The organism is Aliikangiella maris (assembly GCF_040719265.1).
GTDB classification, from domain to species: domain Bacteria; phylum Pseudomonadota; class Gammaproteobacteria; order Enterobacterales; family Kangiellaceae; genus Aliikangiella; species Aliikangiella maris.
Genome location: NZ_JBFDAH010000004.1, coordinates 1 through 115,343, shown reverse-complemented (window position 1 = coordinate 115,343; position 115,343 = coordinate 1). Strand labels below are relative to the sequence as shown.

Annotated in this window: 79 protein-coding genes, 4 tRNA genes and 2 pseudogenes (1 of these 85 running past the window's edge); 32 read left to right on the top strand and 53 right to left on the bottom strand. The window is 38.5% G+C overall.

Going from position 1 to position 115,343, the window contains the following annotated elements; genetic code table 11:
• The 9 genes from ABVT42_RS04915 to ABVT42_RS04875 all read right to left on the bottom strand — a co-directional run.
• Positions 1 to 1,664: the 5' portion of an alanine/glycine:cation symporter family protein gene (locus ABVT42_RS04915; RefSeq protein WP_353873863.1), read on the bottom strand. It extends 22 nt beyond the left edge of the window; only the first 1,664 of its 1,686 coding nucleotides appear in the window; it begins with the start codon at positions 1,662 to 1,664; the stop codon falls past the left edge of the window.
• Between the two features lie 99 nt (positions 1,665 to 1,763).
• Entirely contained in the window at positions 1,764 to 2,099 is a 336-nt protein-coding gene (locus tag ABVT42_RS04910; RefSeq protein WP_353873865.1) for a pentapeptide repeat-containing protein, read from the bottom strand.
• A gap of 193 nt (positions 2,100 to 2,292) precedes the next feature.
• Positions 2,293 to 3,423 (bottom strand): sodium ion-translocating decarboxylase subunit beta, encoded by a 1,131-nt coding sequence (locus ABVT42_RS04905; protein WP_353873943.1) that lies wholly within the window; start codon positions 3,421 to 3,423, stop codon positions 2,293 to 2,295.
• 22 nt (positions 3,424 to 3,445) lie between these two features.
• Positions 3,446 to 5,245, bottom strand: a complete 1,800-nt coding sequence (oadA, locus tag ABVT42_RS04900; RefSeq protein WP_353873866.1) for a sodium-extruding oxaloacetate decarboxylase subunit alpha — start codon at positions 5,243 to 5,245, stop codon at positions 3,446 to 3,448.
• 9 nt (positions 5,246 to 5,254) lie between these two features.
• On the bottom strand, positions 5,255 to 5,482 hold the full coding sequence (locus ABVT42_RS04895; protein ID WP_353873867.1) for an OadG family protein: 228 nt from the start codon (positions 5,480 to 5,482) through the stop codon (positions 5,255 to 5,257).
• Between the two features lie 230 nt (positions 5,483 to 5,712).
• On the bottom strand, positions 5,713 to 6,978 hold the full coding sequence (locus ABVT42_RS04890; protein ID WP_353873868.1) for a Calx-beta domain-containing protein: 1,266 nt from the start codon (positions 6,976 to 6,978) through the stop codon (positions 5,713 to 5,715).
• A gap of 337 nt (positions 6,979 to 7,315) precedes the next feature.
• Positions 7,316 to 7,921, bottom strand: coding sequence for a peroxiredoxin (locus ABVT42_RS04885; RefSeq protein ID WP_353873869.1), 606 nt, complete (start codon positions 7,919 to 7,921; stop codon positions 7,316 to 7,318).
• A gap of 254 nt (positions 7,922 to 8,175) precedes the next feature.
• Complete coding sequence (locus ABVT42_RS04880) at positions 8,176 to 9,501, bottom strand: saccharopine dehydrogenase C-terminal domain-containing protein (protein WP_353873870.1); 1,326 nt, start codon at positions 9,499 to 9,501, stop codon at positions 8,176 to 8,178.
• A gap of 258 nt (positions 9,502 to 9,759) precedes the next feature.
• Positions 9,760 to 10,392, bottom strand: coding sequence for a chalcone isomerase family protein (locus tag ABVT42_RS04875; RefSeq protein WP_353873871.1), 633 nt, complete (start codon positions 10,390 to 10,392; stop codon positions 9,760 to 9,762).
• A gap of 577 nt (positions 10,393 to 10,969) precedes the next feature.
• Between ABVT42_RS04875 and ABVT42_RS04870 the strand changes: the two genes are divergently transcribed.
• Positions 10,970 to 12,373 carry a TonB family protein gene (locus tag ABVT42_RS04870; RefSeq protein ID WP_353873872.1) on the top strand — a complete coding sequence of 468 codons (1,404 nt, stop codon included), beginning with the start codon at positions 10,970 to 10,972 and terminating at the stop codon, positions 12,371 to 12,373.
• A 190-nt stretch (positions 12,374 to 12,563) separates the two neighbouring features.
• Here the strand turns inward: ABVT42_RS04870 and ABVT42_RS04865 are convergent, their stop codons facing one another.
• The 7 genes from ABVT42_RS04865 to ABVT42_RS04835 all read right to left on the bottom strand — a co-directional run bounded on the left by ABVT42_RS04865 (position 12,564) and on the right by ABVT42_RS04835 (position 20,514).
• Positions 12,564 to 13,334: an MBL fold metallo-hydrolase gene (locus ABVT42_RS04865; RefSeq protein WP_353873873.1), complete on the bottom strand. Its 771-nt coding sequence runs from the start codon at positions 13,332 to 13,334 to the stop codon at positions 12,564 to 12,566.
• 13 nt (positions 13,335 to 13,347) lie between these two features.
• Positions 13,348 to 14,430 carry an outer membrane protein assembly factor BamC gene (gene bamC / locus ABVT42_RS04860; protein ID WP_353873874.1) on the bottom strand — a complete coding sequence of 361 codons (1,083 nt, stop codon included), beginning with the start codon at positions 14,428 to 14,430 and terminating at the stop codon, positions 13,348 to 13,350.
• A 234-nt stretch (positions 14,431 to 14,664) separates the two neighbouring features.
• A complete protein-coding gene (locus ABVT42_RS04855) occupies positions 14,665 to 15,279 on the bottom strand; it encodes a MiaE family protein (protein WP_353873875.1) in 615 nt (204 codons plus the stop codon).
• A gap of 107 nt (positions 15,280 to 15,386) precedes the next feature.
• Entirely contained in the window at positions 15,387 to 17,378 is a 1,992-nt protein-coding gene (locus tag ABVT42_RS04850; protein ID WP_353873876.1) for a transglutaminase TgpA family protein, read from the bottom strand.
• A gap of 44 nt (positions 17,379 to 17,422) precedes the next feature.
• Positions 17,423 to 18,424 (bottom strand): DUF58 domain-containing protein, encoded by a 1,002-nt coding sequence (locus tag ABVT42_RS04845; RefSeq protein ID WP_353873877.1) that lies wholly within the window; start codon positions 18,422 to 18,424, stop codon positions 17,423 to 17,425.
• A gap of 32 nt (positions 18,425 to 18,456) precedes the next feature.
• Positions 18,457 to 19,374, bottom strand: coding sequence for an AAA family ATPase (locus tag ABVT42_RS04840; RefSeq protein ID WP_353873878.1), 918 nt, complete (start codon positions 19,372 to 19,374; stop codon positions 18,457 to 18,459).
• Positions 19,375 to 19,644: 270 nt separating this feature from the next.
• Entirely contained in the window at positions 19,645 to 20,514 is an 870-nt protein-coding gene (locus tag ABVT42_RS04835) for a fructosamine kinase family protein (RefSeq protein WP_353873944.1), read from the bottom strand.
• Between the two features lie 223 nt (positions 20,515 to 20,737).
• Here ABVT42_RS04835 and ABVT42_RS04830 point away from each other — a divergent pair, with 223 nt between their 5' ends.
• The 3 genes and pseudogenes from ABVT42_RS04830 to ABVT42_RS04820 all read left to right on the top strand — a co-directional run.
• A complete protein-coding gene (locus ABVT42_RS04830; protein WP_353873879.1) occupies positions 20,738 to 21,430 on the top strand; it encodes a PspA/IM30 family protein in 693 nt (230 codons plus the stop codon).
• Complete coding sequence (locus ABVT42_RS04825) at positions 21,423 to 22,787, top strand: hypothetical protein (RefSeq protein ID WP_353873880.1); 1,365 nt, start codon at positions 21,423 to 21,425, stop codon at positions 22,785 to 22,787. The genes ABVT42_RS04830 and ABVT42_RS04825 overlap by 8 nt, the downstream gene beginning before the upstream one ends.
• 293 nt (positions 22,788 to 23,080) lie before the next feature.
• Positions 23,081 to 23,527, top strand: a pseudogene (locus tag ABVT42_RS04820) (DUF2799 domain-containing protein); the annotation flags it as partial.
• A 206-nt stretch (positions 23,528 to 23,733) separates the two neighbouring features.
• Here the strand turns inward: ABVT42_RS04820 and ABVT42_RS04815 are convergent.
• Complete coding sequence (locus tag ABVT42_RS04815; RefSeq protein WP_353873881.1) at positions 23,734 to 28,071, bottom strand: two-component regulator propeller domain-containing protein; 4,338 nt, start codon at positions 28,069 to 28,071, stop codon at positions 23,734 to 23,736.
• A 283-nt stretch (positions 28,072 to 28,354) separates the two neighbouring features.
• Between ABVT42_RS04815 and ABVT42_RS04810 the strand changes: the two genes are divergently transcribed.
• From ABVT42_RS04810 to ABVT42_RS04790, 5 genes are all read left to right on the top strand, one after another.
• Positions 28,355 to 29,293, top strand: a complete 939-nt coding sequence (locus ABVT42_RS04810) for a GGDEF domain-containing protein (RefSeq protein ID WP_353873882.1) — start codon at positions 28,355 to 28,357, stop codon at positions 29,291 to 29,293.
• A gap of 179 nt (positions 29,294 to 29,472) precedes the next feature.
• Positions 29,473 to 30,231: a sulfotransferase family 2 domain-containing protein gene (locus tag ABVT42_RS04805; protein ID WP_353873883.1), complete on the top strand. Its 759-nt coding sequence runs from the start codon at positions 29,473 to 29,475 to the stop codon at positions 30,229 to 30,231.
• Between the two features lie 607 nt (positions 30,232 to 30,838).
• Positions 30,839 to 31,195, top strand: a complete 357-nt coding sequence (locus ABVT42_RS04800) for a hypothetical protein (RefSeq protein ID WP_353873884.1) — start codon at positions 30,839 to 30,841, stop codon at positions 31,193 to 31,195.
• A gap of 4 nt (positions 31,196 to 31,199) precedes the next feature.
• Positions 31,200 to 34,064 carry an immune inhibitor A domain-containing protein gene (locus tag ABVT42_RS04795; protein WP_353873885.1) on the top strand — a complete coding sequence of 955 codons (2,865 nt, stop codon included), beginning with the start codon at positions 31,200 to 31,202 and terminating at the stop codon, positions 34,062 to 34,064.
• A gap of 230 nt (positions 34,065 to 34,294) precedes the next feature.
• Positions 34,295 to 36,016: an alkaline phosphatase D family protein gene (locus ABVT42_RS04790; RefSeq protein ID WP_353873886.1), complete on the top strand. Its 1,722-nt coding sequence runs from the start codon at positions 34,295 to 34,297 to the stop codon at positions 36,014 to 36,016.
• Positions 36,017 to 36,165: 149 nt separating this feature from the next.
• Here the strand turns inward: ABVT42_RS04790 and ABVT42_RS04785 are convergent, their stop codons facing one another.
• Positions 36,166 to 38,754 (bottom strand): polyprenyl synthetase family protein, encoded by a 2,589-nt coding sequence (locus ABVT42_RS04785; protein ID WP_353873887.1) that lies wholly within the window; start codon positions 38,752 to 38,754, stop codon positions 36,166 to 36,168.
• 289 nt (positions 38,755 to 39,043) lie between these two features.
• Between ABVT42_RS04785 and ABVT42_RS04780 the strand changes: the two genes are divergently transcribed.
• From ABVT42_RS04780 to ABVT42_RS04740, 9 genes are all read left to right on the top strand, one after another.
• The gene (locus tag ABVT42_RS04780) at positions 39,044 to 39,508 is read left to right on the top strand and encodes a hypothetical protein (protein ID WP_353873888.1); all 465 of its coding nucleotides are present in this window, start codon (positions 39,044 to 39,046) and stop codon (positions 39,506 to 39,508) included.
• An 866-nt stretch (positions 39,509 to 40,374) separates the two neighbouring features.
• A complete protein-coding gene (locus ABVT42_RS04775; protein ID WP_353873889.1) occupies positions 40,375 to 43,350 on the top strand; it encodes an NAD(P)-dependent oxidoreductase in 2,976 nt (991 codons plus the stop codon).
• Positions 43,351 to 43,548: 198 nt separating this feature from the next.
• Positions 43,549 to 44,682 (top strand): glycerate kinase type-2 family protein, encoded by a 1,134-nt coding sequence (locus tag ABVT42_RS04770; RefSeq protein WP_353873890.1) that lies wholly within the window; start codon positions 43,549 to 43,551, stop codon positions 44,680 to 44,682.
• A 318-nt stretch (positions 44,683 to 45,000) separates the two neighbouring features.
• Complete coding sequence (locus tag ABVT42_RS04765) at positions 45,001 to 45,159, top strand: hypothetical protein (RefSeq protein WP_353873891.1); 159 nt, start codon at positions 45,001 to 45,003, stop codon at positions 45,157 to 45,159.
• 66 nt (positions 45,160 to 45,225) lie between these two features.
• Positions 45,226 to 45,876 (top strand): hypothetical protein, encoded by a 651-nt coding sequence (locus ABVT42_RS04760; protein ID WP_353873892.1) that lies wholly within the window; start codon positions 45,226 to 45,228, stop codon positions 45,874 to 45,876.
• 53 nt (positions 45,877 to 45,929) lie between these two features.
• Complete coding sequence (locus ABVT42_RS04755; protein ID WP_353873893.1) at positions 45,930 to 46,529, top strand: PPC domain-containing protein; 600 nt, start codon at positions 45,930 to 45,932, stop codon at positions 46,527 to 46,529.
• 400 nt (positions 46,530 to 46,929) lie between these two features.
• Complete coding sequence (locus ABVT42_RS04750; RefSeq protein WP_353873894.1) at positions 46,930 to 47,739, top strand: 2OG-Fe(II) oxygenase; 810 nt, start codon at positions 46,930 to 46,932, stop codon at positions 47,737 to 47,739.
• A gap of 141 nt (positions 47,740 to 47,880) precedes the next feature.
• Positions 47,881 to 48,726, top strand: a complete 846-nt coding sequence (locus ABVT42_RS04745) for a 2OG-Fe(II) oxygenase (protein WP_353873895.1) — start codon at positions 47,881 to 47,883, stop codon at positions 48,724 to 48,726.
• Between the two features lie 399 nt (positions 48,727 to 49,125).
• Positions 49,126 to 50,754 (top strand): methyl-accepting chemotaxis protein, encoded by a 1,629-nt coding sequence (locus ABVT42_RS04740; RefSeq protein WP_353873896.1) that lies wholly within the window; start codon positions 49,126 to 49,128, stop codon positions 50,752 to 50,754.
• A gap of 216 nt (positions 50,755 to 50,970) precedes the next feature.
• On the opposite strand, the pseudogene ABVT42_RS04735 reads toward ABVT42_RS04740, so the two are convergent.
• A pseudogene (locus ABVT42_RS04735) lies at positions 50,971 to 51,144 on the bottom strand (PPC domain-containing protein); the annotation flags it as partial.
• Positions 51,145 to 51,329: 185 nt separating this feature from the next.
• On the opposite strand from ABVT42_RS04735, the gene ABVT42_RS04730 reads away from it, so the two are divergent.
• The gene (locus ABVT42_RS04730; protein ID WP_353873897.1) at positions 51,330 to 51,899 is read left to right on the top strand and encodes a hypothetical protein; all 570 of its coding nucleotides are present in this window, start codon (positions 51,330 to 51,332) and stop codon (positions 51,897 to 51,899) included.
• Here the strand turns inward: ABVT42_RS04730 and ABVT42_RS04725 are convergent.
• From ABVT42_RS04725 to ABVT42_RS04710, 4 genes are all read right to left on the bottom strand, one after another.
• Positions 51,792 to 52,301 carry a hypothetical protein gene (locus ABVT42_RS04725; RefSeq protein ID WP_353873898.1) on the bottom strand — a complete coding sequence of 170 codons (510 nt, stop codon included), beginning with the start codon at positions 52,299 to 52,301 and terminating at the stop codon, positions 51,792 to 51,794. The genes ABVT42_RS04730 and ABVT42_RS04725 overlap by 108 nt on opposite strands.
• A 130-nt stretch (positions 52,302 to 52,431) precedes the next feature.
• Entirely contained in the window at positions 52,432 to 52,962 is a 531-nt protein-coding gene (locus tag ABVT42_RS04720) for a hypothetical protein (RefSeq protein ID WP_353873899.1), read from the bottom strand.
• 65 nt (positions 52,963 to 53,027) lie between these two features.
• The gene (locus tag ABVT42_RS04715) at positions 53,028 to 53,354 is read right to left on the bottom strand and encodes a fibronectin type III domain-containing protein (RefSeq protein WP_353873900.1); all 327 of its coding nucleotides are present in this window, start codon (positions 53,352 to 53,354) and stop codon (positions 53,028 to 53,030) included.
• Between the two features lie 288 nt (positions 53,355 to 53,642).
• The gene (locus tag ABVT42_RS04710) at positions 53,643 to 55,871 is read right to left on the bottom strand and encodes a pre-peptidase C-terminal domain-containing protein (RefSeq protein ID WP_353873901.1); all 2,229 of its coding nucleotides are present in this window, start codon (positions 55,869 to 55,871) and stop codon (positions 53,643 to 53,645) included.
• A 385-nt stretch (positions 55,872 to 56,256) separates the two neighbouring features.
• Here ABVT42_RS04710 and ABVT42_RS04705 point away from each other — a divergent pair, with 385 nt between their 5' ends.
• Together ABVT42_RS04705 and ABVT42_RS04700 are read left to right on the top strand one after the other, a co-directional pair.
• Positions 56,257 to 56,733 carry a YybH family protein gene (locus ABVT42_RS04705; RefSeq protein ID WP_353873902.1) on the top strand — a complete coding sequence of 159 codons (477 nt, stop codon included), beginning with the start codon at positions 56,257 to 56,259 and terminating at the stop codon, positions 56,731 to 56,733.
• Between the two features lie 418 nt (positions 56,734 to 57,151).
• Positions 57,152 to 59,164, top strand: coding sequence for an alpha/beta hydrolase family protein (locus ABVT42_RS04700; RefSeq protein WP_353873903.1), 2,013 nt, complete (start codon positions 57,152 to 57,154; stop codon positions 59,162 to 59,164).
• A 197-nt stretch (positions 59,165 to 59,361) separates the two neighbouring features.
• Here the strand turns inward: ABVT42_RS04700 and ABVT42_RS04695 are convergent, their stop codons facing one another.
• Positions 59,362 to 64,290 (bottom strand): Ig-like domain-containing protein, encoded by a 4,929-nt coding sequence (locus ABVT42_RS04695; RefSeq protein WP_353873904.1) that lies wholly within the window; start codon positions 64,288 to 64,290, stop codon positions 59,362 to 59,364.
• 822 nt (positions 64,291 to 65,112) lie between these two features.
• Here ABVT42_RS04695 and ABVT42_RS04690 point away from each other — a divergent pair.
• A complete protein-coding gene (locus ABVT42_RS04690) occupies positions 65,113 to 65,883 on the top strand; it encodes a DNA/RNA non-specific endonuclease (protein WP_353873905.1) in 771 nt (256 codons plus the stop codon).
• Between the two features lie 517 nt (positions 65,884 to 66,400).
• Here ABVT42_RS04690 and ABVT42_RS04685 read toward each other — a convergent pair.
• From ABVT42_RS04685 to ABVT42_RS04655, 7 genes are all read right to left on the bottom strand, one after another.
• A complete protein-coding gene (locus ABVT42_RS04685) occupies positions 66,401 to 67,180 on the bottom strand; it encodes an amidohydrolase (protein ID WP_353873906.1) in 780 nt (259 codons plus the stop codon).
• Positions 67,168 to 68,313 (bottom strand): methionine aminotransferase, encoded by a 1,146-nt coding sequence (locus tag ABVT42_RS04680; RefSeq protein WP_353873907.1) that lies wholly within the window; start codon positions 68,311 to 68,313, stop codon positions 67,168 to 67,170. The genes ABVT42_RS04685 and ABVT42_RS04680 overlap by 13 nt, the downstream gene beginning before the upstream one ends.
• 53 nt (positions 68,314 to 68,366) lie before the next feature.
• Positions 68,367 to 69,176 (bottom strand): exodeoxyribonuclease III, encoded by an 810-nt coding sequence (xthA, locus tag ABVT42_RS04675; RefSeq protein ID WP_353873908.1) that lies wholly within the window; start codon positions 69,174 to 69,176, stop codon positions 68,367 to 68,369.
• Positions 69,177 to 69,335: 159 nt separating this feature from the next.
• A complete protein-coding gene (locus ABVT42_RS04670) occupies positions 69,336 to 71,162 on the bottom strand; it encodes a M61 family metallopeptidase (RefSeq protein WP_353873909.1) in 1,827 nt (608 codons plus the stop codon).
• Positions 71,163 to 71,488: 326 nt separating this feature from the next.
• On the bottom strand, positions 71,489 to 72,784 hold the full coding sequence (locus ABVT42_RS04665) for an MFS transporter (protein ID WP_353873910.1): 1,296 nt from the start codon (positions 72,782 to 72,784) through the stop codon (positions 71,489 to 71,491).
• Between the two features lie 132 nt (positions 72,785 to 72,916).
• Positions 72,917 to 73,558 carry an alpha/beta family hydrolase gene (locus ABVT42_RS04660; RefSeq protein ID WP_353873911.1) on the bottom strand — a complete coding sequence of 214 codons (642 nt, stop codon included), beginning with the start codon at positions 73,556 to 73,558 and terminating at the stop codon, positions 72,917 to 72,919.
• 838 nt (positions 73,559 to 74,396) lie between these two features.
• Positions 74,397 to 75,155: a glutamine amidotransferase-related protein gene (locus ABVT42_RS04655; protein ID WP_353873912.1), complete on the bottom strand. Its 759-nt coding sequence runs from the start codon at positions 75,153 to 75,155 to the stop codon at positions 74,397 to 74,399.
• 341 nt (positions 75,156 to 75,496) lie between these two features.
• On the opposite strand from ABVT42_RS04655, the gene ABVT42_RS04650 reads away from it, so the two are divergent.
• Positions 75,497 to 76,309: a peptidylprolyl isomerase gene (locus ABVT42_RS04650; RefSeq protein WP_353873913.1), complete on the top strand. Its 813-nt coding sequence runs from the start codon at positions 75,497 to 75,499 to the stop codon at positions 76,307 to 76,309.
• An 11-nt stretch (positions 76,310 to 76,320) separates the two neighbouring features.
• On the opposite strand, the gene ABVT42_RS04645 is transcribed toward ABVT42_RS04650, so the two are convergent.
• Genes ABVT42_RS04645 through ABVT42_RS04635 form a run of 3 tightly spaced genes read right to left on the bottom strand, consistent with a single transcriptional unit; the run spans position 76,321 to position 83,848 of the window.
• Positions 76,321 to 79,467: an efflux RND transporter permease subunit gene (locus tag ABVT42_RS04645; RefSeq protein WP_353873914.1), complete on the bottom strand. Its 3,147-nt coding sequence runs from the start codon at positions 79,465 to 79,467 to the stop codon at positions 76,321 to 76,323.
• Between the two features lie 10 nt (positions 79,468 to 79,477).
• Positions 79,478 to 82,645, bottom strand: a complete 3,168-nt coding sequence (locus tag ABVT42_RS04640) for an efflux RND transporter permease subunit (RefSeq protein WP_353873916.1) — start codon at positions 82,643 to 82,645, stop codon at positions 79,478 to 79,480.
• A gap of 30 nt (positions 82,646 to 82,675) precedes the next feature.
• Positions 82,676 to 83,848 carry an efflux RND transporter periplasmic adaptor subunit gene (locus ABVT42_RS04635; RefSeq protein WP_353873917.1) on the bottom strand — a complete coding sequence of 391 codons (1,173 nt, stop codon included), beginning with the start codon at positions 83,846 to 83,848 and terminating at the stop codon, positions 82,676 to 82,678.
• 553 nt (positions 83,849 to 84,401) lie between these two features.
• On the opposite strand from ABVT42_RS04635, the gene ABVT42_RS04630 reads away from it, so the two are divergent.
• Positions 84,402 to 85,829: a transporter substrate-binding domain-containing diguanylate cyclase gene (locus ABVT42_RS04630; protein WP_353873919.1), complete on the top strand. Its 1,428-nt coding sequence runs from the start codon at positions 84,402 to 84,404 to the stop codon at positions 85,827 to 85,829.
• Positions 85,830 to 85,891: 62 nt separating this feature from the next.
• On the opposite strand, the gene ABVT42_RS04625 is transcribed toward ABVT42_RS04630, so the two are convergent.
• Positions 85,892 to 86,542, bottom strand: a complete 651-nt coding sequence (locus tag ABVT42_RS04625) for a DUF416 family protein (protein ID WP_353873920.1) — start codon at positions 86,540 to 86,542, stop codon at positions 85,892 to 85,894.
• Positions 86,543 to 86,909: 367 nt separating this feature from the next.
• Between ABVT42_RS04625 and ABVT42_RS04620 the strand changes: the two genes are divergently transcribed.
• The 3 genes from ABVT42_RS04620 (at position 86,910) to ABVT42_RS04610 (ending at position 90,529) form a co-directional block, all read left to right on the top strand.
• Positions 86,910 to 87,485, top strand: coding sequence for a sugar O-acetyltransferase (locus ABVT42_RS04620; RefSeq protein ID WP_353873921.1), 576 nt, complete (start codon positions 86,910 to 86,912; stop codon positions 87,483 to 87,485).
• Between the two features lie 325 nt (positions 87,486 to 87,810).
• Entirely contained in the window at positions 87,811 to 90,084 is a 2,274-nt protein-coding gene (locus tag ABVT42_RS04615; RefSeq protein ID WP_353873922.1) for a DUF1631 family protein, read from the top strand.
• Between the two features lie 238 nt (positions 90,085 to 90,322).
• On the top strand, positions 90,323 to 90,529 hold the full coding sequence (locus ABVT42_RS04610) for a hypothetical protein (protein ID WP_353873923.1): 207 nt from the start codon (positions 90,323 to 90,325) through the stop codon (positions 90,527 to 90,529).
• A 119-nt stretch (positions 90,530 to 90,648) separates the two neighbouring features.
• Here the strand turns inward: ABVT42_RS04610 and ABVT42_RS04605 are convergent, their stop codons facing one another.
• Positions 90,649 to 91,662: a TIGR01777 family oxidoreductase gene (locus ABVT42_RS04605; protein WP_353873924.1), complete on the bottom strand. Its 1,014-nt coding sequence runs from the start codon at positions 91,660 to 91,662 to the stop codon at positions 90,649 to 90,651.
• A gap of 156 nt (positions 91,663 to 91,818) precedes the next feature.
• A complete protein-coding gene (locus tag ABVT42_RS04600) occupies positions 91,819 to 92,286 on the bottom strand; it encodes an EVE domain-containing protein (protein WP_353873925.1) in 468 nt (155 codons plus the stop codon).
• A 144-nt stretch (positions 92,287 to 92,430) separates the two neighbouring features.
• On the opposite strand from ABVT42_RS04600, the gene ABVT42_RS04595 reads away from it, so the two are divergent.
• A complete protein-coding gene (locus ABVT42_RS04595) occupies positions 92,431 to 93,987 on the top strand; it encodes a DUF3300 domain-containing protein (protein WP_353873926.1) in 1,557 nt (518 codons plus the stop codon).
• A gap of 105 nt (positions 93,988 to 94,092) precedes the next feature.
• Here ABVT42_RS04595 and ABVT42_RS04590 read toward each other — a convergent pair whose 3' ends face one another.
• Positions 94,093 to 94,215, bottom strand: coding sequence for a pentapeptide repeat-containing protein (locus ABVT42_RS04590; protein ID WP_353873927.1), 123 nt, complete (start codon positions 94,213 to 94,215; stop codon positions 94,093 to 94,095).
• 513 nt (positions 94,216 to 94,728) lie between these two features.
• Between ABVT42_RS04590 and ABVT42_RS04585 the strand changes: the two genes are divergently transcribed.
• Positions 94,729 to 95,646: an adenylate/guanylate cyclase domain-containing protein gene (locus tag ABVT42_RS04585; RefSeq protein WP_417281472.1), complete on the top strand. Its 918-nt coding sequence runs from the start codon at positions 94,729 to 94,731 to the stop codon at positions 95,644 to 95,646.
• Between the two features lie 377 nt (positions 95,647 to 96,023).
• Here ABVT42_RS04585 and ABVT42_RS04580 read toward each other — a convergent pair.
• The 7 genes from ABVT42_RS04580 to uvrY all read right to left on the bottom strand — a co-directional run bounded on the left by ABVT42_RS04580 (position 96,024) and on the right by uvrY (position 100,123).
• Positions 96,024 to 96,099, bottom strand: a tRNA-Gly gene (locus ABVT42_RS04580).
• Between the two features lie 94 nt (positions 96,100 to 96,193).
• Positions 96,194 to 96,280, bottom strand: a tRNA-Leu gene (locus ABVT42_RS04575).
• A gap of 19 nt (positions 96,281 to 96,299) precedes the next feature.
• Positions 96,300 to 96,373 (bottom strand) — tRNA-Cys (locus ABVT42_RS04570).
• Positions 96,374 to 96,541: 168 nt separating this feature from the next.
• A tRNA-Gly gene (locus ABVT42_RS04565) sits at positions 96,542 to 96,617 on the bottom strand.
• 103 nt (positions 96,618 to 96,720) lie between these two features.
• A complete protein-coding gene (gene pgsA / locus ABVT42_RS04560) occupies positions 96,721 to 97,326 on the bottom strand; it encodes a CDP-diacylglycerol--glycerol-3-phosphate 3-phosphatidyltransferase (RefSeq protein ID WP_353873928.1) in 606 nt (201 codons plus the stop codon).
• A 155-nt stretch (positions 97,327 to 97,481) separates the two neighbouring features.
• Positions 97,482 to 99,308, bottom strand: a complete 1,827-nt coding sequence (gene uvrC, locus ABVT42_RS04555; protein ID WP_353873929.1) for an excinuclease ABC subunit UvrC — start codon at positions 99,306 to 99,308, stop codon at positions 97,482 to 97,484.
• 170 nt (positions 99,309 to 99,478) lie between these two features.
• On the bottom strand, positions 99,479 to 100,123 hold the full coding sequence (uvrY, locus tag ABVT42_RS04550; protein ID WP_353873930.1) for a UvrY/SirA/GacA family response regulator transcription factor: 645 nt from the start codon (positions 100,121 to 100,123) through the stop codon (positions 99,479 to 99,481).
• A 198-nt stretch (positions 100,124 to 100,321) separates the two neighbouring features.
• Here uvrY and ABVT42_RS04545 point away from each other — a divergent pair, with 198 nt between their 5' ends.
• Complete coding sequence (locus tag ABVT42_RS04545) at positions 100,322 to 101,059, top strand: YciK family oxidoreductase (RefSeq protein WP_353873931.1); 738 nt, start codon at positions 100,322 to 100,324, stop codon at positions 101,057 to 101,059.
• Between the two features lie 439 nt (positions 101,060 to 101,498).
• Positions 101,499 to 102,386 (top strand): GGDEF domain-containing protein, encoded by an 888-nt coding sequence (locus tag ABVT42_RS04540; RefSeq protein WP_353873932.1) that lies wholly within the window; start codon positions 101,499 to 101,501, stop codon positions 102,384 to 102,386.
• A 52-nt stretch (positions 102,387 to 102,438) separates the two neighbouring features.
• Here ABVT42_RS04540 and fadJ read toward each other — a convergent pair whose 3' ends face one another.
• From fadJ to proB, 4 genes are all read right to left on the bottom strand, one after another.
• Positions 102,439 to 104,649: a fatty acid oxidation complex subunit alpha FadJ gene (gene fadJ, locus ABVT42_RS04535; protein WP_353873933.1), complete on the bottom strand. Its 2,211-nt coding sequence runs from the start codon at positions 104,647 to 104,649 to the stop codon at positions 102,439 to 102,441.
• Positions 104,649 to 106,034 carry an acetyl-CoA C-acyltransferase FadI gene (gene fadI / locus ABVT42_RS04530; RefSeq protein WP_353873934.1) on the bottom strand — a complete coding sequence of 462 codons (1,386 nt, stop codon included), beginning with the start codon at positions 106,032 to 106,034 and terminating at the stop codon, positions 104,649 to 104,651. Before fadI ends, fadJ begins: the two co-directional genes overlap by 1 nt.
• A gap of 421 nt (positions 106,035 to 106,455) precedes the next feature.
• Positions 106,456 to 107,715 (bottom strand): glutamate-5-semialdehyde dehydrogenase, encoded by a 1,260-nt coding sequence (locus tag ABVT42_RS04525; protein ID WP_353873935.1) that lies wholly within the window; start codon positions 107,713 to 107,715, stop codon positions 106,456 to 106,458.
• 12 nt (positions 107,716 to 107,727) lie between these two features.
• On the bottom strand, positions 107,728 to 108,531 hold the full coding sequence (proB, locus tag ABVT42_RS04520) for a glutamate 5-kinase (protein ID WP_353873936.1): 804 nt from the start codon (positions 108,529 to 108,531) through the stop codon (positions 107,728 to 107,730).
• Between the two features lie 467 nt (positions 108,532 to 108,998).
• Between proB and ABVT42_RS04515 the strand changes: the two genes are divergently transcribed.
• Entirely contained in the window at positions 108,999 to 109,421 is a 423-nt protein-coding gene (locus tag ABVT42_RS04515) for an Hsp20/alpha crystallin family protein (protein ID WP_353873937.1), read from the top strand.
• Positions 109,422 to 109,577: 156 nt separating this feature from the next.
• On the opposite strand, the gene ABVT42_RS04510 is transcribed toward ABVT42_RS04515, so the two are convergent.
• The 4 genes from ABVT42_RS04510 to ABVT42_RS04495 all read right to left on the bottom strand — a co-directional run bounded on the left by ABVT42_RS04510 (position 109,578) and on the right by ABVT42_RS04495 (position 114,645).
• Positions 109,578 to 110,036 carry a potassium channel family protein gene (locus ABVT42_RS04510; RefSeq protein WP_353873938.1) on the bottom strand — a complete coding sequence of 153 codons (459 nt, stop codon included), beginning with the start codon at positions 110,034 to 110,036 and terminating at the stop codon, positions 109,578 to 109,580.
• A gap of 281 nt (positions 110,037 to 110,317) precedes the next feature.
• Positions 110,318 to 111,037, bottom strand: coding sequence for a phosphoadenylyl-sulfate reductase (locus tag ABVT42_RS04505; protein ID WP_353873939.1), 720 nt, complete (start codon positions 111,035 to 111,037; stop codon positions 110,318 to 110,320).
• 69 nt (positions 111,038 to 111,106) lie between these two features.
• The gene (gene cysI / locus ABVT42_RS04500; RefSeq protein ID WP_353873940.1) at positions 111,107 to 112,810 is read right to left on the bottom strand and encodes an assimilatory sulfite reductase (NADPH) hemoprotein subunit; all 1,704 of its coding nucleotides are present in this window, start codon (positions 112,808 to 112,810) and stop codon (positions 111,107 to 111,109) included.
• 2 nt (positions 112,811 to 112,812) lie between these two features.
• A complete protein-coding gene (locus ABVT42_RS04495) occupies positions 112,813 to 114,645 on the bottom strand; it encodes an assimilatory sulfite reductase (NADPH) flavoprotein subunit (protein ID WP_353873942.1) in 1,833 nt (610 codons plus the stop codon).
• Between the last annotated feature and the right edge of the window lie 698 nt (positions 114,646 to 115,343).

Here is a 115,343-nt window from a genome sequence, read left to right as displayed (position 1 = left end):
AAGTGCTCCCAATATTTCGCGACAGTTTGCTTCATGTCTTTATGCAGTAACAATATACCAATGAGATTGGGTATCGTCATTAAGGCCACCGTGACATAGGCGAGATTCCAAATTACCGTAGCGTCTGTAAATGAAGCAACAAAAAAAGCTGCAACATAAACAATACGATAAGGTAAAACTGCTTTAGGGCCAAATAGATAAGTCATTGCTCGATCACCGTAATAAGACCAAGCAATCGCTGTGGTAAATGCAAATAAAAGCAATCCTATCGTAACGACATATTCACCATATTCACCGAAAAATCCATGACGAAATGCTTCAGTAGTTAACCTGACAGAGTGAATCAGAGACTTACCACTAACAACGACTTTTGCATCACCTTCTGCATCTACAATTTTGCCATCATTTATAGCAATAGTGCCGGTATATGGTTCATCATTAATGGTGTATTTAACATCTTCTGCGATTGAGCGGGCGTTAATCAGTGTAATATCAGAATAGTCGGCAATCCCATTAACAATTTCGATTGTTCCCGAATAGTGTTCTACGCCACCCGTTGCATCAGATTTTTTATCGAGATAAGTAAACAAACGTTCAACATCATCTTTATTACTGTCTTTATATTCACCAATCACATATTCCATATCGGCACGGTCAAATGTGTTTTCGTGTTTTTTAGTCCAGACACCAGAACTAAGAATCACTAAACCGGTTAACGTACAAATTACGATTGTGTCGATAAATGGTTCAAGCAAAGAAACCATTCCTTCTGAAGCAGGCTCTCTTCCTCGGGCGCTGGCATGAGCAATGGGTGCCGAACCTTGTCCTGCCTCATTTGAAAACAATCCACGATTAACACCCCGATCAAGTGCGTAAGCAAAACTGGCTCCCAGGAATCCTCCAACAGCAGCGCTCCCGGAAAACAAATCGGAAAAGATTGAAATAAAAGAAGGGACTATATTTTCGATATTATATAAAATGACAGCAAGCGCCCCAACAAAATAGATAAGAGCCATTGTTGGAACAATTTTCTCAGCAACATGCGCTATACGCTTAATACCACCAATAATGACTAATGCCAGCATTACCGATAAAACTGCGCCAACAATCCATTTTTCAAAGCCAAAAGATTCGTTAAGACCAACGGCAATATTGTTAATTTGTGGCATATTACCACTACCAATCGAGCTTACCACTGTAGCGGTAGCAACAATCACTGCTAACCACTTCATGTTGAGTTTTTTCTCCATATAGTACATGGGTCCACCAGCCATAGTACCATCAGCGGTTTTTTCACGATATTTGTGTGAAAGCGTTACTTCAACAAATTTGGTTGTCATACCAAAAAAAGCGGTTGCCCACATCCAAAATATTGCTGCTGGACCACCTAAATAAATAGCCAGTGCCACACCACCGATATTTCCAGTACCCACTGTACCGGATAATGCTGTCGTCAATGCCTGAAAATGGCTGGTATCGCCTGGTGCATCGTCTTTTGAATATTTACCACGCAATATTCTAGTTGCATGTGCAAAATATCGAATTTGGGGAAACCCCAAGTAAAGAGTGAAAATTATCCCGGTGCCTAAAAGAAGTAGTGGAAAATAGTCGGCTGACCCAAGATAAGAGTCAATTGAAAGCAAAAAGCTGTTAATCGCGTCCAAAGTGCTGCCCCTTAATTTAAATGTTATTTGATATTATTCGGGGCATTATAAACTAATCGATAGGGAATTACTCATTCATGGGTCAATTTCACCCAGAGTTCACTGACATCGCATTCTGGTACCTTTTTCTACTGATAACATTATTTCACTTGCAGAGATATCAGTAGGAAATAAACACCCTGATATTTGTGCGGAGGCAATGCTTGCACCGGTTAAGTTTGATTGAGAAAAGTCTATTCCTCTAAGGTCTGCGGCGCGAAAATAGCAACCACTAAAATTTACACCGGCTGCATCCAGCCCACGCAAATCAAGCCCTCTGAAATCACAATCATGAAAATCAATTATCGACTGCCCTGCTTTTTGCTGGTTAAACAGCTTCACTTTTTCATCACGTAATAATTGATAAAGTGGATCCTCAGGAAACCGTAACGGCATGACTTTGTCCTATACACATTTTAGCAATCTTTACTTGAGTATAGTCGGAGTTATTAATTTGTCTAAATTACTAATAATAAAAAATTATATTGAAGTATAGATATTAAACAAAGTAGATGACTCAAATCACTTAAAAAACTTGAAGTAAGTCATCTGCTAGAAATATCTTTTACCTATTTAACAGGAAAAACTACTAACCAACTAATGCTAATAAAACACCAGCCGCAACTGCCGAGCCAATAACACCCGCTACATTGGGCCCCATCGCATGCATCAGTAGAAAATTGTGCGGGTTAGCCTCAAGTCCAACTTTGTTAACAACTCTGGCAGCCATTGGAACCGCAGATACACCGGCAGCACCGATGAGAGGATTGATTTTGCTATTGCTGACTTTCGATATAAACTTCGCCATTAAAACACCACTTGCCGTTCCAATTGAAAATGCGACAGCGCCCAACAGTAAAATACCAATAGTTTCCCAATTTAAAAACTTATCCGCAGAAAGCTTTGACCCGACTCCCAATCCTAAAAAAATGGTCGTAATGTTAATCAGTGCATTTTGTGTCGTATCTGATAGGCGATTAACCACGCCACTTTCTTTCATCAGATTACCAAAGCAAAACATACCAATTAATGGCGCGGCCGAAGGTAGCAATAAGATGCAAAGAGCTAATACGACTAAAGGAAAAAGAATTTTCTCTCGCTGAGAAACTGGGCGTAGCTGCGTCATTTCAATCGCCCGCTCTTCTTTAGTTGTCAGCAAACGCATAATTGGCGGTTGAATAATCGGTACTAATGCCATATAAGAATACGCCGCAACAGCAATTGCCCCCAGCAAATCTGGCGCAAGTTTACCGGCTAAAAAAATGGCAGTTGGTCCATCAGCTCCACCGATAATGGCAATCGCAGAAGCATCCTGAATGGTCCAATTGATTCCTGGGACAGCATTCAATGCGAGTGCACCAATAAGTGTTGCAAATATACCGAACTGTGCCGCCGCACCTAGAAACAATGTTTTTGGATTAGCAATTAAAGCACCAAAGTCAGTCATTGCGCCCACCCCCATAAAAATGATTAAGGGGAAAACGCCAGTATCTATACCAATGTTGTAAATATAGTAAAGTAACCCACCGTCATCTGCGATACCTGCAACAGGAATATTGCTTAAAATCGCGCCAAAGCCAATTGGCAACAACAGTAACGGCTCAAATGCTTTGGCAATCGCTAAATAAAGTAATAATACGCCGACCAAAATCATGATTAGGCCGGGAATCGTAAAATTTGCTATACCGGTGCTGTGCCAAAGTTCAACTAACCCTTCAATCATTTTTCTTTCAACCCGTCACTTAAGCCAAAGTAATCAGTTCATCACCTAAACTGACAGCATCACCCTGTTTCACCAGAACGTTTGATACTTGGCCAGATTGAGCAGCACGCACTTCAGTTTCCATTTTCATCGCTTCCAGAATAATAACAACATCACCCTCGTTCACCCTATCTCCTTGTGCTACCTGAACTTTAAATATGTTTCCTGCTAATGGCGCTTTAATCACAGTGCCGGTTGCACCTTCACTTTTTGCATTAGGCTGTACTAATTGATCAGAGCTTTGTTTGATTTCAGCAATCACACCACTCGGTGCAACAGTGACTTGGTAATTTTTACCGTTAACTGACACGTTATAAGATTCTGGTTCAGCTTTATTCGACGATGAGGCCAAAAGTTGATTGTCATTTGGCACAACTGGCTTTTGTTCCTCACCAGTTGGTACGGGTTCAAAAGCAGCAGGATTATTGCGATTTTTAAGAAATTTAATGCCTATTTGCGGAAATAATGCATAGGTTAAAACATCATCTATTTCAGCATCAGCAAGTGAAATATTTTCTTGTTGTGCAATAGACTTTAATTCTTGTTGAAGCTTTTCCAGCTCGGGTTCAAGCAAGTCAGCGGGGCGGCACGTAATGGGCTTTGCACCATTTAAAACACGGGCTTGTAATTGTGTATCAACTGGCGCAGCAGTTGCACCATACTCACCTTTTAAAACACCAGCCGTTTCTTTACTGATAGTTTTATAGCGCTCTCCAGTGAGCACATTTAATACCGCTTGAGTACCAACAATTTGTGAAGTGGGTGTGACTAGCGGAATATAACCTAAATCTTTTCTAACGCGCGGGATTTCTTGTAAAACTTCGTCCAGTTTATCACCAGCGCCTTGTTCTTTGAGCTGGTTTTCCATGTTGGTTAACATGCCACCAGGCACCTGAGCAACTAAAATACGTGAATCAACGCCTTTAAGACTCCCCTCCCATTTTGCATATTTTTTGCGAACTTCTCTAAAATATGCCGAGATTTCTTCGAGCGCGGTTAAGTTTAAACCGGTATCTCGTGGTTGATCTTGAAAAATAGACACGACCGACTCTGTCGCAGAGTGACCATAAGTCATACTCATAGAGGAAATACTGGTATCAACGGTATCAACACCAGACTCTACCGCTTTGGTAATTGTTGCTGTACTTAAGCCAGTGGTCGCGTGAGCGTGCAGCGCAATTGGAAGATTCACCGTTTCTTTTAAGCGTGATATCAATTCTTCAGCGACATAGGGTTTGAGCAGTCCAGCCATGTCTTTAATGCAAATGGAATGTGATCCCATGTCTTCAAGTTGTTTTGCCATATCCAACCACATCTGTATGGTATGCACCGGACTGACGGTATAAGAAATTGTTCCCTGCGCGTGTTTTTCATTTTTTACTACGGCTTTAATAGCCGTTTTTAAATTACGCATATCATTCATCGCATCAAATACGCGAAAAACATCCATACCATTTGCCGCAGCTCTATCGACAAATGCCGTTACGACATCATCAGCATAATGTCGATAACCTAAAATATTTTGCGCTCGAAAAAGCATCTGCTGTTTCGTTTTTGGCATCGCTGCTTTTAAACGGCGTAACCTTTCCCAAGGATCTTCCCCCAGAAAACGGATACATGAATCAAAAGTTGCCCCGCCCCAGGATTCAATCGACCAATATCCTATTTCATCTAGCTTTGCTGCAATTGGTAGCATATCGTCAATACGCATACGCGTAGCAAAAAGCGATTGATGACCATCACGTAATACCAATTCGGTAATTCCGAGTTTGCTCGTCATGCTGTTTCCTCAGTTTTTAGTATTGTTTTGCCGATAAGCATAAACAGCCGCAGACACAGCCGCAACTTCATCGTCGTTAATTTGTGCTGTTTTCTTCGTAATCGGTGTAGGCTCCGGTTTTGCAAAACGTTGCAAAAAACCGGTAAAAAAGACAAGGATAGTTAAGAATATGAAGACTGTACCCATGCCTGTTAGCATGAGTATTACCCCATCAAATATTAAGTTAGACTCGTTCATGCGCGCAAGTTTAATTTGTAAGTGATTAAAAACAAAATAACTCTAACTAATATCGCATAATAATAGGCTAAAAAGAGAATAATGTTAGGAATATTTTACTCAATCCCACCGTCCAATATTACCAGGGCAACATTTAAATCTTTTTCACAAATAGAATTTTAACGCTACGCAACAAAAATAATCAGGCTTCAATGGAAAAACCTGTTCAATATTATTTTGGTTTTAAAGTTTTAACGCTGTGTGCGAATCAAATGTAACAGTCCCCAAAAAATTAATATGAAATTTAAATAAAATACAGAGCCCGCCGCTGAGTATTCGGCTTCAGTTTGGTTAGTTGAGGGCGGTTCTTCACCAGGCTCTTCATTTTCTTCTTCAACAACTTCAGTACCATCATCATCATTAATGACAACAGTCACCTGGCTTGGATTACCAACTACTGCACCGTTGGTTGGATTGGTTAAGGTTAAATTGAACGTTTCTCTCGACTCTTCAGCTGTATCATTAATCAGGGATAAATTTACCGTTTGTGATTTTACCCCCTCATCAAATGACAAGGTTTGCATTAGAGCAACATAGTCAGAATTAGCATTAGCTGAAATATCACTTGAATTAATATCAACAGTAACAATGCCTGCGGCTCCGAAAGTTCTTAACACCGTCACCTGCAGTACATCATCAGATTCAGAAACAGAATAACTGACCGCACTAAAAAGAAAAGTACCAGGCTCATTTAAAACTTCATCATCTTCAATGGTGACTTTAGTTTGTGTTTGGCTACCTAATACAGCGCCGCCATTAGCTTGATTTAAAGTGACCGTAAAAACTTCGGCGCCTTCGAACTGATCATCATCAATTAAAGTAACTGAAATTGTCTGACTTGTTTGCCCTTCGGCAAAAGAAATACTGTCACTTTGCAGAACAAAATCTTCTCCCCCAGTGGCATTATCCATATCTATTGCAGCAACCGAATAATCGACCGTCACTTGACCAGTTGACCCCAGATTACGAGTAACTGTGATTGAAAGCGTCGTTTCCATTTCAGAAACACTTATAGTTGGGGCTTGCATCTCAATTAAACCAAAATCGCCAGCGGGTCCGATTGCAACAATCCAATCATACAAAATTGCAAGATCAGCCTGACTAATCATCTCCGCATTAAGCGGCATAGCAGCACCACAACCAGGATTTTGCATCGACACTTTTCGATATAACACTGAGTTAGCTGGATCACCCGCAACAACCCTTTTTAAGGCAGGATTACATACAGCATTAATATCGATCAGCTGTTGTTCAGCAGTGAGTGCATCAGATAATGATAAAGAGCCGCTCGGAGAATTCCCCGAATGACAACCAGTACACCCATTATTTTCGAAAATGGTCTGCACATTAGCGGGAACTTCGGCAGCTAAATTTAAGCTAGCAATCAATCCAAATACTAAAATTAACCTCGCAAAGATACGATTAACCAAGCTTTTTTCAAAATATAAGTTGAGCATTTATTGCCGCCTCTTTCACAATTCTATAATTATCTGGCCGACCAAAAGACATTCATAGCAAGGTTAAACTTCACTATTTCAACCATACTTTGCAAGCGCAGCACCACTGTAATGTCACTGATTTTGTCTTTTTAGAATGATATCGCCGATAATATTCGCTAATCAGATATAAAAGCTACCATATTCTGATGACGACTGTGGTAAATACCCTGTTTTTTGTGAACTATATGGCAAAGGTGAACGACTAGTTCCAATTTGGGATAAGACTTTGAGAGGAGACAAGACTAAAAAGCCGGGAAATTCCCGGCTTTTGTTGAATCGACTGAACAACCGTTTATTACAGGCTATCAGCTTCTTCAGATAGATATTTTGCAACACCTTCAGGTGAAGCTTGCATACCTTTATCACCTTCTTTCCAACCAGCAGGACACACTTCACCGTGCTGTTGATGGAATGCTAAGGCATCAATCATTCGTAACATTTCATCAATGTTACGACCTAAAGGCAGATCGTTAACAACTTGATGACGAACCAGTCCGTCTTCATCAATTAAGAATGATCCACGGAAAGCAACACCAGCTTCAGGATGCTCAACATCATAAGCTTTACAAATTTCATGTTTAACATCAGCTACCAACGGATAACCAACTGCGCCAATTCCGCCGTCTTTAATTGCGGTATTTCTCCAAGCATTATGAGAAAAGTGAGAGTCAATTGATACACCAATGACGACAACCCCTTTTTCTTCAAACTCTTTCAGACGATGATCAAAAGCGATTAACTCTGAAGGACAAACGAAGGTAAAGTCTAAAGGATAAAAGAAAACAACTGCTTTTTTTCCTTGAGTGGCTTGTTTGAAATTAAAATCGTTAACGATTTCACCATTACCTAATACAGCAGCAGCAGTAAAATCAGGTGCCTGACGACCGACTAAAACTCCCATTATAATCTCCCGTTTATTTTCAAGATTAAAGTTATCAGTTTATACCTGCTCATCAATCATAGCAGGTATTCAAAAGTTTGAAGCTCAACAATACGCTTTATTAGTCAAAAGTCCAAATTGAGCGTATCAATAAGCAATATTGTATTATGCTATTGAGTACTTATTGGTCATAGAAAAATCTAATCTTTCGATACAAACTCAATTGGGATTCAATTTTTCTAACCAAGTATCAATATGAGCAATTCGAGTCAAAATTAAAGGTGATTTAAAAAGCTCGCTTCTGATTCGTCGTTAACAATCTCTTCAACCATTTTTATATTAAGTTTTTCTAATTCTTGCAATACAGGTTCATAAATATCTTGGGTAACAGGAATGCAAACACCTTTTCTGGTTATCTGTCCTTTTAATATCAGGTCAGCGGCAATCGCAGCAGGATATCCAACAGTTTTTGCCATAGCAGAAAAGCCTCCCACATCACCTTTTTCTACCAGCGTTGAGCGATGAAAAATTTTGTTATTATTTTCATCTGTCAAAACAAATCGATGCTGCATGGCAATCATATCTTGTTCATTTTCCTCATACTGTAATTTATCTTGCAACAAGGCACAAAAAGCTTCAATAGGTGATCGCCCAGCAACCGCTCTATCACTAAAACAGTCCATCCAGGCAAAATTTTCCACTAACTCAGGATCGCTATCAAAGCTGCTTTCAAGTTGATCCAGACTCAGATCGGATAACTGGGCTATTAACTCTCGCCAGTTTGATGGTTTAGCATCATTAAATAAAGTATTTGATAGCAAGCCAATCGCTTTGGCTTTATGGATAATGGCTGCAAATCCGGGGTAACGTAATGTGCCACGTAATAACGTCTGAACTTCGGGAATCTCATAAGCCTCGCGATAACCTAACGAGTCTCGATTAGCATAACCGGTTAATTGTAGTTCTTCATTAAAAGGTACATCGCGCATAGACGACAGCAAATCTTTAGCCGCAATAGTCTCCACTTTGCCACGACTGTAATACTTAGCTTCATTTAATACTGCGGTTAAAACAGCCATAGGAGACCAGGAAAACTTATAGCCAAGCGGATTATTATTTGCCTCAGGCGCAGGAATACCACCACACCACGACACTAGTGCCTCAACCTTTTGCTTTTTATCATGCGCTTCATGAATGACTTTCATCGCTGTCATGTGGTCAATGCCTGGGTCTACACCAATTTCATTTAATAAAATAATGTCAGCTTCCTTGGCAGCTTCGTTGAGAGCCCACATGTCTTGATGAGCATAACTGGCAGTCACTAACGGAACCTTTTGTGCAATACAAATACGTGCAACTGCAACATGAAATTGAAATGGAACAAACGAAATGACTAAATCCGCTTTAGCTGCAAGATTGGCTAATTCATCATCATTTGTCACATCAACCTGAATAGGAAATAAATGACTTCTGCCAGCCGCTAATTTTTCAGCTTCACTCAGAAACTGAGACCCAATAGTGATTGTATGTTCTTTTTTATGTAAATAGTCAACTAAAGGCCCCGTCACAAAACCGGCACCTAGTAATAAAATATTAGCCATTGTATTTTTCTCTGTTTTGAGTATGTCTGTATTATGAGTAAAGAATTTGCGGTCGTTAATATTGATAAATATTAATCAAATTGATACTGCTGATGGCAGCAAAGAATAGCGAGTATTGGATAAACTGTAAACCGAAAATTCAATAATTAAAAAAATACGTTTATCCAATAAAACACAAATGAAATGATAGTTTTGAATATAAAATTTATAATTTAAAAAAGGTAATTTTCAATCAAAATTTTATATTCATAAAAAGAATTAAAGATTAATGTATTGACGGAGTAACTCAATTGCATAGTCTCCATCATTATTTCCTAATATACCTGACTTAAACTTTGAAGTGGGTGGTCTTTCACCGACCCAGATTTTCACTAATAAATTATATAAGTCATGAGAATTCTCGACTTGCCCAATAATTCTACCATTGAGTATTACTCGTGTACCAAAAGTATGATGATAATCAAAGCTCAGTTCATCACCCTTTTTGTAACTACCGCTAAAAAACTTAAGAAATTGCGCCAGTTCAGCTTTTTGTGCATTGATATCTTTGCGAGAATTATTGATGCGCAAACTTTCAACTAGTTTTCTTTTAAAGCTACGTGCAGATATTGAGATTTTAGAAGCAAATTTAAACTGCATTCTACGAGCAACCTTAACGCTAAAGAAATCGGCCGTTTTGTCATACTCAACTTTTTCATCCAGATACATCGCACCAATATAATAATCATCATTCAACAGACGGGTTAATCCCATTCCGACCATGACAACTGGACGATCAATAATAGAAACCTTTTGTATAGCAAGCATCTTTTCATTTTCAGACATTTCCTGTGCAAAACAAAAAGAACTGAGAGTCCCCATGAACAATATAATAATTTTAAGATACTTCACAATCACACCCCGACTCTTAAGTCTGCTTGGTTTTATTATTGTTTACCCTGAGATAATTTGAAAAATCAGTGAGTTAAAATTTCCGACCACCTGCCACTGAGCAAATAAATTAAATAATCTGCCAACTCTTGTTTTTATGACAACAAGCTTCAAAGCGACTTGCTTGACATTCCAAATTCTTTTTACACCACTACTTAAATCTAGATGATTTTCAATGGATTAACAAGTAGTTATGGAATTTTACCAAAGATTTCACAATATTATTAAAATTCCCAGTACATTTAGTATTAAAATATTGGTATGCTAACATAGCGGTTGGTTATTTAAGTGTTTTTATAAAATAAAATACAAATGCTTCACAATTTTTAAAAATTTTTAGCTATTATTTTAATAACGCTTAATTACAAAAATTACACGATATTATAGCTGTTTTGATTTACGAGGTTATGCAAATCGAAATTATTCTTATTTTAAATAATAAGTTTCGAGCACATCTGCCGTAGTCAGTCTGATAGTATCTATTCTGATACATCTAGCAGCTATACAAAAAGTTAACGGTGTTACTGGAGTTCGATTAATGTCCTTTCGATTATTTTCTCTAAAAAAGGTTAAACATCAGTTTGCTTATATTAGTTATACGGCATGTTTATTTTTTATTTTTGCAGGTCCCTTAAAAGCCAATATTTCAGCCACTCTTTCTAATAATGAAACAGTCAACCTGATTGGTATTGGTATGTATCAGGAATTACGCAACGATATTTATGTGGGAGCGCTGTTTGGCCCCTCCTCTATTACTGAAGTTGAGCAACTGCTCGATGAATCCGTCGCCAAGCGTATGTCAATTCGATTTTTAACTAGCTATTCTAATCGAAAACTTGCCCGACATTGGAAAGAAAGAATGGCAATGAATAATCCAAGAAGCAGCTGGCAACCCTTAACTCAGCAAATTGTGGGTTTTTCTAAAATATTTAAGCGTCCTGTTGAGCTAAATGATGAACTCAATATTGACTACATTCCAGGTGTTGGGACACAGGTTTATTTAAATTCAACTTTATTTATGACCATCGATAATCACGATTTTGCAGAACTGTTATTAAACGTCTGGCTTGGCAATATTCCGCCAACCAAAGCTTTTAAAAACAGTATTCGAGGATTAGACGACGCCTCAATTAAAGGCAGTTATATTGCACGTTATGAGGGGTTATCTCCAGCTAAAGGCCGTTTTGATAGTGATTTGAACGATTCGACTCAAGTCGCTATTGCAGAAGATAATCCAGCCGAAAATACAACCAATCCTGCCACTAAAGTTGCTCAAAATACGGCAACAAAACCACAAGAAGATAAGCAATCAGCTAACAAACCTGAAACAAAACCTAATGCCAAGAAAGTGGCTAAAGTGGATGAAAAGAAAACGGGTAATAATCAATCACAAAATTCTACTTCCAAAGCTGCTACTGATAATAAAAAAGTAGCTGCGAATAAACCGGACTCAACAACTTTAACAAAACCTGATACCACGCCTGAAATCAAAACTGAAATTAAGCCAGATATCCCCGCCGATATTAAACTTGATCCTAATTTAGTAAAAGTGGCAGATAAAGCAGAAACAAAACCAGCAGAAAAAAAACCAGAAACCAAAAAAATTGCTAAAAAAATTGAACCGGTAATTGATGAGAACTTTTTTGATGCGGATTTGGTAACGGGTTCTTACACTCGGGATTTAATTAATGAAATCAAAAAGCATCAAGAGTATCCTCGTAAGGCGTTGATTGATAGAAAACAAGGCGACGTAACAGCACAGGTTACAATTGATAAAGATGGTGAAATTCTTGATATTGAGCTGATTGAACGTTCGGGTTCGAGAGTTTTAGATCGCGCAGTAAGCCGAATTATTCGTAAAGCAGGGCCTTTTCAAAAAGTTCCTGTTGAATTAAAACTAGAACAGTTTGTATTTGATGTCCCTATTTCATTTAAGCTATAAAATTTAATTGAACTATCAATTTATCTAATAATAAAGACTTTTCAATAAAAAAGGCGCACTTAGGGCGCCTTTTTTATTCGAGAACCACAAGCTCACTAAAAGCTCGTTAATTCTTTGTTCAAACGTTTAAAGTGGTTTCTCATTTAATCTTTTTACTATCTCCAAAAAAACAGAGAACGGTTTAATAACACTATTCGATTCTGACCCATTCGAATCCATATTGCTGATCGGCTAAAATCACACGTGTGGTCTTTTCCAATTCAGCCTGCTGAATAATATTTTTTACCAGCTCGGGACAATTATTTTCTTCACTTAAATGCATGGCTGCCAATAATTTCAAACGACTTTTATTAATGGCATGCAAAAAATTTAATGCTTGCTGATTATTTAAATGCCCTAAATTTCCACCTACTCTGGCTTTTAATGATGCCGGATAATTACCTTGCATTAACATCGTAATATCATGATTAAATTCCAGTAATAAAGCATCACATTCTGCAAAACAACTGATCACATGTTGAGTGACATGCCCAAGGTCAGTCAAAATACCTATTCGATAGTTATCATTATGAAACACAAACTGACAAGCTTCCCTTGAATCATGCGGAACAGCCACTGGTAAAATTTGAATCCCGGCCAACTCAAAGGAATCATGAATATTAATTAAGTTAAGTGACCGAATTTTATCGGCACGCGGATGCAGACTGGTCCCTGGGCTCATCCATACCGGAATATTAAACTTATTTGAAAAAACAGGTACGCCATTAAAATGATCACTGTGTTCATGAGTGACTAAAATAGCATTAATATCGGCAGGCCTTAATTCAAGGGTAGTTAACCTCGACTCCAGCTCTTTAGATGAAAATCCGCTATCGACCAAAATAATACTTTGATCAAATTGAATGAGTGTTGCGTTACCTTTGCTCCCTGATCCCAGAGAGCAAACTTTTACATTGGACAAGGGACAGTGTCACTTATTTTTTATCACTAAATAACTTGTTTAGTTGGGGGTAAAGCTTAACCATGGTCTCGGCATTGAGTGGTGTCCCCTGACCATCGCGAAATACAATTGCGGTAAGCTCTCCAACGGTTGTTACCGTTACCTGATAGTCGCCAGATTCTAACGGCAACGGGGTTTGTTCTTCATCGAATAACGAGGCAAAAAATCCTGGTTCCTCATATTCATAGGCAATAAAGTAAGTCATCAAGCGCCGATCACGATCTTTAACATCAAAGTCTAATGCTTCGAGAACTTTGGGTAATTTTTCCCAAACTAAAGCCTTATCTGTTTCAGTAACCAGGGCCGCATTATTGTTGTCATCATGAGCTAACTGAACTTTAAAACCAGCAACTACCGCATTTTTAGAATTGCGATCACGTTCAATGGTTGCTGTATCGTAATGAGCAATAATAAGATTTAGCATTTCAGCGGAATCATGCCAGTAATTGGCCATATCTTGCCACTTATCCGTATCATCATTAAACATTTGAGCCGCAATTCGCTCAACAGTAATTTGTTTTTCATCTTTTAAAATACCTTCACTTAGCGCGATACGAAATTTGGCTTTAAATTCATCAATATCGTCTTCGCCAGCGATGCCTAACCAGACGCCACGCTTGTCCACCGCAACCCATTCCGTTTCTAATACGCGATTAGCTTTATCGCGGCGACTGAACTTTACGCCTTGTTCAGTAAATAAATTAATGATGGTATCCCATAAAAACTCTTCGTTTTCAACGATATAAATTGCAGGAACTGGCGACTGCTTGTTTGCTCGAATATTATCCAATACATCTAAAATTTGAGCTGGTGCTACCAGACTGATATCTTTACCGCTAGGGGCATTTTTAGCCTGTTCACCAATGGCAGGAACGACCGTGTAGTTAACATTATTTTCATGTTTCAAATGGGGTGGGATTTTTAAAGGCGCAGTTTCTTTCGCTTTTAGGTAATCATAAGAAGTATCTTTAATTAAACCATCTTCGCCATAAAATAAGCTACATGCAGACAACAAACTTGCTAAAGCGAATAGACTGATGATTTTTATCAAGTTCAAAACTGTTACTCCAATACCCTGAATTTCTCTTAAGTAAACTAACTGATTATTTTAAGTGCTTACTTTTGCTGGTGTGCTATGTTACTTGCAGGTGGAAAGCAACTCAAGCAAAAAAGATTCACTATCAACCGCCAATATGACCTGAACTGCGCCAGATGGTTCCTGAAAATACTGAATTTGGTATGATTAGAGCCAGCAAATCAGGCAAAGTTACAGTCAAATACAAAGTTACGATTAAATATTGTGAGGTATACCGCTATGAAAGCGAAAAACCTCATCCTTACTGAGTATCAGCTCAGCCTCTTTCTCTAGCATTTTATCAACCTGTGGTGAAATATCGTTTGCACAATAGAGTTGAGCCAATTGGAGATAATCTTCAAAATGACGAGATTCAGACTTAAGTAAATAACGATAGTATTTGGCTAGTTCAGGTTCTTTATCTTGCAGGTAAGGCACCAGGCTGGCAAAACGTTCACAGGAGCGAGCCTCAATAATGCCACCAATAATACAAAAATCTACCAGTTTATCGGGCTCATTATCACGCGCCAGCTTACGCAGACTTGATGCATAACGCGATGGTGAAAGTATGGAATAAGTAATTTTACGCTGAGTGAGCATTTCAAAGACTTGTTCAAAATGCAATATTTCTTCGCGTGCCAATTGCGCCATTTTTATCTGAAGTTGCTCATATTCGGGGTACTTAAACATTAAGCTGAGTGCAGTTGAAGCTGCTTTTTTCTCGCACTTGGCATGATCGATTAACAAAATATCTAAATGCTCAGCGGCATATTCCAGCCACGATGCGGGCGAATCACAATGAAGAAAATTTCGAACTGGTGAAATATCCATAAAACAACGAAACCTAGTGACGTACAAAGGCCGCGATTATAGGGGATTTATGGACTATTTTCGAGCATTTCACGATAACTAATTACTAATCATGCGTTTATCATAATTTATAACTTGAGTTGTTTAAAACGTTTAACTAATTGCTTAACCTGCTGTTCATCAGCACTTGAAGCCGCATATTGAAGCGCAATATATTCATCAAGTAAGTCAATAACATGACGGAAGTGATATTTTCTGATTCGTCCCAGTTTTGCCTTTAACTCGGCAGGACCAAGCGAAGGATCATACCCAATCACTTTTTGCTTAGCTAATTTTTGCTGTAACAAGTCAAATTGTCTCGCCAATGGCAAACTTGAGCGGCGTTTCCTCAATATTTGAAATCCAGCCATACTCGCCAATCCCAAAACAACCAGCACCATCAAAGTCATTAGTTGCTGATTGGTCATTCCTTCGAGTCCTAAATGAGAGAACAGTTGTTGTTGCTTTGACTCATTGTAATCGAGGATCCAGTCATTCCAGTTGGCGTTAACCTGATCGACCCAATATTCCATCGACTTTATCCAGTCAACGGCGCCAAGTTCAACAACCTCAAAATCACCAAACAACCTTTCACGTTGCCGGTAATCATTTAACAATTGAGGCTCAACCCTGCTGGGATCAATTGCGCCAGTTGGATCAACTCGAATCCAGCCTTGTTCTTTTAGCCAAATTTCTACCCAAGCATGTGCATTCGAGTTACGCACAATCCAATAATCTGTAAGCGTATTTTGCTCTGCGCCTTGATAACCGACCACGACACGAGCCGGAATACCTGCTGAACGCGCCAGAAATACCAATGCTCCAGAATAATGTTCACAAAACCCCCGTTGATTATCAAACCAAAAACTATCAACTGTATCCTCTGACATAATCGGTGGGGTTAAAGTATAGTGAAATGGCTGTTGATTAATATGTTGTAGAACCTGATTTATAAACGCCCAGTCACTATCTAAACGATTACGCTGATTTAGCGCCCATGTTTTTGCTCGAGGATTACCAGAACCAGGTAACTGAGTATAAAATGCCTTTTGGCTGTCGGTTAATTCTGGCTCAATTATTAATTTCGGATAAGACGAGGCCGTAAATCTTACTCTATCGATCAAATGAAAGTCACTTCGCACCGAATAGTCACTTTTTAACTGGCCTTTATCAGGCAAAATTACAGGGCGATCTAATAACACCAGATAATCTTGTTGAGTTGGCTCTAGTGTGATGGCGTATTCAACCAAATCAGTTTGACTCAAACTGTCAGGATTTGCCGAAATATTGACTGGTGGACGAGCGGTCCAGGATATGCCATCAAACTTATCCAGGGTTAACACACGCCAATATAAGTCTGCTTCTGCTGGGAGTTTTCCATTAAAAACAACCCGAAAAGCAACTTCATCTGATAATTGTAACCCGCTAATCTCACCAGGGCTCATACTATCGGAAATACCACTTGATGCACTGCTTTCTCCCGGCATTCGCCAAATTGGTCCACCGAGTCTGGGAAAAAATACAAACAACACCAACATAATGGGAATAGCCAGTAATAAATAACCTGCTAGACGTTTTAATAAGCGAGAGAACTGTCGACCGAAAATCGGATAGCGCTGAATACTATGAACGGCGACAAATGCATATAACAATAGAACCACCGGAACAAACTGATAAACGGCAATAGCTAAACTTTGCGAAAATAAAAAGCCGGTCACTAGCATAAAAAAGCCAAAGCTTAATACTAAATTCGCATCTTTAATATTTTTCACTTCGAGTATTTTTAAACCATACATCGCGGTAATTAGCGCAATTCCCGCTTCTTTTCCGGTAAATTTTTGAAATACGGCATACACGCCACCAATGGCAACCAGCGTAATTGCTAATTTAATCCAGCGATGAATCACTAATTGCCGATAAAAAGCCCAATACACCATGACCACCACTAAAGTGTTTAACAGTGCAATCCAAGCAGGTACAAAAAAGTAAAGTGGCAATAACACGGCTTGATGAGCCAACAGCACTGCCGGCAGAAATATCTGTCGACTTTTAAATTGTGATTGAGAAATAAAATCGATCATCGGCCAGGTTATCGTATTAAAATCAACATCAGAACTCTCCTTACTTAAGCTACTGGTGTCATAAACTGTTTTTCAGTTAAATGAGCGTCAAGCTGATAGCAAGCCAGTAATTGCAAACAATGGGAGCGATGCACTTCGCCTTCATCAAAAGCGACAGAATTGTCTGGTAGCTCAAGTGCAAAAGCTAACTGAGCTTTCGCGGCTTCAATCACAAGAAATGTTAAATAACTTAATCGCAATTCTGGTGCGACACCTGGAAAATCATTCCAAGAAAAGCAAATGCGGCTAGCCTGATAGCCATTAAATTCACGAATAAACAATCCTCTTTCCCTAGCAAAAGCCTTCCAGTCGATTCGACTTAATGGCTCCCCTGCCTGATAAGGTTTCAGCCCATATAAATCATCAACTCCCTCAGCTTTTTGTCCCTCTTCATCCGTTTGAGTACCAGCCAGTTGAGAAAACTCTGGCGGCTCAACCGGTTTAGGATAAACCAATACATCTTGCTGTAACTGAATATAAGCCCAGGTTCGCAGCCAACCGAATGGATAAATGCTCGACACCATTATTCCGGGCATGATTAACCTGCCGCGCTTTAATGTATCGAGATAAATATCCAAAGACACCGTTTGTTCAGCCGGAATATCAATAAATTTCAATTGCTCATAAGACAAACCTAAGCCTACCGTATGATGATTACGACCAGCCCGATCAGTACACATCACGCTGACTCGATTGACAGAATCTGCAAACAACTCATCGGGGACACGCACTGTAAATTGAATATCCTGTATATTTCGATAAGTTAAGATTACACTCACTAACCCTATACTGATTAATAAAAAGGTTAATAAAAATGCCAAATTATTTTGATAGTTAGTCGCGCCTATCAACATCAATAATACAATGACAATCAGTAGATAGCCTTCGCGAGTTGGCCAAATATAAGTGGATCGTTGATTGAGCTCTACCCTTTCGCCAACAGGCATGCGATTGCGAAAAAATCGCCTGAATCGCCATTTTAATCCAGTAGTTGGTTTGCTCAGCATTTCGCCACTCTACCCAGTAATGTAATATCGTTTTAACGAGGGATCGCTGTCGAATGAAGGATAGCCTCCAAGGGAGATTCGCTTGACTGTTGCGTCGCATTTTGCGCTGTTAAGCGATGGCCAACAACCGCAATCCACACAGCCTGAATGTCCTCTGGTAAAACAAAATCTCGCCCGGCAAGATAAGCCCAAGCTTTAGCAGCCCTGAGTAATGCCAATCCGCCTCTAGGTGATAATCCATGCGACCAGTGTTGGCTATTTCTGGTTGCCGAAACTAACAATTGTAAATAATCGAGTAACGTTTCAGAAACCACTACTTTGGCAATCGCGTGTTGACAAGCCAGTAATTTTTTACCATCCAGTATTGGCGGTAAACTGGCAATTTGAAAACGAGTATCTTGTCCTTTAAACAATAAGCGCTCAACTTCTGGCTCAGGATAGCCTAGAGATAAACGAATTAAGAATCGATCCAGTTGTGATTCAGGTAAAGGATAAGTGCCAATCTGATGAAAAGGATTTTGAGTAGCAATAACAAAAAATGGTTCTGGTAGCGGGCGGCTCACCCCTTCTGAAGTGACTTGATACTCTTCCATGGCTTCTAACAGCGCACTTTGCGATTTTGGCGTTGCCCGGTTAACTTCGTCGGCTAGAATGACCTGAGTAAAAATTGGACCCTGATGAAATTTAAAGCTTTCATCGCTGCGCTGATAGATAGCAGATCCGATAATATCAGCAGGTAGTAAATCGCTGGTGAATTGAATTCGTTGAAAATCTAATCCTAAAATTTTTGCTAACGCATGAGCGAGCGTTGTTTTACCCATGCCAGGTAAATCTTCTATCAACAAATGGCCTTTGGCTAATAAACAGACTAAAGCCAGTTTAATTTGGTGTTCTTTTCCTAAAATAATCTCGTTAAGCTGCCAAACTACCTGCTGTAACTGCTGCCGCATTATATTTTTTCCGAATAACTGATTAATTTCAAAGTCTTATTTAAAATCATGGATGAAGCACCCAATAATTGCAAGCCACCATTAAAGAATTGAGTCACAATTATTCGACTTTCAGTTATTTATCTGAATTTTCAATCGCTTTATCGCAACTCAATTTTTGCCTTGTGCCTCAACGCAAGTCAACACAAGTCAATTCGAGTTTAATAAAAGCCATCGTTGTAAGTATATATTGAAACTAATAAATAGCGCTTTTCGCTGTGCGTGTAAAACTTAACCACTCGTGCTCAGCTCATCCCACTGAACAGCTAACAAACTGTCTATTACTGATTCTGCTTGCGATAGATATCCACCACCAAACAAATTTGCATGATTTAAAATGTGATACAAATTATACAAATACTTACGTTGAGCATATCCCTTTTCAATTGGCATAATTTGCTGATAGGCATTGAAAAACGCTTTACCTGGGCTACCAAATAATTCCAGCATCGCCAGTTCAGCTTCATGATCGGCATAATAACAAGCAGGATCATAAATAACAGGCTGTCCGGCCAAATCAAATGCATAATTTCCAGACCACAAATCACCATGAATTAAAGACGGTCGACAATTTCTTTGTCTTAACATTTCGGGAATGCTTGCCATTAATTGATTACCCTTATTGAGCAACCGACAATTGACATTTTTTTGTGTTAATAAATTTAGTTGAAACGCAATTCGGTGCTGACTGAAAAACTCGGCCCAACTTGCGCAGGGTCGATTGATTTGTGGTGTTAACCCAATATAGTTATCGCCTATCCCACCAAATTTTTCTCCGTAATTTTGATGAAGCTTAGCTAGTTGCTTACCAAAAAGCGCTTTATCGCCAGATGATTGCATATCGATAAAAGGTAAAATTATAAAACTGTAATTCTCAATTACTCCGCTAACCAGTACCTTGGGAATTTGAATTTGCCGAGTTTTTGCTATCAGTGCAATATTGTCGGCTTCACAAGCCAGCATGGAGTAACACATTGACGAATTCAATTTTATAAAGTAATCGCGTGTGGCCGTTTTAATTCGAAACGCCTGATTAATATCGCCACCACTAATGGGAATCATTTTTAAAATTTCAATTCGAGATTGCTCGACTTCTGCCAGATATGTTTGTAATTGTTAAATCAAGCTCGTCTTTAGGTTCATGGTTTAGCCAGTATTTAAATCTTTGATTAATTGGATGATTAAGTTAGTTTGTTCCGTTTATTGAAAACTAGCGTAACTAGTACACTCAAAGTATCGTCATTTAATACTTGAGTCAATCGGCTGTGATTTCCTTTAAGCATCATCGATATTATCCGCACTATCAGCTATCGAGGATGATCTTATGTCATTTATCAAACGACTTTCTATACAGCTTTTTTCAAAACTGGATGATGCGGTAACCGAGTTAGAAAATCATGATGCACTGATAGGTGCAGCAATCAATCAACAAAAACAAAAGGTTTTTATCGCTAAAAAACAACAAGCCAATTTAAATCTGCATATTAATCAAATTCAGGAAACTTTGCATACGACTCAAAAAAAACAACAACAATGGCATCAGCGAGCGCAACAACAGATTGTTAGCGATCCTGAAAAAGCCAAAGAGTGTATCCACCGTCAATTACAATTAACTCAACAAATTGAGAAATTACAGCAAACTCTGCAAGCCTATCAAACAGCACAAGCACAACTCACCGCCGACATTCAAAGGTTCGAGCAGGATATCTGGCAACACCAACAAAAACGAGATTTACTAAAAACGCGACAAAGCCGGCTATCACTTCAAACCAGCTCACAACATGAGGCTACCGGCAATATCATTAATGATTCATTCAACCGTTGGGAAGCAAACATCATGGCAACCGAAAGTAACAGTATCAATCGTTTAAATAGCATCGATTTAGTGTCAGCAGTTAATAGCGACAATCATCTGGAACAATCATTTTTAGAGGCCGAATATGCCGAAAAAATACAAGCTGAATTTGAGCAGCTAATCGCTTCGCAACAAGCACAATACGGAGCTAACAATGACTAGTTCAATATCAACCAACTCGCAGACTAATGAAACATCTATTTTTCAAGATTGGCAACAATCAGAAAAATTCGCGCACCCCCCCGAGCAGAAACATCAATCAAGTTGGCTGAATTATTTACCAATTCTACTACGCAGTCTTGGCGGCTTTGCCATATTAATCGCTTTATACAGTTTTGTATTGCAAGGCTGGCAAACACACGGAGATGGCATACGCTATATCATATTTTTAACTCACACGCTGCTATTAGCAGTCATCGCCTTACTCATTGGAAAATATTTGAAAGAATCAAAAGGCGCAAGGTTACTATTATCTTTATCATTAATTTCTATCCCAATAGACTTTGTCATTTCTGGCGCATTCATTCAGGCTTTCCAGTCATCAACACTCACCGACGCAAATCAACCATTCACCTGGCAACCACAAAGTTTGAGCCTGACCATAGGATTATGTTTAGCAACATTTGTTGTTAGCACCCCGATTATTTTGTTTGGTTTCAAGGTATTCAACCGCCACTTAAACAAACAAGCCAGTCTACTTTTCATTGCTATCAACTCGTTACTATTAATTCCCATAAGGGATACATTGTTTATTACCACTTTTGTTTTCATTTGCACATCAAGCCTATTGTTGTATTACCATTTTTTAGCAAAAAAACAAATTGCAATGAAAACACTCGAAGGAAAATTTCTACTAACATTACAATTTTTACCGGTTTTATTATTACTTGGTCGTAGCTTTTGGCTTTATCACATGGATTCGCTTCTGACAGCATGCAGTTGTTTAGTCGGTTTTGTATTAATTCGACAATTTAGTTTTCCATTAACAGAAAAATCCAGGCAGAGACAACTCCTCGAAGGCATTTCTTTAGTATTAATATTTATTGGTGTTCTTAACTTTGTTATTGTTTTTGAGAACTATCTACCTGATGCGCTCAACATGATCTTTTCATCCTTGATTGGTGCATTGATGCTATTTGAAATGTCTGCCAGAACAAAGCTACGTCAGCTACATTACCGGCTATTAGCCAGTTTATGTTTGCTTTATGCTGGACTAGTCAATTACTTTTTGATAGGTGACTCATTAGCAATTTATTTAACATTAATATTTGGCATATCACTATTAACCGTGAGTGTTTTATTACAGCAAAGAGCTTTATTTATCAGCGGAAGTCTATTAACTCTAATTGGCATGTTTAACTTTTTGGGTGAGCTGCTCTTCCATTTCGAGTTAAATCATTGGGTTGCTTTAACGCTCATTGGTATCTGTTGCATTATCACCGGCTCAATGATTGAAGCTCATTACCAACGAATTAAAAGTTGGATTAGTAACAAAAACCAATATTTTCTAGCCTGGTAAATCATATTGTTAAAATTTCATTGACAGCCACTAGCCGTTTGGAAGTTAGTTCAGGATGAATTCAACAAACTTGTGTTTTCATCCTGATGCTTTCACTTTTACATTTTAAACGCTAAGCTTACAATGTATGCTCAAATCAAAATTATTAAATAATCTGGATAAAATTTATGCAATTGAAACGATTAATCCCACTCTTTTCAATACTCTTTAGTATTTTTTCCATTATTTGGTTAACTGGCTGCGCATCAATGTCAGAAGGTGAATGCCGAACCGCCGACTGATATCAATCAGGCTATAATGACGGACTGTTAGCCAGAGGCCAAAGAATAGACCAGCATTATAACGCCTGCAAAGAATACCAGGTTAATGTAGACCACCAGCAATATCGAAAAGGTTATTTTGATGGACTCAAACGCTACTGTATTCCAGCTAATGGTTGGAAACGAGGTATGCAAGGAACAGATTATCATCATTTTTGCCCCACCAATTTAGAACGGGCGTTTTTAGCCGCTTATAAAGAAGGAAAGATTTACTACCTCAACAACCTGCAAATTAATCAGCTCATTGAAGAAAAAAGCCAGTTAGAAGATCAAGTGACCAGCGAAGGAACAGGATTGTCCAAAGAAGCTAAACTCAATATGCTACGTGAAATCAGCGTACTCGAAGAAGAAATAGAAAGCTTGACCGAACAAAACCAATTTGAACTCGATAAAGCCAACCATAAAGGGTGGCATTACTAATCTTACATTGAACGTATTTTATCTCAAAAAACTGCAACAATCTCTCGCCACTTCAATATGAAGTGGCTTTTTATTGGCCTTAATAATGCTCATTTCAACATTACTAAGCGCACCCTCAATTATGCTAGTGTTGCTAGCACTTCTCTTACTACTATCCGCACCGCTTCTATTTGTATTGTTCTTATTTACAGTTTTCCTATCCGTGCTTACCTTATATTGCTCGAGGAATTACGGTTTAGTTTATCCCGATTAAACTGTGCCTTAGTTAATTCATTATTGATTTTTCGCTGCCCTTTCACTAAACAATTTTTCAATGCATTAAGCGAAATGGGTTTAATTAATACATCGTGAAATAGTTTTGTATCACTGGCAAATTTATCAGAAATGAGAATATCCGATGAAGCTAAAACAATTTTCAAATTATCATATTGAGCATTTTTGCGAATCATTTTTGCCGCAGTCACTCCACCCATCTCAGGCATTTGCATATCCGTAATGACTAAATCGTAATATTTATTCGCGACAGCAGCCAGCACTTCTTTGCCATTGGAAACAACATCCGGTTGATAACCCAGTCGACGGCAAATATGCATCAACACTTTTTGATTAACGGCATTATCATCGGCTATTAATATATGCATAGGATTTTGCTTGGCAAACTCCGCTTCATTTTCCAGCTCACGTGCAACCAATCGCTTACCTTTTGCTGAATACAAACTAACAAATGCATTCTTTAACGCACTAAATTTAAGTGGTTTAGAAATAATATGATCATAACGCTGTAAATAGCCTTCATGATGCTGACTGATAACTTTGGGTGTACAAATAATAAAAACCGGAATATTCTCGTACTCTGACGATGATTTGCAATATTCAATAAATTTTTTAGCTTCAGAATCTTTAAAGGCATGATCAACAATAATTAAGTCAGGTCGGTTATTTTGAGTAAGATATCGCCATCCTGATACAAAACCGGTTTTTAAGGTAATATTAAGTGACATACTCGCTGCCAAATAACTGAACGTTTTATCTAAAAAATAATCCGGAGTTAGTAACAACAGTTGTTTATCGAGCAACAAGTCTATTGATTTTATCGTATTAATACTTGGTGAGTTTGTCGGCAAATCAACTTCAATTGAAAAGTAGAAGCTAGTACCGGTATGTCCATCACTGTCAACTTTAATTCGCCCTCCCAGATTTTTAATAATACGTTGACTAATCGTTAATCCCAAGCCTGTTCCACCGTATATTCTTGATGTACTATCATCAGCTTGAGAAAACTCCTCAAATATTTTTGTTTGTTTATCAATAGGTATACCTTTTCCGGTATCTTGAACAGCAAAGGTTAACTGACGCTTTGAGGCACTAATTTTTTTACCTGATATCAGCACCGTTATGCTGCCCTTTTTGGTAAACTTAAAAGCATTCCCAACCAAATTAACAATCACTTGACGTAGTCGCGTTGAATCAGAAATTATTTCCAAAGGCACATTGTTATTCGCCACAAGATTCAACTCGAGTTTTTTCTCATCAATTTCTTTAACAAAAATATCTAGCGCTTGTTCAATACAATCACGTAAATTAAATCTGACTTTTTCAATCGTCATTTTGCCCGCTTCCAGCTTGGACAAATCGAGAATATCATTAACAATGTAAAGCAGGTTTTCACCACTTACCTTTATCATGTCAATGTAGTTCATTTGCTCTTTAGTTAACGGCAGTTCGCTCAAAATACCAGCGGTACCAATCACACCATTTATCGGCGTACGAATTTCATGACTCATCATTGCCAGATATTCCGACTTTGCCTGGCTGGCTTTTTCCGCCATCTGTCGTTTATCTTCAGCCATTTGTTGCCGGGCAGTCGCTGTTTGCTTTTCAGCCTCAATAGTTTTAATTTGCTGATTAGCAATTTCTGTTTGATATTTTTCTTTAATTAATTTGTACCGCTGATAAATAAACAGACAAATAATCAACACCATACTACAGACATATAAACTATAAGCCCACCAGGTTTTCCAAGGTGCGGGCAGTACGGTAATTGCAACTTGTCGTGCCTGTTCATTCCATAATCCATTTTTGTTTGTCGCCTTAACTTTAAAAACATAATCTCCTGCATCAAGGTTGGTAAAAGAAGCAAATCTTTTATTGGCATCTGTATAAATCCAGTCTCGATTAAACCCTTCCATTTTATAAGCATATTGACTACGCATCGGACTATCAAAATCCAACGTTGAAAAGGTAAATCCAAATACGTTTTGATGATAATTCAATGTAATATGGGGGGTATATGCAATCACTTGATTCAATGTCGCTTTATCATCTGCCATTGGTAAGACTTTACGATTAAATAAGGTAAACTCATTAACCCAAATATCCGGTACTTCACGATGCAAAGTAACCTTGTCAGGATGAAAAAAGTTAACTCCTGCTGCCCCCGCAAAATAAATCGTTCCATCTTTTCCTTTTGTTTGAGCTGCAGTAAGATATTCACCTGGCATTGCGCCATCATAAATATCAAAGTTAAAAACCTCACCCGTCTTACCATCAAGACGACTTATTCCATTTGATGAAGTCAGCCAGATAATATCATTGTCATCAACAACTAAATTATCAATCGCATTGCTGAGCAAACCATCTTTGACCGAGTAATTTTTAACCACGAGCCGGTGATTTTTCCAGCTTAACTTATCGACCCCACTGCCGTAAGTCGAATACCAAATATTTCCTTGTGAATCTTCATCTATCGCCGATGTGTTATTATTACTGATTTTATTTTTACTGTTCGACGGTTCCATGTCAGCAGCCATGAAACGCGTAACTTCATGAGTGATCGGGTTAATTCGGTTTAGCCCAGCATCATTAGTTCCAATCCAAACCTGACCATGGCTATCGACTAATGTAGCGTTGAAACCAATATTATTTGAACTTAAACTATTTGAATTATTAGGATCATGTCGGTAATGTTTAAATTCACCAGACAAAACATGCAGTCGACTCACCCCACCCGATCGACTGCCTATCCATAAAGTCCCTTTTGGATATTCAGTCAATGCAACAATATTATTACTGGCGAGCGAATTTTTATTCTCTTTATCATGCTGGTAATGATGATAGCGTCCATTTGCTTCATCAACCAAGTAAAGTCCATTTGCTCCAGATGCAAACCACTTACGATTTTCCGAATCAATAAATGTCCGATTAATAATATCGTTTTTCCAACTCTTACCTGTCCCTGGAAATTTATCAATTATTTCAAATTCGTTCGACTGACGCTTCCAATGAATCACCCCATATTTTCGTGATGTCATCCACAAATCACCAATAGCATCTTCAGCCACACTGCGCACTGTGGTCGAAGGAAATCCATCTGGTTTTTCTGGATTATAAGTTAACCAGTTAAACTGTGTTGAAGAAAGTTTTAACTGGTTTAGCCCTTTCCACCAGGTACCAACCCATAAATAATTTTTATCTTGTAGCAAAGAATACGCATCACGGTTACTTAAACTGGTTATGATACCAGGATCACTTTTATGCAATATCGACTGCCCCGTTTGTTTATTCAAATAGGCAATCCCCTCACCGACCAATGCTATCCATAACCCATACTTATCGGCCGCAATAATATCAGGTACAATGTCCGAGGCAATTTGAAAGTGTGCCGTTTCATTATTTTGATAATGAATAAAGCGGTTTTCTTCAGGAAAAAAATGATTAATTCCGCCACCTTTTGTACCTATCCATAATGAATCGTCACTATCGATAAATATTTTGGTGACATCATTGTGCGATAAACTATTGGGATTTTCACTTTGATGAGTAAAGTGTGTAAAACGCTTACTATTCGGATCAAACTGGTCCAAACCGGCTCCAGGTACTTTCATAAATGGATAGCTGCTTAATGCAATCCAAAGCTTTCCTTGGCTATCTTCATTTATATGTTTAATATTGTTACCGCCAATAGACTCAACAACCTCGGGGTTATGTTGAAAACGCTGAAAGCGTTTGCTATATGTATTAAATAAATTTAATCCACCGCCGTTAGTTCCCACCCAAAAGCGTTTTTGGCTATCAATAAATAGTGAGGTAACTTCATTATTACTCAATGAGTATGGATCATTAATATCATTTTGAAAACGAACAAAACGGTCGGTCTTGGGATCGAGTCGATTGAGCCCACCGCCGTAGGTACCAATCCACAAATAGCCTTCGGCATCTTCAATAATGGTATAAACAAAATCATCTGACAGACCATGCGGATTTTTTGGATCAGCCCGATAAGTATGAAACTGATAACCATCAAACCAACTTAGACCACTTTGTGTTCCAACCCAAATACGACCATCAGAAGACTTTAAAATACAAAATATTGTTGCCTGTGGTAATCCTAGATTGCTGTCCAAATGTTTAAACTTTAGTGGATCAAAGGTATTTAACTGCTTTTTATCAAATAACGATGGAGAATTTTGAGCGAAGGCTAGCGATTGACTGACAGCGCAGATAATAAGGAAAAAAGTAAAAATTTTAGTGATTGATTTATACATCTTAACGCTGGTTAACTGACTCTGAGTCGCTTTCGCGTAATAAATACTGATTTACAGTATAGTTCAAGCAGCTTGCTTTACTTATATTTCATTTACCAATATAAACACACTGCTTTTATAACATTGACAGAGCTCATAGTGAGTTTTGGGATTAAAAAGTAAATTTTTGTGCGTTTTACCTTCAACTTTTTATTATTGTCTATACTAAAAAGAATATTATTTAATCGCTCATGCGCTATTAAATCTCGATTTATTTATCGCCTTATTTCGGTACTTTTAAACTATGAGTCGTTCACGCCAAGATGACATCAAAAATGCAGGTCTAAAATCCAGAAACGCACTGGCCTGGTTGAGAGACAATCAACTGCCTGCCGAACCAATTTGCTACACCATTGCCTATGAGTATTTATATACCGATAATAATCAACTGAAAAAACAGGTAGACGAGATCGATTTATCGGCAGACAATTATCGAGAAAAGTTAAATGAGGTATTTGAGAACAGTATTCTTAGCAGCAAAAATCAGCAACTTTCAATTTTTGGCGATCATGATGATCAATATGTTTGTGAAATCCTGAGTTTATTAGTCAAGAATTATGATCACAACGAAGACATATCAGACGCAGTTGATAAAATAAAGACCATTATCGGGCAAAATAAAAATCAAGCGGATGAAGATGAATCGCTTGATGTTGAGCATCCTCTCGATAATTATTTAAAAGTGAGAGATAACACTTCGCAAGACAAACTAACAAACTGCCTTGATTTTAGTGGTTTAAAACACACTGTGGCAGAAGCCTCAATACATGATGAACTGTTTCCCATGTCAATTTTACGTGTAAATATTGATCGCTTTAAATTAATCAATGACGTTAATGGCACATTTATGGGAGATAACGTATTAAAACATTTAGTCAAACTGTTTATCAGTACTACCAAAGGCAGTGATTTAGTATCACGCTATGAAGATGATGAATTCATTGTGGTACTCCCTAAAACCCCGCTAAAACAAGGCTTGATGGTTGCTGATAATTTACGCAAAAAAGTTATGGGCATCAGCCTGAAAAAGAAAGGAAATACCAATGTTGTCAAGTTAACCGTATCCATTGGTGTCGCTCAATATGAGCGAAAATTAAATTTTGAAGATGTTTTAATTAAAACTAAAAAATCCCTTAATCGCTCTAAAGATCTTGGGCGTAACAGCATCAATAGCGAAGACTAAATTTTCAGTTTTCACATAAACCTACCTGGATATTCTAAATAACCTCGTCATTGTCAACCGCTAATATCAATAGCCTACATGATTTGACATATTTATGACATTTTTTTACATGTCAACAAACATTAATAAATATCTGCCATTATTTTATTTTTCGCAGTATTCTAATAATAAATCTGACAATGATATCTAATCAATTTAAGTGCATATTTGTACATGTCCCCAAAACTGCCGGCCAAAGTGTCGAACTGTTTTTTCTTAACCTCCTTCAACTTACCTGGAAACAAAAAGATCAACTATATATTAAAAAAAATAGCGATCCTCAATGTGGTCCATCGAGATTAGCCCATTTAACTGCCAGTGAATATGTTGATTGCGGGCATATTGATCAATCAACATTTGACAGCTATTTCAAATTTGCTTTTGTCAGAAATCCTTGGGAGCGCTTGGTTTCTGAATATCTTCATAAAAAAATTGATCGAAAAATGTCACTTAAAGAATTTGTCTTTAACGGCCTGCCAGTAAAAAACAATTTCTGTGATAAATATCGTCATATCATTCCACAATACAATTACTTGTTTGATAGCCAAGGCAAGCAGCTAGTAGACTTCATTGGTCGATTTGAAAATTTACAACACGATTTCGATTGGGTTTGTCAACAGCTCAATATTGCACAAAGTGAACTACCTCATCGTAATTCTTCTTTTAGTCCGCGTCGTTTATTGTTGCGTAAATTACGCCATTTATTCTCTAGTAATAATCGAATTAAAAAGCATTACACCGAGTATTATGATAATGAGCTACACGATTATGTTGCCAAAATGTACGAGGTTGACATTGCTCAATTTAATTATAGCTTTAGTAACAAGGACTTTATTACTTCGACAGTAAATCACAATAATGCTCGATTATCAGATCGCATTTTAATGCAAGACAGTTAAATAATAACGACAAACATTCAAGTCTATAAAAGGTTTTGCTCACCCAACTAAATTAACCCCATGCTTTACACTGTGTCGGTGTTAAAAATATTGGCTTTAAAACGACATAAATTCAATATAAAATCGGTTAGTGGTTGACTTAAACCAGTACTTCTTCATCAGTTTTTCACACCGTTTCACTCTTGAATTTCCTCTCTTATTTAGCAAACACAATGATTTAGCTACAAAATGTTACTTGTGCTACGATTTTAAGTCCATTAGGATAGGTTGTATTGGCTAATAGTTAGCCAACAAAGCCATATTAATGGTCATTCATCACCTATTATCAAAATGATATAAAGCCACAAATTTGTGCGTTAAACCTGTCAACAAATTAGGAATGTTATTCATACAAGAAAAACCAATATTTAATACCAAAAAACAGAATTTTATTTATTTTTAGCTTGTAAAATATAATTTTATTATATTTTTAACAGAGTTCAACAAATCATAAGTTAATCGAAATTTCAATTATAAATAATTGTAAATTATTGCCGATATAAAAGCCTGGTAAAGCATTTTCTCCTGGGATAATATCTCAAAACTGGTATATATAGGACTGTCTATTTTGAAAAACCGAGCAAAAACATTTTTCGCCATCACAGGGATGGCAACATTATTATTCGCCTGTCAATCTAGTAACGATAGTAAAGACACTACACAAAACACCGCCACCGACACAACGAGTTCATCAACGACTGTGACAGAACAGGCTCCGCCTCCTTTGATGAAAACCGATCCTGAAATGCCAAATTGTGCGCAAAGTTCTCCGCCAATTTTGGACACCAGTAAAATAGAAAATATGTTAATTAAAGAAGGAAAAATAACAACAGAGATGGATCAAAAACAGCGACAAAAAATTGTCAATGATTATATAAATTCCAAAAGAAATGCTTACAAAATGTGTAAGCCCAAGGGGAAATAGCACCATGATCAAATTGAAAAATTTCTTCGCTCAATCAGTTGTCGCAGCCTCGCTTGCTGCCACGTTATCGATCACTACCGTCAATGCAAAACCAGAACGCTCTCTGTCATTAAGAGATCCGGGTACCGTTAATCAGGAAAGAATCCTTTATTGGTTAAAAAAGCGCGGCGAATTATCTGAAAACGCAACCTATGCTGAGCAACAAGCCGCCTTAACTCGTTTCATAAAGCCAGAAACACTGAGTAACCAACAGTACATTAATCGCTTGAATGGCAAACTAATGTCGAATTTGCCGATGCGTTCATCTCACGCAGGCCACGCTCACGCCGGACACACTAAAAATGCTCAAGCGGTCCCACATGAAGTAAAAGTATTAACAATACTCATTGATTTTCCTGATTTACCACATGATGATAATCGATTGACCGCCAGTGATACTAATATGTATTACGCTAGTTACCCTAAAGAACACTATCAAGATTTAATGTTTTCCCCAACCGGATTTACCGGACCAAGTGGGCAAAACCTACAGTCTTCACGTCAATATTATTCTGCAGAGTCTGGTGGCGAATTTGTATTTAATGGCACCGTTTATGGTTGGGTTACCGCAGATAAAAATGCGAGTGAATATGGCGCCAATGATCCGGATAATAATGACTCAGATATTAATACGGTCGGTTTAATCAAAGAAGCGGTAACCAAAGCCGTTGCCGAATATGGGATTACATTGAGTGATTTTGATCGGTATGATCCAACAGACTTGAACAAAAATGGCATTCTTGATGAACCAGATGGATATATTGATTATTTAATGGTATTTCATTCCAGCATTGGTGAAGATGCCGGTGGTGGAGTCTTGGGCACCGATGCTATCTGGTCACACCGTTGGAATGTAAATAACTATTTAGTACCAGGTGGTGATGGCATTCGTGCACATGACTATACCGTGCAACCGATTGATGCCGCAATTGGTGTTGTCTCTCACGAATTTGGTCATATGGTTGCCAATTTACCTGATGAATACGATACCAACAATAATGAGCCTGGTTCACCTGTCGGTACCTGGTCAATTATGGCAAGTGGAAGTTGGGCCGGTACCACGATTCCTGGCGCAATGCCAACAGGATTTAGTCCACAAGCCAGAGAAACACTACAACAAAAGTTTGGTGGTAAATGGATCAATCAACAAACAATTGAGTTAGCTGATTTAGAAGCAGGCGATCAAACTATCGATCTGGTTGAAGCTGTAAAACATGATAGCGGTATTAATCAGGTTAAAATCAATTTACCCAAACCGGTTTCAATATTTAATCCAAGTGCAGGCAACTACTTTTATTACTCCAAGCGGGGTGATTCTCTGAATAATACCGCCAAATTTAATCTGACCATTCCGACGGGCAGTAGCCACACGCTAACAATGAAAGCGCAATGGGATATTGAAAAAGACTGGGATTACGCACAAATATTAATTGATGGTGTCGCAGTGGCAGGCAATCACACCATCGCGACTAACCCAATTCCAGATCAATATCCAAGCGAAACTCATTATCAAACGGTCACCAATTACCTGTCAGAAAAATCGAGCAAAATTGGTGAAAACTGGGTTGATCTGACCTTTGACCTTTCTGCCTACAACAATCAAACTGTTGAAGTCACAATCAAGTACTACACCGATGCCAATACAGGCGGCTATGGTATTATGGTAGACAGCATTGCACTTAATTCCGATGGCAACAGCGTCATCGTGGCCGATACTGAAGTTGCCAACAGTGTCACGCTGGCGGGATTCGAGCGCATCAGCCAGCATCAAATTATTGGTGAAGACCAAAACTATTACATTCAGTTACGCAGTCATAACAGCGTAGATGCTGGATTAAAAGCTGAAAGCTACGATCACGGTGTTTTAATGTGGTTTGCTAACAAGGCATTTTACAATAATGAATCATCGGTTCATCCCGGTGAAGGTTTTTTAAGTGTCATTGATGCCGACCAAAATATTATTTCCGATGCAACTTACGGAATCTGGTGGACCTATAACCAAATTCGTGATGCCATTTTTAGTTTATATGCGCAATCGGAAAAAGCAGCCGATAGTAACCTGCAAGCGATTTCAATATTTGACGACTCGTTCGATTACTCAACACCAGAGCAACCTGAGTCTGGTGTTGTATTACCAATTAATGGCTTAAAAATGGAAGTATTATCACAGGAAACCGATAGTACAACTGCACAAATAAAACTGTCGTTAGCTGGCGAATTGACTGCGAGTTTCACCGTTAATAAAACGGGCTTAAATGCCACTTTTAGCGACACCACTCGCGGTGGTAAAGGCAATCGCACCTATAGTTGGGATTTTGGTGATGGTAACACCAGCAGCGAAGCGTCACCAAGTCACACTTATGCGCAATCAGGCAGTTATACTGTAGCGCTGAGTGTTACCGATGGCGAAAATACTACCAGCACTTATCAGTTGGTGGTCGATATACAAGCTGCCGCCGCACCGGTTGCCTCATTTACCTCCACCAAAAGTAATTTAACGGTTAATTTAACTAATACATCAACCGATGGTGAAGGCACATTAAGTTATGCTTGGGATTTTGGTGATGGATCAACCAGTACCAATCAGTCACCATCACATACTTATGCTGCAGCAGGAACTTATACCATTACACTAGTCGTTACTGATTCATTGAATCGTACCAGCGAGAGCAGCGCATCAGTTACAGTCAGTACACCGCCCGCACCTCCTCCAGCACCAGAAGAAAAGAGCGGTGGTGGTGGCAGCATGGGTCTGTTATTCATGCTGTTCCTGGCTTTATTAAAAATCTCGACTCAAGCCAGTGAAAATCGTAGACACTGGGTAAAATAGTTAAATTTTGTTACTTTGATAAGGGCCTTTTTGGCCCTTTTTTTATGCTGCCGAATTGAGTCTTATCCGCTATCCATACCATTTTATCTATCCATTGTCAGATTCATATTTTCTGCTATTACAAAACTTCTCGTTTCAAATAACTGACATCCATCGTTCATCGACTTGTCACACCTTACGCTTAAGGTCTAGCCACTTTTCTTATTTAATTAATCAGATCCTGAACGCTTATGTCAAAACTTACTCGTCGTGAATTTGTGCGCAATTCACTTATGGGAATCAGTACAGCGGCTATCACTGTGGGGTTATCGACCTCATTAACTGGCTGCTCATCTTACGATTTAATTAACGCTGACTTTCTACATGGCGTCGCCAGCGGCGATCCACAAAGTGATCGTGTCATTATTTGGACTCGAGCGACGCCAAAAGATCCAGCGGTTGATTCCGTCGCGATTTTATGGGAAGTAGCCAGTGATGCAAATTTTGATCAGATAATTGCCCGAGATGTTGTCAGTACTTCGGCATCACGAGACTTTACCATTAAAGTCGATGTAACCGGATTATCAGCAGCAACCATTTATTACTATCGATTCCGCTCGCGTAATCATCGTTCGCCCGTAGGAACGACCAAAACACTACCAACCGGATCAATCGATCAGGTCAAACTTATTGTTGTTTCCTGCTCAAATTACCCTGCCGGATACTTTCATGCTTATGGATTGGCGGCGCAACAAAGCAATATCGACGCAGCGATTCATTTAGGCGATTATATTTATGAATATGGCCGTGATGGCTATGCCAGTGAAGATGCTGAAGCACTTAACCGACAAGTTGAACCAGCTCACGAATTAATAACTTTAGCCGACTATCGAGCGCGTTATGCACAATACCGTACCGATAGCAATCTGCAAGCATTCCACCAAGCTTTCCCAATGATCGCCGTATGGGATGACCACGAAGTTGCCAATGATACCTGGCGTGATGGTGCGCAAAATCATGATGATAGCGAAGGTGACTTTTATGTGCGCCTGGCAGCAGCACTGCAAGCCTATGCCGAATGGATGCCTATTCGCCCGCCCGTCGATACCAACATTTCATCATTGTATCGAAGCTTTGAGTTTGGTGAATTAATTAACTTGATAATGCTCGACACCCGCATTATCGGACGAGACAAGCAGCTCTCCTATGCCGATTATTTCTCAAACACTGGCGAGTTCGACTATCAACAATTTAATGCTGACCGCTATTCAGATAGAAGTTTATTAGGAAGCAATCAGTTAACCTGGCTAAAACAACAACTCGATACCAATCATCAGTGGCATGTACTTGGACAACAGGTTTTAATGGGTGAAATGAATTTACCTGGCGCAATCGTCACAGGTCAATTATCACTTGCAGAATTTTTTGAGTTAGCCAAATTGGCCGAAATTGCCCAAACCAATCCTGAAGCACTCACTAATGAACAAATGCAGTTACTGCAAGAGAAAGGCCCTTTACTGCAAATGCCGCAACTACCTTATAATCTGGATGCATGGGATGGCTACCCAAAAGAACGTGACGAGATTTTCAATCATACGAAAAATAATAATTCAAACTTAATTGCACTAGCAGGCGATACGCATAATGCTTGGGCCAATGAGTTAAACACAATAATCGAGGGCGATATCGTTGTAAGAAACGGATTCGAATTTGCAACGCCCAGCATTTCTTCACCAGGTGCTGAAAGCTTTTTAGGGCTATCAACACCCGAAGCGGTTTTGCAAGCCGAAACAGCATTGCGTCAATTAGTTTGGAGTTTAAAATATACTAACCTGTCTAATCGCGGTTTTTTAACCGTCACCATTAACCGACAAGCAGCGACTGCTAATTGGACGTTTATCGATACGGTAAAAGCATCATCTTATCAAGAGCTCATTATCCGTCGTCATGAAATGGCGGTTATTCATCAATAGTGTTATTGGTGCTGGTTTTTATTAATTAGTCGAAGACTTCACTGCGTTTTTAAACGGTGAAGTCTTTAACTTTAGACATTTTAACCAGGCATAGTTTAAGCTTACGTACTTTAGCTTTACATACTTTGGCTTTTACACATTTAAAAAAACTAACGATCCCGATAAATGACAAAATCTGTTAGCTGTCGCATAAATGGTCGAATCACTTTAAAATGAACGAGTAATTCACTGGCTTGTTGATGATGGTGATATAGCTTTTGTAACGCACCGTTTTCGCCTAAACAAGTCACAAAGGAAGCTTTTTGTATTTGATTATCTTGATTAACCGGCTTTCCTAATTGTTCACTACAACCTTGAAAATCCAGCAAATCATCCTTTATTTGAAAAGCCAGTCCTAAATGATAGGCAAACTGTTTTAAGTACTGACGGTTTATATCATTTTCTCCAGCTAAAATGGCGGGAATCACCAGTGAGGCTTCAATCGCTAATGCGGTTTTTAACTCACTGATTAACGTCAGGTGCTGAACATCGGTTTGATAACAATCCGATTGCAAATCAAGCCACTGCCCTTCACAAATGGCTTGAGTAATGCTCGCCGCATAACTCAAGGACTTAAGCACTAAAGCCGCATCAAACTTATCCATCTGGCTCTGCACCTCTACCGCACGCATCATTAAGTAAACACCACTTAATTCAGCAAAAGCTTCACTTTGATAGTGATGATGCAAACTCGGTTGTCCACGACGAAAATCAGCATTATCCTGCGACGGTTTATCATCAAAAATTATTGAGGCAGTATGCATATACTCAAGCATTTGCAACACCGCCACACAATCAGATTGTGCAAAACCGTACTCTTCCACACACATCATATAAGCTAACACCGAACGCATTCGCTTACCGCCTGCACGTAGACTATAGTTACACCCCTGCTCTAGTTGACTATTTTCCAATTTAGCGTGGCGTGTTAACGGAATAATTTTATCAACGGTATTCTTTATAGTTTGATATTTTTGCCGAAAAGCGACTTTCTGCTGGTTTGACTGAGTAAAAAACCGAGCAACTTCTCGGCTGATTAATTTGTCAAACCAGGCAACATCATTTGGCGAACGAACTAATTGATTAATCACACCGTTAAATTCAATATTATCTGTCACCAATAGTTTTTCTGATAAACGCTGATATGGTGAATTCCCCAGAGCATTTAATAAACTTTTATGTGCATTAATACTTCGTTCAAGCAACAATTGCTTGGCCTGAGGCTGATTTTGATAAACATGATAAATTAAATAATAAACCACTGCCCAATAAAATAGGTAAGGATTGGTTAATGATTGAGATGATTGAGTTATTGTGTTGGTTTCTTCCACTTGCCGATAATAATAGGTATAAGGGGTGAGATTTCCTTGCGCTAAATCGTCAAATATATCTTTGATATCATCATTAAATTGATTATAAATTCCAAAACAAAAAGTATGATAATTAAAATTCTCATCAACCTGACAACTGACAATTTCTTTGGCAATTAAGCGGCAGCCTGCAGATTTTAAAATCACAGGTAAAAACAATTCATCTAGAGAATAAGTTGACTGGTTTAAACTTCGTTGACGATCAATATCCTGAGCTTCAAAAAAGATATAAGCCTGCTCAAAAAACTGCTTTGCCTGCATAGCAGACAAGCAAGTCTTTATTGTCTCAAAAGCTTCACTTAACGATTGATACACAAAGCGCATTGCCGCCTGATTCTCTGCCCTGAATGGCGGGCATGTGACCACTTTGCCCTGGATCAGACTTTGTCGTATTGCTTGATTAAACTGTTGTTTTTCTTGCTGACTCAACGCTGTTGCCGAATCTTGCAGATCATCGATAAACGGATAAGTCAGTCCATAGCTATAACCCAGTTTGATCGCTTGAGCCAGCTTTCTACGACGATCCGTTCGATTTAAATCAGCAGGCATTGCTAGTAGTTGATGAAGTACCACACCTGCAATAATTTTAACCAGTTTACGCATTGCATGAGTGGCATCAATGCCTTGTGGCAGATTATTTTGTATCTTAGAAAGTTTATTAATCAGCCAAAAGCAAGTATCTTCTACGCCATATTGTTTAGCTTTTTTCAGTAGCCAATACTGATTAAATTCGGTATCGATTTCATCTGTTTTATCTCGCTGATGGGAATTCACATTTGTCCGTATCCAGCGGCTGATTTGTTTGACGGTAACTGCAATATCTTTGCGTGTCTTACGATGATTTAACGACTGTCCTAAGTCACGCATAAAAATATAAGCTATAGACTTGTGCAAATACCGATTCAGCTTTCGTTCAGCGATAAGTTTTTCAAGAAAGGTCCAACTATCTATCTTGGTTGACGAGTCTGATTTCTTCGACGACTTAGACAACTGCAAACTAGCGGTATGGGGCTGTGTGTTATATTCAAAATCAGTTGCTGATTTAACAAACTGTTGTGAAGTCAATTGAATTGAAGTCTCAAATTTTGCTTCTAGGGTAGACAGTCCAACAGTCTCTTGCTTAGTATAATGTTTAGCCCATTGTACATAATCCTTACGTAACCGATCTAAATATTCGCCTTTGGCAATAACTTGCTGTAATTCCGTTAAATACCATTTAGCTCTTTTCTCGGCTTTGCTATAAACACAGGTATCAATATAATCACTTGTTAAATTTTCAAACCGATCAAATTGAGTGGATTTTTGGTTAAATCTAGAGTGATTCTTCAAGCAGCTACTCTCCCCTATAAATTTTAATGCGTGCGCCACTTTCAACAAAGCAATATATATACCAAAAATATCTTATTGATTCTAAAGGATTTATATAAATATTCATATGGGTATTTACATAAAAGTTTAATGAAATTGACCAAGTTTAGCGGGATCATACTATAAAATGAGATAAATCAAACATCGCTTATGTGTCTATACCAATATAAATAGCTGGCGGGTTTAATCAGGATTGTCTATTTTTAAAACGTCTGGTTGTCAATTTAAACCATCAATATGGAAATAAACCATGATTTATAAATTCAAAACCGCCATACTACTTTGCATTACCAGCTTTTCGATCAGTGCCAGTAATTCTCAATTAGCCGATAAAATTAGTGATGAGGTTGTTGATGCATTAATTGAATCCCACGCCAAAATGATCAACACCAACATTCTAAGCGAAATTTGTCGTAGTCCCCAATATTTATCGATTAACTATGCCGCCAATAAAATACGTTCAGAAATAGCCGAGAAAATAAAAATTGTCGCTACACAACGTAAACTCGAACAATATAATCTAACAGAACTAATCGAAATTACTTCACTAGAATTCCAGGCTTTTTTAGACGGTACACGATACGGTGCATATGTCGCTAAAAACTATAAGCTGGGCACATTAGAAAATGAATGCTCTAAAGAAGTACAACTAACGCTACAAGCCTCACAGAAAAAACTTTCTGATGAAGAAAGCTATTTAGTCGTTAGTCGTTAGTCGTTAAGCAAATTAACTTAGAGACTAGCCAAGCAAAAAAAAACCGGTTTGGGGTAAACCGGTTGAATACATTTAGTTTTAGCAAGTTCAGTACTAAATGTCGAGAAAACTGTCGTTCATCATGCCTTTGGCAGAAAATCTTTTAAAACAATAATTAATCTGAAAATAATTTAAAGACTAATATGATTTTATTCATACAATAAATGAAACCCGTTAAATATATCTTCGACTTAAAACACAAATAATTGAGGTTTTTTTTCATTTTTTTTAAACTTTTTTACAAGCGCTTTTATTTTCAAACAATTAGCTTCAAAATGTTTTTTAATTTAATAATCGGTATTTTCTTGACGCTATATAAAACATCTCTTAAACATTTTTTGCTTTTTATTATTAATCAATATAAAAATGGTGGCATGTATAAATGCGAGTGTTTTAAAGTTTAAAAAAATAAAAAATCCACTTCAAAGACAACAAAACAAGATGCAACCAAACAACTTGACTATACAAGCAAATTAATTTTTTAAAACCAAAATACTTTATCGATTTATCACAAAACAAGAAAACAAAAAGCAGTATTATTCAAAAACGCGATAACAAAAATATCGTTAACTCACATTTCTTCCGGTAAAAGATCCCCAAATCAGCATTAATTGGTCAATAGGAATTGACAAAATTCACTCATCTTTGGCTTAATGGCTAACTTTTTAAATCCTAACCAGCAGAAAGTTTATTTTTTTGCATATATAACCTTAAAACCTAAGAGTATTTCTAAAATTTGGCGCTATCTTTTAAAATTGCGCGCAAATTAAAACAATAAAGAAGAATGGCCTTTTTTGTAATCCAGAATTATAGCTAGGAATGATAATATGACAGATGTTCACCAACTGAAAGCACAACGACAAGCTTCATTAGACGCTACGCAATCAGGGGCTCCTGCAAGAACAACCAACCAGTTTTTTGGTGTTGGTCCAATTACCGATATGACAATAGATGAAGTTGATGCAAGATTATTGCAGTTTCAATTTCATAGTTGGGTAGAACAAAATTACCCAAAACTTGACGATAAAGGCAATAAAATTGGTCAGTTTACGACCGCAGAACTTGCTCGCGGTATGCATCGTGGATACCCCGCAGATAAAGTTCTGTTAGATATGATGCGCGAGATTCATCGCTATTTTGGTTTTCCAAAGAGCAATAAAATGGCGGTTGGCTTAGGGGGTGGACATAGTGGTTTCACTGTTTGTGCTATGCATCTGGTCAACCCTAACAATGCTGATCAACTGGTTTATGTCGATACACCAACCCCAGAAACCGAAGCCGGTATGGCAGGTGGATTCTTCCGTCAATCCTGGGGGGCGCAACTGTTAGAAATGCAACGCTATGCGGCAAACGGCGACGAAAGCAGAATTCTATTTGCTGACGGCGAAGGCAGTATTCCTTCGACTGATTCATTACTAGCGAAAAAAGTAAAACTTTTCATAGGTGTTGGTCATGAAACAACTGGCGCTACCACTTATACCGAAGATGAAGTTAAAAACCTGCTGGCCTGGATTGACAGTGACCCACAAAATCATCATGCCGTTATTGATGGTACTTCAATGTTAGGCGCAATGCCTTGGTCAAATGATACCGTTGAACAGGTTATGACTAAGTGTTGTATGTTTATGCCTTTCCAAAAAGCCATTGGTGGTATTTCAGGTTATTTCGTCATTTCTTTGACCCCTGCCGCCGTAGAATTAATTGATAAAAACCAGGAAGATCCATCTTGGCCAATTCCACGTCAGTTAAAAATTGCAGTGCCGGTTGATGCAAAAAAACCATTAAGCAGCAAAATTACCACCGCATTAGGTCCACTTTACAATCCTGAAGACGATAAAATGCAGGGTGGCATCATCAACACTTTCAGTACCCTGGCATTTGCAGAAACAACATTTGGTTTACTGCGTAGTGAACGACGTTTAGGTAATATTCAACAATTAAACGAACTATCAGCCAAAAATCGTAAAATTGTCAATGACTGGGTGAGTCAAAACCCATTATTTGAACTGGGTGTTGGCGATATCGAAAAGCGTGGAGCAGCAGTTACTTTACTTAAAGTCAACGATCCGGATATTACCGATGCAGAAATTCATGCAAAGATTATTCTTCGTTCAAAACAAATGCTCGGTTACGAAGGCATTACTCATACTAACGGCTGTTATGAAAAAGGTCTTGATGTAGCACGTTATGTCAATGCGTTCCCCGGTACGCCTGGTGATTACCGAGCCTGGATTGGCGGCGTACGTCCACACGAAGATATCAGTGCATTACTGGATAATATTGAATACGCTTACCATCGAGCTAAAATATCAGTATTAGAAGATTTATTGGCAGAACAAGGCGAAACATTCCCGCAAGAAAATGATAGCTCAGAATTAACTCGCCAAGATGATCCGCAAAGAGCGTATAAAATACTGATTGCTGATTTAGTTGGTATGCGCTTTGATGCTAACGGAAACCCTGACTTTAGCGAAGTAAAAGCCCATATTGAGGCCAAGGGTGGTCAGTTCCACGAAGGCTCAGTCGAGTCGGCTGGAGAACTTGAAAAAGGTAAATTGCATTTCTTCTATCAACCTGATTTAAGTACAGAAGAAGAGCTGCTGGCTCAAACTGCGGATTCTCAATATGACGCACTGATTGCTGCAGCAACATTCTTTCCTGCGCAGTCAAAATTTGCATTTGGCGGTGTGAGAATAGGCGCAGGCACCGGTAACATGGGCAGCGATAGCTGGGGCGGTGGTAACGGCGCAGGTGGTGAAGCACCATTGATGAATACCCCTAGCTTCAATTCACGTGCAACCGCACAAATGGCAATTAAAGCACTACTTAAAGTTTGTCCGGATTTACCAGTTCAAACCATGCACGATTTAGTTGTGGCAGGTGATTTTGACACGGGTAAAAACCTGTGTGAATACCCTACCGAAAAACTGGAAGGCAAAAAACTGGCCGTATTAGGTTATGGCAACATTGGTCGAGAAGTCGCTCGACTGGCTCAGGCATTTGGAATGAGTGTCACTATTTACGCCCGTGAAAAGCACCAAAAATGGATTGAATCTGAAGGATTCAACTATGCTTCAACCATTATTGAAGCCGCAACCGGTGCCGATGTAATCAGCCCGCATACAGGGTTGGGTGCAAAAGATGCAACAACCGGAAAATTTGCTAACCAAGGTATTTTAAATACCGAAGTGTTTAATGCATTAAACGATGGTGCGATTGTTGTCAATTATGACCGTGGTGAAATCATTGACACAGATGCACTCGACAGTGCCATGCATACTGGAAAAGTCCGCTATGCGGCAATCGATGCCGATTTGTTTAAAAACGCGGAGACAGGTGAGTTAAGCGGTCCAATGCTGCCTTATTTAAATGTTGTTAAAAACCATCCTGAAAAAATGGAACTTTTACCGCACGCAGCAGCCGACACAGAACACCTATCACGTGTTGAAGGCGCCAAGCAGGCCGTGAATCAAATTTTTGATGTTATCCAGTTTAAAGTTGTCACTAATGCTGTGGGAGATATTCCTGCGGGCTATACCAGCAATGGTGCGAAAACAGTTAAATGTGTTGGTAAAGTTACCGCACAAGATTTAACTGGTGCAGCATTTAATGCCCAAGAAGTTGCCTCTTTAAGACAGCTTTCTGAGCAAATGGCAGCCTTTTGGGGGGCAATCGATGCCACTATGGATGCAGCAAGAAAACAAGAACTACTGGATCGTTACGCCGCAGAAATGATATTAAATGCAAATACCTATGCCAGCCAATTAGCAGCACTGGGATTGCAAGGCCCTGTTGCGGAATAAGTTACTGAAAAATATATTGGCTAAACTTTTATCAAAGTAAGTTTCAATATGTAACTTTGTGAATAAGTAATTAACAAAGTCAGTAACGACAATGTTCTTAGCAAAAACGTCGCAAATTTTCGCGGCGTTTTTGTTTTGAGAAAAAGCGCTTTATCGCTACAGTCATGAGTTTTTGTTCAATTCATCAGGAAAATTGTCATGAATCAAACAATTAAAAATCAACTTATCCAGCTATGGCAAGCCGGTGTAAATGCAGTTTCCGGAAAACAAGCCGTTATTCAGGCATTTAAAAATCACCCTGACTTTCAACCCGACTTGATTATTGCAGTGGGTAAAGCTGCCAGTGGTATGTGCTTGGGTGCACTCGATGCAATATCGGCTCCCTGCCCCGCAATTGTGGTGACTAAGTACCATCATACTGATCCACAATTATCGGCGAAACCAGATGTAGAAATAATCGAATCTGCGCACCCGGTTCCCGATGAAAACTCATTGCTTGGTGGAAAAACTATTCTACAAGCCGTCTCTCAAATGAGTGAAAATTCAAAATTACTTTTGCTGGTTTCTGGCGGCGCTTCGGCTCTCAGTGAATGTTTACCGGAAGAAACCGGTTTACAGGATTTACAAAAAATCACGAATGAAATGCTGGCATCAGGTCAATCAATAGCGGCCATTAACGCCAAAAGAAAAGCCCTATCACAAATAAAAGATGGCAAGTTATTAGCACAATTTAAGGGACTAGAAGCACTGGTTTTTGCAATCTCTGATGTAGAAGGCGATGACATTCAAGTCATTGGTTCAGGCACAGGCGATAGCCGATTAATCAACCATAAGGCGCAAAGTCAAATTATTGCGTCGAATAAAATTGCGCGAGATGCAGTTTGTGCGGCAGCACAAACACTTAATTTACCGGTCAATCTCAATCAAGAAACCCTATACGATGATGTTTTTAGCATTGCGCCTAAAATTGCCGATGCATTAACAACCGGCCAACCCGGTGTTTACCTGTGGGGTGGAGAGCCAACCATTCAATTACCGGCCAATCCTGGCAATGGTGGACGCAATCAAAGTCTTGCACTAGCGGTGGCAAAGGAAATTCAAGGTAAAAACAATATTCATTTGCTAGTTGCAGGCACCGATGGTACTGACGGCCCAACAGATGCAGCAGGTGGTATTATTAACGGCCAAACATTTTTAATTAATTCGCAACAAGCCGAACGTGATTTACAAAATGCCAATGCAGGTGCTTATTTACGCGAAACTGATAGCATCTTCATTTCAGGACCAACCAACACCAATGTTATGGATCTTGCTATCGCAATTATTGAATAGCCGTTAATTTTAACGGCTGTTTCTTTATTTTTTTGGCGTTAAATCGCCCCATATTAGTCAAATTTTACAGCTATTCCACAAAAGAGTACCGTAAATTAATTTATTTTTTTAACGCGATTAGCTAGCAAGTTCTATTTTTATTCAATTATTTTTCACTTTCCTATCAGCTTTTTTGTTATAAATTTCGTGTGTTTTCTCATGGCTTAGCGACCCTCTGATACGCCGTGACCAGTCACAAGAAATACGTGGGATAAATCCAATAACAATAAAACAACAATAATAAGCGGTTAATTCCTTTAATCGCTTCAGGAGAATAATATGAATAATACAAAGATGAAAATGTCACTCATCAGCCTTGGAGTGCTTTCCGCTTTAAACTTAAATGCGGCTGAACTGTTCAATACCCAGAAAACATTTACCCAAGCAACGCAATTAATGGCTAGCAATCCAAGCATTAACCAGGCTTACACTTACTAGGCAAACACCAATGCTTTAAGCTTAAGTACCACTAAACTCACATTAAATTTATTTCCAGAACTTGAATTGTTTGCAAATAAAACTGAAGCTTATATTAACAACTCAGGTAGTTTAATTTGGAAAGGTAGTGTTGCATCCAAAAACAATTCACTGACCTCAAAAGACTATACCGACTCTGTTATTTTAGTCATGCGCAATAATAAAATTTCAGGGACGGTTCGCTATGATGGACGTCTTTATAAAATTGAACCAACCGCAAATGGTTCACATCTGGTTTCTGAAATCAACGAAGCTCAAATGAAACCCGATCATCCACCAGGTGCAATGGCAGAACTTGACGCTCAAAGCGCACCAACTACCATTCCTGAAAATACACAAACCACTCAGGTTCAAGCTAATCCAGTGATTCGCGTATTAGTGCTCTACACCTCGGATGTGGCGCAAAACATGCCAACGCTGGTTGATCTGGCTGTCGAAGAGACTAACCAAGGCTATGTTAACAGCGGCGTTAATGCCACTGTAGAACTGGCTCACTTACAACAAGTTAATTATACTTCAACCGATATATCAACCGACTTAAATCGGTTAAAAAGTACTTCTGATGGCTATATTGACGAAGCACACCAACTACGCGATCAGTATGCCGCAGATGTGGTTATGCTTATGGTTCCCGATAAAGGTTCAGCTTGTGGTAAGGCAGCAGCGCATTTGCAGTAACTGCCGAAGATTGTGCGACAGGCTATTATTCATTTGGGCATGAGATTGGGCACTTGCAATCAGCGCGATATAATCCAGAAACCGATTCCAATACAACCCCATTTGCCGATGGACATGGACATCAAGACACTGAGAAACAATGGCGTACCGTAATGTCTTATAACTACTCACTAAGTTGCCCCAGAATCAACTGGTGGTCTAATCCTAATAAAACCCGTAATGGACGTTCCATGGGAACCACTGCTAAGAGCAATAATACCCGCATACTCAATTACACCTCACCAACTATTGCAGGATTTCGTGACGGAGGAACGACACCTCCGCCACCGCCGCCGGGCAATAATGAACTGGAAAATGGCGTAGCAATAAACAATCTTGAAGCCACCAAAGATAATGAGCTTAACTTCACTATGCCAGTACCAGCTGATGCCTCTAACATTTTATTTGAAATGTCAGGTGGTTCAGGAGATGCCGATCTTTATGTGAAGTTTGGGTCTAAACCAACCAACTCAAGTTATGATTGTCGTCCTTATAAAAATGGCAACGTAGAAAGTTGTAGCTTTAACGCACCTGCTGCAGGCACATGGTATATAGACCTTTATGGCTATAGCATCGCCTCAGGTGTCAGCTTAAACGTTAAAGCAAACCCTTAAAGCATGTTGCATGGTGCTCACTTGTACTAAATAATGCTTGAAACGCATTTTAGTTATTACATAAAACGTCAAACAAAGGAAAGGGTTAAGTAGGCCCTTTCCTTTGATGGATTATGCAAAAACTTAAATTGTCTCGATAAAACAGCAATCATTTATTTGATACGCTGAATCGAATAAGGTTATAGAAAGGTCGCATTTAGTCATTTAACGTCAGTTAAAAACTAGCAGAAAATGGCCGTTTCCCTAAGGTTTTAGCAATAAAATCGAACGACTCTAACTCACTATAGAATCCGCTTAGAGACAAGACTGGCCAAGTACTTAGGTAATAATGCCGTTGATTTTAGCATTTGAATAACGGTATTTTATTTTTTCATGGATACAACATAAGAACAGCTAACCTATGACAACTACAAATCAACAATGGTCCAACGGTGTTTCGGTTGAGCAACAATATACCACTCAACAAACCACTAATCAGACACAAACACCGCAAAGTGGTCAATCACAATCTGTGCCATCTGCTAATTCTGCCCCCAATAATGGCAGCACAGCCAAAACGACCACCAACATTCTTTCAGCCATGCCTAACATGCAAAATGGTGGCGATAAAAATATTCCTATTTTGATGGCGCTGAATAATCCGCGTATTATTCAATTTGGTGAGCTACTTACTTCTCAAGAGTGTGATGAATTAATCGAATTATCGCAATCTCGATTAAAGCCCTCTACCGTGGTTAACCCAGTTAATGGCAATTATGATTATGACCCTACTCGCTCAAGCCAGGGCTGCTTTTTTAAGCGTGGAGAGTTTGAATTGATTCAACGCATTGAAAACCGAATCAGTCATTTATTAAATGTCCCTGTAACCCGTGGCGAGCCAATTTCTGTTTTAAACTATATGCCCGGTGAAGAGTATCAGCCGCATTGGGATTATTTCGATCCCAAAAACCCTGGTAATGCACGCAGCTTAAACCAAGGTGGTCAGCGCTATGCCACGCTTATTATGTATTTAAATGATGTTGAAGCTGGTGGTTCCACTATTTTTCCCAAAGTTGGCTTGAATGTGTTACCCAGAAAGGGACACGCGGTATTTTTTGCCTATGCCGATCATGCGGGTAATCTTGACGAATTATCCTTACATGGCGGAAGCCCAGTAGAAAAAGGTGAAAAGTGGATTGCTACCAAGTGGCTAAGGTTAAATGAATTTTAAAACTAGTGTGGCTGGCAATAGAATTTATCGAATGAGAGCTAACCTTTTATCAACATTTGAATGCAACCGATAAATTAATTATCGCAATTAAGCAAAATAACAAACTCAGCAATCGTTGCAAAAATTTTCAGGATATCGACAATGCGATTCGAAAACTTACATGATAATACCCAAAAATGGATTCGTGCAGCCGTTAATGAAGGCCACCCTGCCGAAGCAATTATTTATACACTGCATACCGATGGACATCCTCAAGACATTAATGAAGCCGTTTATCAGTATTTACAAGAAATCTACCCTAGAGAGCAGTCACCGCTGATTCCAGATCAACTTCGCTCCACCGAAAGCACCCGATTTGCTTATGATAAAGAAGTTCAGGTGTTACTGACACTTGACCAGCCCCACGTTATTTTATTTGGTGACTTTTTGTCGAGTGAAGAATGCGATCAGATAGTTGCCGACTCAAAACCCAAATTGCGCCCTTCAACGGTAATTAATGCGGTTTCAGGTTCCTATGATACGGATAATCAAATTAGAACCAGCTATGGTTCATCGTTTAAACGAAAAGAAAATGACTTGGTTAAACGCGTTGAAAAGCGAATCAGTGCGCTAACCGGCTGCCCAGAAAAACATGCGGAGCCTATACAAATATTAAATTATGCTCCGGGCGCCGAATACAAACCACATATGGATTATTTTGATCCAAAATTTTCAGGCAACGCCAACGTTTTGGCAATGGGTGGTCAGCGCTATGCCACACTCATTATGTATTTAAATGATGTTGATGTTGGTGGTTCAACAGTATTTCCTAAAATCGGCTTAGATATTCTACCGCGTAAGGGTTGTGCTTTATATTTTGCTTATGCCAATCAAAATGGCTGGCTCGATCACCGTACACTACACGGCGGCAGTCCGGTAATTTCTGGCGAAAAATGGATAGCAACTAAGTGGATGCGCTTTGATAAATACACCGGCCCATTAGCTTAAATTCTCATTAATATACTAATACAACAACTGATAACTAATTATTCATTATCCTATTCAACAAAGTCCATTACAATCATCTGTCAGTAAACACAAAACAGGCAGATGATTTAAATCTCAAATTAACGCTCATGGTAAAAGTATTTTTTATTACTTAACCATATTAATACCAATTTTTATATTCTTTTTAAAATAACAAGATAAACTAGTATGTCATCATAAATCAAACCATGAGTCGATTAAAAAAAATACTAAACCATTTAAATATCCAACCACTGCAATTAAAAACGCCCCTTCTATAAATCAAACTATGCCATTTTTTAATATCTAATTGACGAAAAGACATTCAACATCTATACCTAATATAAATATAACTTGATAATTTATTTTAGAGATTCTTCAATGCAATGGCAAAACATCAGTCTGAAATGGAAACTGTTTTTACCAATCACAGTCATTATTTTATTAGTTACTTTACTAACCATTCAACAACTTTACTCTACCCAAAATCTATCAAAAGATTTTTTTGGTGTCTATGAAAACTATATGCCATCACTTGACCTGGTATTAAATGCGGATCGAGATTTATATCAAGCCCAAATCGCAGAACGAACAATTGCCATGGGTAAAAGTACCAGCAAACTACTCAGCGATCACAGTGAAAATATTCAGCAAGTAAAAGACCGTCTAAATAAAACTGCCACTTATGACATCAAACCTGAGACAAAACAAAAAATTAAGCAAATTTTAAATGCTCTCAATAGCTGGGAAAAAAACTCTAAGCAAATGCTCAATGACTTAAGTAATAGCAAAATTAGTATCTCCCAAGCAACTCAATTGAGCACACAATCTTTAAATGCCGAATTTGAATCAATGCGTGATATTCTTGATAAAATTGGTGAAGATTTATCAAGTACATCGAGCACTTTGGCGAGCGCGGCCAAACAAACCAGCCAGTCAGCTATTACATCAATTATTATTTATTCAATGCTAACTTTAGTTTTTGCTATTGGCATAGCAGTTATCTTTCCGCGCATGATTTTAAACGCCTTTGACAATTTGCGAAAATCACTTTACGACTTGGCAAAAGGTAATGGTGATTTGACAAAACAGTTACCGGTTAATGGACAAGATGAAATTGGTGAAGTCAGCAAGACATTTAATCAATTTTTAAACTCACTACGCAATGTTATTCAAAGTATTGCTGAAACATCTAATCTGATTCAAAACTCTTCCTTAGATTTAAATGGTGTGGTTGAACAAAACAAATATACTCTCGATAACCAAGCTGAATCGATTTCACTCGTCGCAACAGCCGTTACTCAGCTAAGTACGACCATTGGTGAAGTTGCAAATAATGCACAGGAATTAGCGACAGAAGTGGGCAAAGCCGATAGTAAATCTACCGAAGCAAGCAGTATATTTTTACAGTTTATCAAAGAAATCACAGAGCTAGCTGCCAATGTGAATGATTCAGCAGAGGTAATACAGCGTCTAGAAAGTGAAGCCACCGGGATCGTTGTGGTACTAGATGTAATCAAAGGCATTGCCGAACAAACTAACCTGTTAGCCCTGAATGCTGCAATCGAAGCAGCCAGAGCAGGTGAACAAGGGAGAGGATTCGCCGTTGTCGCCGATGAAGTACGCTCACTTGCCAGTAAAACCCAAGAATCAACCCAACAAATTAATGAAATTATTGCTCGCTTACAAGTTGGCGTACAAGAAGCAGTTTCAATAATGAACACCAGTCAGAAAAAAGCCGACGTCACTCTTGAATCATCAAAGAATGCACAAGATAACTTACAACAAGTCACCAACCTGCTCTCATCAATCAATGATCGTATTTTACAAGTGGCAACAGCTGTCGAAGAGCAATCCTCAGTAGTTGACAATATCAATGAGAACGTAGAAAAAATAAATACCGATGCCAATCAAACCGTAGCGCAAGGCTTGACGGTAAAACGTTCGTGTAGCTCACTACTCGATGCTGCTGAACAATTGAAAGGTAATGTTAGTCGTTTTGTTATTTGAGTAAACTTCACTTGATACTAATAAAAAATGAAGAAAACTCATCCTATGTCCCCTAAAGTCACCTCGAACTGTTATGACTAATTGACATTTGGTAATTCTGCAATAAATTCATTTAAGCCAACATTATTTTAAATAAGTCTTAATAATTGATAAGCAAACTAACCATAAAGAAAGAACGCAATTAAGCGTTCTTTCTATGAATGAAAAATCCTTTTTTTATGGATTGGCCTTTACATTTAAAGTTACCCCAGAAGCGTCACGATATCCGCGAAGATCTATATACCAAGTACCTGATGCAGGCATGTTAAAGTTACAACTTTCAACATTACCATCTTTATAAGGACGACAATCATAACTTGAATTGTTTGGCTTCGACCCAAACTTCACATAAAGATCGGCATCTAATAAAAATACTTTTAAATATTTCTAATAAAGATCGACAATTTCACTCAAACAATGTCAACAAACAAGTAAGCCTGTTGAGAACTATGCTATTCAAGGGCAATTTAATTAGCTGGTTTCTTAATGACCTTGCTCTGTAAGTTGTCTAACACAATTATTTTCAAAGGAAATTTATGAAAACTAAAATAAATCATCTACTCAAGATACTCCCAATTATTACCGGTAGCTTATTGTTTTCTAGCAATAGCTTTGCTGGTGATGAAGCTGTAAATTGTCGAACAGAAACATTCGAAGTGCCCGTTTATGCGGGTTGGGCTTACTGTACTGCCTACTATGACAATAAATCCTATCCACTCAGTGAATATTTTTCGCGTTCGGAATCTGGGCATGAATATATTTCCGATTATATCCGCGATCAATATGGCACAATGCGAAATGTTGGTTGTTGGGCGAATGTTCCTTTTTCACACGTAGAAAGCATACCTGGAAGAATTTGTGACCATACACCCAAGGCAAGTATAACTATTTATCGTCATGAAGGTTCAACCAGCATCACCGTTTATGTTAATGGCACCGATCGTGATGGTCAAATTCAACTAAAAGAGTTATGGGTTAATGGCGTTAAAAAGTCATCTTCATCTTTTACCTCGCTCAGAAGCGCCGATACAAGCCTTTCCTATTCCCCAACCAGCAACAAACTCATCATTATGATCTTTAATAACTTGTGCTTTTATTTTAGGTAAATTTAAATGCCAGTCACCAAATGACAATGCATCTAATAAATAGCGATTGCCAGCATAGACTCGGCTGATTGCCATTGAAATCTTGGAGTTTCCGGGTAACATAACATCATGACTTTCAAAACTAACATGCCCCATAGAGAGATCGACATTTTCGCCTAACAATTGGGTTGTTTCTGAAGTAGGACCATCACAAATGTTTTGCAATGCTTTCAAATTTTGCGAAAAACTGTTGGCTAAAGTTGCAGTTATCGAAGTAGACATACTTGAGTTAACAGCAACTTGCGAATCGCCATCAACCTCCCCGCCTTGATTTATTAATTTTTCACTTGCTAATTTTTCAATTTGTAAAGTTTCGTTACCGTGATTAGTAGTTCGATCTTGTGCTGCAGATAAACTAACCATGCCACACAGACTTAAAAGCAAGAATATTTTTTCATTGATAGGGTCTTTTTTAAATAATTTGCTTGTTTATTCAACTTACCACAATGAGTGCATTGACCATGTTTTTTAGTAAAATAATTCATACCCGTTCCTATTGAATAACATTACCATCTTCGTCGGTTTTTAATATTGGAGAGCCGAGAATATCCGTATGAATGTATTTTTTTTTTGGCAACTTCACCGCACTTTGAGTAATTTGACTAAATGCGGAACATGGTTCAGTTTGATTGCATGCACGAATCTTAAACTCATAGTTGCCCGTCGATAATTCGGTTAATTCATGTACCGTCATCTCAGTTTTATTTTTAATCAATAGCCATTCGCCACCATTATAGCGTTGTTGTAAATCATAACTTGTTGCAAGTTCCACCACTTGCCAGCTAACCGAGAGGCGACCTATTGAACGATTAGAGATAACGGGGGCTTCAGGTACAGCTGGTACCGGTGAGTTAGTAATTTCAACTACTTGAATGTCACTATAAATTGAACACTCTAATGCGGCATTACAAGCACTAAGTCGAAAGGAATAACCCCCTGTCGCTAATTGTTCAAACTGATGCAAAAGTTCTGTGGTTGCATTTTTAATAATTACCCAAGCATCATCGTTAAATTTTTGTTGCAAGTGATAATGTGTCGCGTCCGATACTGCAGGCCAACTAACCAGAACATTATTTTCAGCAGTTACTTCTACATTAAGTACCGTTGGTTTTTCGGGAATGGGCCATTTAAAGTGACGAGAACTTGAATGGGTTCAGAAAAAGCAGAGCATTCTTGCAAACGGTTACAGGCTTTTACACGGAAATAATAACGACCAGATACTAACTGTGTTGAAAAATAAGCGGAGTTATTATCATTCGTGACATAATCAGTCAACTCACCATTAACCAATTGCATTTGTAAATTATAATACTCGGAATCTCCAACAGCAGACCGACTAATCGAAAGATTACCATCGGTGCTATCTGGTGCAGATAAATTGCTCGGTACATCAGGAACTGCAACTGGATCGCTCAAACTTGTATTCACCACAGTAGAATATTCAGAACACTCATTTAATCGATTACATGCTCTTTTATGTGACTTAGATCATATAATTTTGGGTAACACTCGCATTGCTTTATACCGAAGAGAAATTTTTTTAATATTATTGGCTTACTATTGCGCTTTTAGCCCCGATAAAAAACAACAAATTTAATTTTAAATTCGGCACTAGCATCTTGTGTAGTATGAGCTAAAAAATATCAAGAAAAAAAGAAGAAGAGACTCCTCTCTTCTTCTTATTCAAAAAACAAGCAATCAATATTACTGCGCTTTTGTTGCTTCTATTTTTAATGTGACATCTGAAGCAGCACTATAACCACGAACATCAATATACCAAGTATCAGCCTCTGGGTTAGTAAAGTTACAACTTTCTGAGTTACCACTTTTATAAGGACGACAGTCATAAGAAGTAAGTGTTGAAGCAGCACCTTTGCGGACATACAAATCAGCGTCCCCACTTCCACCGGAAATACTCACATTTAAACTTGTATAACCGGCTGATAAAACTTGAGTAAATCGAGCCCATTCTCCACTAGCAATTGAACTGATATTCTCGGTGCGATTAATCGGATCACCACCGGTTCCATTTTCGGTAAATTTACCAACCAAACTCACGCCAGAGAAATTACTATAGGCTTTTAATCGAATGTAATAAGTTCCGCCAGTTTCGGTGCCAGTACATGACTCATTATTACCACCTTTATAAGGACGGCAATCATAACTGGTATCTGTTGGTTTAGCGCCAAACTTAACATAGAGATCTGCATCACCACTCCCTCCACTAATATCAAATTGAATACCAGTGGCACCTGAAGGAACATCCATAGTGTAGTTGAGTTCTTCACCACTTGAAGCAGAAAGATTATTAACAGGAATACCATTTTTCAGCACACTGGGATCAGAACCATCACTAACGGTCAAATTTTTATTAACGGTATTTGTCGCACCTTCGTTATCGGTCACCGTTAGTGCAACATTATAACTGCCACTTAACGAGTAATTATGGGTTGGATTAGCAATAGACGATGTATTATTATCACCAAAATTCCAAGAGTAACTCACTACGCTACCATCAGGGTCGCTAGATTTATCGGTAAAAGTAGCAGTTAGTTGATTGGTCGTCACTGAAAAGTCAGCAACGGGCACTTTGTTACCACCGGTATTATCGCTTCCATCAGGAATACCATTTGGGAAAAAGCTGCTGACTTGTGGCCATATTTTAGAGATTAATGCGCCACGATTTAAATCAGATGTACACGAAGAGCCATTACCGAGATGATGTAATGCGACAACTTTATGAGAGCTGCGTGCTAAAACAGGTGAACCTGAACTTCCACCAATAGTATCACATTTATAACCTGCATCAGTATTATTGCCCATTCCATCAGTAACCGCTTGATCTATTCGGCAAACATTCCCCGAATTTTGATCACTTTCGATCGCCAACTCTTTTGGATTACCCGAACCATGTTGCGGAATATAAATTTCTTCTCCTACGGTTAATGCACGCGGGTCAAGTCCTAAATTCCCAAACGAAGATAAGCTTGAAAAATTATTTACCGTATATAATGTATAGTCGAGTATTGCATCGGTTTTTAACATGGATGCACCTGAAACTTTAACAATATTCGACTCATTGGTCGAACCGCCACAGCTAGTTCTTTGGTAATTGAACCATGACTCTGATCCCTTAATTTCCGAATCTGTTTTATTACAGTGATTATTTGTAAACATTCGGTTTTCATTACCAACTCGCCAAGCGGTACAAACACTTCCTGTTCCTGTAAAAAACTTAGCAACCGCTTTTGAGCGAGCAAACTCGGTTGGATGAGAGTTTTCATAACAGATTGCATCTTGTCGCTGGTTAGATCCACAAGTTGACTTAATAGAATGAAGAGCTTCATAAATCTTTTCTTCCGAGTAACCTTCGAGATAACTATCTACTACGACTCCATGCTGTGGCCTCCATACACTACCTGCTGGCACATGCAATCGAATGACCGCAGTATCCCCAAAAATAGAAATACTGGAAAAACTTTTTCTACCATCATCACCTGACTCAACGCTATAAGTCAGATCATCTTTTTCATTATTGGCGTAACGGTAACTTTCTGTTCCCGATCTGTTAGATACAGTAACATAAGCACCATCAGGTATTTCAAATTGACTAAAGTGGGGTTTAATTAATCCGGCGCCAGGCACTTGAATTTTTTGCGTGACAATCTTTGTACTGCCATCATTTAACGATGATATAAGGCTATTTTCTAAATTGAGAGTAACACTTATATTTTTACGCTCGGCAATTTTTGTCTGGCTAGACTGTTGCAACGATTCTTTCAACGTTAAAGCGTTTGAGTGGTTTAATAATTCAGACAGATTATTGCTACTTGCATTACTAGCACTAACTGATAAAGACAAGCCTACACACACCGACATTACGGTTTTTGCAACTTGCCTAGCTATGGGACAATGAGATTTAACTAAATGCATTTTTTATCTCCAGATTAATAATCTTGGTAAACACTGCTTATAGGTATAATTAACATAGTGATTGCTTTTCATCTCATAAAAACCTTTTGCGTAAATTTAAGAGATTAGAAAGTCAACCCAGATAATGTAGATGATTAGGATTTTGAATAATATGAAAAATAAACAATTGAGTTTTAGTACCACCGGTTAATTAATAGTTTTTTTTCGTTCTGTTAAGCAGGTCATATTCTACAATTTACTTGATGTAATTCGCTGTATTATTAGGTAAATCTTATAGAGAGTTTAGTTTCACTTGATCTTCACCTTAATTTATTGTTATTGAATAGTCTGAATATGCTATATATGACTTTTAATTTCATGAATAATGGAAAAGAGGAATAGTGAAATGATTAAGAATAAGCGAGTCAACAATCTGGTAATATGCTTTTTAGTCTTATTTAATTCTCCGAATATTAATGCTTCGCCTGAACGCTATTGCGATTTTGATTGCACACTAGATAGACATTTAAAAGCAATTCAACAAAAGGATTTTGAGTTATTCAGCTCAACACTTACACAAGGAGAGCGTCTTACTTTTATTTTACCTAATGGTAAGTTTTCTGAAGATATTCAGTCGTATAAAAAATTACTTAAAAACTGGTTTGCAACAGATGGTTGGACGTTTTCAACTAAAGTCATTGCTATTGAGAAAACCAAGGAAATGGTAAGTGCTTTACTATTAGTCAGTTATGATGAGCTAGAAAGAAATGGTAAACCATATCATCTCGATCACTATTTGAGTTTGGTATTTAAAAAGGAAAATGGACACTGGGGATTAGTGCATGATCAAAATACTAAGACATCGCTTAAAAAGTCGAATTAGTCAACCAGACATATCAGTTTTTTTAGATTCATTTAATTATTATTTGCTTAAAATTACGCTCTTATAAATAGCTTTGTAAGAGCTTCATTAGTTTGTATAAATAATACCTAATAATATTTTGCCTATCTTCTGGCTTTATAAACTGGTAAGAGATTAGTGTCTTGAGCTAAAACTGGTCTAACCTTTCGTTGCTAAAAGTTCTATTCTAAAGTAAAGATTATCCTCTTATACCGCACTATTACTTAATCTAACGATCTATTTTCATGCTTGTATTTACCCTAAGACAAAATTAAAAACTTGAATTTAAATAAATTTTTAAGATAATAGCGCTGTTATTATCGAATCAATTTTCGCTGATTAATAACTGGATAACTGGATAACTGGATTTTAAGTCGTTTTATATGGAGAGCATAGCAAGATGCTAGTATTAAATACCATTTCAAATAAATTTTTATTGGGATTAACATTATTAATTTCATTTTCTTTAAATGCCAATACAGATTCAACCAAGCAACCGATACCGCACACGATAGAAGATTTCGCTCAATTACCTGGCGCAAGAAATGCGCAGATTTCTCCAGACGGAAAGCATTTTGCACTAGTTTTCCGTAGTGAAGGCGAAGAAAAGTTAGCAATATTTCAAACTGATGATAATACTCTGAAGAGTGTATTTTATGTGAGAGGAATAAGACGGAGTGTTGGTGATGTTAACTGGGTAACTAATGAAAGGCTTGTTTATGGGGTTAATGAAAACTATGCATGGGATAGATCTTTAAGGGATACAGGTGAATTAATTGCCGTCAATGTTGATGGTTCTTTTCATAAAATGATTTTTGGTTATAAATCAGGTCAACAGCAATTGGGTAGTAATTTAAAGCGAAAGCAAGCAGATTATGGACATCATGAAATTATTGATTTATTAGAAGGTGATGATAAGCATATATTAATTATTTTTTACCCATGGAAATTATCTGGGAATGTTTGGCGAACAAATATTGACATTACACCTGCAGTATACAAATTGAACATTTATTCTGGGAAAAGAAGATTTGTGACTCGGCTTAACGTCCCGCTAGCAACTGCTATTACTGATACTAAAGGTAAAGTTAGATTTGCGGTTGGTGAAGATAAAGAAGGAGATGAAGTCGTCTCTTACCGGGAAAAAGAAGAAGATGAATGGCAAAACTTTAAGATTCCTGGATTTAAAGGTAAGTATCTTGAGCCATTGAGTTTTACAAAGGATAATAAAGGTGTTTATGTCTCGGCAAGAATTAACAATGGTACTCGAGCTTTATTTGAAGTAAATCTTAAAGATCGTTCATTTAGTCAATTGTTTCATGATCCGCAGGTTGATCCTACAATTTTTATTAAAGACTACTCTAAACGAAGAGTTGTAGCTGTTGGTACCGAATTGGCATTACCTGATTATCATTACCTAGATAAAAAAGATCCAAAAGCAAAGTTACATGCAGGATTATTAGAAGCATTTCCAGGCTATGATGTAGTAATAACCAGTTCTACAAAAGATGGAAAAAACAGCATTATATTTGTTTACTCAGATAAAAACTCTGGAGATTACTATCTATTTAACTCTGCAACCTATGAAGCTAAACATTTAATGTCCAAACATGCTTGGCTTGATCCCAAGTTAATGGCTTCAATGAAAGCAATTACCATTCAAACGAGGGATAAAAAAGAAATTAGTGCCTATTTGACTGCGGCAAATCATCAACAAAAGCAATTACCTCTGATTGTAATGCCTCATGGTGGTCCTCACGGTGTACGAGATTACTGGGGTTATGATTGGGAAGTTCAGCTACTCGCTTCTAAAGGTTACGCTGTCCTTCAGGTTAATTATCGAGGGAGTGGCGGATTTGGTTATGCATTTGAGCAATCTGGTTATGGAAAATGGGGAACACTTATGCAAGATGATGTTACCGATGCAACTTTAGCCATGATAGAACAAGGAATTGCAGATAAAAATAAGATTTGCATTTATGGTGCAAGTTACGGTGGCTATGCCGCTTTGATGGGAGCTGTACGTGAACCAGATTTATATAAATGCACTATCGGCTCAGTAGGAGTGTATGATTTACCCATGATGTTTGAAGAGGGAGATATTGCTGATAGTAGAAGTGGGTTAAATTATTTGAAAAAGGTTCTTGGTACCAACGTTGATGATCAAAAAGCTCGTTCACCTGTTTATAATGTTGACAAGATAAAAGCAAATATTCTGCTAATTCATGGAAAACAAGATGAACGAGTTCCAATTGAACAAGCAGAAGCATTAATGGATGCTTTAGATGATATCGATAAAAAGTATGAATGGCTCAAGTTGGTTAATGAAGGTCATGGATATTACGATGTAAAAAGTCGTATTAAAGTTTATCGTAAAATTATTGATTTTCTAGATAGAAATATCGGTAGTTAAACAAACGATAAAATGATGATTTTTTGGCAGATAAAATCAAGTGCATTGTAGTAAAAAATTATCTGCACTTGATTGGTATACAGAAACAAAGTTGCTTTTAATTTGAAAGCACTTAAACCGTTAAACTAACAAAAATAACACAAAGCTGATCTATTCAAATCAAAAATAGATCAGCGCTTAAGTGACTTAGCCAATAATTATTGTGGCAGAGATTGTGGAATCACATAATAGATTTTATCCTTCAACCAAGCAGCTCCACCAAAAATATACATCCCAGAATATTGAGAATAACGCCACTCAATTTTATGAATCCCCTCTGAAAGCGGAATATTGTAATATTGCTCCATGCCTGAATCTATCGTTAATTGAAGCTCACCATCTACAAACACCTCGAGTTGATTACAACAATAATTCCAAATCATCCAGTTATCCACTTTTGCTGAAAACTGTAAATATCCGTCAGGCACATTCAAGGTGGTTTTTATGGCGCTATACTCATCACCGTAAGCCCCACCCGAACGAATTGAATAGTCATTCTGTGAACTTTCATTCAAATCAATCTTCCAATTAGTACTTTTCTTTTTATCTTGATACACAATTGGTGAAAGCTTAGGTCCCTCATAAGGGTCAACCTCAACAAGTGCTATTTCATAGAAACCTGGTGTATGCATAAGATGCTCTGGAACCGAGTCAATACTATTTGCATCTGACTGGGCCCAAATTTCTTCATGGTAATCACTGAATCCATCACCGTCGCTATCAAATAAGTTGGGTAACGATTCAAATATATTAATTTCATCCCAATCAGGCAACCCATCAAAATCAGAGTCGGTTAAGTAAGGACTGGAGAGATAAAAGTTAACTTCATCAGCATCATTAATACCGTCGCTATCAGTATCTTGCGCAACAGGCGATGATAGCGCATTAAATTCTGCTAAATTAATTAACCCATCGTTATCAAAATCTTCAGATGCATCCGCTGCATTTTGATCATCTAATGAGTAAAGCCACTCCCACCAGCCAATCATGCCATCATTGTCCTTATCTTCAAAATTAATATTGGTAATTTTCACATCACCATTAATATTTTTAAGAAGAACCAAACCATTTTCATATTTAATCAAGTTAATAACTTGCCCATCAAAAGTATTTGAGCCAATTGATGAGTAACTTTCGGTTTCCCAAAAACTTATACTAAAAGTAGACTGATGATTTTGTACGGTAACTAATAGTGAGTTTATCCATTGGGAATGATCAATAGAAGTCCCCAAGTTACTAATTTTAGTAAACCGACCAGTTTCAACAACTTCTCCATCAGCTAGCAAAATAAAATTACCATCGCTGGAAATTGAGATAGGTGGCACATAATCAAAATATCGATAATCCATTATGCTAACAGAATGACTAATCATTTCTGATGAAAAATCTACTTCTTGAAAATTAAAATTAAGATATGCCCCAGAAGCATCTTTAAAATAATATATTCTAGAATAGTTTTCATCATATAAGTAGTAATCACCTGTATCAAGTAAGCCGCTATCACTCCGACCAAAATATTGGCCCGATTCAGTATACGTACCAACATGAATCTCATCGCCATAACCAAAATCATAATATTCCTTGATAGCAAGAATTTCACCTATAGAGAGCAAACTAACAATATCATATTCAATTTCTAAAAAGCTTTGCTCAACGAGGTCTTCAGCAACATTGATATAATGCACCTCACCAGAACGATAGCCAAGGTACAATCGATTATGCGCTGTTGAATACGATATTGATAATGGAAACTCTTTAGTCGTATTTTTCACAATACCAACCGACAAAGGTTTGATATAAGTGGCCTCAGAAATCGACCATCGATAAATCAGTCGATTCTCTTTGCTTAACAAATAAATAATTTCACCATCACTTGTTACTTCATCAGGTATAAAATCAGGAATCGCCTCTTCATAATCACAAACACCATTTCTGTCATGTTCTGTTGAATAACAAGCGGGGTCATCAGGGAATATGTCTAGGATTAATCCTGTTGTACTCGTACTTTCATCATGCCCTTCGTTCCAACTATCGGGATAACCATCATTGTCATCATCAAGTGAGGCTGCGGGGTCAAATGGAAATGCATCTAAAGTTATGTCGCTATACTGACCTTCGTTATAACCATCATTCCATCGATCGGGATACCCATCACCATCACTATCAATTGAGGCAGATGGTTCTAGCATAAATGCATCGTGTGTGTTAACGACGCCATCCCCATCGAAATCATTATTTGGTAAGTAATCAATAAAATTAACTTCTCTATTTTCATAACTAACGATAACTAACTTATCTACATCGCCAAATACACCTTCCAAACTACCTGTAAAAGCTTTCTCTTCTAATGAATAATCAATAAAAGGTAAATAACGATTTATATTATTAAAACTAGAATTCTGAACACTAATAAATGTCCCATCGGCAAGCCACTTTGAGAATTCATGCCTGTAATAATAAGACTCATTTACTTGGGTTAAATCTTTTTCAGTATAAACATATCCACTTGCATCTAAAATATATTGACCATTAAACGAAACGGATAATGGATAGCTCAATGCGTTTGCTCCAGCTATCTCATTCGATAAAATAGCGCCTGTGCTTTGATCAATTGTTTCAACGGTAAAACCGGAATAAAATGGCTCAAACCTATAAAAATAAACTTTAGAATTTACTTCACTCCATTCGTGTCCCCAAATAATTTTACCTACATTTTTACTATCAACTAATGCGCCAGACTTATCAAAAGTATGGTGCCAATCAGTTTCGTCAACTCTACTTTGAACCAGTAAGTAATTGCCCGCAGCAACAAGATCGATAACGTCTTCGGTGGAAACACTGGCTAAATATTTTTCTGTCAAATTTCCTAGTAAATCAATATAGGTAATTGTTCCTGTTTCATATCCAAGATATAGACGATTATGTGCAGCAGAGTAGACCATCGTTGCCGGTGATATGTTGTGAAGCTCTCCCGGCAATCCAACAAATATAGGATTAGTATAAAAACTTTCATCTATCAACCAACGGTGGACTGTTGAGCGGGAAGTGTCGAGCAAATAAATTGTCTTGTCATCACTCACGGTCTTAACTGGATTGTAATAATATTCAATATACCCACAAGAAAGACCATCACCATGCTCTCTCAAATAACAAGGCGAATCAGGATAAACATCCAACACTAACCCAGTTGTACTTGATGATTGGTCATAACCCTCATTCCAACTTTCAGGATAACCGTCATTATCACTATCAACGGAAGCTGCAGCATCTAAAGGAAATTGATCTAGCATTAACCCTGTTGTAGTTGTATTTTGATCATGTCCTTCGTTCCATTCATCTGGATAACCATCACCATCACTATCTTTTGAAGCAGCAGCATCCAACGGAAATGCATCATCAATATCATTCACACCATCCGCATCTGAATCCGTATTTCGTGTACAACCCGTTTGAGGGCTAACCGCTTCTCCTATCGGAGTCCCTGGACACAAATCATCTTCATTCAGCACGCCATCATTGTCATCATCTAGCACTTCAGGCTCAACTACATTTAGGTGAAATAATTGAGTACTTAATTTCCCCAAGCCATCATCAACCATAACCGCTACACGGTGTGTTCCAAGTTGTGAAGCATCAGCAACCCAACTCACTAATCCACTATGACTATCAATTAACATATTTTGTGGCGAGCTAATCAACTGATAACTCAATGGACTTGAATCATCAACGACAACCATTGAATATTGGTATTCACTATCGATAGTTGCTTCTAATGCCGGTTTACTGATGATGTGTGGCGCTTCATTTAATACACTCTTTAACTCAACCGTTGCCGTGTTAGAAATAAAGCTACCCGCACTCACGACAAAGGTAAAACTATCGTTGCCATTAAAATCAGGTCCTGGTGTGTAGGTATAAACAGGCCCGTAACCAGACAAGCTCCCGTATTGAGGGGATTGTTGAATATGATATGTCAGATAATTGCCCTGACTATCTAATGCTCTAACACGAATAGAAGTCGCTGACTGCGCATCAACCTGATAAACCGAATCATAACTACTAGGCGGTTCACTGCTGGCAACATTCAGTGTTAGGTAATAAGACTGTAACGCGGTTAACCCAGTACTGTCGCTGACTAAAACAACCACCGCTTCAGTTTGTAAATCACTGTTTGATGGCGTCCAGCGAATTAATCCACTGACGGAATCAATCATCATATTAGCTGGTGATTTTAATAATTCGTAAGTCAGATAATCGTTAATATCGAAGTCTTGCACCTCAACCTGATACTCATAGTCCATACCCACATAAGCATAATCAATCGGTTCACTGACTATTACCGGTGCCTGTGGTAAATCATTGACCATTAAATTGAATGTTTGGCTATCACTGCCATTTTGGCTGTCTAATACCACCACCGTTACCGAGTGCTCTCCAGCATCAACCCCTGTTGGCATCCACTCAATTAACCCACTGTTTTCGTTAATCGTCATGCCTTCTGGCGCACTGGTTAATTGAAAACTTAAACTGTCATTGTCCTCATCAGTTGCGACAACTTGATATTGATAATACTCACTTTCATTCACCGATAAAGAAGGCGTGCTGGTGATTTGTGGCGCATGATTGGATGAAGCAGAATCCCCCACCAATAAGGTTACTGTTGCTCGATTCGAAAACTGATTTCCGGCACTCACCACATACTCAAATGAGTCAATGCCTAGGAATCCTGCCGCAGGTGTATACTGATAAACCGGTCCATAACCACTAAGGCTGCCATTAGCGGGGGACGCAACGAGATGATAAGTCAGATAATCCCCATCAGCATCTGATGCAGTTACCCGAATCGCCGTTTGTGTTGACAATTCAATCTGGTGAGTCGAGTCACTAGCTACAGGCGGTGTATCTGCCGCAAGCCGGCTCAGCCAACTGTATTCATCAACCATCATGACTTCTGAAGATTGATTGGTAACAGTTGCAGAAGTTAAGCGTGAATTTGGTTTGGTTTTACTCGAATGAGTATTATTTGCTTGAACCGACAAGTTCATAAAAGCAGCCAGAGTGGTTCCGATTAACAGTGAAAGTTTCATAGCGCTCTCCAATGTAGCTATTGTTCCATATTTACTGGTCATTACTAATCGACACCTTTTACAGGTAAGTCTTCATTGACCCGTTAAAATGACAGCTCGAACTTATTTTGTTTTATGACAGAAATTACGTAAATTCTTAATTAATTCATCAATCCTTGAAGTAGAGGTGTGTTAGAGATGAATAATGTTGATTTTATGTGTTTAGCTTTTTATGAATATAACCTTTTACAGTTATAGATTTTATTGAAAAAATATTTCAAGTTAAACCAACTGGTTAAGTTTTGCAGCTTAAATGATACTGACCTATTTTCTTTAAATTGATTTATTAAATTCAATCGGTATATTAAGGTCAACCAGCTTAAAACCTAAGCAAACTAAAAGAACATCGACAATGATATTAGATAGCCTGCCTCATTTTGCGATAATTCTACCTCTCCTCCTCTGTATATTCAACTACTATTTAGTTCTGTTTTTATGGCATTAATCCTTTTTTATCGCTTATCAATTTATTGATTTATTTATAATTCAAATAAATATTTTCAACTTAAAAAACTTAAACAATCATACATTTCACCAGCTTGACCATCAGGATGACTCATCTAACAATATTTTGGTAATTGCTTCAAAATCAATCGCAACTATCAGATTAATTTGACGAGCAAATTAAGTTTTAAATAATTATATAAGCCTTTATTTTTTATCATTTTGCGCTATGCATCTCATATCAAAACTTATCTAACCGATTAAACATTTTTGTCATACGAACAATCTAATCTTTTCAATATCCCATCGCCCGACACTTAATAATCAGAAGAATTTTTTGTGAAAAAATATTTTAGTTTTATTTTTGCTTTAGGAATAATTTTATTCAGTCAATCTTCTTTTGCTGGAAATTGTGTTTATGGATGTCCTTCAGGTAAATCAGGTCAAATAATTAATCGACCAATTTATACACTGCAAAATAATGCGACAACCAAGTTTGCGGATTGGACTGCTTATCAGGTAACTCAAGTAACTATCGATGGTCCTAGTCGTTCACGAACGTGGAGATCAGATCCAAGTATTAGCGCAAGTAAAACACTTGAACCAGCAGACTATAACGATGCACATGCTGGAATTAATACTGATAGAGGCCATCAAGTTCCCTTAGCTTCATTTAGCAACACCGCCTATTGGTCACAAACTAATTACTTGTCAAACATTACGCCACAATCATCCAATTTAAATCAAGGTGCTTGGGTAGATTTAGAAGTAGCGGTTAGAGATTTGGCCAGAACAGGTCAAGATGTTTATGTGGTTACCGGTCCTCTTTATGAATGGTATTTTAACGAATTGCCACGTGCAGATGAATATCATCGTATCCCTTCGGGATATTTTAAAGTTGTAATCACCGTTAATAATGGTTGGGTTGAAGCCTCAGCTTTTATTATGGAACAAAACTTAAGTCGATATGCAAACTTCTGCTCTAGAGAAGTCACTGTTGATGAAGTTGAACAGCGAGCAGAGCTGAACATCATGCCTTCACTCCCTGGATATAAAGAGTCAGCGGTTGAAGGCAGAACAGGTGGATTAACTTCGAGTCTTGGATGCTAATTATTTAAGTCATCAATAATAATTACAGATCGATAATTATTAATTTTTACTAATAATGCCGAAACTTAACCAGTTGATGTGTTACAGTATTTTTCTTATAAAGAGTTTTTTCTAAAATAAGATAAATAAGGTTAAGTTTCGGAATCATTGAGATAAAGATTACTTATTCGTTATTCTTATTATTTGAATCCGCCACATTAAAATGTGTGTGACATTTTTTTGAAACCGACTGCTCATTAAAATAGGACGGTAATTGATGGGTAAGTATATAAGTAAAAACCAGTAAAATAAAAACAGCCAGCAACATTACTTCCCTTTCTTTTGAATTCATCAAACACTCCGTTGATCGTTGTAGAAAGTTTTACTTAAATATTTTCAACCTGTTTAATTAATATTTGTTGATATGGTGCTATCTGAACGAACTCGCTTGTATTAATCAAGTTCGCAGAATTAATTAATATGCAGCAGCTAAATTGTATAACGATAGTAATTGATTAAAAAGTCTTATTATTTACAATTATATTTTTATCTCAAAGTCGTCGGCATCTTTTAGCATAGGATAACTTTGGCGAAAAGCTTTGAGTTCGTCAATATCAATAGTCATTTGAATAATCTGTTGCTGATTATCCTCTGCTGAAACAATAGCTCGGCCTAAAAAGTCATAAATTGCCGTACCTCCAGAATGGTCAACATTTTTTCCGTCTAAACCAACTCGGTTAACACCAACAACAAAAACTTGATTTTCCATTGCTCTAGCTTTCAATAAAGTATCCCATGCATCGCGCCGCATAATAGGCCAATTTGCTACGTTAACCATTACATCATAATCTTGTCGGTTTCGTGACCATACAGGGAAACGCAGGTCATAACAAACTTGAGGCAAAATGCGGATTTGGTTAATTTCAAAAACTTCTCTGCTTGTACCCGGATTAACATATTGTTCTTCATGTCCTAAGCGAAATAAATGCCGCTTGTCATAGAAATAAGTCTCTCCATTTGGGTATATCCAGTAAAAACGATTGCGTTTTCGTCCCGCATCTTCAACAAAAACACTGCCCGCTATGACAGCATTATGTTTAATTGATTGCTGCTGCATCCACTCATATACCATACCACTTTGTTGTGGCTCTTGAATTGCTTCATCATCCATTCCAAAGCCAGTAGAAAATGTTTCTGGCAATACAATTAAATCTGCCGACTTGATAGAGTCTAATCTTTCTGCAAGATTAGCGAGATTTTTAGCTTTATCTAGCCATTGAATATTAGTTTGAACCGCAGCTATAGTTAAAGTTGACATAATTTCTCCGCAGCATTTAGCAGTGTATTCTCATTTTTAGCAAAACATAAGCGTACAATTTTATCTGATGTTTGATTTTCATAAAAAGGACTTAAAGGTATCGCAGCTACGCCTTTTTCTTTTGTTAACCAATGACAAAAATCTCGGTCTGACTTTTGTGAAATTTCACTGTAATCAACCAACAAAAAATAGGTCCCTTGTGAATTAAGCAATTTAAATCGAGAGTCTTGCAGTGCGTTTACCAAGCAATCTCGCTTGCTTTGATAAAACCCGGCAAGTTCAGTAATATGTGACGGTTCTTGCTGCAACATTTTGGCGATACCAAGCTGAGCAGGCGTAAAGCTGGCAAAAGTCACATACTGGTGTATTTTTCTAAACTCATCGGTTAATTCCGGTGGCGCAGTACAATAACCAAGCTTCCATCCTGTACAATGAAAAGTTTTACCAAAACTAGATACCACCAAAGAACGTTCGAATAATTTTGGAAAACGTAATACGCTCTCATGCTGCCTTCCATCAAAAGTGATAAACTCATAAACTTCATCACTAATTAAATATAAATCATTTTCCCAAACCAGTTTTTCAACTGTTTGCATATCTTGCTCAGTTAACAGTGTACCTGTTGGGTTATGTGGACTGTTAATAATTATTGCCTTGGTTTTATTGGTAATTACCTCTTCAACCTGTTGCCAGTCAATTTTATAATCCGGTGCTAACATCGGAATGTGAATACAACGCCCACCAGCTAACGCAACTGCCGGTTCATAAGAATCATACGCAGGATCAAAAACAATAACTTCATCTCCTGAAGTCACTAAGGTTTGAATGGCACACCACAAGGCTTCAGTTGCGCCAGAGGTGATTGTTACTGATTGTCCGGGATTAAGTGGCATGGCATATTGCCTATGAATAAGTTGTTCTACCTGAGCTAACAGCTCTGGCGTACCAATAGAAGGTGCATATTGATTTTTACCACTTGCAATAAATTCATTAACTGTCGATTTTAAAAGTTCGGGTGTATCAAATTCAGGAAAGCCTTGCGATAGATTGATCGCACCATGCTGATTGGCCAGCATCGACATTTCGGTAAATATACTGACTGCAACATTATTAAGTTTACTATGAAATGACATATTTGTTTCTCATCAGTTAATTGGTGTTCATTGAGTTTGACGGTGTCAGATTTTTAGAGTTTAAACTCAGCCCATACCGGCGCATGATCACTGGGTTTGTCCATCGCACGAATATCATAATCGATCCCCACATCAACACACAGTTCATAAAGTGCCTTGGTCGCCAAAATCAGATCTATTCTTAAACCACGCTTAGGCTCATCAGAAAACCCTTTACTGCGATAATCAAACCAGCTAAAGCGATCATTAACGGTTGCGTTAAATTTTCGAAAAGTATCATAAAAGCCTTTATCCATAATTTGATTTAACCATTCACGCTCTTCTGGTAAAAAACTACATTTTCCTGTTTTTAACCAGCGCTTGGCATTCTTTTCACCAATACCAATATCTAAATCAGTATGCGATATATTCATATCGCCCAAAATAATCCAAGGAGATTGTAATTGTTCTTGGGTGAGGTATTGATTAAGGTCTTGATAAAACTTTTCTTTTGCTGGAAATTTCAAAGGATGCTCGCGACTTTCACCTTGTGGGAAATAACCATTAAATACAAAAATATTTTCTTTTGAGGTTTGATGTTCACTAATTATAACCCGTTTTTGAGTTTCTGGCGTGTCACCGGGAAATCCCTTTATTGCCGAAACAATAGGATTTTTACTCAGTGTAGCCACCCCATAGTGACCTTTCTGACCATGATAAACCACATGGTAACCAATCGACTCAATAAGCTCATGGGGAAATTCAGTATCATCAACTTTTGTTTCTTGCAAACAAATTATATCTGGAGAATGATTATCTACAATAGCTTGAAGCTGATGGGGTCTGGCACGTAGACTATTAATATTGAAGCTAATAATTTTCATTAATATCTCTATTCTTTTTTTAATTTGATTAATCTTTTTAAATTTATTGACTATTGATTAACAGCTAAATATTCTCAATAAATTGTGCATAATATGACATACTAAGTCACATTTATTGTAAAAAATAAACTGACAAAAACTACTCTTTTTAATTCAGCATTAATTTTCACTCATCTTATCGTGGCCATTTAGCCAGTTATTCAGCAAGGTGTTTTCAGCTTCCGCCAAAGGACTTAAATAGCAGACGCTTTTATAGGCAGCTGTTAGCTCACAGGCAGCATGATGTAATCGCTCTCGACGAAAATAGCTAATCATAACGGTTTCTCCCAACGGAATTCGCGCAATCGTTTTGTCTAATTCCGCCGCACTGATTTTAATATTATCGAGAGCAATAATTAGATCGCCATTTGATAAACCAGCCTGCATTGCGCAGGAATCCTCAAGCACAACATTGACTTTAACACCAGCTGGGTCGTCTGTATATAATACGCCCAAATGAGCAACGGTATTTCTTTCTTTTGGCTGCTCAACATATCCTCCTTTTTCATTATGTAAATATGGCTCAATTAACTGACAATTAATTCCCACCTGACTCAATAACGCCGTTAATGGAATATCATCGGTTGAATAAACCAATTGCTGAATGATTTCTTGGCATGATTGCCCACTAATCTGCTCAACAATTTGCTCAACATCTTGCAATGTAATGCCTATATTGGTCTTACCAAACTTAATCCAAATTTGGCGCATAACATCATCAAGAGATCGTTGGTTTACTGTTAAACTCCGAATTTCAAAATCAAGCGCTAAAGCAACCAACGAGCCTTTGGTGTAATAGCTGACAATACCGTTAAGCGCATTTTCATCTTGCTTATAAAATTTTGTCCAAGCATCAAAACTAGATGCCGCTACAGATTGCTTAAACCGCCCTTGCCCTTTGTGTACTCGAGTAATAGTTTGAGCCAACATATCCAAGTACTGTTCAGGCTTGAGTACCTTTGCACGTGCGAGTAAAAGTTCATCATAATATGAAGTGACACCCTCAAAAAACCATAATAATTCCGTATGTACTTCTCGATTGAGTTCCAATGGAATAAACTCTTTCGGTTTAATCCGTTTCACATTCCAGCAATGAAAATATTCATGACAGCACAAGGTTAAAAATGTTCGATATCCCTCATCCATTTGATTAGGATTATCTCCTAATAATGGCAGATCGGCATGGCTACAATGTAAAGCTGTTGACGAGAGATGTTCCAACCCACCAAATCCATTTTTCAACACAAAAGTCATAAAGATGTACTGCTCGAAAGGCGGTTTTTCATCACCAAAGAATTTGACTTCGGTTTCACATATGGCTTTTACATCATTTGCTATTCGCTTCCAATCAACTCTGGCTGGCGCTTCGGTAAAAAACATTTTATGCGGCACACCAAAAACATCAAAAGAGATTTGTTGTAAGTCACCTATTTCAAATGGATAATCAATTAATGCCTGATAATTTTCACTTGTATATTCGCCAAAACCCTGGGTGTTAATGTTGACCGCAGGCATTGCTGTCGCAACTTGCCAAGCATTTTTAATCGCCAAAGGAGACGCATTTAAATGTACATGATGTGGCAACTCATCCAGATCAGTCACCTTTAAGAACAAACTGGTACCATTAAAAAAAGCATGCTGATTGTCCAGGTGAGCACTTCTCACAGATAAATCCCAAGCATACACTTGATAAATAATTGTCAGCGCTTTAACCGAATCGGTTATTCGCCAGCAGGCTTTTCCGATTTTTTCGAGTATTACAGGTTGTTGTTCCTCAAAAGCAGTAATTGTCACGATATTTTTTGCAAAATCGCGGATCATATAGCTGCCGGGGATCCAGTCAGGTAGAGAAAAGGTTTGTCCTTTTTTCAAAGGTTGTGCGATTTTGAGTTTAACTTCAAATAAATGCGCATTTGCGTTTTTAAAATCGACGAAATATTCTATCATTATTTCTCTCTATTTTTTCCTGAGTTAGGCTGTAGTGATTTAGATTGTAGTGATTTAGATTGTAGTGATTTAGATTATAGCGATTTAAACTGTGATAACTTACGACTGCTAGCCGAGTTTGCAGCCTTGGCTAAATATAAATCGGATTAAATAACCAGACTGCAAATTAGCACGCTATTTGCTAATCAATATCAAATCACTCAATAAAATTCGTATCTATATTTTTACGTCTATAATTTATTTTTAAATCTATATATTTGTATCTACATTTAAGATACAGGTAAACAAAACTTACTTCGCTTTTGATTATTTATCATTCAAAGAGTTTATTCTTTTGAACGGTTATGTTGATAGTTAAATACAACAAACAATATGGCACCGGTCAAAGTAATACTTAAAGGTAAAAACAAGGCATACCGCCCCATTTGGAGTTCATTGACTTCTAGCCATTGATAAAATCCAATTCCGACCAATGGCGCAAAAAGTCCTCTAACGCCAGTTAAAGTCACATGAATAGCCATATATTGCATTGATTTTGTTTGACTGACAAAATCATTATGCCCTAAATTCCAACCAATAACCGCACCCGACATAGCAATACCATAGCAGCAGGCTCCAACAAAATAAAGAAAACTCAGTCCACTTAACTGTGCAGCTAAAAACAAAGCGATAGATGAGACAAACCCCCAACTATGAATTGCCCTAAAATGAAAAATATGGTTGTTATCAAGTAATCTAGCCCACCAACCAACAGCGATTGGAATAAGTGAAAGTGGAATTGCTGTGGTAATTAATATTTGGCTACTTTTACTTAAGTCGGTATATTCATTAAGGTAAACAATTAGCGGTGCCATAAACATTAAATTACCGGTGCCTAGGGTAAACATAGCCAATAAATATTTTGCAAAAGGTTTATTTTCAGCCAGCAGACGAAAAATACTGGCAACCGATAGTCCACTGGCCGTTGATTTTTCGCGCTCAATTTGCTTTAAACTACCGCGCATCACCAAATAACGATAACGGAAAGCCCCCACCATCGACAGCACCGATAAACTCAAATAAAGCCACTTAAACGCTTCAAATTGCCAGTCGAGTACTTGGCCAATAGCTATTGCGACAATGGCCATGAGCAAGGAGGTCAAAGTCGCCAGTTTAGCAGTCACTTTGCCACGAATATAACGCGGATAGTTAGCCCGCCAAATATCAGAACGTATTGTTAATATGCCAGACCAGCAAATTCGCGCGATAATATAAAACATCAATAGCGCAAAAAGTCCCGATTCATCAAAAGTAGTCTGGCTAATCCCAAGCCCACATACACAGCAGACTAGTGCCAAGTTAGACACCAATCGAGTCCGGCTGCGACCATGACTTAACTTGACCCACACAAAACTAATCAAGTTAGAATAAAATGGCGCACCAGTACTGACCGCCACCGCTAAATTTAACAACCAGCTCTCGACCCGTCCCTCGAATCCATTTTTAATTAATACACCAATGACACCACCTTCAAGTAGCGCAAGCATTAAAGCCAGACTAGTCCAGGAAAATAATTCGCGACGTATACGCTGCTCAAGTGTTTGTCTTTGGGTTGTAGAAATAGCAGGGATTATTCTGGACATCAGTTGAATAACTCAGTGTGCAAAAACAGGAATAAATTAACAGATCGGACCGCTAATAGTAGATTATTCATTAATTATTGCAAATAGAAATAGACTATTTGATTGAATTTGGACACCTTTGCTGTGCAAATATTAGTCATCTAGAGTAAATATAAAATCTGCCACTTTATCGGCAGCTGTTTGCAAATTATCTGCGAGCGTTAAACCAGACTTTACCCGAGGCTTAAAGCTGTGATCACCGTCAGCTAAATACTCAACACAAACCTGTTTGCTCAATGCGTGACCTTCTATCTCATTAGGCTTACCCATACTATCACGTTCTCCTTGTAGAATTAATGTTGGAATACTAATGTGAGCTAAATGTTCTCCTCTAAATTTTTCTGGCTTATTCGCAGGATGAAAAGGAAAACCAAATGCGATTAGACCACTTATCTTAAATTCAAGTTTAAAATCAGGCGCAGACTCAGTCGCCAACAAACTGGCTACCCTTCCCCCCATAGATTTACCAGCCAATATTAATTTATCAGTAGGCAATAACCGTTGACTTTCTTTGAGCTGTTTGATTTGTTGATTAAAATCATCAATTAATCGTGGCATTCGATCAGGTGGACGTCGTTTACCATCAATTAATCGCTGACGCATATAGGGAAAATCAAATCGAAAGACCGTTAAATCTTTAGCGCTAATAAGTTGATCCATCTGTTGCATCCAATCTGAATCTTTGTTTGCTCCAGCCCCATGAGCCAATAGAATTTTAAATTCACTTTTAAACAAGTAGAAGTCACCCAATTTAAGTTAACAATAGGAAAATAACCAGTTTAAATTATTTAAAAAATTTAATCCAAATCAAATATTTCCCGCGCAATTAGCCAAAGTAATTATGAGTTTCTTATCGCTCTATACTTCAATTAAAAACCTGGTTTTGTATAATTACTTATTGACGTATTTTAATTGTGGATAATAACGGAAAAAATAGCCTTAATATATACTGGGTTATATGAGAATTTAAAATTGGATAAATTCGCTGAAGAACAACAGATAAAAACGTTACCTGTCAATATTGTTTATACACAAAAAACTACAGTTCGAAACATTTATAACTGAACGATAATAATCTTTTAGACCTTTTGTGTAAGGTTTATCAATCAGCCAACGCAATTGATATAACTTCAATGAATTGAGAAAAAGTATTTTACTCGTCATTTTTACCAAGCATTAGAAATTACTATTTTTAAGCAGCCAGCGTTTTAATCGTTAAAATTTAAGCAGATTAAGCAGATTAAGCAGATTAAGCAGAAAAAGTTTAAGTAGAAAAAATAGGCCGCCAAAAGGCGGCCTGAAACCCTAAGAACAATCGGGGATTTGTTGAATCAAAATTGAGTCAATACAAGTCGCTACCAACACGCTGTGTTGCATTGTTGTCTAAATTTCAGCGATTGCAAAGATGGTGCGAAGAATAAACGGGTGAGCAATATCAATCAATGCACAAAATACCATTTTTTGCCCGAATAAAAGATATTACATGTTTTATTTTTTAAAGTGAGAACAGTGACTGGTTTTTAATGCATGAAATTATTTTTTAATATATAGCCACATGAGAAACCCTAAAATTTTAATTGAGAAAATCTCGATGAATAAACTGATGTTTCTCGTTAACTTTCGGTAACAATGATAAAAAGCCATTAAAAACTTTATGGCTTAATGCCAGAGATCGATCAATTCGATAATGTGTTTCCTGCCAAATTGAATCAACTCGCGCTTTAGCTTTATCGAGTCCCAATTCTTTTAAATGTTGAGGTAACTTTAGCCAGCGTTGAATTAAGGATAAGTCAGTTTCAAGATGAAATTGAAATCCATAAACATTGTTTTTTAATTGAAAAGCCTGGTGAGCAATCTGTTCACCGGTAGCAAGTAACGTTGCATTTTTGGGTAAGTCGAATGTATAACCATGCCACTGAAAAATATTTTCACACTCATCAAAATGACCGAGCACCGGATCATTTTGTGCTGCCTGAGTTGGTGTAATAGGGTACCAGCCAATTTCTTTTTTAGGTGCCTGATAAACTTTCGCGCCAGCCGCAGCCGCAATGAGTTGTGCCCCCAAACAAATTCCCAAGACAGGAATATCTTGTTGCATTGCCTGTCGAATCACTCGCTGCTCGGTTACCAGATGTGGATACTCATCTTCTTGACCAATATTCATTGGGCCACCAAGAATAATAAGTGCATCGTAGCTACAAATATCCGGTTTAGCATTAGGTTCTCGGCCAAAATTCACGTATCGAATACGGTGCCTTTGTGAACGGATCAGTGGATCAAGTGTACCAAGAGGTTCATAAGGAACATGCTGAAAAACCATTATTTTTGCCAAAACTTAAACCTCTGCTCGACAGTTTTTGCTGAAACACCAACGAGACAATCACTTTTTGTTGCTCGATACATCAATAAACCAAAACCTAAATCGGTTAATCACTCACAAATTATGTTTTTAATTGAATAAACATGCATAAAATCACTAGTTTTATGCTTATTGCTTGAATAACCCATATTTTAGTCAGTTTATTAATATTTGACACAAATGAAAATAGCGCAAAGCAATATGTAAATAACTGTCAATCTTATTGGGATTTTTGCAACTGGCGCTTGTACAGCGGCAAACGGCTGGTTATGCTGCATGTCTCGTTTAATTTTTACTAATAATGACATTTCAAGATGAAGAACAACAAACTCAATAAAAATCAATCCCTTAAATCAACAATAAGGATGTCCGTCGCCGGTTTTTCCTTGGCCATTTGTAGCGGACTGGCGAATGCCACAATTGTCCAAATTGAAACCCCTTTGGGTAATTTTGAAGTCAATCTCTATGATGAGAAAACTCCTGAAACCGTCAATAATTTTCTTAATTATGTCAATTCAGGGGCTTACAACAATTCAATCATTCACCGTTCGGTTACTGATTTTGTCATTCAAGGCGGAGGATTCAGTTATCAAAACAGCTGGCCAGCACAAGCGATTACCACCAACGCCCCCGTTATCAATGAACCCGTCTATTCTAATGTCAAAGGCACTATTGCGATGGCAAAACGCTCTGGCGCGCCTAATAGTGCGACAAGTCAATGGTTTATTAATTTAGCCGATAATAGTAAAGGCAATGCACAACTAGATTCACAAAATGGCGGGTTTACTGTATTTGGCGAAGTTACTGGCGATGGGATGGCAATCATTGAGCAAATTGCGGCATTACCTACCTATAACTTTTCAGGTGCATTTAATAGTTTACCACTTCAAAACTATGGTGGTACCGGTAACCCTGATGAAACTCACCTTGTTATTAATCAAATAACGGTGATCGATGGGAATACCGATACCGCAGCAGGATTAAATCCTCCACTCAATACTTCGATTAATACTCCGACAACGCCAACAACACCTAAATCTTCGGGCGGCGGCGCTGCTGGTTTTGGATGGATACTTGCCATGCTAGGTGTTGCCTTATGGCGAAACCAGTTAAACACTCGAACTTAATGATAGCGATTTTACTTTTCACTATTTGTCTGAAAAGCCAGCTTTTGAGTTGGCTTTTTCATTTGTTTTGCTCCCCAGAGCAACAAACGCTTAATTAAGTCAAAACCATCTTCAATTAAACTAATTGTTGCCGGTAAAAATAATGTTGTTAGCAGTGTCGAAAATAACAACCCGCCCATAATGACATAAGCCATGGAATAATAATAAACTCCACCGAGTGATGGCTCTTGAATAACAATCGGAATAAGCCCTACCAGCGTTGTCAAAGCAGTCATAATAATCGGTCGAAGGCGCTCTTTACCACCTTGTAACATGGCTTGATGACGCGGCCAGCCTTCGCGTCGATATAAATTAATATGCTCAATCATAACAATCCCGTTGTTAACCACAATACCGAGCAGCAATAGCACGGCGATTGATGCGGGCTGGTCAAAATCAACGCCAAATAAAAATAAGGTCCAAAATGCCCCTGCAAGCGCAAAAGGTAAACTGATCATTAATGCCAGCGCTTGGCGCAATGACTCAAACAGGCCGGCCATCACAGCATATATTAATCCTAAAGCCAGTAACAGATTCAGCCAAAACTCCTGTTGACTTTCCTCTGCATCTCGCCATTGATTATCAAATTTCCAGGTATAGCCTTCCGGCAACGGCATCGTTTTTAAAATGTCAGTCACCGTTTTAAAATGTTCATTTCGCTTGCCCGTTTCAAACCTGGCTCCTATCCAAATACTGGAAATTTTATTTTGACGATTGATACGTTCTGGTCCCTTGCGAACTTCAAACTCAGATATACTTTCCAATAAAACAGTTGAACCATCACTTTTGATAACTGGCATATTTTTAATATCTTCAATCCGAGTATCTTGCTCATCACCAAGCAAGAGTCGCATATCAACTTCGCCATCCTCGGTTTGAAAACGAGAAAGTTTGCGTCCTCGAAAAGTCATTTCAACAACGCTGGCAGGCTGGTTTGAAGCGACGCCAAAATCATTCATTCGGTCGCGGTCTAGTTGCGCTTGCAGTTCGAGTCTACCGCCTTCTGCGGTGGAGTTAAAATCATATAATCCAGGCACATTTTCAATCATTAAAATGGCTTGCTCAGCCAGTTCGCTCAATACTTCTGAGTCGGGACCTTCAAGCGGGATTCCAATGCGTTTACCACTATTACGCTTCCAGAAAGGACCGTTATCTTGCACCGTTAACTTAACCCCCGCAATTTCTGGTAAAATTTTAGGCAGTTTTCGGCGCACCAGATTCATGTCTTCTTCATTTTGAAACCCTTGTTTCATGTAAAGTCGGGTAATACAACGACCTTCACTCCACCAGCTATAAATGGATTTAACATTTAACTCTTCTTTATAGGGCTCTAGCGCCTGCTCAACCTGAGTAATAATTTGTTCTTTTACGGTTAACGATGCTGCCTCGGTGACATCAACATTTATACCAACAAACATTTGAGTCGGTGCGGCATCAAAATTAAAATTAATCTGTTGAAAAGGATAAATGGTTGATACAAAAATTGCAGCGCCTGCAACCAAAGCGACCCAACGATGCTGTAGGGTAAATGTGAGCAAGCTCGAATATTTTTCCTGTAACGTGTCCATAATCGGCGATTTGACATTTTCTTTAGAATGCTTGAGCAGCTTGGTTGAAGCCAGCGGAATGAGTGTCTGACTAATGAATAAAGACGCCAACAAAGTAATACAAATCGTGATACCCAGTTCTCGCAAAATAATATTCATTTCGGTAGGTTTGGAAAAGATCATGGGTAAGAAGACAATAATTGAAGTCACCGTTGCAGTAATTACCGCGACCGAGACTTCTTTGGCACCAAGAATTGCAGCAACCCTGCCGCCGTAACCTTTCTTTTGAAAACGGTCAATATTTTCCATAATCACAACGGCATTATCGACCAGCATTCCCAATCCAACAATTAAACCCAGTAGCGAAATTGTATTGAGGGTTTTACCCTGTAACCAAATAACCCCACAGGCGACTATCAGGGAAAATGGAATACAGGCAACAGCAACAATCGTTGCCGTCACTTTGCGTAAAAATAAAAACAACACCAGACTTGCTAGGATTGCACCAAACTGCCCCGTTTGCTCTAAATCTCCCAATGTATTGCGTATTTCCTTGCCTTGATCCTGCCAGACCAGAAAATTAATCCCATCAAGTTCAGGATCACTTTGCATTTGTTCAATTTTTTGATAAACCGCATCGGCGATAGTTATCGTGTTAGCAGAAGATTCTTTAGCAATATTTAATCCGATCGCAAAATTACCATCCAAATGACGACCATATTCTAATGGCGGCTCTTCATAGGTTACTTCGGCCAAATCACTTAAACGTAAATTAACTGCCTCACTAGCTCCCGAGCTTGAAACGCCATTCGGCAATCGCTTAGAGGATGATATAGGTATATTTTTGAGCTGCTCCAGTGAAACCAATTCACCCATTGAACGAACAACAATTTTGCTTTGATCAGAGCGCAATATACCAAGCGCTGTATTTTGATTATTTTGTGCAATATCTTTCCAAATTTGGCGAGCATCAATGTTATGTCGTTTTAACTGTGCCAGATTAAGATTAATGCGTACTTCTCTCGGATTAACACCATCCAGAGTGACCACAGCCACACCTGGGATCCGCTCTAACGGCTTGACTATTTTGCGATCTAGCAGGTTATAGTTTTTACTCAGATCTCGCCCCGATGAAAGTCTCGCTTCCATAATCGTTTCTCCCGACTCTCGGGGATTCCAGTTTTGCGAAACAATAATTCTTTCCAAATCATCGGGCAATTCACTTGTTATACGGTCCAGTCGCTCATGGATTTCAGCCCTTGCCAGATCCATGTCAGTATCAAAACCAAACAATAGATTGACACGTCCACCACGATGGTCGCTATTTGACCACATATGAAGGACACCATTCATTGAAGAGAGAGCTTCTTCAACAGGCTTAACCAGCATTCGCTCAATCGCTTTGGGTGAAGCATTTTGATACTCCATCACCACATGCAGTGTTTTATTTTCAACTTCGGGCATAAATGCCAGTTCCAGGCGCAGCAGTGCAATAATGCCCAGTACCAAAATACTGGTAAGCACCATTAAGGTGCCAATGGGGCGTTTAACTGCAATTTCTGGTAATGTCATTATGTCCCCTTTATGCGCCTTTTACTATCTGGTTTAGATCGGTCTTTGTTTGTTCATGATGGCTTTCAATTTCTTCGGCATCAACCACTGATTGCTCAAGTTTTCGTAGTTCTTCATCAGTCACAACTTGCGAAGGCATAATCAGATAAGTTGCAGGTATGATCAATAAAGTTAACCCTGTAGCAACCAACAAACCAAATGAAACCACTACCGCTAATGGTGCGCGCAACTCAGCACCTTCACCAAAGCCTATCGCCATTGGCAACAAACCTAACACAGTAGTCAGAGTTGTCATCAGTATGGGACGCAAGCGAGACTTACTGGCTGCAATAATCGCGTCGAGTTTATCCATACCTGCGCGACGACACTGATTGATAGCATCGACTAAAACAATCGCATTATTGACGACAACACCCACTAAAAATACCGCGCCAATCATCGATATTACGCTAATAGCATAGCCTGTTGTATAAAGCCCCAGAATTACTCCAATTAGGGCCAAAGGAATGGTCAATAAAATAACAAATGGGTGTCCCATATGCTCAAATGTCGCAGCCATTACGATATAAACCAGAAAAACAGCCAATAAAACGGCAAATAGCAGGCTACCAAAAGACTCTTCCATTTCTTTATTTTGTCCACCAAATTCAAAGCTGATTTGCGCAGGCGGTGGATTATCTTGTATCAGTTGTGCCAGTTCCTGAGTAACCGATTGAAGACTCCGTCCCTTAAGACTGGCCGCTATGACAGCAACACGAGACTGCTGAATTCTATCAATCGCCGCGGGTCCCTGAGCAGACACAATTTGTGCAACGGCCTTCAGAGTTACCGGCTTACCGTCGACTTCGCCAATGATAATATTTTCCATATCATTGACGCTGTCTCTATCAATAACCCGGTTTCTCAAACGTATGTCTATCTGTCTGTCTGGCTGTTGAAAGCGAGAAACAATAGTGCCATTAATCCGCTGGTGTAAGGTTTCTGCCACTTGCTGAATCGTAAAACCCAGACGAGCCAGTTTTTCACGATCGAATTCTATTTTTAATTCGGGATTGCCTAATTCAAGCGAAGCTTGAATATCAACTAACCCCTCTACCTTTTCCAATTTTGGCATCAGACTTACTGTATATTCGCGCAAAACATCAATATCTTCGCCATAAAACAACATTTCCATCGGTGTTTTTAAACTAAAGAAGGAAGGTCGCCCAAATTGTACATCGGCTTGTGGTATCTGGCTGTAAGCAGCGCGCAAATCAGCAATCACCTGTTCTTCTAATCGACTATTGGCACGATCTTTAATCACAATATTAATTTGCGCCAAATTCTCATCCTTGGTTTTTAACGATAACCCTCCGCTAACATTTCGACTACCCACTGAAGAATAAATATTATCTACACCAGGATGTGCCAACGCGATTTTTTCCATTTGCAACATCACATCATTTGTTGTCGGTAAAGCTGTACCTTCAGGTAAACTGACATCAAAATAGAATTCCCCTTCACTCATTTGGGGAATCAATGAAGTGGGGATTTGCGGAACCAGTTGCCAAGATAAAAATAAAGCGATAAAACCACTCATCAAAGTCAGCCACTTAAAACGGAGTGATTGCTTTAAAACGCCTTCGTATAACCGTGAGAATCGGCCCAGAGAATTTTGCTGCTGCTTAACCTGCTGTACTTTTTGCGCTTTCTTTTTTAATTGAGATGCGTTGTTTTGCCCTAATGATGCCAACATTGGAATTAGCGTCAACGAAACAATTAATGAAGTAATCAAACTAAAAGTAACGGTTAACGCTTGATCTTTAAACAACTGTCCTGCAATACCCTCTACAAACACAATAGGAATAAAAACAGCAATAGTGGTCAGCACCGATGCTGTCACTGCACCACCAACCTCACTCGTACCTTCAATGGCAGCAGCAATAATCGGCAATCCTTTTTCACGCTGGCGATGAATGGATTCGAGTACCACGATAGCAGCATCAACCAGCATGCCAACACCAAGCGTTAAACCACCAAGAGACATAATATTCATTGATACATCGGAGCGATACATCAAGATAAATGTGGCAACCAGCGACAACGGAATGGCTGTGGCTACAATAGCTGTTAATCGAAAGTTACGTAAAAACAACCACAAGATACTTATTGCCAACAATCCGCCAATCATCAAGGACTGCTTAACTTCGCTAATAGACTGCTCGATAAATCGTGACTGATCAAACTGTAGAGATAATTTTGCTTTGGGCGGCAATTTACGTGTGAGTCGCGATAGTTGACTTTTAACTGCATTTGCCACTTCAACAGTATTAGCATCCCCTTCCTTATAAATCGATATCATCACGCCTTCAACCCCCTGAAACCGGGTGATTTCTTCGCGATCTTTGCTCGCCCAGGAAACTTCAGCAACTTCTCTCAGTTTTACCGCCGCAACGCCCGGAGGAGTGATTCTGAGTTCACGAATTTCTTGTAAACTATCATATTCATTAAGCGTTCGAACTAACAATTGTGTTTGCTCATTTTTCAATGAGCCCCCAGGCCGATTAATATTCGAATCACTTAAAAGTTGCGTCAATTGCTGCGGAGAAATACCCATAGCAGCAACTTTTCCCTGATTAATATCGACATGAATTTCTTCTTCTTCGCCGCCTTGGATTTTCGCCGATGCGACACCTTCAATACGCTCTAATGCTTCTTTAACTTCTCGTTCACCAAGCAAACGCAATTGAGTTAAGGGTAAATGGCCACTCAAGCTCAATTTTAATATAGGATCGAGTGAAGGATCGTAACGCAAAACGATTGGCGCTTCGGCTTCTAAGGGTAATTGCAAACGATCCAGTTTTTCACGGATATCCATTGCCAGATTCGACATTTGAGCATCCCAGCCAAACTCCAAAGTGACTTCAGAAATACCCGAGCGAGATACCGAATGAATTTGTTTTAATCCTTTTAATACACCAACAACTTCTTCTACCGGACGAGTCACCAACTGTTCTACTTCTGCAGGAGCCGCATTTGGAAAAGTGGTTTGCACCGTTAATGAAGGATAACTGAGTGAAGGTAACAGGTTTATCGGCAATCGGGAAAAACCAACCAAGCCAAAGGCTACCGCAGCCAGTGCAGCCATAAATACGGTAACGCGTCTTTTGACAGAAAACTCAACTAGCGAACGAATCATTCTTGGTCACTCTTAATTGGTGATGCTTGATCAATGCTGTTTGCCCGAGCGAGCAGCATCAGAATTAGAAGAATCAACAAGACTTTTCGAATTTTGCTGTTGATTTGCAAGGTCAGTTGCACCTTCGGCGCCAATAACTTTTAATAAATTACCCTCATTCAAACTCCGCTGCCCCTTAACAACAATTTTATCAGCTTGGGTAATTCCGCTAATAATTTCAGTTTGCTCACCAACGACATAACCAATTTCAACCTTCTTACGCACTGCTTTACTATTATCATTAACAAACACATAATGCTGGCCACGCTCTTCAATCAGCGCGACACTCGGCAACAACATCGCGTTAGCACGCTGATCAGTAATCATCGTAATTTCGGTAAAATCACCCGGTCTAACATTTGACGGATAGGCTTCTAATTTTACCGTAACTTTTATAGTTCCTGTTGCCGGATCGACAATTGGGCTGACCAAATCAATCACACCACTTAATGGCTCAGCAGAACTATCAACGCGTAGTTTTACCATTTGTCCGGCAGCGACTTTGCCGATTCGGTTGGCCGGTACATGCACCTTAACTAACAATGGATTAATCGCCATTATGCGAAAAAGTAAATCCCCCGCTGAAACATGTGCACCAAGATCAACTTCTCGCCATACAACCCGGCCCGCAAACGGCGATGCGATGCGCGTATAAGTCAGTGCCAGCTCGGCGAGCTGTAAATCGGTTTGTGCCGTTTGAAAAATATTATTAGCCTCTTCCCATTCTGCTGGAGAAAGCATGCCACTTTTTTTCATCTTATTGATACGCTTGAACTCTCGCTCGGCACTGGCAAGCTTTTGTTGGGCCTGCTGAACACGCAAGCGTTGATCATCATCTTCCAGTTGCAATAAAATCTCACCTGCACCAACATCATCACCTTCTTCTCTGAGAATCTTTCTAACAACACCATTCGAGCGCGCTTTAACCTGTGCATCGCTACTGGGTGTTAAAGTTGAGGTTGTCACATAATAGGATGCAGCATTGCCAATTTCAGCCTGCATAACTTCAACCGGAATCGGTTTGCTCACCTTTTTAGGAGCTTTTCCCTGTTGTTGAGCGTCTGGTTTGGCTGCTGAATTATCACTACAACCAGATAATCCGACCATTCCTGCTAATACTATCAGCCCAATTAAAGCCAAACGTTTATAAAAAGACACCATCATCAGCTAAAGTTCCTAAATGTTCTGTATTAGAATTATTTGGTAATTTATTATCGTTAAATGTCTACTGTAAGGCTGTTAAATTTACGATAATTTACAAATTATGAATGGTTAAGCCTAAAACAGCAAAATGTAATCCTATAACATGTTCAACTGAGATATATGAGAATAAGTGTAAAATTTTTTGTCAAAACCAATCTATCGTTTAAATCATGAATTAAGTTGCCAAAATTTCAACTTTGACAAATAAAACATAAGTTTCACAGCACTTCACCTAAATAAAACAATCGAGGCTGAATCTATTTAACTTGGCAAATGATTCATAAAATGGCAGCTTTTATATGGTATATACAATTTATGGCAACTTTTTCACGGATATTTGCAGATAAATTCGCTAATCTTACGCCGTCAATCTGTTTATTCGATCATATTATCAATAAAAGCTTGTACAAAAATCATTCGAACTATACACTGTCGCCCTTCTCCATAGCAGGGAGGTGAGAGAAACGAATAAGCGAAGTTAATCTTGTTTGGATCAATAATAAAAATTAAAACCATGGAAATAAATCTTAAAATCATTACTGTTTTAATCTCTTTCTTTATCTCTTCTTTAGCGGCAGCTAGTTCGCTCAAGCTTAGTGGAAATGAAATTAATTACATTCACCAAAACAATCTGCTTAAAGTTTGTGTTTCAAACAATAACAAACCCTTTGAGAGCACTGAAAATGGGAAACATGTCGGCATCACTGCTGACTTTGCATTTTTGATTGCACAGCAAACCGGATTCAATATTCAACTGGCAACAGCTAAAGAGTTTGTTCAACAAACATCGCCTAACAGCTTTCAGCAATGTGATTTATCATCAATCGCTAACTTTGACCGAGTCTTAAAGAACAATCCATTAGCAACCGTTCCTTACCTGGAATCACCACTGGTTTTTACCACGACGCAAGATAAATTGTTTATTAATTCAATTAATGAACTGTTTGGAAAAAGTATTGCGATTGTCAATAAGTTTGACTACGCCCAGCCGCTGATACTGCGGTATCCGAAAATTACCTGGATCGAAGTCGATGAAATCCACAGCGGTATAGAAAAAGTAGCTCAAAGGGAAATTTATGGATATATAGGTCCTTTAGCTTCAACAGGTCAGTTTTTACAGAACAACTATTATCACAATTTAAAAATAAATGGGGAATATAGAGATAACATTGCGTTAGCTTTTAAAGTCAAAAACAACCAACCCGTATTAAAGCAAATTATTAATAAAGCCATTAATAATATCGACAAAGAACAAAAACAAGCGATTAATCATGCCTGGATCAAGGTCAATTATGAACATCATGCCAATTACGAATTAATATTAATTATTATATTGGTAGGAAGCGCATTTTTCTTTGGGCTGCTTTATCGTCATATCACATTACGCCGCCATGCGAATGAACTGAAAAAAATATCCCAGACCGACAAATTAACCAATTTATTTAACCGGGTTAAAACCGATGAAGCCTTGATTTATCACTTAAACAGTTTTCGCCGCTATGGTGATATTTTTTCGATTATATTACTCGACATTGATGATTTTAAAATTATCAATGATCAATACGGCCACATGGTTGGCGACAAAGCCTTGATTGATGTTGCCAATGTACTCAGCGCAAACTGTCGAAACACTGATATTATCGGACGTTGGGGTGGCGAAGAATTTTTGATTATCTGTCCCCATACCAGTTGGCAAAAAACCATTCAAATGACGGAAAAATTGCGCGAAAATATCGAGCAGATAAAACTTGAAAACCCAACATCAAAACTACCAGACCACCAAATTACCGCCAGCTTTGGTGTAACTGAAGCCCAAATTGAAGATACTCACAACTCACTTATTGTCAGGGCCGATCAAGCTTTACTCGAAGCTAAACGCAAAGGTAAGAACCGTTATGTCTCGGTGCGTTCAGGGTTAAACTCAGAACTGATTACTGATTAGTTTATCTACCTTAAGATTCAATTTCATAAACAATATCCAGCAAAATCATTACAATAAATAGATTAATATTCGATAGCCAAGTTAGACAGACGCTGTTCAGTCACTAGCGTCTTAACTTCGTCGATTAGCGCTTTGTTTTCCTTACGCTGAATAATTAGCTCGTACAAATCCGTTTGCATTGACACTTCCCACTGATATAGTGGTTCGTCGGTTATAGTCGTCGGTACTTCTTGTATTTTTTCTTCTTGTATTTTTTCTTCTTGTGTTTTTTCTTCTACTGATTGCTCTTGTGGGTTAACTTCAGCCGTTATTTCGTCTACCGCTTCCAGTTGTAACATTTCTAGATACGCAGTTACCGTTGCAATTGAAAGCTGACTGAGCTCTGCTGCGCAATCAACTTCACGCTCAACAAAGCTTTGTAGCAACGTGGTTAGTCCACTGCAAGCATCAATTGCAGGAAATACCGCATAAACATCAAAATCCTCAGCACGAGGAATCACATTTTCCAGTTTATCTAATTGTAATGGCACATTAAACTTAACGGGTAGCCTGGCCAGCTTCTGCCAGACTAAATCCAATTGATTAACCAGTATTCCAGGCTCACCAAACTCACAGGCTTGCGCAAAATATAGATAATTTGGGAGCATTCGTTGTACTAAAGCGGCAGCAAAAAGCTGTTGTTGCCACTGATTCATTTGAGCAAAAGCAAACATAGTTTCTCAATAATTTATTTGACTGACAAAACGGTTATTTGACTGATAGCAATTGTTTAATCAGATAGACTTAATAACACACAGATAAACAAGGTTGTTTTATTCAATGTTTTAAGCAATTTATTAATCAAATACTCTTTAAAATATTAACTTATCGAAATAAAAAATGATCTAAGCAAAGAAGCATTTAAATTCAATTATCCAAATCATCAACAATTAACCAAAGAAATAACACTGCATTATAATCGCGAAGGATAAGCATAATCTTGGAGAAAAGCCAGCAGTGAACGCCATTTAAAAATAATGCTAAAATGAAAGACTAAATAAAACAGTATTTTAACCTAATTTTTGGATTGCTCAGCTAAACATGCCATTTAACCTACCCGATCTGAATGCCCTGACCATTAAACAGCCATTTGATAGTCTTACGCCCGAATTGCGTCAACAACGCCAGAAAACCCATGAATTATGCCGAAATTTTAATCGAGCGCCGAGTAAAGGGCATCTGAAAAAGGTCGTTAATAACTTCGCCTGTGCGGGAGAAAACATTATTATCGAGCCAGGCTTTCATTGTGACTATGGCCAGCAAATTTATATGGGCAATCAGATCTATATCAATATCAACTGTACGCTGCTAGATGGCGGCAAAATATATATTGGAGATAACTGTTTAATTGGCCCAAATGTGCAAATTTTAACCATCAACCACCCAATATCACCATCGGAGCGCTTGCAGAAAACTAGCCTGGCAAGTGATGTTGTTATTGGCAAAAATGTCTGGTTAGGCGCAGGAGCCATTCTATTGCCCGGAGTCATAATTGGTGATGGCGCCGTAATTGGTGCAGGTAGTGTAGTCACGCGCCCCGTTGCAGCCAATCAGCTAGTGGCAGGTAATCCAGCCAAACCTATCACCAACAGCACTCAGCAAAATCGCACGCTCTAAATACATTCATTGATTAACGACGAGTAACTATGGTTAACTTTATAGCGGCATTTAAACAACTTTATTGATGTGTCACAGAGTTGAAACACCTAACTGACCCCGTTCATATAGTTAATAATCGCTATTAAAAACAGCGCGCAACCTCGGTTTTCGAGCTATAATCAATATCGGCGAGCGTACGATTTTATCTCTAATTAGAATTCAAAGTGATCCCTTTATTCTTAAGTCGATAACTGCATCGCCATCAGTCGTCAATCAGCCAGCGAAAACTTGGTTTATTGTCATCTTAATTATCAGAAAATATAGCTCAGATAAATTTATTACCATGACAAAAGATTCAGTAAGTTCTAACGACGAAGTAATACTGAAAACTGATAAACAGACTATTCAGGCGCAACTGATTGAAAAGTATTTAGTCAATCAAAGCCAGGATTCAAGTGATGAACAAGATGTCGCACTTTTTACTGAGGAACTACGTCACTTAATCAGCCAACAAATTGTACAACAACAATCACCACAGTCGCCAGATGACACAAGTTCGCTTGAAAATAGCGATGATTTGATCACTGATTTAAATGATACCTCAACCTTTCATATCAAATTACAGAAATACTTACAACAAAGATTTACCAAAAAATCATTTGAAATTTCAGCTTCTCGCCAAAATTTGATCGAACTGGTCGACAATCTGTTTGAGTTTGCGCTAAAAGAAAAAAGTATTAAACCCAACATCAGAGAAATCATTCTTCAAATAAAGCCAATTTATTTATTACTGTTATTGCAATCCCCCGAAGCCATCACTTTAACTGCACACCCCGCCAAAAGTCTGCTCGACGATGTTGCCAAAGTGGGATTGTTATGGGATGAGTCCTCACCTAATGCGGCATTAATTTTGCAACAACTACAAAATGTTTTAGATCAATTACAGCAAGCAGCATTGTCTGATCGATCATTGGAAATGACTTTTGCCAGCAATGCTCAACTTATTAAAGCCTTTGCAGATAATCTTGCCAAGCGAGCAGAAATATTTGAAAAACGTATTCGAGAAGCCGAAGAAGGTAAAGCCAAGGCAGAACTGGCAAATCTACAATCACAATCTGCACTGAATAAACTAACTTGCAAAAAGAACATCCCTGAATTTATTTTACAAATGTTACTCAATGCTTGGCAGCATATTATTTTTCTCGACATATTAAAAGCTGAAAAAAATGATTCTCGGGATGCCCTGTTTATTGCTAAAGCGCTTATTGTTAGCATTCAATCTATTAGCGATATTGAAGAGTTTTCGAAATTTATTGAGCTTCAGGAAGTCTTACTCAAATGGCTACGCAATAAATTGGAAAAAACCTCTTACTCTTTTACTGAAATCGACGCATTTTTTGCTGCACTAGACAAAAGACACAGTGAGCTGATCAGTCAAATAAAACTCAAACTGGAACAAGGTCCCAAAGAGGAAATTCTGCGTTTAAAACCCACCACACCTTTTAATGAAACAGCTGATGCAACCATCACGCAAAGTGGTACAACTTTGACGAATGACGATATTGCTATTGATGAAATGACCGTTGAACAATGGGTTGAATACCGATTTCAACTAATCCCTGAAGAAGCAATACAGCCAGCTGACACCTTGTCTCCAAAAAGTCGGCAACAAAAAGACTTGGAAGCCAGCATAAAAAGGATTCAATTACTCAAACCCGGAGATTGGCTGGTGATTGAACAGCCAGAAAAAAGAATTCGTTGTAAACTGGCATCATACATTGACAGTGCCGACAAATATATTTTAGTCAATGGTTCGGGCAATAAGATTACCGAATTTACTACCGAAGATTTAGCATTAGCTTATAAAAATAAAACAATAAAAATCGTAGGGAACAAACCTCTATTTGAACAAGCTTATGAATCAATTTTTGGTAATTTATTACAACGATTTAAAGAGGAAGATGCGGCACAAAAAAAACTGGCACACCTAAAAGCACAAGAAAGCAAACGCCAAGCAGAAAAGCTTGCCGCGCAACAAGCGGCTGCCGCACAACTACAAAGTCAACAACAAGGGAATATTCAGCAAGCTGATGCGCAACAAGTTACCAAGCCAACTTCGAATCATCAAGTAACATCAGCTAAAATCACGACAACTCAATCCAGAAATATTCAACCTGAAAATGTAAAACAAGAAAATCAATTATCAACAACTGAAGCACAATCAAAAAATGTTAAAACCACCATACAAAGTAATATACAAAAAAGCGCACTCGACAATGCGAATAGAAGTAATGCAAATTTAATTAAAACACCTATCCCTTCAAAAGAATTAACCGAACAACAAATTGATAATATTACCAAGCTCGCAGTTGGCAGTTGGGTCGAAATTTTTATCAAAGATAAATTTAAAAAATGTCGCCTTGCGGCTAAAATTTCTGCCAGTGACAAATTTATTTTTACTGATCGTAGTGGTATAAAAATAAAAGAATGCAATACAGAAGAACTCAAAAGCATTTATCGTCTTGGTGAATTAAAGCTCGATGAACAAAATGATTTATTTGATCAGGCGCTCGCATCGGTTATCTCTAATTTACGTAATTTAAAAGCTGACAATTAATACCATCACTACTTTAGTAAGCTTAACACCGTAACATCTTAACAATAATATATTCCGCTTGTTATTTTTTTAAATATCCAGTATTTTCAAAGCTTGTGTTATTTACCTTTAGCGGGCATTTTTTATGCAGCGTGTTAATTTAAGTCAATTGACATTATTTCTTTCGACCTAGCTCTTAACAGTTTATCCATCTGAGTTATTCGCTAATACCTTATATAGCCCTACTTCATCGCCCAAAATGATAGATGCCAACAACTGGCAAATCACTCACTTACCCGAGAAAACCTCCTTGCGTGCCAGCGCTATCGGCTTCGATACCATTTGGGTTGGCGGTACTGAAGGTAAAGTTTTTATTAGCCATGATCAGGGGAAAAATTTTATAACATCACAGCTGCGGCAAAACTTGGCAGCATTTCTCAACCGAAGGCTTTTACACTATCAATAGCGATACTTTACGTTTTGTTGGTGCCGGTCATGATGGGCGTGTTGGAATCTTGGAAGTTAAATCAATGACACAAGCAACCAATCATTAGCTTTCAATACTTAAAAGTTGACGGCTGATGATTAGCAATCAATCAGAATATCACCTAAAGCAGATTTCAGTTGCGAAAATTTAAATTCAAACCCCAAAGATTCCAGTCGGGCAGGTATTACCCGCTGCCCTTTAATGAGCAAACGCGCTCGCTCACCCATAGTCAACTCAAATAAGCCTTCAGGTACTCGAAAAAGACACCAACGCTTAAGTTGCTCACAGAGCAATTGAGTAAATTCTCGATTAGTCACAGGTTGAGGCGCGGTCAGATTAAATTCGCCGTGACACTGTCTGGACTCATTGTGAATCAAAAATACGATTGCACGTACCATATCTTGAATATGTATCCATGATAAATACTGGTTTCCGTCGCCCAAGACGGTCGCTAACCCAAGCTTAAATGGCGTAAGTAAACGAGGCATAAAACCACCCCGCGGACTTAACACAATGCCGGTTCGAACAACACAAACTCTCACATTCAAACTTTCAGCAACCATGGCTGCTCTCTCCCAAGCATCACACAATTCATGCGTAAATTCGTGGTGCGGAGGACAGGTTTCATCAAGAATTCTGTCTTCACCATCGCCATACCAACCAACGGCAGAGCCACTAATTAAGACTTCAGGTAGATTTTCACGGGTTTGCATCCATTCCACCAGGGTTTTAGTAAAATCAACGCGGCTACGCCAAATATTATGCTTTTGCTGTTCACTCCAGTGTCGATCAACGATTGGCTCACCCGCCAGATTAATCACCCAGTTAATTGATTGCAACGCAGGAATTTCGGAAAGAGATTCAATTAAGTAAATCGTCACTGAGTCATTGAATAAAGTTAATGTACTTGAATCGGCCGAATGAATTATTTTGACCGTGCACTTAACCTGTTTCACCACATCATTTGAATTAAATTGCTGTTGTGCCTTTTTAACATGACGAGTTAAAACAAATACAGTGCCCCCTAAAGCAATAAAATATTCAATCAGAGACTCACCTATCAGCCCTGTTCCGCCTGTTATAAGTATTTGTTTCTTGGCTACTCTATTCATCAATCGCTCGCCCAGACCACGCTTTAGTAATCAGTATATTCATCAATATTTGATTCCTCTAGTAAAAAATGATTATGAGTGCTGGTCTGATGTTTATTAAAGTTGGCCGCTAACATAAATTATATGCCATTCATAGAATGCCGAGTATTGGCTATTTTATGACTTTCTTTGTGCCAGTTGGCAGATTAATTTCCATTCATTATCTTTAACAGGTTGAACAGATAAGCGTCCTTGTTTAAGTAACACCATATTCGCCAACTCAGGATTAGATTTAATCTCCGGCAAAGACACAATTGCCGAAAACTTCTTGACAAACCTCAGATCGAAGCGAAACCACTTAGGTTTTTCAGGCGATGATTTTGCATCAAAATATACACTCTCTGGATCAAACTGGTCGGGGTCTACATAAGCTTCACTGACCACTTTTCCAATACCAGCCACCCCAACATTTTTACAGCTACTATGATAAATTAACGCCAAATCATCAGTTTTAATTTGGTCTCGGATGATATTTCGCGCCTGATAATTTCGTATACCATTCCAAGGCTCAGCCAGCTTTCCAAGAGCGGCTAAATCATCAATTCCAAAAACATCAGGCTCAGTTTTTAATAACCAATAGTTCACATTTACGACCTTTTCATATAATGGATGCTTACTCAATATTGCAACTAGTGTAATTTATTTATCAGATTGATTCATGTTAGATTCAGTTTACATGGGTTTTAATTGTTAGCACGATCCACTAAAACAGCAAAAGAGAGCTCAAGTATGCCTAAATTCTACTTGATACTGATTAGCCTGATTATTGGGCTTTATTTGCCTAGCAGTATGGCTGAAGATGACGATGAGCAGCCGACCGATGGCCAACTAGCACAAATTCTAGCCCCTGTCGCTTTATATCCAGATAGTGTATTGACCCATATTTTAATTGCCTCAACTTACCCACTTGAAGTTATCGAAGCCAATCGATGGCAGCAGCAACATAGCAATGTATCGCCTGGCGATGCGCTGGATATGGTTGAAAACAAGAACTGGGATCCGAGTGTTAAAGCGCTGATTCCCTTTCCTAAAATATTACAAAAACTCAGTGAAGAGTTAAGCTGGACACAGTCACTTGGCGATGCTTTTTTACAAAATGAAGAGCGAGTACTACAGGTAATCCAAACCCTGCGACATCAAGCAGATCAAGCTGGTAGTCTTCAAAAAATGGAGCATATGGAAGTTGCGCGCGAAGACGATAAAATTATCATTCAACCTATTAAGCGAGAAGTCGTCTATCTCCCTTACTATGATTCACGTATAGTTTATGGGCATTGGTACTGGGATCACTATCCTCCTGTTCATTGGACCTGGCATCATCATCACAATCACCATTTTAGCCATCATCACCCTTTTTATTGGCAGCCTCGCGTTCATATCTCATTTAATTACTTTCATAGTGCATTTCATTGGCATAACCATCACGTCATTGTGGTTGATCGGCACCATTATCATGCCAAACGTTACCGCCATCGTCGTCACATCATCGATGATTATCGAGGACGTCATTGGCGGCATAATCCGGTACATCGGCGCGGCGTCGCTTACCGCAGCGAACATTTACGAAAACAATATCGTAGTAGTCGCCCGAGTAGAGAGCACACTCAAGTTATTCGCCGAAATGAACGCAAGGTCGTCCATGCAAGTCGACAAAACCACCGATCAAGCAATGAACGAGCGACAATACAGCGAGATAACCAAAATCGTTCGGTGCAACGGGAGCGCACTAACCGCTTGACCAGTGAACGTGCTAACAACTCATCTCGTCGTGCCGAACGTCAGACTGGTAGCTCTAACGCTACAAGTCTGAATTCAAGTGGACAATCACGCTCGGAAAGATTGCGTCAACAACTAACCAGTGCTCGGGAACGCACAACCAAACAAAACCAAGCAACAACTCAACATCAAAATACGCGTCGTGAGCGAGCCAATACAAACAATAATACAAACCGTGCGACAAATAATAGTCAGCGAAGTAACCGGACCTATCGCGAAGACTTAACAACGCGCCGAGTACAATCAGATAAATCCAAGAAAAGTCACGCAACAAATCGTCAACAGGTTAACCGTAGTGAGCATAACCAGCGGAATACTCAAGCCAGTCAACAGCAAAATGCTCAGTCATCGCATCGAGCTGAACGACGCTCAAATCAACAAAATCAATCCAGATCTCGAGAACAAATCAGATCGGAGCGAAACACAAATCAGCGACAAAATACACGCAGCGAACACCGCAGCAGCCAACAGCGATCACATAATTCAGAGAGACAAACTCAACATCACTAGCAAGATCGCCAAGTTATTGATACTTGTATTACATCAACCGCAAGCAAGTCAGTTATTCAATTGACTTGCTTGCGGTTTTAATATTTTTTTGTCAGATTGTTCACTTTAGATAATACAATTGAAAGGTGCCAGATTGACTTTACTGAAATTGACTTTGCTGAAATTGACTTTACTGAAGTTGACTTTATTGATATTTACTTTACTAAAATCTGCTTGACTAAAATTCACATAACTGACAAATACTTTACGAACGATTAGCGGATTGACTCAACTTAAATCTACTCAACTGTCTTTGGTTTAACATCAAATTATTTTAATATTTAGCTTTTATTCTTGTTACTTCTAGTTTTCATATTTGGCTTTCAATTATCGGTTTTAATATCTTGAGCATGAAAGCTTTCTGATTTAACCGTTATCTTTTTGCGCAAAATTCAACGCTAACTAACGCTTTAGGTTAACAGTGGTTAAGTTAAACGTCTTGCTTTATTCACAGGAAAAAACTGAACAAATTTTACTTTTGATGCACAAAACTGCCAACTTTCATCTAAACTGAAATTAAGCCAATGAATCTTTGTCAGCTCATATGGAACACACACGAAAAAGCAATTAGTTGAAAAAATAAAGCGCTTACTGTTACAACAAGTATCAGAACGCAATATCTCAGACTTTCAATTAGACAAACAACTTCACACAATTATTGATTCTGTCATTAATCAAAGTCAGCCTACGGAATCCAGAGAGTTGACCGTGCTACTTTCTGATTTGCGCGGCTTCACGGCGATAGCAGAAAAATTTTCCCCTCTTCAGGTTATTAACTTGCTGAATCGTTATTTTTCCCAAATGAGCCGAATTATCGTGCAATATGGTGGCACTATCGATAAATTTATGGGTGACTCTATCATGGCACTATTTGGTGCCCCACGCTCAACAACACATGACTTAGCCAATGCGATTGCCTGTGCAATCGAGATGCAGATTGCGATGACAGAAATCAATCGCTCAAATAGTCAAGAAGGTTTACCAACACTCTATATGGGAATTGGTATTAATACCGGTGTGGTTTTAATGGGAAATTTAGGCTCTGAACTCCATCGAGAATATACTGTTATTGGTGATCAAGTTAATCTGGCTTCTCGTGTCGAAGCTCATTGTCTACGTGGACAAATTCTCTTGAGTGAAAATACTTTTCAAGCGGCTCAATCTTTTGTAAAAATTGGGCGAGTCAACAGTGTAAAAGTCAAAGGTAAAATTCGCGCAGTCAATATGTATGAACTGCTGGCAACTTCTCAACCGGTTGCATTAGAAGTTCCAATTCAAGACTTCAGAAAAAGCCCCCGGATAATGATTGATGCGCCTTTGGCTTTTAAACGAGTCTCTAACAAAGTTGTCGAAGAAAAAGAATATACGGGTCGAATAATTGATATCAGTTACGGTGGGCTCTTTGCCACAGTGCCGACCAAACTGAATCCTTTAGACGAAATAAAAATTCAACTCTCCATGTCAATAATGGGACGTGATTCTACAGATATTTACGCACGGGTAATTACGGTAAATACTTTTGAAAATCAATATGAATGTAAATTTGAATTTACCGCTATCGATGATGAAGCACAGGCGGTTATCAAAGACTTTGTTGACCATCAAATAGAAAGATTATGATACGAAAAATTTTCGGCTCAGATATTCAACAATTAAGTGGTAAGAGTCAAATTTCTGTCAAATAAAACTGCTATTATATAAGTGTTGCGCTAATAGAGAGCAAAGGCAGAGAGAGCAAAGGCAGAGAGAGCAAAGGCAGAAAATCCTTCATTGCAAATAAAAGCAACTGAACTAGTTAAAATAATCAGTTAAAAGAATAAAAAATAAATAAAGAGAAATGGGTAGTTGATTGAGCTAAGTTTAATTAATTTGAAATTGAATTAATCTTAACTTAATTATTTTGGGAGTTAATTAATCTAAGACTTATTAATTTGGGACTTGATTAAATTAGAATATATTTAGATCAGGATATGTTTAAATCAAGGTATATTTTAAATTGGAGCGGGAAACGAGATTCGAACTCGCGACCCCAACCTTGGCAAGGTTGTGCTCTACCAGCTGAGCTATTCCCGCGTATTTGCTAGACAAGGAAAGTCTAACATAGAAAGTCTTAATCTTAACACCAGATTAATCAATCTAACAGTGTTATTTTCCACCATCTACAGCATGGTGCCCGGGGCCGGAGTCGAACCGGCACGGTGTTGCCACCGAGGGATTTTAAGTCCCTTGCGTCTACCAATTTCGCCACCCGGGCTATGAGTAGCTATAAATTATGGAGGCTGGGGTCGGAATCGAACCGGCGTACACGGAGTTGCAGTCCGCTGCATAACCACTCTGCCACCCAGCCAAATCTTGGCTTTTTAGTTCCTTTAAAATAGTTACTCCATTAAACTAGTCTTACTTGCTATTGTTTTTGCTTTAAAATTTATTTCTTCAAAGCAGAATCCAAAGCTAAAAACCCAGTGCTCCATTGTATACTTTGAATATTAAAAGTATATTGCCGAGCCTAATTATTTGGAGCGGGAAACGAGATTCGAACTCGCGACCCCAACCTTGGCAAGGTTGTGCTCTACCAGCTGAGCTATTCCCGCTTCAAGTGGGGAGGCATTTTACAGCAAGAAAAATGTCTGTCAAGCATGATTATCGCTACAAGCTTAACTTTTTTATCGATCACGCAAACCGCTGATTTTATAATCAATTGTCACCAGAATTCGACTGATTATTAAGCTCTGAAGAAGCCAGTAATGGCCAGGTGGCTTTCAAATAGATATACATGGACCATAAAGTCAGCGCTACTGCCACATATAAAAGTATGTAACCCCAAATATAAAGCCAAGAATGTTCCATTATTGTTTTTATTTCGGCTTCATTTCCGGCTAACAATAAAAAGAAAATTGCGGAAAGTTGCATTAAGGTTTTAATTTTAGCCACAAAAACGACTTTTACAGCAGAGCGTTCGCCATATTCAGCCATCCATTCACGAAGTGCCGAAACAGTAATTTCACGACTAATAATGACTAATGCCGGTGCGGCAATCCAAATCGTTGCATGCTGTTCTACTAATAAAACCAGCGACGCCGCTACCATTAACTTATCAGCAACTGGGTCTAGAAACTCACCTAAAGACGATTGCATGTTGTAACGTCTGGCAACCCAACCATCAAACCAATCTGTCCAGCCAACAATTGCAAAAATAATTGCCGCCGTAGTTTGCCCCCAACTAACTGGTAAATAAAAGAAAAATACCAGTAAAGGAATGCAGAGAATTCGAAATGACGTTAATAAATTGGCAATATTCATGATATATTAGTGGCAGAAACCTGTGGTAACCATTTTAGCATTGAGCATCAATATGTCACCTGTTAATCATTTGATTTGTTGATTTAATTGAATGGTGCATACAAAAATTTATCATTAAGTTTTCACATTAAAGATAAATAAAATGACATTCGCATTTAATCATGCAGTTGATCATAAATCAATTGCGCTAAATTTTGACTAATACCTTCAACTTGTTTTAAATCGCTGACACCCGCTCTTTTGACTTCCTGCAATCCACCAAAGTGCTGAATAATCGCTCGTCGTCGCTTTGCACCGACGCCAGGAATTCCCTCTAAAAAAGAAGTTTTTCTAACTTTTTCACGCTTTCCGCGATGCCCGGTAATTGCAAATCGATGAGCTTCATCTCGGATTGCCTGAATTAAATGTAAAGCCAAAGAGTCTTCTTCCAATCGCCTAGCTATCGCTTCGGAGGGAAAAAAGATTTGCTCCATACCAACTTTTCGATCACTGCCTTTAGCGACACTAATGAGTGTTACCTGGTCTAATTCAAGATCATCTAATACTTTTTGTGCTTGATTTAATTGACCTTTTCCACCGTCAATTATTAATAAGTCAGGTAATTTGGCTTCTTCTTTAACCAATCGATTAAATCGTCTGCGCACGGCTTGCTCAATGGCTGCGTAGTCATCGCCACCGGTAACTTCTTTTATATTAAATCGCCGGTAATCTGATTTTTTCGCCTGTCCTTGTTCAAATACTACACACGAGGCAACCGTCTGTTCACCTTGAAAGTGGCTGATGTCAAAGCATTCCATACGCATTGGTAATTTATCTAAATTCAGCTCATCCATTAAACATTGTAAACGCTTTTGAGTGTGACTTTTACTGGCTAACCTTGCGGCAATCATTTCTTGTAAATTTCGATTAGCCATATCTAACCAGGCAGCCCGACTGGTCTTTACGTAGTGGGCAATTCTCACCTTTCCGGCTCTTAACTCGCCAATGGTACGCGCTAATGAAGCAGGCTCTTCAATATCTGTATTGATTACAATTTCGCTGGGTAATTCATTTTGAGAAGCGGTATAATAGTGACCAAGAAAAGATTCCATCAATTCTGTTAAGCTCGTATCCAGTGGCACCTTTGGAAAAAAATTACGACTCCCCTGCACCAATCCATTGCGTATATGCAAAATAAATATTGCTGCCACTTTTTCTTTAATACCGGCCGCAACAATATCGATATCTGACTCTCGTCCTTGAACTGCCTGCTTTTCAAGAACTCGACGAAGTTGAATTATCTGGTCACGAATTTGCGCCGCTTTTTCAAACTCAAGTTGCTGTGAAGCAGTCTCCATACGCTCGGTTAAGGCTTGAATAACTGAGTCATTTTTACCTTGATAAAATAATCGAACCAGCTGCACATCTTTTTGATAATCTGCTGCACTGATCTTATTCACACAAGAGCCACTACAACGTTTAATCTGATATTGTAGACAGGGACGAGATCGATAGTTAAAAACACTATTTTCACATTGTCTGATTTGAAACAACTTTTGCATCAGAGAAATACTATATCGAGCAGCAGCGGAACCAGTAAATGGTCCAAAGTAATCACCTTTTTGCGTCTGTTTGCCTCGATGGATGCTTAATCGTGGAAATTCTTCGGCTGATAAAAAAATATAAGGATAACTTTTATCATCTCTAAATATCACGTTATATCTTGGACGATATTTTTTTATAAACTGATTTTCTAAAATTAAAGCTTCATTTTCACTTTCAGTCACCACGATTTGAATATCATGGATCTGCGAAACCATCACTTTAGTTTTTGGTGGATGATCCTGTTTTTGAAAATAGGATGATACTCTCTTTTTGAGATTTTTTGCTTTACCCACATAGATAATTTCCCCAGCCTGATTAATCATTTGATAAATGCCAGGGAGCTTGGTGAGATTCTTTAAAAACAGGTTTGCATCAAATGTTGATTGTGAAATGGTCAATTAGCCTTATTATCTTAGCATGTTTATTGATTAAAATTTGGGCAAATCATAAAAAGACGACTCCATGTCTTTTAGTTCAGTGTTGCTGTCATTCACTGTTGATATCATTCGCTGTCGGCGCTGCTCAATTCGCTGTCAGCGCTACTCACTGTCGCCAAAGCCAAAAAGTGTTATAACTTTTCGGACTCAATCACTCCATGACGTATTGCCATGTGAGTTAATTCAACATCATTCTCAATTTTAAGCTTTTCGAATAAACGATAGCGATAGCTATTAACAGTTTTGGGACTTAAAAACAATTGCTCAGAAATCTCCTGAACTTTTTGTCCGCGAGTAATCATTAGCATTACCTGCATTTCCCGATCTGAAAGATCATCAAACGGACTGCCCTCATCAGGATTTACCGACTTTAACGCCATTTGCTGCGCGATCTCAGGTGCAAGGTAGCGTTTACCACTAGCAACTTGCTTAATCGCAATGGTCATTTCTTCGATACCCGTGCCCTTAGTAATATATCCAGCAGCACCTGCTTGCATAAATCGTGTTGGATAAGGTTCATCACCATGCACAGTAACCGCTATCACTTTGACATCCGGATCAAAACGAATTAATCGCCGAGTGGCTTCCAACCCGCCTATGCCAGGCATATTGGCATCCATCAAAATAACCTCAGGACGAAGTTCACGCGCTTTGGTCACTGCTTCTTCACCACTGGAAGCTTCTCCAACAACTGTAATTTTGTCATCATCAGAGAGAAGTCGGCTAATACCGCTTCTGATTAATTCGTGGTCATCTACAATCAATACTTTAATCATCTGCCCTCCCATTATTCAAATGCCTCATCCCTAAAATCATTCAGGAAGCTTATCACTTTGGATAAGTTGTGAAAATACGAAAAGTGACTTACCTTTCACTTCACTTTAAAATTAGTCAATATAAATCAAAATTACTACGCTTAAACAAGACAACACTGTTAAAATTCAGTGAAATTCAACTTACAACAGGATTCCTCTATGCGTGATTATAAAGCGCCAGAACATTTGCTCAAAGAAAAAGTTATTTTAGTCACTGGTGCTAGTGACGGAATAGGCAAAGCGGCAGCCAAAAATTACGCAAAATTAGGTGCAACGGTTATTTTGCATGGTCGTAATACCAGCAAATTGGAAAGTGTTTACGACGAAATTGTTGATGCAGGATACCCACAACCGGCAATTATTCCGTTAAATTTAATCAATGCCTCTGCAGAGCAGTGTAAAAGTCTGGCCGAAACCATTCAACAAGAACTCGGTCAACTCGATGGTATTTTACACAATGCCGGTATGCTAGGTGAACTTTCACCCATTGAATTTACTCCCAGCGAATCATGGCATCAGATAATGCAAGTCAATATTAACGCCGTTTATTTATTAACTCATGCCTGCCTGCCATTGTTAAGACAATCGCCCAATGCCTCGTTAATAATGACTAGTTCTAGTGTTGGCCGTAAAGGACGCGCATTTTGGGGCGCTTATGCTGTTTCAAAATTTGCTGTCGAAGGGTTTGTACAAATTTTAGCTGACGAACTGGATGGTTCAAATATTCGTGTCAATGCGATTAATCCAGGCGCTACCCGAACTCAAATGCGCGCCAAGGCCTATCCCGCCGAAGATAGATACCGCTTAGTTACCCCTGAAGAGATCATGCCAATCTATGAATATTTAATGGGAGACGATAGTCTATCAATCAATGGACAATCTTTTGATGCACAATAATCGTTCAATCCAGGTGTTTGCAAAATACTTAAATGAGCAAAACACCTGAGTTAACAAAAAATAAAATCTAACTAAGCATCTAAGTAAATTTGTCATTATGCAACTGAGTCAGTGACTGTATGATTACACCTACGCTTAACACGCACAAAACACTACTTTAGGCACTGCAGCTCACCAGCAACAACCTATAATCATACCCAACGGATGATCATACGGCAGATTGTTGCCAACTAATCGACAGAATTTCGACTCCTTACTGTCATCTCAAAAGATTTTTGTTGAATATTGTGAATATAATTCGTCAATTTTTCATCACTTATGTCATAATCTCTACTATTGCTCATCTAAGCTATTGTAATTTATAAATATAATATTTATGGCATAAATTTTGCTGAGTTGAATGGAAAATAGACTCAATCTGTTGTTATTTGAGGAAAACATGAAAAGTCCTAACACAGCTAAAGTAATTGGTATCGAAGGCTACCGTTTTTCTGAACAGACTTCTGAACGTTTAGAAATTGCGAATTTAGCGATAAAATTACAACAAACCTTAGAAATTGCGCCACTACTGCAAAGCTTCTGTGCCGAAACTGCAGCAATTATTCCTTGTGACTCCGTGCGTTTTGCCAATAAATCACGCGATTTATTTTTTCAAACTGGTGAAGAGCAGCTCCATCGATGCCGCTATCGACTGGCACTCGAGGAAGATGATTTAGGTGAAATTGAATGTACTCGCCAGCAGCCCTTCACTATAAAAGAAACCCAAGCCATTGAGAATTTATTAAGTCTGTTAATTTATCCGCTACGCAACGCACTACTGTATCAAAAAGCAGTAGCAGAGGCACATCGCGATCCACTGACACAAATTGCAAACCGGGCAGCATTTAATGAAGCACTTAATCGAGAAATTTGTGCATTTAATCGACACCACACCGAATTTTCAATTATGGTCATTGACATCGATTATTTTAAACAAATTAATGATACTTATGGTCATCTGGTGGGTGATCAGGTTTTAAAAGAAGTGGCGACTACAATTCGCAATACGATTCGACGTTCAGATGAAGTGTTCCGTTATGGTGGCGAAGAATTTGTTGTTATTTTATCTAATACAAATATTGCTGGCGCAAGATTTATTGGTGAACGTGTCAGACGAGAACTTAAACAGCTGGCTTTTAAAAATTACGAGCAGTTGCAAGTTACAGCTTCAATTGGTATCGCAGCCAGCAACACATTGGTCGATGCCGACAAAACGTTACACCATGCCGATAAAGCTTTGTATGAAGCAAAAAATACCGGCCGTGATAAGGTCGCTGTGTATGCTTAACAGCGACCAACCAGCATAAAAATATTCAAGACTACAGTATCAATCAACTCATTTAATAAAAAGTTTCATTATTTTCAGCCATTTTCACCAATTGCTCTGCCGGCTTAAAGCGATCCCCAAGGCAATTTTGTAACAACCTTAGTTGTTCAACAATTTTTCCTGCTCCCTGAGAGTCAACATATCGGAATGGTCCGCCCAGAAATGGCGGAAACCCTAATCCAAAAATTGCACCAATATCTCCATCACGCGGACTATTAATGATGTTTTCTTGTAAACAATAAACAGCCTCGTTAACCATTTGTAGTAAACAACGTTGCGCAATTTCCTGTTCATCAATCGAGTGATTTAATCGATTAACATTAATGCCGAGCAAAGGATAAACACTAGAATCAACTTGTTTGTTTGATTGTCTGCTCACCCATTTCAAAATCGGCGAAGTGGATTGATACTGATAAAAGCCCCGATTATTCTTTTTACCTTTGCGATTATCATCAATTAGTTTGCTGAAAACTTCAGGGGGCGCAAAGCGTTGGCCAAGCTTTTCGACTAATATCGGCGCTATTTTACTTCCAACATCAATCCCAACTTCATCGAGTAATGTCAACGGTCCAACAGGAAACCCAGCATTCTGTAACGCATTATCAATTTGATCGATAGCAACACCATCGACCAGCAGATATCCAGCTTCATTAATAAATGGCGCTAATATTCGACTGGTATAAAATCCGGCGCCATCATTGACAACAATTACCGTTTTACCTTGTGCCTTCCCTAATGCAACACAGGTCGCAATCACTTGTGGCGAAGTCTTTTCAGTGACGACAATTTCGAGTAAAGGCATTTTTTCAACTGGCGAAAAGTAATGCATACCGATAACTCGTTCTGGATGCTTACTTGCGCTGGCAATATCCGCAATTGGAATTGAGGACGTATTGGTAGCAAAAATAACTTCCGAGTGACATTCTTTTTCTATTTCACATACCATTTGCTGCTTTAAATTTAAATCTTCAAACACAGCTTCAATCACTAAATCGACTGTTTTAAAACCACGATACTGTGTTGTACCACTTAACCGTGCAAACCGTCGACTTGCTTCACTGATTGTTATATGCTTTCGTTTAACCCGCTGTCGATAAATATTCCAGCAGTATTTCAACGCATGATTAATGCCAGCTTCACTGGTATCTTTTAAACGTACTCGGTTAAACGCTTTTTCAATTGACACATACGCAACTCCAGCGCCCATTAAGCCACCGCCTAAAACACCAAGTCGCTCGACTTTTGTGGGCACTATACCTTCCGGTGCGCCCGTTTCTTTTTTAAGTGCTGTTGTTGCAAAAAAGATATTGATTAATTGTTTAGCTTCTTTAGACACCACAAGCTGACCAAATAATTCAGCTTCAAGCGCCAGTCCTGCTGCAAATCCTTTTTCTAACCCTTGTTTGACAGAACGAATAATTTTGTCAGGTGCAGGATAATTACCACGAGTTTTTTGCTCAGCATTTTGTAAGGCTTTATTAAAAATCAAATCGCGACCATACTGATGCGACTCTAATATCAATTGTTGCCATTTTGCTTGATTGAGCCAACCTTTTTTAGCAAAATTATTCTCTAACTCACTCGCTTTGCGTCTTACTTTTCCCATGTGCATTTGCGCACAACGCACTGCAGCTTGTTTTAAGTGTGTGAGCGGAACGACTTCATCGACTAACCCCACTTTTTTAGCCTGCCGGGCAACTAACTGTTTGCCGGTTAACATCAGTGTTAAAGCTTGAGCAATTCCGATTAACCTGGGTAAACGTTGCGTTCCACCACTCCCCGGTAGCAGTCCCAATTGCACTTCTGGTAGTCCCAATCGCGTTGATTTTTCGTCGGTTGCAATGCGATGGCTACATGCCAGCGCCAATTCAAGTCCACCACCTAAACAAGCCCCATTTATTGCCGCAACTACGGGCATTTTGAGATTTTCTAATCGATTGAAAATTTGCTGACCTTGTTGTGCCAACTCACTTGCCTGCTCTGCGGTTTGAATTTGCTTTAGCATTGAAATATCGGCACCTGATATAAAGTTATCCGGCTTGCCGCTCATCACAATCAACGCGCTTATCGCATTGTGGTTTTCAATTTCATCCAAAATTTGATTAAACGCATCAACAAAAGATGCCTTTAGCGTATTTTGTGAATCGCCCTGTACATCGATAGTTACCCAGCCTATCTGGTTTTCTACCGTAAAATGAAACACTGACTGCTCAATATTTTTCATTATTCCGTCTCCAAAACCATTGCAGCCCCTAAACCACCGGCAGCACAAGCAGTGACTAAAGCAGTGCCACCTCCGCGGCGTTGTAACTCATTTAGCGTTTGTGTAATCATTCTGCCGCCAGTTGCTGCAAATGGATGTCCATAAGCCAATGACCCGCCCAGTACATTGAATTTATCCCAATCAATTTCGCCAATCGGTTGAGAACGATTTAAATTTTCGCGAGCAAAACTTTCACTGGCAAAAGCATTCACATTACATAATGCCTGTGCGGCGAAAGCTTCATGCATATCGATCAAGGTCAAATCCGAAAGCTGCATTCCCGCTTTGTCTAGCGCAATGGGCGCTGCATAGGCAGGCCCCATCAGCATATTTTTTTCAACACCTAAAGCGGCAAAACCATAACTGCGAATATAACCAAGTGGCTCATATCCTAGTGTTTTGGCTTTTTGCTCACTCATCAATAAAAGAGCACTGGCACCATCAGTTAGTCCGGTGCTGTTGGCTGCCGTTAAGGTACCAAATTGTTTATCAAATGCCGGTTGCAGTTTACTATATGCAGCCAGCTTTGATTCAAAACGAACATTATTATCAATCGACAAAGTTTCTTTAAATGGCTCGACATAAGCCGTCATGACTTCGTTAGCCAGCCAGCCCTTACTCCAGGCTTGAGATGCCAACTCATGGGAGCGATGTGCAAATTCATCTTGCCGTTCACGGGTAATACCAAAGTCGCGTGCCATTTGCTCGGCGCTATCGCCCATCCTCAGTCCAGTTGAGTATTCTTTTACCGACGGAGGTACCGGTAACAGATACCGTGCTTTCACCTGACTTAAAATTTTCGCACGCTGTTTCATCGTTTTAGCTTTGGTTAATGCCATTAAAATTGATGCCAGTTTCTTGTGGATCCCTATCGGTACAACAGACGAACTGTCTGCTCCACCAGCGATGCCAACACTAATTGAACCCGCCATAATTGACTCAGCAATAGTAGCGGTTGTCTGAAATCCTGTGGCACAGGCTTTCGATAGGCTAAACGCATCGGTTGTCACCGGCAATCCCGCAGCCAGCACAATTTCTCGCGCTATATTTGGTGCATCAGGTTGAATCAGTGCTTGCCCAAAAACGACACGCTCAATCAGTATTGGGTCAATATCTGCCTGCGCAATCAATTCGCTGACGACCATTTGACCCAGTTCAATACCACTGGTGTTTTTAAAAAAAGTTAACTGTTTAGCAAAAGGCGTACGCAATCCTGCAACAATCGCAACACGTTTGTAACTTCCCTTAATAGATGGTGCTGTCGTTATTACAGGCGATTGCGAATTGGGCTGTTGCTCGGTTGAACTTGGTGCTTGAGAATCATTGTTGTCTTGTTTTTGCGTCATAGCGATTATTAACCGGTTAATGTTTAGCCATTGTGCTCACGTTTAAACTAAATTATGTGGAATTTAATTGACAAAGTAAAATCGGGTTGTTTAACAGTATAATCGGCGAATAAGTCAAAACAGGTTTATTTGACCTGTTTATATGTTAAATAAATCCGAATATATTAAATAAATCCGATTTAACCACTTATCTTATTGTCTATTTGATATCGATTAGTTGTCTATTTATTAATACTTTCTTATTAGTGCTTTCTTATTGAAACTTTCAGATCGATTAAATAGTGAAGATAAGTGGCCAACCTCATCGGACCACGATAATAGAAAAGCTTACACACAAACGATAAATAGAACAAGTCCATGCTTTCACAAAAAGTCAGTATGAATGATTAATACAACCAAAACACCACTGAATTATACTGAATCAGCGAATTTGCCCTTCACCTTCAACCACAAATTTTTGTGATGTCAATGATTCTAGTCCCATTGGCCCGTAAGCATGAATTTTAGAGGTTGAAATTCCAATTTCAGCACCTAAACCCAACTCTCCACCATCAGAAAATCGCGAAGAAGCATTAACCATAACCACCGATGCATCGACTTCATTAATAAATCGCTCGGCATTATCTTGCGATTGTGTTGCGATGACTTCGGTATGACCAGAACCATATTGATCGATAAACTCAACCGCTTCATCAAACGAATCAACAGTCACAATAGAAATCTCCAATGCTAAAAATTCTTTGGCAAATAAATCACCATCAGCAGCCTCAATTTCTGGTAGCAGTTGTCGAGTTTTAGAGCATCCATATAATTTGACCCCTTTTGCTTGCAAAGCGCTGGCGGCTTCGGGCAAAAATGCAGAAGCGATATGCTGATGAACAATTAACCCTTCCAGTGCATTGCACACGCCAGGGCGCTGCGTTTTACCATTAATCAATAAATCCAGAGCCAGAGGCAAGTCAGCCGATTCATCAACATATAAATGACAAACGCCCTTATAATGCTTAATTACAGGGATATGGCTATTGGCGACCACATGTCTGATGAGTCCTTCGCCACCCCGAGGAATGACAACATCTATAAGCTCATCCAGCTTGAGTAATTCATTCATTAACTGGCGATCAGTCGATGCGAGTACGGTGATTCCAGCAGGATGAAAACCATTGTCAGTGAGTGCTTTTTGCCAGCAGGTAGCAATGGCTTGATTGGAATGAAAAGCTTCTTTGCCGCCACGTAAAATAATCCCATTACCACTTTTTAAAGCCAACGCAGCCGCTTCAACAGTAACATTGGGGCGTGATTCATAAATCATTAAAATAACCCCTAGCGGAATTCTCTTTTTACGCACTTTTATACCATTTGGCCTTTTTGTCATAGGCAAGACTTCCGATAACGGATCAGGCAATTCGGCCACTTCAGCCAAGGCTTTTTGCATTTGCTCAATGCCTGTTAAATTAATGGTTAACCGATCGATCATCGCTGCAGACAAGCCGTCTTTTTCCGCCTGTTCAACATCACGCTCATTGGCCGCGAGTATAGTGGCTTTATTTTCTATTAATGCTTTTACCATTGAGAACAAAATTGCATTTTTTTGTGTCGGGTTGGCTAATGCGATTGCTTTTGCTGCTTTACGAGTTTGCTCACATTGTTGTTTAATCGCCGTTAAGTCTTGAGTATTCATTATAATTTTCTCCTAATTCAGCATGCTATTCATTCGGCTAGACGCAGCAAAAAATAGTGTGCCTGTTTGCCGCGTTTGCTTGAGCTGTTCAAAAGTTGCCGCTTTTCTACCATTAACAATTAACGTATTAATGCCTGCTTGCATCGCCGTATCTGCTGCCTGAATTTTAGTTTTCATACCTCCGGTTGCAATCGGGTTTGTGGTTATTCCAGCACTTTGCAAAATTGAATCATCAATCGTTTCAACCACTTCGATTAATTGCGCATCGGCATGAAGCTGTGGATTTTTGTTGTATAATCCATCGACATCGCTACAAATAATCAGCAGGTCAGCATCGCACATAACAGCGACCTGTGCCGCCAGATTATCATTATCACCAACCACTAATTCATCAATCACCACAGAATCATTTTCATTGATAATTGGGATTGCCTGCATCTGTAATAACGTATTGAGCGTATTTTTTGCATTCGCTACACGCTTACTACTTTCCAAATCAGAACGCGTCAATAAAATTTGTGCGCATTGATTATCAAATAATTTTTGCCAATGTTGCATTAAATAAGATTGGCCCACTGCAGCGAGAGCCTGCTTTTGCGGAATAGAGACCTGCTGAGCCAAATCAAATTTCATTAGCCCTGCCCCTGCGGCAACACTCCCCGATGAAACCAGTACCACCTCTTTACCATGTTGCACAGAATGTTGAATAAACTCAGCTAATGCCAACAGATAACGAATACTACAACCATTTCCCTCTGGCGCGATTAACGCACTCCCCACCTTGATCACGGCACGCTGCCAGTCAATCATTTGCATTTTTACACTCACTTTGTTTTCAGATTTGAGTTATTACCTGAACCTGGATTAGCCCGCGGTTCACAGATAATTAATTAAACTTTTTTAAAACGATAAATAAAAAAATAGATTAACTAACCCACAAGGGGAGTTGGGATATAAGGAGAGAATTTAAAATTAAAAGATTTTGAGAACATGATCTTATTTATTTAAGGGAATCACTGTTTATCCTACAGAATATTCGACGAATATCAACCATTATTTAACCAATTGCTTATAAGAAAAAGCCATATATTAACCGATTATTTACGCCAACTTAGCACAGTTCTGTTGAATATTTAAATTAATAAGCATATTTCGTACCTTCGATCTACTGTTCTTTTTGACCTTAGTCAATACGCATTTGCTCAATTTATTTACAATTACATCGTGGTAGTCAAGTTATTCCACCCTTCATAGATTCATTTAAAAAACTAGGAGACAAGATCATGAGTTTAGTTAGATGGAATCCTTTTAGAGAATTTGACAGTTTTTTTTCACCTTCCACTCGATTAATGAGTAACTTTCAAGACTCTGCTATCGAATCAAGTTGGAAACCGCTCGTTGATGTCACTGAAGATGCCAGTGAATATCTCATTAAAGTTGAATTACCAGAAGTCAAAAAAGAAGATATCAAAGTGGCGATTAACAACAATTATCTCACTTTATCGGGTGAGCGAAAATTTGAAAAAGAAGATAAAAAGCTTCACACCATTGAGCGATTTTATGGCCATTTTGAGCGCACCTTTAATCTGCCTGAAAACGTCTGCGAAGCAGATATTCACGCAGAATTCAAAGATGGTCTATTACAATTACATTTGAAAAAATCAGAGTTACCAAAAAACAGTCAACGCCACATTAACATTCAATAAAACCTAGCAGCATTGGCTTTTAGTTGAAACTAATGTGTCGTTTAAAAAACTAAAAGTTGTTGTCACGTTTGTGAGGAACGCTGAGGTATAAGCTAAAGCGGTAACCGATACTCACCAAAACATTGAAGCTGCCGGGTCGACTAACCGGCAGTTTATTTAATTTTCTTTCCAATAACTTTTCATTTCATAATATAAAAATGAAGCAGTCCAGGTGACTAACACTAGTCCAGTTAATGATTCTATCCCCGTCAAATATCGAATTTCACCAACCGGTTGTATATCGCCAAACCCCAAGGTTGTGTAAGTTGTGAAGGAAAAATAAGCACAATCCATGAGCGAACCGCTAGAGTTTCCAACTAAATTTCCCCACCCGCTAATATGAATCATCACATAATAAGCTAAAGCAAATACCCACACCTCAACTATATGCGCAAATAGTGCACCAAAAACACCGATCACAATTTTAAAATTATGTTTTACTCTCAATCGTGGTAATTGATGCGTCAATTGATGCAAGATTTCATAGTGAATCAAGACGACAATAGCGATAATCAGGCTGTTAACAATAAAGACACCAAGCATTAAAGGTGACACCAAAATAGTTTTGAGTGACACACAGGTTATCTTGTTAAATGCGAAATAGCAACGCTACTGACTATTGTAGCAATAATAATCTATTGGTCGATAAGAAAAGAACGAATAACAACAACTCATATCAGAATATTCAATAAAACTCGAGTTACTCCACTAAAGAACTGACGATGAACATTGATTGGATAAAATTTAGTTTTCAGAAATTTAGTCAAAGTGGCAACTCGCATTTGGCAATTGATATAAGACTTAGTTGTCAAATGCGAGCAGTAATTATTTTAGTAACAATCGTTTTGTGGAAGTCGTTACAAGCTTGAAAAATTATCTTCGTGTAAACCACATTCACGCTTTACACCACCAAACCTTGTTTCTTCTTCGCTCATTCCCAAACTTAGTGGGACAGTGCTATGAGTATCACCAATCGAAACATAACCTTTTTCCCACAAAGGATGATAAGGCAAATCATTCGCTTTTAAATACTGATAAACGGTTCGATTATTCCAGTCAATTAATGGATGAACTTTAATTCTGCCACGAATTTTTTGAATAACTGGCAAGTTTTGTCGACTATTGGATTGGCTACGCATCAATCCAGCAAACCAAGTCAATACATTTAATTCTTCCAGTCCACGCTCCATCGGTTCGACTTTATTCATCTGATTGTAACGGGTTAAACCATCAACACCTTTTTCCCAGAGTTTGCCATAACGAGCTTCTTGCCAGACGCTTGAAACTTTAGCGCGATAAACTTTTAAATTTAATTGTAATCGGCTGGTCAATTCATCGACAAATTGATAGGTTTCAGGAAAGAGATATCCCGTATCGGTTAATATCACCGGAATATCTTTTTTCAATTGCGTCACCATATGCAGACTGACCGCCGACTGAACCCCAAAGCTTGAAGAAAGAGCAAACTCACCAGGCAAATTTTCTAACGCCCACTCAATTCGCTCTTGTGCTGTTTTGGGTTCAAGAATTTCATTCGCTTCTTGTATTTTTCTTTCATTCCAAACCGAATCTAACACGGTCATCTCCTACATTAATTTGTCATGTTGACAAGATGAACTTGTCAACAGAGTTAAAAGTCAACGTATTTACTGATGAAAGTCCAAACCATTAACAACTGCTTTGACGTAATTGGCTCTAATTACATAGTCGCCAAAGCTCTCATTACTTTCACGCTGCTTAGCATAGTTTTCTAATATTGATTCAAGCGCTTCAAGAATTTGTGGCTCACCAATATTTTCTCGATAAAGTTTATTTAAACGACTCCCCACGGGATTACCACCTAAATATAAATTGTATTTACCAGGTGCCTTACCAACCAGTCCTACTTCGGCCAAAAATGGTCGAGCACAGCCATTAGGACACCCCGTCATGCGCACATTAATCGGTTGTGTCTGCAATGAATACTTATCCATCAAAGCTTCGAGTTTGTCTAAAAATGTCGGCAAATACCTTTCAGCTTCTGCCATTGCCAACGAGCAAGTTGGAAATGCTACACAAGCAAGTGAGTTCAATCTTGTTGGCGACTCTTTATCACCAATACTAATATTGTATTGTTGAACAAGTGCAGCAACTTTGTCTTTAACTTCAGGCTGAATGTTACTGATAATTAAATTTTGATTTGGGGAAATTCTAAATTCTCCAGAATGAATTTTTGCGATTTCCAAAAGCCCGGTAAATAGTTTCGCCTCATCATTATCAATAATTCGGCCACTGTGAATATAGAGTGTTAAGTGCCAGTTTCCATTTTCGTCTTGCATCCAACCATAACGATCGCCGTTATGAGTAAACTCATAAGGTTTTGCTGGAGCCAACTCAAATCCGAGGTATTCATTTAAAATCGATTTAAATTGTTCGATTCCTAAACGATCGATTGTGTATTTTAAACGAGCAAGCTTTCTCACTTCTCGATTACCATAATCGCGCTGAACTTTAACTACATTCTCAGAAACTTGCAGTACTTGGTCTAGGGTACAAAAACCAATTACATCAGCAACACGTGGATAAGTTGTCTCGTCACCATGAGAGCTTCCCATACCGCCGCCTGTAGCAACATTAAACCCAATCAGTTCATCATTTTCGACAATAGCAATAAAGCCTAAATCATTGGCAAATATATCCACATCATTATAAGGCGGTACTGCAATTGCTGTTTTAAATTTTCGTGGCAAATAAGTTTGCCCATAAATAGGCTCTTGAGTTGATTCAACTTTTTCGCCATCTAGCCAGATCTCATGATAGGCTTTAGTTTTAGGTAATAAGTGCTCGCTGATTTTTTTTGCCCACTCGTAAACCTCGGCATGAATTTTTGAAGTTTGTGGTAACGGATTACCCATAACGTTACGATTCACATCGCCACAAGCCGCGATAGTATCGAGCATTGTTTGATTGATTCCAGCAATCGTTGTTTTTAAATTTCGCTTAAAAACACCATGCCATTGAAATGCTTGACGCGTTGTTAGTCGTAAGCTGCCATTTGAATATTGTGTCGCAAGTTCTGCCAATTGAATATACTGCTCAGCGCTTGCAACTCCGCCAGGTACACGTGCCCGAATCATAAATGAATACAATGGCTCGAGTTTTTGTTTTCTGCGCTCGTTTCTCAAATCACGATCGTCTTGCTGATAAATCCCATGAAACTTAATCAACATTAAATCATCATCAGCAACCGAACCCGTAATCGGATCTTGTAAACTCGGTGTTATTGTGCCGCGTAAATAGTTACTTTCAACTTTAATTCTTTCAACATCCGAATGAATCGTCGGATCGTATTGAGTCTGCTTAATAGTCATAATCAGTATACATCTCTTTGGTAACGTTTATCTTTTCTTAGCTGACTCAGGTAAGCTTCAGCATCTTCCTGATTCAAACCACCTTCAGATTGAATAATCTGGATTAGTGCATTGTTCACATCTTTGGCCATTCTGTTCATGTCACCACAAACATAAAGATAAGCGCCCTGCTCATTAATCCATTGCCAGACTTGTGCTGCACTTTCTAACAGACGATCTTGCACATAGATTTTCTCCGCTTGGTCTCGAGAAAAAGCGACACTTAATTGATTAAGCAGACCATCTTTTAAATAAGCCTGTAGTTCAACTTGATATAAAAAATCAGTATTGAAATTTGGATTGCCAAAGAATAACCAGTTTGCACCATTGGCCTCGGTCTCTTGACGTTCTTGCAGAAAAGCACGGAATGGTGCAATACCAGTGCCTGGGCCAATCATAATTACTGGTTTATCTGCCACAGGTAATTTGAAGTTTTTGTTTTTATCAATGTAAACCAACACTTCATCATCTGCTGCCAATGATTCAAGCAAATAGTAACTAGCCGTACCAAAGCGAGTTCCTTGCTCATTTTCAGATTCTTCCAGACCAACCGTGATATGAACTTCTTCAGGATTCGCCTGTAAGCTTGATGAAATTGAATACAAACGCGGTTTAATTGGTTTTAATAAATCAACTAACTGTTGTGCTGAAATTTGTGCTGGCGCAGCCAACACCACATCGATAACTTGATGGTTTTTGATATATTCTGAAAATTCACTTTCTGCAATTTTATTTAACTCGTCACTTTTTGCGAGTATGGCATATTCACGAATAAAATCTTTGGTCAATAACGAAACTTCCAGATTCTCTGTCAGTGCGCTAAGCAGTGTTTTTTCGCCACTCTTAACCGTTACATTTTCTTCACCGGACAGTTTTAATGTCGCTAAAATTTCTTGCACAGTTTGTAAATTATTTTTTGGCCAGATTCCTAAAGAGTCGCCCGGCTCATAAACAATACCAGAATCTTCTAAAGAAATTTCAATGTGATTAATATGTTTTACCGAATCACGTCCGGTAATTTTTTGATTATCTAAAATAGTTGCAGTAAATGGATTGTCACGGGTGTACTGACTGGTTACTAGATTATCAGTGGCGCTTCCCGTCTGTCCAACTGCCGTACTATTAGCCGTATTATTAACAGTCGTTAATTTCTCAAGCGCTTCTACAACCTGTTTAATCCAGTTTTGCGACGGCTCGGCATAATCTAAATCGCAATCAACGCGCTCAACCAAAGCTTTGGAACCCAGCTTAGTCAATGCCTGATCAAAATCTTTGCCGGTTTGACAGAAAAATTCATAACTTGAATCTCCCAGACTTAACACAGCATGTTGCACGTCAGCTAACTTTGGCGCACGCTTACTTCGAATAAACTCATGGAAGTCAATTGCATCATCAGGTGGTTCACCCTCACCATGCGTTGATGCGACCACCAAAATCACTTGTTGCTCTTTAAGTTTGTTCGCTTTGAAGTCAGCCGTTGAAACCAATTCAGCGTCAATGCCTTTTTGCGAAAGTGCTTGATGGAGATTTTCAGCAATAGACTGCGCATTACCGGTTTGTGATCCATAAAGCACAACCGTTTTAAGCGCAACTGGCTGTGCAACGGATGCCTCCAACTGCGCTTGCAACAATTGATTAGTTTGCGACAATTGAGGCGTATTATGTCGAGCATCGGCAATCCCCGAGCAATAGCCACTTAGCCAATAAAGCGCTTTAGTATCAAAACCTTGCACTTTCTCTAATAGCTCATTGCTTAAATGCTGAGCGTTTTGAGGAAAATCTACTTTTTGGTTCACGTTACTTAGTCAATTAGTGAGAATTGAGCAAGAGTTTGTACTTGTCACTCACTTTATGCCACTAATCAACAGCTATTCGGCAATAACCAATGGTAATTTTCTTTATTCAATTGAATCCGGAAAAAATTAAATTTTTAAAATTCAAAATGTTAGCTTTAACACAGATATAAAATAGAGCTAGTCAAGTGGCATTAAAGCTTTATGACAAAGATGGTTTAGTCACTTATTATGACATTCTTTACACTCCTCCCCAGTAACAAAACGAGAGAACTCAAGGCGCACCCTACTTAATACCGATATAAAATATTAGGCATTTCAAATAGTGGGGATTTCAAATAGTAAGGATTTCTCTTGACTTAAAAAGAACAGTGATAATAGAGAAAGGCAATATGAATTAGTAAGAGCATCCATGCTAACCTTTTAGATAGGGCCTCCGGCAAACATTCGACACATTAAAGTAATTTTCCGAGTCTGTAATTAAGATTTTTCTCAATTTTATGTGAGATATTGTCCATTCTGTGATCTATACCAGTAAAAATTAATTCAATTCCAGTTTAAATTACGGTGCGGCAAAAAATACCTGATTTTGTGTGATTTCCCACATTAATGTCGAACCATTCAATCCTTTTCAGCCAAATTAACATCATCACTCAATTCTTCTTTATAACGTGAATTCGGGAAACTTAATTTTTCTGTAG

What these genes read in the sequence shown, in the direction of transcription:
- ABVT42_RS04910 (WP_353873865.1), bottom strand. Translation starts at nt 2,099, where the DNA reads ATGCCGTTACGGTTTCCTGAGGATCCACTTTATCAATTATTACGTGAT.
- oadA (WP_353873866.1), bottom strand. Translation starts at nt 5,245, where the DNA reads ATGACGAGCAAACTCGGAATTACCGAATTGGTATTACGTGATGGTCAT.
- ABVT42_RS04895 (WP_353873867.1), bottom strand. Translation starts at nt 5,482, where the DNA reads ATGAACGAGTCTAACTTAATATTTGATGGGGTAATACTCATGCTAACA.
- ABVT42_RS04890 (WP_353873868.1), bottom strand. Translation starts at nt 6,978, where the DNA reads ATGCTCAACTTATATTTTGAAAAAAGCTTGGTTAATCGTATCTTTGCG.
- ABVT42_RS04885 (WP_353873869.1), bottom strand. Translation starts at nt 7,921, where the DNA reads ATGGGAGTTTTAGTCGGTCGTCAGGCACCTGATTTTACTGCTGCTGCT.
- ABVT42_RS04880 (WP_353873870.1), bottom strand. Translation starts at nt 9,501, where the DNA reads ATGGCTAATATTTTATTACTAGGTGCCGGTTTTGTGACGGGGCCTTTA.
- ABVT42_RS04870 (WP_353873872.1), top strand. Translation starts at nt 10,970, where the DNA reads ATGTCCTTTCGATTATTTTCTCTAAAAAAGGTTAAACATCAGTTTGCT.
- ABVT42_RS04855 (WP_353873875.1), bottom strand. Translation starts at nt 15,279, where the DNA reads ATGGATATTTCACCAGTTCGAAATTTTCTTCATTGTGATTCGCCCGCA.
- ABVT42_RS04850 (WP_353873876.1), bottom strand. Translation starts at nt 17,378, where the DNA reads ATGATCGATTTTATTTCTCAATCACAATTTAAAAGTCGACAGATATTT.
- ABVT42_RS04845 (WP_353873877.1), bottom strand. Translation starts at nt 18,424, where the DNA reads ATGCTGAGCAAACCAACTACTGGATTAAAATGGCGATTCAGGCGATTT.
- ABVT42_RS04840 (WP_353873878.1), bottom strand. Translation starts at nt 19,374, where the DNA reads ATGCGGCAGCAGTTACAGCAGGTAGTTTGGCAGCTTAACGAGATTATT.
- ABVT42_RS04830 (WP_353873879.1), top strand. Translation starts at nt 20,738, where the DNA reads ATGTCATTTATCAAACGACTTTCTATACAGCTTTTTTCAAAACTGGAT.
- ABVT42_RS04825 (WP_353873880.1), top strand. Translation starts at nt 21,423, where the DNA reads ATGACTAGTTCAATATCAACCAACTCGCAGACTAATGAAACATCTATT.
- ABVT42_RS04815 (WP_353873881.1), bottom strand. Translation starts at nt 28,071, where the DNA reads ATGTATAAATCAATCACTAAAATTTTTACTTTTTTCCTTATTATCTGC.
- ABVT42_RS04810 (WP_353873882.1), top strand. Translation starts at nt 28,355, where the DNA reads ATGAGTCGTTCACGCCAAGATGACATCAAAAATGCAGGTCTAAAATCC.
- ABVT42_RS04805 (WP_353873883.1), top strand. Translation starts at nt 29,473, where the DNA reads ATGATATCTAATCAATTTAAGTGCATATTTGTACATGTCCCCAAAACT.
- ABVT42_RS04795 (WP_353873885.1), top strand. Translation starts at nt 31,200, where the DNA reads ATGATCAAATTGAAAAATTTCTTCGCTCAATCAGTTGTCGCAGCCTCG.
- ABVT42_RS04790 (WP_353873886.1), top strand. Translation starts at nt 34,295, where the DNA reads ATGTCAAAACTTACTCGTCGTGAATTTGTGCGCAATTCACTTATGGGA.
- ABVT42_RS04780 (WP_353873888.1), top strand. Translation starts at nt 39,044, where the DNA reads ATGATTTATAAATTCAAAACCGCCATACTACTTTGCATTACCAGCTTT.
- ABVT42_RS04775 (WP_353873889.1), top strand. Translation starts at nt 40,375, where the DNA reads ATGACAGATGTTCACCAACTGAAAGCACAACGACAAGCTTCATTAGAC.
- ABVT42_RS04770 (WP_353873890.1), top strand. Translation starts at nt 43,549, where the DNA reads ATGAATCAAACAATTAAAAATCAACTTATCCAGCTATGGCAAGCCGGT.
- ABVT42_RS04765 (WP_353873891.1), top strand. Translation starts at nt 45,001, where the DNA reads ATGAATAATACAAAGATGAAAATGTCACTCATCAGCCTTGGAGTGCTT.
- ABVT42_RS04750 (WP_353873894.1), top strand. Translation starts at nt 46,930, where the DNA reads ATGACAACTACAAATCAACAATGGTCCAACGGTGTTTCGGTTGAGCAA.
- ABVT42_RS04745 (WP_353873895.1), top strand. Translation starts at nt 47,881, where the DNA reads ATGCGATTCGAAAACTTACATGATAATACCCAAAAATGGATTCGTGCA.
- ABVT42_RS04740 (WP_353873896.1), top strand. Translation starts at nt 49,126, where the DNA reads ATGCAATGGCAAAACATCAGTCTGAAATGGAAACTGTTTTTACCAATC.
- ABVT42_RS04730 (WP_353873897.1), top strand. Translation starts at nt 51,330, where the DNA reads ATGAAAACTAAAATAAATCATCTACTCAAGATACTCCCAATTATTACC.
- ABVT42_RS04725 (WP_353873898.1), bottom strand. Translation starts at nt 52,301, where the DNA reads ATGGTTAGTTTATCTGCAGCACAAGATCGAACTACTAATCACGGTAAC.
- ABVT42_RS04710 (WP_353873901.1), bottom strand. Translation starts at nt 55,871, where the DNA reads ATGCATTTAGTTAAATCTCATTGTCCCATAGCTAGGCAAGTTGCAAAA.
- ABVT42_RS04705 (WP_353873902.1), top strand. Translation starts at nt 56,257, where the DNA reads ATGATTAAGAATAAGCGAGTCAACAATCTGGTAATATGCTTTTTAGTC.
- ABVT42_RS04700 (WP_353873903.1), top strand. Translation starts at nt 57,152, where the DNA reads ATGCTAGTATTAAATACCATTTCAAATAAATTTTTATTGGGATTAACA.
- ABVT42_RS04695 (WP_353873904.1), bottom strand. Translation starts at nt 64,290, where the DNA reads ATGAAACTTTCACTGTTAATCGGAACCACTCTGGCTGCTTTTATGAAC.
- ABVT42_RS04685 (WP_353873906.1), bottom strand. Translation starts at nt 67,180, where the DNA reads ATGTCAACTTTAACTATAGCTGCGGTTCAAACTAATATTCAATGGCTA.
- ABVT42_RS04680 (WP_353873907.1), bottom strand. Translation starts at nt 68,313, where the DNA reads ATGTCATTTCATAGTAAACTTAATAATGTTGCAGTCAGTATATTTACC.
- xthA (WP_353873908.1), bottom strand. Translation starts at nt 69,176, where the DNA reads ATGAAAATTATTAGCTTCAATATTAATAGTCTACGTGCCAGACCCCAT.
- ABVT42_RS04670 (WP_353873909.1), bottom strand. Translation starts at nt 71,162, where the DNA reads ATGATAGAATATTTCGTCGATTTTAAAAACGCAAATGCGCATTTATTT.
- ABVT42_RS04665 (WP_353873910.1), bottom strand. Translation starts at nt 72,784, where the DNA reads ATGTCCAGAATAATCCCTGCTATTTCTACAACCCAAAGACAAACACTT.
- ABVT42_RS04650 (WP_353873913.1), top strand. Translation starts at nt 75,497, where the DNA reads ATGAAGAACAACAAACTCAATAAAAATCAATCCCTTAAATCAACAATA.
- ABVT42_RS04645 (WP_353873914.1), bottom strand. Translation starts at nt 79,467, where the DNA reads ATGACATTACCAGAAATTGCAGTTAAACGCCCCATTGGCACCTTAATG.
- ABVT42_RS04640 (WP_353873916.1), bottom strand. Translation starts at nt 82,645, where the DNA reads ATGATTCGTTCGCTAGTTGAGTTTTCTGTCAAAAGACGCGTTACCGTA.
- ABVT42_RS04635 (WP_353873917.1), bottom strand. Translation starts at nt 83,848, where the DNA reads ATGATGGTGTCTTTTTATAAACGTTTGGCTTTAATTGGGCTGATAGTA.
- ABVT42_RS04630 (WP_353873919.1), top strand. Translation starts at nt 84,402, where the DNA reads ATGGAAATAAATCTTAAAATCATTACTGTTTTAATCTCTTTCTTTATC.
- ABVT42_RS04625 (WP_353873920.1), bottom strand. Translation starts at nt 86,542, where the DNA reads ATGTTTGCTTTTGCTCAAATGAATCAGTGGCAACAACAGCTTTTTGCT.
- ABVT42_RS04620 (WP_353873921.1), top strand. Translation starts at nt 86,910, where the DNA reads ATGCCATTTAACCTACCCGATCTGAATGCCCTGACCATTAAACAGCCA.
- ABVT42_RS04615 (WP_353873922.1), top strand. Translation starts at nt 87,811, where the DNA reads ATGACAAAAGATTCAGTAAGTTCTAACGACGAAGTAATACTGAAAACT.
- ABVT42_RS04610 (WP_353873923.1), top strand. Translation starts at nt 90,323, where the DNA reads ATGATAGATGCCAACAACTGGCAAATCACTCACTTACCCGAGAAAACC.
- ABVT42_RS04605 (WP_353873924.1), bottom strand. Translation starts at nt 91,662, where the DNA reads ATGAATAGAGTAGCCAAGAAACAAATACTTATAACAGGCGGAACAGGG.
- ABVT42_RS04595 (WP_353873926.1), top strand. Translation starts at nt 92,431, where the DNA reads ATGCCTAAATTCTACTTGATACTGATTAGCCTGATTATTGGGCTTTAT.
- pgsA (WP_353873928.1), bottom strand. Translation starts at nt 97,326, where the DNA reads ATGAATATTGCCAATTTATTAACGTCATTTCGAATTCTCTGCATTCCT.
- uvrY (WP_353873930.1), bottom strand. Translation starts at nt 100,123, where the DNA reads ATGATTAAAGTATTGATTGTAGATGACCACGAATTAATCAGAAGCGGT.
- ABVT42_RS04545 (WP_353873931.1), top strand. Translation starts at nt 100,322, where the DNA reads ATGCGTGATTATAAAGCGCCAGAACATTTGCTCAAAGAAAAAGTTATT.
- ABVT42_RS04540 (WP_353873932.1), top strand. Translation starts at nt 101,499, where the DNA reads ATGAAAAGTCCTAACACAGCTAAAGTAATTGGTATCGAAGGCTACCGT.
- fadJ (WP_353873933.1), bottom strand. Translation starts at nt 104,649, where the DNA reads ATGAAAAATATTGAGCAGTCAGTGTTTCATTTTACGGTAGAAAACCAG.
- fadI (WP_353873934.1), bottom strand. Translation starts at nt 106,034, where the DNA reads ATGACGCAAAAACAAGACAACAATGATTCTCAAGCACCAAGTTCAACC.
- ABVT42_RS04525 (WP_353873935.1), bottom strand. Translation starts at nt 107,715, where the DNA reads ATGAATACTCAAGACTTAACGGCGATTAAACAACAATGTGAGCAAACT.
- proB (WP_353873936.1), bottom strand. Translation starts at nt 108,531, where the DNA reads ATGCAAATGATTGACTGGCAGCGTGCCGTGATCAAGGTGGGGAGTGCG.
- ABVT42_RS04515 (WP_353873937.1), top strand. Translation starts at nt 108,999, where the DNA reads ATGAGTTTAGTTAGATGGAATCCTTTTAGAGAATTTGACAGTTTTTTT.
- cysI (WP_353873940.1), bottom strand. Translation starts at nt 112,810, where the DNA reads ATGACTATTAAGCAGACTCAATACGATCCGACGATTCATTCGGATGTT.